Source organism: Paludisphaera rhizosphaerae, assembly GCF_011065895.1.
Lineage (GTDB): Bacteria > Planctomycetota > Planctomycetia > Isosphaerales > Isosphaeraceae > Paludisphaera > Paludisphaera rhizosphaerae.
Map to the genome: position 1 here is coordinate 1 of NZ_JAALCR010000009.1, position 115,343 is coordinate 115,343.

Here is a 115,343-nt window from a genome sequence, read left to right on the forward strand (position 1 = left end):
CGGGCCCGCAGATCGTGCTCGGGAGGTGAATAACGTTATTCCCTTTCGCCGGGTCAATCTCCGATGTCGCGGAGGGGCTTCGATACGAATACCCGTCCCGTGCTCGGGTCCGCCCAAACGGTGTCCCGGGGATCGCCTGCCCCTTCGCGTCCGACTCCGCCCATCCACTTGGTGCCCCCCGATCGGCTCGCACGTGCGGTGTGGCGGCCGGGCTCTCGGAGGCCCCGAGGTGCCATCCCGGGAAAAAATGGACAGGTTGGGGTCCGGCCGGCCCGCGAGTCACGCCATCCTGGTGGCGTCGACGACCGATCGTCGGTCGCGACGAACCGATCACCCCGGGGCCGCCACGCCCGCGGGCAAGCCGCGTCAGGGACGACGCCCACCAGGAGGAATCCCGACATGCACCACGAATCCCCTGACGGCGAAAGCCGGTCCGTCGTCCACACGCGCCTCAACGGCGAACGCGCGGGGGCCGAGACGCCCCACTCCGCAGCCCACGCGCCGGACGGCTGGGGCCGGCCCGGCGGCGGCGTGAGCGTGGGCCCAGGGGCCCGGGTGCCCGGGCCCGCCTACGATCCCGACCTGGATTACTCGGGCGAGTTGAGTACCGGCCCGTTCCAGCTGCGTTGGGAGTTCATCGGCCCCGCGGAGGCGGAGGCCATGCTCGGGCCGGACTTCGACGACCTCGAGCTGGACCATCAACGCATCTCGTGGTTTCGCCGGATGATGTGGGGCGGTCGCTGGGAGTTGGACTTCGACGCGATCGGGGTCGACGTCCACGGCAGGGTCGTCGCCGGCCGTCATCGCCTCTTCGCCGTCGTCGAGACCGGCGTGCGGCTCTGGTTCTTGGTCTCGCGCAGGCGCGCGGTTGAGCCGGGGGTTTCGCGCGTCGTCCCCCCCGGCGTGTGACCGGGCGGCTCCCGAGGCCGGAGAATGGACCAAGTGGTTCAGGCCCCGGCCTTCGGCTTCTCGGGCCGGTACATGGAACCGGGACATTGGGTGACGGGCGTTCGGGGACATGGGTGACAGGTTGGGGATCAGGGATGGCCTTCCGGAGCAGGCCCGCCGTGCCCCGGAGGGGCGCGTCCCACGTGTCGCCGCGATTGGAGTTCGAGGCCACGGCCTCCGCCGAGGGGGCCGACTCCCGGGAGCTTCGCCGGCGTTGCGACGTCGGCCCTGAGGCCGCTTGCAAGTGGATCGCCCGGCATCGCGAGATCGAGGTCGGGGTGCTCGGGCTCGGCGACGAGCACCCCGACCGGGGCGGTCGCAAGCCCCGCCGACGGCTGATCGGCATGGGCCGCCGCGACGCGTCCGCGGCCGGCATCATGAGCGCGAAACTCCGCCGCGACCGGCAGGCCGACGCCGCGGCCTTCGCCCGCTTCGAGCACGACGCGCTCGACAGCCGGTGGCAGATGGACTTCAAGGGCGACTTCACCGCCGCCGGCCGCCACCCCCTGGCCGTACTCGACGGCCGCTCGCGGCTCGACCTGGGCGTGTTTTCGCCCACGGCGACGATCGGGCCCCCACAGCCCGCGGCCTCCTGACGACGCTGCCCCGCCGCCACAGCCTGCGCGAGCGGCCGCCTTCACGGGCTGCCCGAGCGGCCGCCCTGCGACGACGGCTCCACTGCGGGCCGCCGGCGAGGGCTCGCGGCACCGGGCGCCTCCAACAAGTGAGACCTGAAAGTTGAATAGCGTTATTCCGCTTGCGGCCTTCAGCCGTGACTTCACCGAACGGCGTCGGCCCGGATGTAGGTCCCCTATTAGGTCGGCCCTGCCGTCGATGCAGAAGTCGCCTGACGGCGAAACCGAGGACGCCCTTAGACTCTGCCCCGCCGTTGCGACGAGTCATGAGGGCCTTTTGAGGAGTATCGGAGTGCGAAGAAGTCCTGGAAACCATGACGTCTGCGAGAGTCTTCAACCCGAGGCCACCGCCGAGGACGACCTCGTCGCGAGAGGAAGCGCCGGCCGGCCCCTTGATAGTCCTCGAAGCTTGGAGTTCGGCCCACATGGGCGAAGGGATGGAAAGGTCGAGGAAGGATCGACCGCTGCGGGAAAGGGCGTCGATCCATCGGCTTCGACGGACGCGCCGGGATCCGGGACGTCGACCCCACCCCCACGGTCGGCTTTCTGGGATCTTGCGGAGGAGCCGTTGGACGAGGCCTCCGAATCGGCGGCCGCCCATGACGTCTCGATCGGCGATCCTCTGCGATTCTCTTCCAGTCCGATCTCCTCGGTCCATCGTGAGAGCATCGCGGAATACGTCGGGGCGGGGACCAGGACCGAGCGAACCGTCGCGTACGACTATCGCGACGCCGGTGGGAATCTCCTCTATCAAGTCGTTCGGGGGCCGTACAAACGCTTCTATCAGCGCCGTCCGGACCCGACGCGGGCGGGCGAGTGGATCAACGACCTGGAGGGCGTCGCCCCGATCCTCTATCGGCTGCCGGAGCTGAACTCCGCCGCTCCTTCGGCCCGCGTCTACGTCGCGGAGGGCGAGAAGGACAGCGACCGGCTGGGGTCCCTGGGCCTCGTGGTCACGACCAACCCGATGGGGGCGGGCAAGTGGAAGGCGACTTACAACGCCTCTCTGGAAGGACGCGACGTCGTCGTGCTGCCCGACGCCGACGAGGTCGGACGCAGCCACGCGAGGGCGGTCGCCGAGTCCTTGGCCGGGACGGCCGCGAGCGTCAAGATTCTCGAACTGCCCGGCCTGCCCCACAAGGGCGACGTCTCCGACTGGCTCGACGCCGGCGGGACCGTCGACGAGCTCGAGCGGCTCGCCGACGCCGCGGAGGTCGTCGCTGCCGTCGGGAGTGTTCGGAACGTTTCTCACGACGAGAAGACCGTCATGGAGGTGGTCCGGCCCCACTTCGCCCGATTGTCGGCCGACTTCGGGCTGAGGATCGTCGCCGATTCCCCGAACGATCACGGCTGGCTGACCTGCCGCGCCTTGTACCGTGACGACGCCCGACCGTCGGCGGGACTCAACGTGCGGTCGGGCGTCTATCACGACTTCGGATCGAAGGAGTCGCTGTCGTTCCCCGAGCTATTGGCGAAGTTGAGGCCTAACGCATTCCGCGACCGTCGGGCTGTGCTCGAATACCTGGCGGAGCGTTACGACGTCGCCCCCGTCGCCGACGCCTGGCTGACTCCCGTGCCGTTCGACCTCGCCGCCCCGCCCGTCTTCCCCGTTGAAGCCCTCTCCGAATGGCAGCGCGAGTTCGTCGAGGCGGTGGCGACCGCTACCCAGACCCCCGTCGACCTTGCCGCCATGCTGGCTCTCTCGGTCGTCGCCGTCGCCTGCGCGGGCAAGGTCGAGGTCGTCGTCCGCGCCGGCTACTCCGAACCCGTGAACCTCTTCACGGCAACGGCACAACCCCCCGCCAGCCGAAAGAGCGCCGTCTTCCGCGAACTCCTCGCCCCGGTGGAGGAGTTCGAGCGGACGCTGGTTGACCAGTCGAAAGCGGCGATCGCGGAGGCCCTCGCCCTCCGGGCGATCGAGGAAAAGGCCTTGGAGAGCCTGCGGCGGCGGGCGGCGAAGGCCAAGGGGCCCGAACGGCAGAAGCTGGCCGCCGAGTCCCGGGCCCTCGCCCGCAAGCTGGCCGAGGAGGCCGTCCCTCGTCCGCCCCGCCTGCTGGCCGACGACGCCACGCCCGAGAGCCTGGGGTCCCTCCTGGCGGAGAACGGCGGCCGACTGGGAGTCTTCAGCCCCGAGGGGGGCGTTCTCGACATCCTGGCCGGCCGATACGCCGCTAACAGGGAAGCGGCGAACTACAGCGTCTTCCTGAGCGGCCACGCCGGCGACGCCCTCCGCGTCGACCGCAAGGGCCGGTCGTCGGAATTCGTCGCCCGCCCGGCACTGACACTCGGCCTCGCCGTCCAGCCCGAGGTGATCCGCGGCATGAACCGAATCCCCGGCGCGCGGGGGCGGGGCCTTCAGGCCAGGTTCCTCTACTCCGTGCCGGGGAGCCTCGTCGGACGAAGGGAAGTCGACCCGCCCCCGGCCCCTGAGCAACTTCGACGTGGGTACGGCGAACGCGTGCAGGCCCTGCTGGCCTGGAGGCAAGATGTGAAGGACGCCGTCAGGCTCGGCCTCACGGATGAAGCGCGGACTCGCTGGAACGCGTTCGCCGCGCGGCTCGAACCCCGGCTCGGTCCGTCCGGCGAACTGGTCGTGATCGCCGACTGGGCCGGCAAGCTCGCCGGGGCAGTTGCACGGATCGCCGGCCTGCTCCACATGGCGGATCACGCGTCGAACTTGACGTCCGTCGGTGCTCCCCTCTCGGCCGAGGTCATCGACCGGGCGGTCCTTATCGGCGACTACCTGATTCCCCACGCGAAGGTCGCCTTCGCGCTGATGGACCGGGACCCGTTGGTCGATGACGCCGAGCGGCTGCTGGGCTGGATCCGGCGCCGCGTCGAGGGCCGCGGGGCCGACCGCATGTTCACGAAGCGTGATGCGTTCGAAGCCCTCAAGGGACGGTTCAAGCGGTCGGCGGCCCTGGACCCGCCGCTGGAACTCCTCGCAAGCCACGGCTACATCCGACCGCGCGACAGTGAACGAGGACCCACGCGCGGCCGACCGCCGGGCCCGTGCTACGAAGTCAACCCTCTCGCCTTTCTGGACGCAGCCGATAGGCCGGAGGGAGCTTCTGCGAGTTCAGCGAACTACTCGAGCTGGGACGCGGAGGGGTCGCCCGGGATTATTGCGAATTGTGCGAATGGTATTCAGGGGCATGCCCCTGATCTCGACGAGGAGGGAGACGGGTATGAGGAGGGAGAGATCCCATGACGGCCTACGAACTCATCGTCGACTTGCGTCGCCGCGGCGTGGAACTCACGGGCCGGGCAGGGAGCCTCAGCTATCGGGCGAAACAGGGCGTGATGAAGCGGGAGGACCGAGAGGCACTCAGTGTTCATAAAAGGGACGTCCTCTTACTGCTTAGCAAGGAGACTGCTGATCTCGTCACTCCCTCGAAAAACGTCGATGGTCTGACTCCCGAAGGGTCTGTGTGGTCTGACGGTGAGCGACCACTCCAGGGGAAATATCGATCCATCGGCTTGAAACCTAAGGTTCCGCCTCACGCCGACCATTCGCAGAATTCAATCAGAGGATCGGAAAGGTGCGTTTCGACTCCCGGAGTAAATTCGCGGAGTTCGCAAACATCAGGATCGCCTGCGACAGCCCGACCTTCAGACTTCCATTCGCAATATTCGCACAAATCGACCGCGGTGGTCACGGCCGGCCTCGAACGGTCGCGGTCATCGGACGGGGATAGGGCACTCGAGCTTCCTATCTGGGACGGCAAGTCCCTAGCCGGTCAGCGCCTGGGTTTTCACGTCGAGCGAGTTTTGTCGGATCGAAGCGGGATCGTCCCATGGGGCCACGCGTCGTCCGGTCAGGGGTCGGCGAGTCGACGGATCCACCCCGACCGGCTCGGTGAGTTCGTCCGGCTCCATCGCGATCGGGAGTTCATCCTGCATGATGTCGCAGCCGGCTTCTGGCTCGTGGCTGAACATCTTATCGTGCGAAACGAGGCCGACGCGTTGAACGACTGGTGGTCGATCGCCGACCAGGGGCGGCTGCACGACCCCGCCCTGCTCGATCAGCTGATCAAGCTGGCGCAAACCGACGACGAGCCGCGCCCGCGAAGCCTCGCCGAGATCGCCGCCGAGTACGTCGGGGCCTCACGCGGATCTGGGCTCGTCGACGCCGCGGCCGCCTCCTTGAGGGCCTATTCGGTCATGCAAAGGCTGGCGATCGATTTGATGGGGCCGTACCGTGAGCAGATCCTCCGCGATGCAGTCGAAACGTGTGGTGTCCTCACCGAGACCGTCCAGGTCAAGGCGGCGATCGCCTTGGCAGCCGCCTCCCGGAACGGGCTGCGTCTGGACGTCGCCCGCTTGGAAGCCGCCAAGTCGCGCCTCCGCGACAGCGTCGCGCGATCGGTTGAGACCATTAGGGCCCTCCCCGGATGCGACCGGCTCTTTCGGACCACGCCGTCAGGGCGGTTCCTCGGGACGACGTCCGGCACTCCAAACCTGGACGTCGTCGAACTACGTCGGGTCCTCATCGGCGTGGTCGACGAGGTCGCCGCCGATTCAGGTCGATCGATCGCCGTCCCCCGCACGTCCTCCGGCGACGTTTCCACGTCGACCAAGCGCTGGGAGGCGATCGCGCCGTCGCACCCGTTCGTGTCGGCCTGGGCTGAACTCGGCAGGGCCTCCTCCCTGCTCCGTTGCGCGGCAAGCCTCGTCGGCCCCGTGGTCCGGCCGAATTACACGACCCTCGTCCGGACGGGACGCACCACCGCCAGCGGGCCGAACATCCAGGCCCTGCCCCGCCGCGGCGGCCTTCGCGAGGCTTTCGTCCCGAGTCCAGGCCACGTCTTCCTGATCGTGGACTACGTCTGCGCCGAACTGAGGACCCTGGCGGCGGTCTGCGAGGCCCGATTCGGCTCCTCGCGGCTGGCCCAGGTGCTCCGTGCCGGCGGCGATCCCCACGCCCACACGGCGGCCCTGTTCGAGGGGGTCGAGCCCCGGGAGTTCCTCCGGCTGCGATCCGGGTCGCCCCGAGACCGTGAGCGATTCAGCGTCCTGCGGCGGCGGGCGAAGGCGATTAACTTCGGCATCCCCGGCGGACTGGGCGCGGAGGCGCTGGCGGTTTACGCCCGGACGAACTTCAACGTCGCCATGACCGCGGCCGAGGCCGGGGAATTGCGGCGACGACTCATCGCCGAAGTGTACCCCGAGTTGGGGGCGTACCTCTCCGACGAGAGAGGCCCCCAGGGCGGGACCTCCCACGCCCCGCGCGGGATCGTCACGTCGAGCGGTCGCATCCGGGGAGTCGTGAACTACACCCAGGCCCGCAACACTCCCTTTCAGGGCGTCGCCGCCGACGCCGCCAAACTCGCGCTCTGGCATCTGATCCGGGACGGGCATCGGGTCGTCGCCTTCATACACGACGAGTTCGTGGTCGAGCTCCCCAAGTCCGGCGTCGACCACCTGGCGGAGGCTCGAAAGATCGAACTGATCCTCAATCGGGCGATGGAGTCGGCGACGCCCGGAATCCCCTCGGCTTGCGAGTTCGTACTCTCCAGGCGGTGGTCCAAGGACGCACGGCCCGTGTACTCGTCGGACGGCCGCCTCCTGCCATGGGACGACCAGGTCGAGCGTCGATCGGAAACGGCGGCCTTCCGGCCGTAGATGCAGCTTCGACGGGCATGGCCGAGAAGACGCCGTCGGCTGAATATCGATATTCATCCGCCACGGATGGCAGCCCGTCGACGTGCATCGACGCGGCCGACGAACCGCAAGTCGAACGTCGTCCAGCCCGACCTCGGCTCGCCTCGGTCTAGTACCAATGCTCGTTAGTTAAGGCACTCCACACTGGCTTTCGCACTTGCAGTTCCCGCGAGAAGCCCTGTGTTTTCGGCCTCATGACTTGGCCCTAAGTCGTCTCCGGGGCCTTAACTAACGGGCATTGGGTCTAGTACTCGATGCGACTCCTGGACGTCGAGATCCCTTGATCATGCAACGAAGGGCTGCAGCGACGATGTAGGCCGCTCATGCGACCGATCGACGCTGCGCACGTTCGTCTTGCGACCCTTCGGCGGTCGCGACGGTACCGATACTTGGCGAACGACGACGGGGCTGTCATACTATATCGCCTGGATTGCTATTCTTGGAGGTGGAGGCGTCCACCCGCGAGGAGGGTAGCATCATGTCGCGCATCTGGTTGCCGATCGTCGCCCATCTCAGCCCCGACGAGGTCGCCCGTCGCTACAAGGCTTGCCGCGACGGCCTGGAGAAAACCCACTGGCAGGTCGTCTGGCTGCTGACCCGCTCGCCCGAGCCGCCGACCCCGGCGGCGGTCGCCGCCCAGGTCGGGCTCACGCCGTGCTGGGTCCGGACCGTCCTAAAGCGGTGGAACGCCGAGGGCCCCGTCGGCCTGATCGACCGTCGTTCCATCTCCAACGGCGGCCGGCCCAAGCTGTCGGACGAGCAGCGGGCCGCCCTGTTCGAGGCCCTGCAGGGGCGGCCCGACGACGGCGGCCTCTGGAGCGGGCCCAAGGTCGCCGCCTACGTCCGCGACCGTTGGGGCGTCGAGGTCTGCGTCCAGACCGCCTGGAAGTGGATGACCCAGGTGGGCTTCAGCCTCCAGATACCACGGCCCAAGAACCCCGGGGTCGCCGACGCCGAGGAGCGCGGAGAGTGGAAAAGGCGCCCTGGCCGACCGGGTGGCGGCGTTGCGTCGCGACCGCCCCGACAAGGCCGTCGAGCTCTGGGCCGAGGATGAGGCCCGGCTGGGGCTCAAGCCGATCGCCCGCCGCGTCTGGTCGCCGCGCGGCGTCCGCCCCACGGCCCACGGCCGGACCAAGTACGAGTGGCTCTACGTCGATGGATTCGTCCGGCCCGTCGACGGGAGGAACCTGGAGTTGATCCTGCCGTCGGCGAACACGGATTGGATGTCGGCGGCCCTGGCCGAGTTCGCCCGCTGGGCCGACCCGGGCGACGAGAAGTTGCTGGTGCTCCTGGTCGACAACGCCGGCTGGCACCTGGCGGGCCGCCTGAAGGTGCCGCCGAACGTCGTCCTGCACCGGTTGCCGCCCTGCACCCCGGAACTGCAGCCGGCCGAGCCTCTCTGGCTCCTGGTCCGCGAGTTCGCCGCCAACCGAGGCTTCGCCGACCTCGACGCCATGCAGGAACCCCTGGTCGGTCGCTGCGAATGGCTCATCCACCACCCCGAAGCCGTCCGCGGCCCCGTCGGCTTCCATTGGGCCCTCACCATCGATCGTTAGCCTTCAGGGCGATTCGGTATCAGCCGATGGCCAGGCGAGTCCGCGTCTGCTCGACTTCTTCGAGCGGAGTCGCTCCGAAGAGTCGTTTGAACTCGCGGCTGAACTGCGACGCGCTCTCGTAGCCGACCGCCCGCGCGGCCTGGCCTGCGTTGAGGCCGTCGTGGGCCATGAGCCGTCGCGCTTGGTCGAGCCGGATCCTCTTCAGGTACTGGAGCGGGGAACTGGCCGTCACCAGCTTGAAGTAGTGGTGGAACGCGGCGACGCTCATCCCCGCCTTTCGGGCCAGGTCGTCGACGCCTACCGGGTTCGCGTAGTCCGAGTGGATGTAACGCAGGACGCGGGCGATCCGGGCGAAGTGGTCGTCGCGATTCGCGAACGCCCGGAGGGCACCGCCCTGCTCCCCCAGGAGCACGCGGTAGACGACCTCCCGGACAGCCTGCCGGCCCAGCATGCGGCTGTCGAGCGGGGATTTCAGGCATTCCAGCAGCCGGCAGACGGCCTCGCCAAGGTCCTCGGTCATCGGGGTCGAGGAGATTCCACGCGGCACGGCGGCCGGCGAAGGGGCGAGTTCGTCCATCTCGAGCAGCATCTCGCCGATCGTCGTCGGATCGACGTCGATCGCCAGCAGGAGCATGGGCTCCTCGGGGGTCGCGTTCGTCTCGCATTCGGCCGGCATCGGCACGGCGAGTACGAGGTAGTTGTAGGCGTCGTACCGGTAGGTCTCGCCGCCCAGGTAGGCCTGCTTCGAGCCCTGCCCGACGAAGAGGATCTTCGGCTGATAGACGATGGGGGCGCGGACGGCCGGATCCGACCTGCGGACGATCGACACTCCTTCGACACGCATCGGGTGGATGCCGTCGCATTCGGCCAACTCGCCGAGCATCAACGCGAGCCTCTCGCGGATTTCGCCTCGGCCTCTCATGACCACTCTCCAGATTGCTCGTAGTGATTACGGAATCAAGCTACATGATACGGCATTCGGGAGCGAGTTCGCCCGGGTTGCTGGAGAAATAGGCAAACCTTCTGGAGAAACGGTCCTTTCCTCGGGCGATCATCCGGCCATTAATGACAGAGTCGGCAAACCTGCTGATCACGGCGCAGGGGGGCCGCTACGCGGAGCACAACGATCAAGCGGACGACCAGCCGCTGATGCGGGTTGGACTGCGATCGCTTCGGGAAATGTCATTGCTGGAGAGCGAGCTTCATGCGTCACCCGATCGGACTGGTCCTGATCCTACTCTCGGGCCTCGGGCCCCTCGGTTGCTCGAAGCCGCCAGCGGCCGTCGTGGCATCGGCCCCGGCCGAGGTGCTAGTGAGCTTCCCCGTCGAGCGAGAGGTCGCCGAGTACGCTGACTTCACGGGTCGGCTCGAGGCGGTCCGCTCGGTCGAGGTCCGCGCCCGGGTTGGCGGCCACCTGGATCGGGTCCACTTCCAGGACGGCGACGAGGTGAAGGAGGGCGACCTCCTCTTCGAGATCGACCCCCGCCCCTATGAATTCGCACTCGAGCGTGCTGAAGGCACCGCGGCCCAGGCGGAGGCGCGGCTGGAACGGCTGGAGGTCGACCAGAGGCGGACCTCCAACCTCCTTAGCCGGGGAGCGAGCAACCGCGAGGAGTACGACCACGTCTTCGCGGACCTCAAGGAGGCCAAGGCCTCCCTGAACGTGGCCCGGGCCGACCGCGACCTTGCCAAGCTCAACGTGGGATTCGCGCGGGTCGCCGCGCCGTTCGCGGGGCGGCTCAGCCGCAGGCTCGTCGACCCGGGGAACCTGGTGGAGGCCAATACGACGCCGCTCACGACCATCGTGTCGCTCGACCGGATGTACGTCTATTTCGACATCGACGAGCGGACGGTCCTGACCATCCGCTCGCTCATCCGCGACGGCCGGGCGCAGTCCCGCACCGGTGGGTCCACGCTGCCGATCCTGGCCGGCCTGGCCAACGAAGAGGGATTCCCCCACCGCGGCTCCATCGACTTCAGCGACAACCGGCTCAACCCCAGGACGGGCACGCTCCGCGTCCGCGGGACGATCGCGAACCCGGTCATCGAAGGTCGGGGCATTCGGATGCTCTCCCCCGGGCTGTTCGCCCGCGTCCGGCTCCCCTTCGGAACGCCCCACCGGGCCCTGCTCGTCACGGAGCGGGCCGTCGACACTGACCAGGGCCAGAAGATTCTCTACGTGGTGGACGCCAAGGACCAAGTCGCCGTTCGTCCCGTCCGCCTGGGAGCCGTCCACGACGGGCTTCGCGAGGTGGAGTCGGGATTAACCCCCGGCGAGCGGGTGGTCGTCGTCGGCCTTCAGCAGATAAGGCCGGGCGCGGTCGTCGCCCCGAAGGTCGTCGAGATGCCGGCCCTGTCGGTCGAGAAGGACTCCCTTCCCGCGGCCGCCGCGGGCGGGATCGCCAGCGTCGACTGAACGCGTGAGTCTCACTGAGGTCCGCATCACCCCGAGGTTGCTCAATGCTCGCGCGCTTCTTCATCGATCGTCCGGTCCTGGCCTGGGTCATCTCCATCGTCATCGTGCTCATGGGCGGGATCGCCGTGGGCTTGCTTCCGATCGCCCAGTACCCGAATGTGACCCCGCCCACGGTCCGCGTCGAGGCCACCTACGCCGGGGCCAGCGCCCAGGTCGTGGCCGATACGGTGGCGGCGCCGATCGAGCAGGAGATCAACGGCGTCGAGGGAATGCTCTACATGTCGTCGCAGAGCGGCAACGACGGCTCCTACATCCTCGACGTTACGTTCGAACTCGGCACCGACATCAACATGGCCCAGGTCCTGGTGCAGAACCGGGCTAGCATCGCCCTGCCGAAGGTCCCCGCCGAGGTCAGGGCCGTGGGCGTGACGGTCAAGAAGCGGTCGCCTGACATCCTGCTGGTCGTCAACCTGTACTCCGACGACGACAAGTCGACGGGAAAGCCCGTCTACGACCAGCTCTACCTGAGCAACTACGCGACCATCAACCTGCAGGACCAGCTGCGGCGGATCTCGGGCGTTGGCGACGTCTTCTCTTTCGGCGGCCAGGAATACAGCATGCGGGTCTGGCTGGACCCGAACCGGCTGGCCTCGCGCAACCTGACCGCGGGCGACGTGGTGAGGGTCCTCCGCGAGCAGAACATCCAGGTCGCCGCCGGGCAGATCGGACGACCGCCGGTCCCGGTCGGCCAGGATTTCCAGTACACCCTGCGCACGCTCGGCCGGTTGGTCGAGGCCGAGCAATTCGCCGACATCATCCTCGCCACGGGCGACGACGGCGAGGTCACCCGCCTGAGGGACGTCGGCCGCACCGAACTCCGCGCCCGGGCCGAGGACCAGAGCCTGTTCCTCGACGGCAAACCCTCGGTGGGGCTGGCGATCTTCCAGCTCCCCGGCTCGAACGCCCTCGACGTGGCCGACCTGGTCAAGGCCCGCATGCACGATCTGGAGGGTCGCTTTCCCGCCGGGCTCAAATACGCCATCGCGTATGACACGACGCCGTTCATCCGAGAGTCGGTGGGCGAGGTCGTCAACACCCTACGCGACGCCGTGATCCTGGTCGCCCTGGTCGTGCTGCTCTTCCTGCAGGACTGGAAGGCGTTGCTCCTGCCGGTCATTGATGTGGGCGTGTCGCTGGTGGGCACCTTCGCGGTGATGATGATCCTGGGCTTCTCGCTCAACAACCTGACGCTGTTCGGCCTGGTTCTGGCCATCGGCATCGTGGTCGACGACGCGATCGTCGTGCTCGAGAACATCGAGCGCTGGCTGGAGAAGGGCCTGCCGGTGCGCGAGGCTACCATCGGCGCCATGAACGAGATCACCGGGCCGATCCTCGCCATCACGCTGGTCCTCAGCTCGGTGTTCCTTCCGAGCGCCTTCCTGGGGGGCATCACCGGGCAGTTCTTCCGCCAGTTCGCCCTGACGATCTCGGCGTCGATGATCATCTCGGCCATCAACGCCATGACGATGACCCCCGCCCGGGCCGCCTCGATCTTCGCCGGCCGCACGATCGGCCACGGCGGGGGTCACGGGGCGCACGGCGGCGACGGCAAGGAGGTGCTCCCCTGGTGGAGCTTCGCCCTGCTGGGCGGCTACATCTCCATCAAGTTCCTCACCCCGCTTGCCGCCGCCTGGATGGGCATCTCCGACGGGCATGGAGAAGGCCATGCCGCGGTGGCGGGCCTGAAGGATTCGCTGATCTCGCTGGCGACGAACGCGGTGCTCTTCATCCCCGGCGCCGTCGTGGGGGGCCTCGTGGGCCGGCTCGTCATCCGGCCCACGAACTGGATCCTGGGTAAGTTCTGCCGCGGCTTCAACTGGATCTTCGACCGCGCGACCGACGCCTATGGCCGCGTCGTGGGCTGGTCCATCCGCCTGGCGGTCATGGTGCTGCTCGTCTACGGCGGCCTGATCGGCCTGACGGGCTACGGCTTTACTCGGGTGCCCTCGGGGTTCATCCCCAACCAGGACAAGGGCCGCCTAGTGGCCAACGTCCAGTTGCCCGACTCGGCGTCGCTCGAGCGCACGTACGACGTGATGGACCGGGCCGCGGCGATCGCTCGCGACACGCCGGGGGTTGCCCACACGATCGCCAACCCGGGTCGGTCGTTCATCCTCAACGCCATCAGCTCGAATCTGGGCTCGATGTTCATACCGCTCGAGCCGTTCCACGACCGCCGGTCGCCCGACCTCACCTCCGACGCGATCGCGGCCAAGCTCCGCGAGCGGTTCCGCCGCGAGATCCCCGAGGCCAAGATCAACGTCTTCGGCGCGCCGGCCGTTGACGGGCTGGGGAGCGCGGGCGGCTTCAAGCTCATGGTGGAGGCCACCGGCGACGTCAACTTCGCCGCGCTCCAGGCCCAGGCCGACAACCTGGCGGCCCAGGGCGGCCGCCAGCCGGGGCTCGTGGGGCTGCTCAACGGCTTCCGCTCGAGCACGCCCCAACTCTACGCGGACGTGGACCGGACCAAGGTCCGCACGATGGGCATCGGCATCGCCGACGTTTTCGAGACGCTCCAGGTCTACCTCGGCGGCTACTACGTCAACGACTTCAATCGCTTCGGCCGCACCTGGCAGGTCAATATCCAGGCTGACGCCCCGTTCCGGGCCACCGCCGACGACGCCCGTCAGTTCAAGGTCCGCAACGCCGACGGCGACATGGCCCCGCTGGGCGCCGTGGTCGACTTCCGCGACTCCTACGGGCCGGTCACCGTGACCCGCTACAACATGTTCCCGGCGGCCACGATCTCCGGCGCGTCCCTGCCGGGGACGAGCACCGGCGAGGTGGTCCGGATGATGGAGGCCGTGGCGGACAAGGAACTGCCCCGGTCGATGACGTACGAGTGGACCGAGTTGAGCCTCCTGCAGAAGCAGGCCGGCAAGATCGAGAGCTTCCGCGACCTCCGCCAGAACCCCTTCAGCGCGTTCGTGCTGGGGGCGGTACTCGTGTTCTTCGTCCTGGCGGGGCTCTACGAAAGCTGGTCGCTCCCTCTGGCGGTGATCCTAGTGGTGCCGATGTGCCTGCTCAGCGCGCTCGCGGGCGTCGCCATGGCGGGCATGGATGTGAACATCTTCGTCCAGGTGGGATTCGTGGTGCTCGTGGGCCTGGCGTGCAAGAACTCCATCCTGATCGTCGAGTTCGCCCGAGACCGCCAGGCGGAGGGCGTCCCTCGCTCCGCCGCCGCGCTGGAGGCGGCCAAGGTGCGGCTCCGGCCGATCATCATGACGTCCCTGGCCTTCATCTTCGGCGTCTACCCGCTGGTGGTCGCCGAGGGGGCCGGGGCCGAGATGCGCAGGACGCTGGGCACGGCGGTCTTCGCCGGGATGATCGGCGTCACCCTCTTCGGCATCTTCCTGACGCCGGTCTTCTACGTCGTGGTCCGGTGGTTCAGCGACCGGGGCGAAGCCTCCCACGTGGACGCGAGCGACCTGCTCCACATCGAACCCGCCCGCATCACCGATCCTCCGTCGCACTCCGACGGAGATGAAGAGGCATCCCACGGAGAGCTTGTCTCCCTGCCCTCCCAGGATCGCGATTGATCGACGCCGCGGTGTAGACGATCCGCCCTCAAGTCTTGGCTGAGCGCGAGGCGAGATCGCCCCTGCGCAGATTCGGGCTATCTCTTGCGGGATTCGGCGATCCGATCCTGCAAGCCCCAAGAGAAACAGGCTAGAACTCTGGAGGATCGTTCCTTTTCATCCCTCTTGAGCCGGCCTTTAATGAAACCGAAGGGCGAGGCGAGACCAGAGTAGACAACGCCTCCCCCCGAACCGAGCGTTCTTTGCATCGAGGAGAATGAGCTATGTACAAGTCCAAGGCCTTCGCCGCCGGGAGCCCCAAGGACGTGCTAGCCGGGACGATCATCCCGCGGCGCGACGCGACCGAGCGCGACGTCCAGATCGAGATCCTCTTCTGCGGCGTGTGCCACTCCGACCTCCACACGGCGCGGGACGAGTGGCACGACATGATGCCCACCGTCTACCCGTGCGTCCCCGGCCACGAGATCGTGGGAAGGGTGACGAAGGTCGGAAGTTCTGTCAAAAAGTTCAAGGCGGGCGACGTCGTCGGCGTCGGTTGTCTGGTCGCCGCCGACCACGAGTGCCCGAATTGCAAGGACGGCTTCGAGCAGTTCTGTCCAAACGCCAGCTTTACCTACAACAGCCCCGACAAGCACGGGACGGCCCCCGTCACCTACGGCGGCTACTCGGACAGCATCGTGGTGGACGAGGGAGCGGTCCTCCGCATCCCGACAAACCTCGACCTCGCTTCGGCGGCCCCGCTCCTTTGCGCGGGCATCACGACCTACTCCCCGCTCAAGCGGAATCAGGTCGGCCCCGGCAAGAAGGTCGGCGTCGTGGGCCTGGGAGGCCTTGGGCACATGGGCGTCAAGTTCGCCCGCGCGATGGATGCGCGCGTCGTCGTGTTCAGCACTTCCCCGTCCAAGCGAGAGGACGCCTTGAGACTTGGCGCCGACGAGGTGGTCGTCTCGAAAGACGCCTCGGAGATGAGGAAGCACGCCGGCTCGTTCGACATGATCCTCGACTGCGTGTCGGCCGAGCACGACTTGAATGCGTATCTCGGCCTCCTCCGCCGCGGCGGCAACATGACGCTCGTGGGCGTGCCCGAGAAGCCGACGAATCTGAACGCCTTCGCCCTCGTCTACGGCAACAAGTCGCTCGCGGGCTCGATGATCGGCGGGTTCGCCGAGACGCAGGAGATGCTCGACTTCTGCGGCGACCACGGCATCGTCTCCGACGTCGAGGTCATCGCCATCCAGCAGATCAACCAGGCCTACGAGCGGATGCTCAAGGGAGACGTCAAGTACCGCTTCTCGATCGACATGGCGTCGCTCAAGTCAGATTGACTGGTCGCACAAGTTTAACAGTTGGATACGAGAGGGAGGCACCTTATGAGAAACGCTTCGGACGAGAGTCGAGACGGTTCGACGACCAAGCTGGGACGGAGAGAGTTCGCGGTCACGGGAGCGAGCCTTGCGTTGACGCCGATGATCCTCGGCGGCGCCGTCGCGGCAGCCCATGACGGTTCCAACGAATCGAGCTCGGACACGTCTCCGATCAAGGCTCGCGCCTACGGCAGCACGAGAGCGGACTCCCCGATCGGCCCGATGCAGATCGAGCGGCGGGCCGTCGGGCCGAACGACGTGCTGCTCGACGTCCTCTACTGCGGCATCTGCCATTCCGACGTCCACCAGGCGCGGAACGAGTGGTCGTCGTGGAATCCGACGCAGTATCCGTGCGTCCCGGGACACGAGATCATCGGCCGGGTTCGGGCGGTCGGCAAGAACGTGACCAAGTTCAAGGTCGGCGACGTGGGCGGCGTCGGCTGCATGGTGGACTCGTGCGGCAAGTGCGAGGGGTGCCTCGACGATCGCGAGCAGACGTGCACCCAGCCGGCCACCTTCACCTACAACTCGCCCGACCTCGTCTCGGGAGGCCACACGTACGGCGGCTATTCGACGGCAATGGTTGTGGCCGAACGCTTCGTCGTCCGCATCCCGCCGGGGATGGACCTCGCGGCGACCGCCCCGCTCCTCTGCGCGGGAATCACGACGTTCTCGCCCATCCAGCACTGGGAGCTTTCTCCGGGCCAGAGGGTCGGCGTCGTGGGCCTCGGCGGCCTCGGCCACATGGCCGTCAAGCTCGCCGGGTCGCGCCGGGCCGAGGTCACCGTCTTCACGACCTCGCCGGGCAAGCTGGCCGACGCGAAGCGCCTCGGCGCAAAGGATGCCGTGCTCTCGACCGATGCAGACGCGATGAAGGGGCTCGCGGGCCGCTTCGACCTCGTCATCGCGACGGTCCCGAAGGCTTTCCCGATGCTCCCGTTCCTGAACGTCCTCAAGCCGGATGCGACCCTCGTCAACGTCGGCACCCTGGACATGCTCCAGGAGGTCAGCGGGCCGAGCCTCGTGATGGGACGGAGGAGCATCGCGGGATCGGCGATCGGCGGCATCGCCGAAACCCAGGAGATGATCGACTACTGCGCGGCCCGGAACATCAAGGCCGACGTCGAGGTCATCGGCCCCGGCGACATCAACAGGGCGTTCGACCGGGTCGTGAAGAAGGACGTCCGCTACCGCTTCGTCGTCGATATGTCGAAGACGGCGTGATTCAGGAAAAGGGATCCCGATGGGCGCCTGGCGACGCACAGCCCTCCTCATCGCGACGGCCTCGATCGGCGTCGCCGGCTGCGGCGAGGGGGAATCGCCCCCACCCGTCGCGGCCGCCGAGCGGGTCGTCCCAAGAGAGGGGCCGAAGGACGAAACGAAGGGCGAGAAGATGAAGGTCACGATCGGCACGCGGACGTTCTCGGCGAAGCTCGACGACAACCAGGCGACGGCCAAACTGCGCGAGATGCTCCCGCTGATGCTCGACATGAGCGAACTGAACGGCAACGAGAAGTTCGCACGCCTGCCCGAACCGCTTCCGACCAACGCCGCGAACCCGGGCACGATCCGGAGCGGAGACCTGATGCTCTGGGGGGCGGACACCCTCGTGGTCTTCTACGAGACGTTCCAGACCGGCTACAGCTACACGCGGCTCGGGAGGATCGACGATTCCGCCGGGATCGAGGAGGCGGTTGGACACGGAGGCGTGAAGGTCTCCCTCGAACTCGAATGACCGCGGCATCAACAAACACGAGTCCGACAGGACGGGTCGAACCATGAAGAATACACTCGATTTCAGCGGCAAGGTCGCGCTCGTTACGGGCGCTGCGGCCGGGATGGGGCTCGCGACTGCGAGGGCTTTCGCCGAGGCAGGCGCGGCCGTGGTGCTTTCGGACTTCAGGGGGGAGGCCGCGGAAGCGGAAGCGAAGAAGCTGGTCGCGGCCGGGTGCAGGGCGATCGCCGTCCGGTGCGACGTGAGCGACGATGAGCAGGTGGCGTCGCTCGTGGAGACCACCGTGTCCGAGTTCGGCCGTCTCGACGTCGCGTTCAACAACGCGGGCGTCATGGCCAAGATCGCACCGACGGGGGAGAGCACGCGCGAGGATTGGGACCGCGTCATCGGGATCAACCTCCGGGGCGTCTGGAGTTGCATGAAGCACGAGCTGCGCCAGATGGAGCGGCAGGGCTCCGGCGCTATCGTCAACAACGCATCGGTCGGGGCGCTCACGGGCAACCCCGGCATCGGTTCGTACATCGCCTCGAAGCATGGGGTGGTCGGGCTGACGCGGACGGCGGCCCTCGAGTACGTCAAGCTCGGCGTTCGCGTGAACGCGGTTAATCCCGGATTGATCGACACCCAGATCGCCCGCGACGTCGTCTCCGGGGACGAACAGGCTTATTGCGAGATCGCCAAGGGCGTGCCGATGGGGCGCGCAGGCAAGCCCGAGGAGATCGCCGCAGCCGTCCTCTGGCTGTGCAGCCCAGGTGCGAGCTATGTCGTGGGACACGCTCTCACCGTCGACGGCGGGATGACCGTGGTCTGATCACCCATCTAAGTGGAGGAGAACGATATGGAGACGCGAAAGCTTGGCAAGAGCGGCCTGGAGGTCTCGTCGATCGGCTTCGGGTGCATGGGGATGAGCTTCGGCTACGGGCCGCCCATGGAGAGGCGCGAGGCTGTCGCGCTGATCCACGCGGCCGTCGATCGCGGCGTCACGTTCTTCGACACCGCCGAGGCGTACGGGCCGTTCTCGAACGAGGAACTGCTCGGCGAGGCGCTCGCGCCTTACCGGGACAAGGTCGTCGTCGCCACGAAGTTCGGCTGGAAGGGCGGCCGGCCCGCGGACGGCGTCGACAGCCGCCCCGAGCGTATTCGGCAGGTCGCCGAGGAGTCGATCAAGCGTCTCCGCGTCGAGGCGATCGACCTGTTCTACCAGCACCGAGTCGACCTTGAAGTGCCGATCGAGGACGTCGCGGGGACGGTCAAGGACCTGATCCGCGAGGGGAAGGTCAAGCACTTCGGTCTCTCCGAGGCGGGAGTGCAGACAATCCGCCGCGCCCACGCCGTCCAGCCGGTGGCCGCCCTGCAGAGCGAGTACTCGCTCTGGTGGCGGAATCCGGAGAACGAAATCCTCCCGACGCTCGAGGAACTCGGCATCGGATTCGTCCCCTTCAGCCCGCTCGGGAAGGGATTCCTCGCCGGGAAGATCGACGAGGGCACCGCGTTCGAGGCCTCCGACTTCCGGAATTCCGTACCCCGATTCGCTCCGGAAGCCCGAAAGGCCAACCGGGCCCTGGTCGCGGAGTTCGAGGCGATCGCCGGCCGCAAGGGCGTGACGCCCGCCCAACTCGCGCTCGCGTGGCTCCTGGCCCAGAAGCCCTGGATCGCGCCCATCCCGGGGACGACGAAGCTCCACCGCCTCGAGGAGAACCTCGGCGCGGCCGACGTCGCGCTCTCGGCCGACGACCTCCGAGAGATCGAAGCGGCCACGTCCGGGGTAGAAGTGCAAGGCGCCCGATATCCCGAGCAACTGCAGCAGTACGTCGGCCGTTGACCGACCCAGCAATGGAGAGGGCCATGCCGCACGTCATCGTCAAGCTCGTGCCGGGGAAGTCGGAAGGACAGAAGGAGAAGCTCGCCGAAGCCATCGCCAAGAATGTCACGGACGTGCTCGGCTACGGCGAGGAGGCGGTCTCGGTCGCCTTCGAGGAGATCGACGCGGACGAATGGGCCGAGAAGGTGTACAGGCCCGACATTGAACGGGCCGCGGGGAAGCTCTACAAGAAACCAGGGTACTCAATGTGAGCAGGTCGATCGTGATGTCATCCCGCAGGGCGTTCTTGACCACGGTGGGCGCGGTCTCAGCCCTGTTCACAATGCGTCGCGCTCTCGCGACCCTTTCATCCAAGATTCAGGAGGCAGATATGGAGATCACGCGGGCGGGATCGCAGCCGTCGAACAAGGGCCCGGCCGATTGGTTCACCGGATCGGTTCGCATCGACATGCTTTTCCAGCCGAAGGCCCCGGCGCGGGCGGCCGCGGCGCATGTCACGTTCGAGCCCGGCGCCCGCACGGCGTGGCACACCCACCCTCTCGGCCAGACCTTGATCGTCACCTCCGGCTGCGGTTGGGTGCAGAAGCAGGGCGGGCCCGTGGAAGAGGTGCGCCCGGGCGACGTCGTGTGGTTCCCGCCGGGCGAGAAGCATTGGCACGGGGCGTCGCCTACCACGGCGATGACTCACATCGCCGTCCAGGAGGCCCTCGACGGCAAGATGGTCGAATGGCTGGAGAAGGTCGAAGACGAGCAATATCGGCGATCCTGAGTGTTGCCGCTGAAGGGTCGACCGGCGGACCTCCGACTCCCTGGCCAGGCACTACGACCACCGAGGCGACCGACGGCGTCTGGGCTGTTGAAGACCCACGCCGTCCCCTCGATACAACGACGAGATCAGCTCCCCTTGCGGGACGGGCTAGGCAACGCTCAGCCTGGTTCACTCGCTCCTCGATTGATTGACTGCAGCGGAGAATCGAAGAGTATGAAAACGTATCAGACCAGGGCCATCGGAACCGACGCCCCGTCGAAGCCCCTGACCGAGCGGAACATCCCCCGCCGGGACCTCCTGCCGCACGACGTCCAGATCGAGATCCTCTACTGCGGGATCTGCCACTCGGACCTGCACGTGGTGAAGAACGATTGGGGCGGAACGACCTACCCCGTGGTGCCGGGACACGAGATCGTGGGGCGAGTCACCAAGGTCGGCGGCGAGGTCGGCAAGTTCAAGGTCGGCGAGGTGGCGGCGATCGGCTGCATTGTGGACAGTTGTCGGTCATGTGAGTACTGCCGGAGCGGCGAGGAGCAGTACTGCGAGAATGGCTGGAGCGTCGTCTTCAACAGCCCAGACAAACACCTGGGCGGTATGAGCTACGGCGGTTTCTCGAAGAGCATCGTGGCCGACGAGAACTACGTGCTCCGCATCCCAGAATTGCTCGACCCGGCGAGCGCCGCTCCTATTCTCTGCGCCGGCATCACCGTCTACTCGCCGCTGAAGCACTGGAAGGCCGGGCCGGGCAAGAAGGTCGGCGTCCTCGGCATGGGCGGCCTCGGGCACATGGCGATCAAGATCGCCGCCGCGATGGGAGCCGAGGTTACCGTCTTCACCACATCTTCCGCCAAGGCGGCCGACGCCAAGCGGTTGGGGGCCTCCAAGGTCGTGGTCTCGACCGACGAGCAGCAGATGGTTGGCTGCGCGAAGCAAGACCTGATCGTGGACACGGTCTCCGCCGAACACGACGCCAACGCGTACCTGAAGCTTCTGAAGGTGGACGGATCGCTCGTACTCGTGGGACTGCCCGTCAAGCCGCTCGAAGTCGGCGCGTTCAACATCGTCGGCGGTCGGAAGAGCCTGTCCGGGTCGAACATCGGCGGTATCGCCGAGACCCAGGAAGTCCTCGACTTCTGCGCCCACCACAAGATCGCGGCCGAGATCGAATTGCTGCCTGCGGGCCGGGTCAACGAGGCCATGGAGCGCCTGGAGAAGGGGGACGTGAGGTATCGCTTCGTCCTCGATATGACCAGGCTTTGACGGCCCGACGACCTCGACCGGCGTTCACAGGACCATTCCTCGACATCGGGAAGATGCACCCGCATGCCAGACACCACACTCCGCCTCCGGGCGTGTCTGACGTCCCTGCTCTGCATCGCCCATGCCTGCTCCTCTCTCGCGCAGGAGAGGCGAGTCCCTGCCAAGGGATACGCCGCTTTCTCGCGGGACGGCAGCTTCGCTCCCCCACGAGTTCGCTCGGCGGGCCTTAGGCGACGGGGACGTGCTCATCAACGCTGGGGTCTGCCACAGCGACCTGCACGAGGCCCGAGGCGATTGGAACGAGAAGACATATCCGGATATGCGTGGTCATGAGATCGCCGAGCGGATCTCGCGCATTGGCGTAGGCATGACGAAATTCAAGCACGGCGACCTCGCAGGCGTCGGCTGCATGGTGAATTCGTGCGGCTATGCTACAGTTGTGCATCGTCGCAGGACTCTTGCGCCGCGATTTCGGTAGTGGCACTCCTTGTCGTGCTGCTGGTGCTCCCGCCGCCACAGCGACCAGGCCAGGGCCCGCTCCGGCGGCGTCAGGCGGGCCCAGATCAGCCACAGCAACAGCACTCGGACTTCCGGCACTGTCAACGGGATCAGTCGCGGCTCCCCTTTTCTAGGGCGGCAAAACCCGCTTGATGAGCGAGTCCTCAAGCGACCTGGGGTGGGGTTCCGGGTCACGGCGGAAGCGACGACCCGACGTCCGGACGGCCTGCCTACGTCCCAGGCGGTCACGCTTGTCCCGCCACGCCGAGACGTCGGACACGATCAGGTCCGCCACGTCGCAGCACCGGAACAGGCCCGCCCAGTAGCTCCGAGTGGCCTTGTGGAAGTGGTCGAACGCACCGGCTAGCGAACCCAGCGGCCCGCGGCACCGGGCCAACGCGGCGATCAGCCCCGGTGCCGACGCCGCACTGCCGCGGGACTCGCCCCCTTGTGTCGGCTAGGATCGCGCCGAACCGGCGGACCCAGCCGAACGCCGTCCTCATCTCCGGCTACGTCATCTCGGTCGTCTCCAGCTCCTTGGCCAGGATCGCCCGCAGCAGCGTCTGCTCCTTCGGAAGCCCCTTTTAGCACCGATTCGGTCGAGGCTGTCGGCGACCTTCGCCAGCCGATCCCTCAGCTCAGGCCCGAAGCCTTCAGCGGCGGGCGGCCGTCGTCGGTCAGGGCCGATCGCACTGTGGCGCAGTAGCCGCCGACCGCCTCGGCCTCAGCGTCGTCGCGGCCCTCGACCTTCCGCTCGATCGGCCGCACGCCGCGCACCTTCTTCTTGAGCTGGACCTTGGCGTGGTGGTCGGCCTCGTAGATCGGCAGGGCCACCTCGCGCAGGTCGTGGAAGTGGCAGAGCTGGTGGTGGACGCCGTCGAGGGCTTCGGCCACGGCCTTGCGGATCGACGTCTGACTGTCGGAGACCACCGCAGCGATCGGACTTCGCCCAGGGCTCCCTTCACCTCGGTCATCAGCTTCGCCAGGTCGGCCGGCGTCCAGGACAGCTGGCTCGGGGCCAGGAGGACTTCGCTGCTGAGCACGTCGCGGATCAACCAGAGGACCTCGTGGCCGACGTCGGGCTGCAGGCCGTCGATCACCAGGATCACCCGCCCGGCCTCGGCCGTGATCCGCCGGAGGCGGCTGACATCCGAGGAGGACAGGGCCAGCAGCTCGTCGTAGCAGTTCAGCAGGTTGCCGACGCTCCGCACACAGATCGGGACGCTGCGGCGGACCAGCTCGGCGTGGATCTCGGGCACGCTGCGGTGCTCGGCATGCCGCAGGCGGCCGACCGCGGCGATGACGTCAAGTCCGAACTCGTGCTGCGGCAGGGCATAGCGGCCCTCCTGCTCGGGGCGGAGGCAGGCCCGATGCCGGGGGCAATCGGTGTTGCGACAACTGCGGATCTGGAGCCGCAGCAGCACAGAGCCGTCCAGAGTGACGACGGTCCGGCGGGTGGTGGCGGCCGACCACAGCGGCCCGGAGCAGGCCGGGCAGTCGCGCGTGTGGGCAGGCGGATCAAGAGTCTGTTCGGGGCCTCGCCACCCTGGAAACGAACAGAGTGGGCGGCATCTATCGAAAATGGCCGAAAGGCCGAGGCCGCCCAGCTCGCCTTCGCATCCCCGGGGATCGTAGAAACAGGCAGGGCCGGAGAATGAATAACGCTATTCACATTCCACGGTTGGTTGAACCGTCGGGGCCATCGGATGTCGAAGCTTCAAGTCGGTTCACGACAACCCCTCGGTCTGTCATCGCCTTATCCTCCCACGGGCAATTCTGGCAAGCCGCCGTGTTTCCATCACCGGCAGGAGCGCTCCGATCGGCGCGAAGCAGTCGGTCTACTACGGTTGTAATTTGGTTTTGGGCCTCCTACCATTTCGTCGCAAGGAGGCCGAGAGATGCCCGATATCCCAACCGCCGCGGACGTTCGCGATTGGGCTGTGGAGCTGCAGGCGATCGAGCGGCTGATCGCTCATCGATTCCCACGGCAAGAGCCTCAGGAGCGGGCCGCGGCCTACCTGTGAGGGTTGCTCTCCGTCGTCGAACGCAACAACGGTTGGCAGTTCGCCGAGTCGGCCGGCGACGAGAACCCCTACGGCGTTCAGCATCTCCTCGGCCGCGCCGACTGAGAGGCTGATCGGGTCCGCGACGATCTGGTCGCCTACGTCCAGGTCCACCTGACCGGCCTCCGCAGGCTGCTGATCGTCGACGAGACGGGGTTACTCGAGAAGGGCGTCAAGTCGGCTGGGGTCCAGCGGCAGTATTCCGGGTCCGCCGGTCGGATCGAGAACTGCCAGGTCAAGGTCTTCCCGGCCTTCGCGGGCCTGGTGCCGATCCAGCCGACTCGCCATCCGAAGGCGATGCGACCTAGTCCCCGTCTCGATGGCCCTTTCGTGCAGGCCGTGAGGCGGCTTGCGATCGGGTGACAACTGGATAGGCTGGCGTCCTTCGGATTTGTCGGAGCTCAGAGATAGGCTTTCATTCGAATATTTTAGGAAGGCTTAATCGCGTGTACTACGCACATACAGCGAAGGATCGTGACTGGGAGCCACTTAGGGAACATCTCGTTGAAACGGCGGATCGGGCGGAGGGATTCGCCTCGGCGTTCCATTCGGGGCCGTTGGCGAGACATGCCGGCCTCTGGCACGACCTCGGGAAATACAGCGAGGCGTTTCAGGCCTATCTGAAGCTAAGCGCGAGCCTCGGCGACGAGGTCCACCAATCCGACTTGCGGGGGACGGTCGACCACTCGACCGCCGGCGCCCAACATGCCGCCAAGCACGGGCCTGTAGGTCGGCTCCTGGCCTACTGCATCGCGGGGCACCACGCGGGTTTGCCCGACGGCGAAGGTGAAACAGTGTCATGCCTCAGGGGCCGGTTGGGCAAGGTGATCGAGCCGATCGAGGCGGCACCGGCTGACCTCAAGGAATTGGGCCGGTTGCCTATCCGCCCACTACAGACCAAGCACGACAGGGAGAAGCCTTTCGCCCTGGCCTTCTACACGCGGATGCTCTTCTCCTGCCTGGTCGACGCCGATTTCCTGGCCACGGAGAAATACCTCGACCCCGATCGCTCCGAACACCGGGTGGACGGGGCAACTTGCAACCAGTTACGCGAGAGACTCGATCGTTATCTCGCCGAAAAGGTCAACGACGCCACCCACGTCAACCGTCGACGCGCGGAGGTCCTGGACGCCTGCCGCGCGAAGGCGTCGCAGCCCCCGGGCTTTTTCTCGCTGAACGTCCCCACGGGAGGGGGCAAGACTCTTTCTTCGCTCGCCTTCGCCCTTAGGCACGCCGAGGAGCACGACCTGCGTCGGGTCGTCTATGCGATCCCGTTCACGAGCATCATCGAGCAGACGGCCGACGTCTTTCGCGAGGCGCTGGGCGACGAGGTGCTCGAGCACCACAGCAGCCTCGAACCCGACGATCCGGCCCGGCAGACCGTCCGCTCTCGACTGGCCGCCGAGAACTTCGACGCCTCGCTGATCGTCACGACGAACGTCCAGCTCTTCGAGTCCCTCTTCGCCTCCCGCACCTCGCGCTGTCGGAAGCTCCACCGCCTGGCGAAGAGCGTCATCATCCTTGATGAGGCCCAGACCCTCCCCCCCAAGTTGCTCGCCCCGACGCTCGCCGCGCTCCGGGAACTCGTCGTCAACTACGGGTCGACCGTGGTCCTCTGCACGGCCACCCAGCCGGCGATCGAGCACCGCGAGTCCTTCCCCATCGGCCTCGAATGCGTCCGCCCCATCATCGACGATCCCCACGCCCTCCACCGCGACCTGCGTCGAACCTCCGTCGAGATGGCGGGTGAGCTGACTGTGGAAGAACTGGCCGCTCGCTTGGAGGAGGAGAAGCAGGCCCTCTGCATCGTCAACTCGCGTCGCCACGCCGCCGCGATCTTCCAGGCCCTCGACGACCCCAACGCCCTCCACCTGAGCGCCTCGATGTGCGCCGCGCACCGATCGGAGGTGGTCAGGGAGATCCGAAGGCGTCTGAGTCGGTGCCCCGACGAACCGTGCCTGGTCGTCTCGACCCAGGTGATCGAGGCCGGCGTCGACGTGGACTTCCCGACCGTCTACCGCGCCGCCGCCGGGCTGGATTCGATCGCCCAGGCGGCCGGTCGCTGCAACCGCGAAGGCAAGCTCACCGGCCCAGACGATCTGGCACGCCTCGGCCGCGTCGTGGTCTTCGACTACGACGCCAAGTCCTTCCGGACCGTCCCGCTCATCGAACGCGCCGCCTGCCGCTTCCACGAGGTCGCGCCCGATCACGCCAACGACCTGCTCGCCCCCGAGGCGATCGAGGCTTACTTCGGCCTCCACTACTGGAACATCGGTGGCGATCTCGGTCAGGGCTGGGACAAGGGAGCCGAGGACCGGAGCGTCATGGAATGCTTCTCCCTCGACCGCTCCGTCGGCCTTCGCGCTCAGTTCCGCGAGGCTTCCTCCGCTTATCGGCTCATTGACGACGCCCAGACGCCGATCCTCGTCCCGTTCGGCGAGCAGGGCAAGCATCTAATCGAACGGCTCGAATCCCTTCCCGAAGCCCCCGACCCGAAGGATCTTCGCGCCTTCGACCGAAGGGCGCAGCGCTACACGGTCGGTGTGTTCGATCGCGACCTGTGGAAGCTGGATCAAAACCACGTCCTCCTCGAACGCCATGGGCGATTTTATCTGGGCAATCCTGGGGCATATAACGAGCAACTGGGCCTGGACTACAAAGTGCTCGGCCTGGATGCGGAAGCTCTGGTTATCTGATGCGGAATCACCTCCAGATCCGGGAAATGTGGTGGGAGGTCTCGTCCTCCCACCACAGACGCACCACTGCTATTCGCAACCCGTCACGTGTTTCAATCCACACCCGGTGAGGGTGACGCAAGCAATCGGCGGAATTCGAAGCGGGGCCTCTTGCCTCCGATCGCGACTAATCATATCCTGAACCAGCCAGAACATAAACTCATTCACGTGGCGGGTAGCGAAATCACTTTTTTGCTCGGAGGGTCAGCATGAGTGCACGTCTTCTCAAGATAGCGACCGAACTCTTGCGCGAGCTCAAAACCCCATTGGATCGACTTCCGTACACCGCAGAGTTCGAGCCGATTTACGCGCAGTTTCTCCAACGTGCTGGGGCGGATCTGTCGCGACACGACGTTTGGTGGGCGCTACTCCACTCGCGTAAGCGGGGAGACGGACGCTCCTCCGATGGTCGTGGGCGTATGCGCGCTGGTCGGCCTGGACCGAGCGTGGCCAAGGCTTGAATCCTTCACCGCCGAGGCCGCCAGCCGTTTGGCGGCCTCCACCAATAACTCTGACCACCAGGGTGGCTTCATGAGTGTTCGTCTTCGCGTTTGGGCGGGGCTCGGCTGCTTCACACGCCCCGAGATGAAGGTGGAGCGCGCTAGCTATGATGTAATCACGCCGTCGGCCGCCCGTGGTGTCATCGAGGCGATCTACTGGAAGCCAGAGATTCGCTGGGTAGTCACTCGGATTCACGTCCTCAAGCCAATCCGTTTCACATCACTCCGACGCAACGAGGTCGCGAGTAAGATCCCGGCGACGACAGCGGCGTCGGCGATGAAGGCCGGGAAAGGTCGTCTCGGCACGTATGTCGAGGAGGACCGGCAGCAGCGCGCGGCGACGATCCTCCGCGACGTCGACTACGTCATCGAGGCCCACTTCCAGATCCTGAGCGGCGAGGACAACCCGGCGAAGCATCTCGATCAGTTCAACCGGCGCGCCCGCGAGGGCCGGTGTTGGAGCCGGCCTTTCCTCGGCTGCCGAGAGTTCCCGGCGAGTTTCGCCCTGGTCGAGGAAGGTGAGGCCCTCCCCGCGGTTCCCGACGAATTGAAGGTAGAGCGCGATCTCGGGTTCATGCTCCACGACATCGACTTCAACGACGGAATGACGCCGCGGTTCTTCCGCGCCGTGCTTCGCGACGGTGTGATCGACGTCCCCCCCTTCGACTCGGAGGAGGTCCGCCGATGAACCAGGCCGCACCCGCCAGTGGTCTGCTCCCCGCCCTGATCGCCTACTATCATCGACTCGAAGCCGACCCGAATGCGGTGGTCGCCGATTTCGGGTTCAGCATCGAAAAGATCCACGCCCAGGTCGTGCTGGAGCCCGACGGCTCGCTTTTCGGTTTCGAGGACGTTCGGGAAGAGGTCCAGCGCGGCAAGAAGAAGACCACCGTCCCCAGGTCGATCCTCGTCCCCGATGGCGGCGGGCGAGCCGGCACCGGCATGAAGCCGTTCTTCTGCTGGGACAACACCGGGTACGCCCTCGGCCGAGACACCAAGGGAAACCCTTCCCGAGCCGCCGAGATGTTCGCGGCCTTCCGCGACCTGCACCATTCGTTCCGCGACGAACTCTCCGACGACGTGGGCTTTGCCGCGCTCTGTCGATTCCTCGACGGCTGGGAGCCCGCCAGGGCCGCGGCGTTGCCGAACTGGGAAGAACTCGCCGGTCTCAACGTCGTCTTCAGACTCCGAGGGCGGGCGGGCTACGTCCACCAGAGCGAGAAAGTCAAGGCGGCCTGGCTGCGCCGATCGGCAAGCGACGCCGAGGCCGACCCCAGGCTGACCGGCCTCTCCCTGGTCTCAGGCGAGCGCGACGAACTTGCTCGGCTCCACCCGTCGATCAGCGGAGTCGCCGGCGCGAACACGACGGGGGCGGCGATTGTCTCGTTCAACCTCAATGCGTTCGAGAGCTACGGCAAGTCCCAGAGCTACAACGCGCCGGTCGGCGTTCGCGACGCCTTCCGTTACACCACGGCGTTGAACCGCCTCCTCGCCGACGACTCGCGGCGGGTCCGCATCGGCGACGCCACGGTCGTCTTCTGGTCCGATCGGGAGACGGCGGCGGATGCCGAGTCGGTGTTCACGGCCTTCTTCGCCGACGGTTTCAATGTGGAGGATCCGGCCGAACATAAAGCGACCGTTGAGCGGGTCGAGGGTTTCTTGAAAGCCGCCCAGCAAGTTCGACTCGGCGACGCGATCACCGACCCCGAGGCCCCGTTCTACGTCCTCGGCCTCTCGCCCAACGCGAGTCGGCTTAACGTCCGCTACTGGCTCGTCGGTACCGTCCATCAGTTCGCCGAGCGATTGGCGACACATGTCAAGCAACTGGACATGATCGGTGCGCGGCAGAACGACCCGCTTTTCATCCGCCGGTTGTTGCTTGAGTCGGCCCGTGAGCCGAAGGACATTCCCCCACAACTGGCCGGGGAGTTCGCACGAGCCGTCCTGAGTGGGCTCCGCTACCCACAGGCGATGTTCGGCGCGATCATCCGCCGTATCCGCGCTGACGCTCGGATCAATCACCCCCGGGCCGCGATCCTTAAGGCCTTCTTGATCCGCAACTTCGATTTGGAGGTCCCCGTGGCACTCGATAAAAACCATCCGGACGAGGCGTACCAACTCGGACGACTGTTCGCGACCCTGGAGAAGACGCAGGAGGATGCGACCGACGGGAAGCTCAACACCACCATCAAGGATCGCTTCTTCGGCTCGGCCGCCGCCACGCCCGCCAGCGTCTTCCCGAGGCTCTTGCAGCTTCATCATCACCACATGAGGAACCTCGAACACGAGGGCCACCGTATCGCGCGCGGCAAACTGCTGGGCGAGATCGTGGGGCGCATCGCCTCATTCCCCAGGCACCAGCCCCTCGAACGTCAGGGGCTCTTCTACATCGGCTACTACCACCAGCGTCAGGACTTCTTCACCCCTAAGTCCGCGAACGACAAGGACATGACCAATGAGTGACGCCCTCTCCCACCGATACGACATCGTCTACTTCTTTGACATCACCGACGGCAACCCGAACGGCGATCCCGATTCCGGCAACCTACCCCGACTCGACCCGGAGACTGGCCAGGGCCTGGTCACCGACGTCTGCCTGAAGCGGAAGATCCGCAACTTCGTCGGTCTCACCCACGGCGAGCAGCCGCCGTTCGAGATCTACGTCAAGGAGAAGGCCGTCCTCAACCAGCAGCACGAGCGAGCGTACTCGGCGCTGAAGCTGGACGCCAAGAAACGCTCGGCCAAGGGGAAGGACAAGGCCGAGGAGGACCGTCGGCTGACCCGTTGGATGTGCGACAACTTCTTCGACATCCGGACCTTCGGGGCCGTCATGACAACCGAGGTCAACTGCGGCCAGGTCCGCGGCCCGATCCAGTTCGGCATCGCGCGCTCGCTCCACCCGATCATCACCCACGAGCACGCCGTCACGCGATGCGCCGTGACGACCCCCGCCGAGGCCGAGAAGCAGGACGGCGGCAACCGCACCATGGGCCGCAAGTTCACGGTGCCCTACGGCCTCTACCGGGTCCACGCCTTCGTCAATGCGAACCTCGCCAGCGGGTCAAACGGGACCGGTTTCTCCGAGGCCGACCTGGAGCTTTTCAAGCGGGCGCTCGACCAGATGTTCGAGAACGACAAATCCGCCGCCAGGGCCAATATGAAGCCCGTGGCGTGCGTCGCCTTCCGCCACGAGAGCCCGCTCGGCAACGCCCGCTCGGACAAGCTCTTCGCCCGAGTCCAATGCGGCGTCAAGCCGGGCGTCCAGCCCCTCCCCGGCGACTCGGAGACGTCGGTCGACGAGGGCCGACCCCCGCGGTCGTTCGACGATTATGTCCTGACGGTCGACGAGGGCGGCCTCCCCCAGGGCGTGACCGTCGAGCGCTGGGTCGACTGGACCTGAGCCATGCCATACTCCGAGACCGACCTGCTGCCGATCTCCGCCCTCCAGCACCTGCTGTACTGCGAACGGCAGTGCGCGTTGATCCACGTCGAGCGGCAGTGGGCGGAAAACCGGGAGACGGCCCAGGGGAACATCCTCCACAAGAAGGCCCACGGCGGGAAGTCGACCACGAGGCCCGAGGGGCGTTCCCTTCGGGCCTTGCCGCTGCGGTCGCTCGCACTGGGACTCTTCGGTGTGGCCGACGTCGTTCAGTGCCGGCCGGGCGAGCCGCCGGTCCCCGTCGAGTACAAGCGGGGACGTCCCAAGAAGAACGACTGCGACCGCGTCCAGCTCTGCGCGCAGGCCCTATGCCTTGAGGAGATGACGGGCCAGCCCGTCCCGCTCGGTGAGTTGTTCTACGGCAAGACGCGACGTCGCGTCGCCGTCGAGACGTCGCCGGGACTGCGTCGCGTGACGGCCGAGGCGGCGGCCCGGCTCCACGAGCTGATCCGCGACGGTCGCACGCCAACAGCTGAGCCCGGACCGAAATGCGAACGCTGCTCGTTGCGGGAATTGTGCCTCCCCCACCTCGGCCGACGCGGTTCCGCCCGATCGGCATTCGACCGGCTGCTCGACTCCGTAGTCGCCGCCGAGGAGGAAAACAGTCGATGAAGACCCACCTCAACACTCTGTACGTCACGACCCAGGGCTCGTACCTCGCCAAGCAAGGGCTGACGGTGCAGGTCCGGATCGACGGCAAGCCCCGGGCCCAACTTCCGCTGCACAACCTTGAGGGGATCGTCTGCTTCGGCCGCGTCGGCTGCTCGCCCGCGCTGATGGGCGCCTGCGCCGATCAGGGGGTCGCGATCTCATTCCTCACGGAACGGGGCCGTTACCTGGCGTCGGTACGCGGAGCCTCTCACGGGAACGTCCTGGTGAGGCGACGGCAGTATCGGCTGGCCGACGACCCCTCGACAGCCCTCGACGTCGCACGTCGGATCGTCCTGTCCAAGGTGGCGAACTCACGAAGCGTGCTCCTCCGCGCGGCTCGGGACGCCGAGGGCGCGGCGAATCGCGTCGCGGAGCTTCAAGCCGCCGCCAACCGCCTGTCGGCCTCGGTTCACGAACTCCGCGGAGCGACGTCGCTCGACTCCATCCGCGGCCTCGAGGGAGAGGCGGCCACGCATTACTTCGGAGCCTTCAACGCCCTGCTCAGCAACGCCCCCGCGAGTGACACTTTTCGATTCACTCGGCGGAGCCGCCGCCCGCCGCTGGATCCGATCAACGCCCTGATCTCGTTTCTGTACACCCTGCTGCTTCACGACGCCCGATCCGCCTGCGAGGCCGTCGGCCTCGACCCCTGCGTGGGCTTCCTCCACGCCGACCGGCCGGGCAAGCCCAGCCTAGCTCTCGACTTGATGGAGGAACTCCGAGCGTACGTCGCCGATCGCCTCGCCTACTCCCTGATCAACCGACGTCAGGTCTCCGCCGACGGCTTCAAACTCCTCGATAACGGGGCGATCGAGATGACCGACGCGACGCGCAAGGCCGTCCTCGTCGCTTACCAGGAGCGCAAACGCGACCCACTGACGCACCCCTTTCTCGCCGAGAAGACCGTCGTCGGCATGCTCCCCCACCTCCAGGCTCTCCTCCTCGTCCGCTGGATCCGCGGCGACCTCGACGCCTACCCGCCTTTCCTCTGGAAAGGTTGACGGGGCGCCGCGACCGTCGACCACGACCCGCCTGCTCGTTTCTCAGCCGGGACGGCCTTGCCTCAAGTCGGAGCCCTTCATGTACGTCCTCGTGACTTACGACGTTCAGACGACCTCGCCCGACGGCAAGCGACGACTGCGACGCCTGGCCCGAGCCTGCCTCGACTACGGCCAACGCGTACAGCTCTCCGTGTTCGAGCTCAAGCTCGACCCCGCCCTTTGGGCCAGTTGCCGCGAACGCCTCCTCTCCATCATCGACCCCGAGCATGACAGTCTTCGGGTCTATCATCTGGGCTCCCGCTGGGAAGGCCTGGTCGAGCACCACGGAGCCAAGCCCGGCTTCGATCTCGAAGGGCCCCTGATTCTCTGACGCGGACGCCAAGCGCGCACCAAATCCCGGGACGGTTCGCGGCCCTCGTAAACCTCTTTGGCAATACGGCTTGCAGAGTTTGCATGACCCTTTCGTAAGGCTTGAGAGTCGCCTTAGGTGCTGGTTCGCGAAATCCAGCACTTAAGGAGCAAGCTCAAGAGCACTTAGAATAGCGGAGTCGCCCCCCATGCGGGGGCGTGGATTGAAACATCACCCACGAGTACTTCGTCGACGAGATCGAGAGTCGCCCCCCATGCGGGGGCGTGGATTGAAACTGCAACCGGGGTTCGAGCTGCGAGAGGCGGCGGGTCGCCCCCCATGCGGGGGCGTGGATTGAAACCTCCGGGGGACGGGGAGGCGAGGGATGAAGTTCAGTCGCCCCCCATGCGGGGGCGTGGATTGAAACTTTGCACAGATCGAGTATGGGGTGGGGCTCAAGTCGCCCCCCATGCGGGGGCGTGGATTGAAACGTGAAGAGGAGTGCTAGGGCGCAGCGAGCCTTCACGTCGCCCCCCATGCGGGGGCGTGGATTGAAACTCACGCAGCTCCTTGGCCGTGATGTGGCCGACGGTCGCCCCCCATGCGGGGGCGTGGATTGAAACCAGGCTCCTGAGTTGTAGAACCGCTTGGAATCTTGGTCGCCCCCCATGCGGGGGCGTGGATTGAAACCTCGAAGGTCGCTGCGAGCACACCCGCAAGGCGTAGTCGCCCCCCATGCGGGGGCGTGGATTGAAACTTACGTACGCCAACCCTGCCTTTCATCACGTCTCGGTCGCCCCCCATGCGGGGGCGTGGATTGAAACAAACTGACCGAGGCCAAGGCCCTGGGCGTCCCCCAGGTCGCCCCCCATGCGGGGGCGTGGATTGAAACTCGCCGTGCGAGTGGCGAAGCCTGGACGGCCTGGTGTCGCCCCCCATGCGGGGGCGTGGATTGAAACCCAGCCAAATCCAAGGTCGTCTCAGCCTCCCAGCGGGTCGCCCCCCATGCGGGGGCGTGGATTGAAACGCTGACGGCACGTCCTTTAGGATCGCCAGTGCTGGTCGCCCCCCATGCGGGGGCGTGGATTGAAACACCATGCGGAGGTCGATCGCCCGAATCCGCTTCAGTCGCCCCCCATGCGGGGGCGTGGATTGAAACTTAGTACGGGTGTCCTAAAGCATGGCGAGTTGAGTCGCCCCCCATGCGGGGGCGTGGATTGAAACCTCGACAACTGAGACAGATCCGACTCCGCCGACGTCGCCCCCCATGCGGGGGCGTGGATTGAAACGTCTGATGCCCTATATGCCACCCCCGGCACAATGTCGCCCCCCATGCGGGGGCGTGGATTGAAACCTCGCCACCGGCCGCACCGGGAGCACGCTGACCGTCGCCCCCCATGCGGGGGCGTGGATTGAAACATGGCTTCGCAAAGCGCGAAGTAATAGCCCTCCATGTCGCCCCCCATGCGGGGGCGTGGATTGAAACGCGATGTCCCCAAGGGCTTCGTCGCCGATGGAGCCGTCGCCCCCCATGCGGGGGCGTGGATTGAAACCAGTGAGCATGCTGTGTGATGTCAGACGGTCAGAGCGTCGCCCCCCATGCGGGGGCGTGGATTGAAACTCATGCACGCGGACAACCTGAAGCTCATGCCGAGTCGCCCCCCATGCGGGGGCGTGGATTGAAACCTCAAGCAGTCCTTGATTGTGCCGGCGGCGGCCCTGGTCGCCCCCCATGCGGGGGCGTGGATTGAAACGAGATGGTACAACAAACACTCCCTGGAGGCGAAGCGTCGCCCCCCATGCGGGGGCGTGGATTGAAACCACCGGGCTTACACCGGCGATGGCTACGTTCACGACGTCGCCCCCCATGCGGGGGCGTGGATTGAAACTACGGCCGAGCGGCGAGCGTCACTGAATGGCTGCTGTCGCCCCCCATGCGGGGGCGTGGATTGAAACCATCGGAGGCAGTCTCACGCTGGCCCCGGGGACGTCGCCCCCCATGCGGGGGCGTGGATTGAAACCTATGGTGGATATGGTGCATGGCATGGAAAACGAGTCGCCCCCCATGCGGGGGCGTGGATTGAAACCTTGGTCAACCCGTTGAGCCACAGCCAGAGTCGAGTCGCCCCCCATGCGGGGGCGTGGATTGAAACCGTGGATTCCGAAGGCGTCTGCCCCGTGGCGATTCGTCGCCCCCCATGCGGGGGCGTGGATTGAAACGTTTGGTTTCCTCGCCAACGGGCCGCTCCCACATGGTCGCCCCCCATGCGGGGGCGTGGATTGAAACGTGTTGTCCGAGCCGTTGACGGCCCCGCTGGTGGAGTCGCCCCCCATGCGGGGGCGTGGATTGAAACTCACGTCTGGGGCCAGTCGTCCATGACAACCGCGTCGCCCCCCATGCGGGGGCGTGGATTGAAACACGAACGTCGCGGCCGACTGTCGCAAATACGCCGAGGTCGCCCCCCATGCGGGGGCGTGGATTGAAACGACTCGTTCGACGGACTTGATGGGGTTTGTGACTGTCGCCCCCCATGCGGGGGCGTGGATTGAAACCGCAATGGCTTTCGCGATCTTCCTGGCGTCGGCTTGTCGCCCCCCATGCGGGGGCGTGGATTGAAACGGCTTCCCCACGGTGGCCGTCGACACCCACGCCGGGTCGCCCCCCATGCGGGGGCGTGGATTGAAACCCAACGGTCGACTTCTCAAGCGACACCCCCCTTCGTCGTCGCCCCCCATGCGGGGGCGTGGATTGAAACGCTCTGGGCTCGCGGGCGAGGCGGAGCCCCTCCGCGTCGCCCCCCATGCGGGGGCGTGGATTGAAACCGTATCCCGGTTCACCGAGGACGCGAGGGTAACAAGTCGCCCCCCATGCGGGGGCGTGGATTGAAACGTCTCGGCCTCGATCGACTCGACCGGCGCGACGGGCGTCGCCCCCCATGCGGGGGCGTGGATTGAAACCGCTCCACCCTGGCGACTCACCGGACCTTATCTGGTCGCCCCCCATGCGGGGGCGTGGATTGAAACCATCCAGTACCAGCCTGGTTCAGTCGGAAGCCCTTGTCGCCCCCCATGCGGGGGCGTGGATTGAAACCAGTATGGACCCAACCCCGACTCCAACAACGGCCAGTCGCCCCCCATGCGGGGGCGTGGATTGAAACTCGCTGCGTGGCGGGGAGACAACGCGGATGACGGGTCGCCCCCCATGCGGGGGCGTGGATTGAAACTTTGACGAGGGGCGGGACTACGTAGAAATGCCCTTGTCGCCCCCCATGCGGGGGCGTGGATTGAAACGCAGTTGGTGCAGTTGATCCCATCGGGCCAACTGACGTCGCCCCCCATGCGGGGGCGTGGATTGAAACTGCCTCCCGAACGTCAGCGTCAGTCCGGCTACCTATGTCGCCCCCCATGCGGGGGCGTGGATTGAAACGAGCCGCCGACCTGCTGCCGGTTCAACTCGCGGAGTCGCCCCCCATGCGGGGGCGTGGATTGAAACGCTCGGAGCCGATGAACACGGCCTGGCCATAAGGGGTCGCCCCCCATGCGGGGGCGTGGATTGAAACGGCGAACGATTCCGCTCCCCATTCGGCGGGAGATGTCGTCGCCCCCCATGCGGGGGCGTGGATTGAAACCGCTCGTGGGGGCGATCGCGTCGAAGCGGCCGGAGTGTCGCCCCCATCGAGTGGCGGGAGCAATCGGCGGGTCGCCGATCCGCCTGGTTCCTCCTCACGCGACACGTCGGAGTAGGACCGCAGCTTCGGAAGTCGAACTCGGCCCGGACCTCGCAGGGCGGCCGCAAGATCCGCGCGGGGGCCAACGGGCCGATTCGTGGGAGAGCCTGACGCTCCGCTCACACCGCCCCAGCCCGAACCGAGGAAGGCCTTCTGACAGCCAGACGAAGGCGATCGGAGAATCGAACGCCGTGATCCATCAGGCGACGCGGAACCGCGGCCCTCCTCTGGGGCCGGCCCACGGCTAAAGAGAAGTGCAGTCGCCCCCGCCGCGACCAGAAGTCGCGGCGGGGGCGGTCTTGGAGATCAGCGTCTGCTGGGTCTCGGACGGATGTTGCCGGCGACGACGCTGCAGGCAACGAAGCCCGCCATCGCCAGGATGAAAACGAGCCAGCTGCCGCAGGCGCCACCGACGACGGCGGCGAGCAGCAGGCAGCCGTTGAAGTACGCGAGGTTTAGTTTGGTTCGGGCGTTCAAGCTACGTGGCCTCCTCCGCAAGAAGTGGATCTTCGGACCGCTCGCCGCACCGGTCGAGGCGGGGAAGTTCCGGCGACGGCCGAATCGAGAAAATGAATAACCGTATTCATCTGAGCGTGCTGAAACGGACTCAAAGACTGCTCGGCCGACTGAAGCTAGCCAGTCTCGTTCGATCCAGGCGACTTCGGCTTCCAGGGCCTGGACCCGGCGATCGAAAGGGCCCAGGATCGGGCCGCCGACGGGAGACAGGTCGGCCGCCCAGCGACCATGGGCGTCGGGCTCCACGAAGCTTGCGCGAGCGATCGCGAGCCGGCCCAAGGCGGCGAGTTCCAGCGCCTCGTCATAGATGCAGCGCACACGGCCGCGAGGGTCCACGAGGAGTCGCATCACGAGCCCTCCGAGGCGGCGGCCTGCCGCAGGATCCGACGCCGAGGGCGATCGATCATCAGGTGATCGAGGGCCGCCTGGACCTGGACCAGCTGACGGGCCACTCGTTCGCGTAGGTCCGACGCCTCGCGGAGGTCATGGGCCGCGATCCCCCGCACGGCTTGACGCGCCCTCTCGACCAGCTCGTCGAGCTGGGCGTCGCCTTGGACGTTGAGTTCGCGGAAGCGGTCGAAAAACGTCGTCAGGTTGTCGACGACCGAGTCGCGGAAGACCTTGGGCCGGCCGTCGTCGCCGACGCCTTCGAGCCGCTCGACGAGACGTTCCACAAGCCGGGCGAATTCCTCGGTGAAAGCACGCTCGGCGAGCGTCACCGCTTCCGCGAACCGCGACTCCATCCGCACCCTCTCCCGCTCATAGAGCGCCGGCGAGAGCCGCAGCAGGTAGTCGGGAGGGGCGACCGAAGGGAAGTCGCAGGTCACGGCGAAGAGCCCGACGAGCGTAGGCGGGTAGTCGGCAGGGTCGTAGAGCGAGCCCAACCGCTCGGCCGCCGCGCCACGCAATGCGTCGTAGCGGCGGTCGAGCTCCGCCACGGCGTCGTCCAGCTCCAGTCGGAAGTCGGCGATTCGCCGGGCGAATTCGTCCACGCGATCGCGGCGGATCAGCCGCACGCCGGGCTCGGGGAACGGCAGCGAGGACTCGCGCCAGTACGAACGAATCCGCCCTCGCACCGCGGTTACGGCCCGGAAGGCGGGATGTTTCACGTCCAGCAGCCGCTTGCCGGCGCTGAGGAAGCCGCCCTCGGCGGCGAAGGCCTCGGCGGCCCGATCGCGCTGCGACGGGGTGAGGGCCTTCTTCGTGCCCAGCCAGGTGAAGGAAACGCGCGCGGCCGCTGTCTCCTCTCGAAGTCGCCGGGCGGGCCCTGCGAGATCGTCCGGCGAAGTCGCCGCGGGAGGGATCATGACGTCGATCAAGGTGCTCATCGATCCTCCTGAGAAATGAGAAAGGGCGACGGACTGCATGACCCGTCGCCCTGGTGAAACATTCATGGAATCACAAGTGCCGATCAGTTGTTCGACGGGTCGCCGCGGCGGACGCTCCGGCGAGGGCCGTCGGCCGGGCCGAGACGCGAGTAGACGCCGGGCCGATCGGCGGCCAGGCAGCGGCCGGCGGCCCACGACCGCAGCCGCTCGATCGACTCGCCGGCCGAGGTGGCGACCGGCACGACGTGCCGCGCCGCCTCGACGAGCGGCGAGTCCAACAGGGCCGCCAGCCGGCAGCAGGACCGGATCTCGGCCCCCGTCCAATCGGCGTCGCGAGGACGCCGCTGCGAGCGATCGAGGTCGAAACGGCCGAGGTGCAGCTCCCAGATCGCCTCCCGCTCGCGTGACGAGGGAAGGTCGAGGAAGTAGACCGCGTCGAACCTCTCGGCGCGGCTGAACTCCGTCGGCAGGCGCGAGACGTCATTCGCGGTGCAGACCACGAAGGCGTCGCTCTCGTGGTCGGCCAGCCAGGTCAACAACGCGCCGAACAAACGAGTCGAGACGCCGCCGTCGGACCGCCCGCCGGACTCGACGCCGGCGAGCGCCTTCTCGACCTCGTCGATCATCAGGACGCACGGCGACATCGCGTCGACGAGTCGCAAGACCTGGCGGACGTTGGCCTCCGTCGCGCCGACGAGCGAGCCCATCAACGCCCCGACGTCCAGGGACAGCGTCGGCCGGCCGGTCTCGTTGCCGAGGGCCCTGGCCAGCGCGCTCTTGCCAGAGCCCGGAGGCCCGAGCAGGAGGACGCCGCGGGGTCGGACGCCCTCCGGCCGCCCTGCCCGCAGCGCCCTCGAGCAGAACGACTTGAGGGCCTCCAGTCCGCCGAGGTCGGCGAACGTCTCGCCGCCGCGGTGCAGGTCCAGCAGGCCCGACTTCTTCAACATGCCGCCCTTGATCTCCCACAGCGGCTCCGCGGCCAGCCGACCGTGACGTACGAGCGACAGGCTGAACGCCCCCTCGGCCTCGTGTCGGGTGAAGCCGGCCGCGGCGTCCAGCACGCGATCCCAATCGTCGCCCTCGGGGATCTCGCCCGGCTCAACGGCGATCGAGCGTGCGATCGCCTCGAGTTGGTCGCGGCCGGGAAGGTCGTGCTCCAGCACGACGAACTGCTTCTCCAGCTCGACGGGGATCTGCACGACCGGCGACAACACGACCACGAACGTCCGGGCCTGCTTGCCCGCGCAGATCCGGGAGTCCAGGGCCTGGACGACTTCAGGGCTGCCCAGGAACCGATGGAAGTTGAGCAGGATCAGCAGCCCCGCCCCGTCGGGGGCGGCCATCGCGTCCAGGGCCCGGATCGCCGCCAGCGGATCGCCCGCGTCGACGGGCGTCGGCTCCCCCGCCCCGCCGAAGGCTCGCAAGCCGCGGTCGACGTCCCAGGCGGCCAACGACCATCCGTGCCCGCGGCAGGCGGCCGCGATCTCGGCCAGGGCGTCCTCATGCTCGAACGATCGAATCCACAATCCCGTGAAGCAGGCGCGCACGTACTCCACGAGGGCCTCCGAAAGACCCATCTTCGCCTCCGTCGTTGTTGAAGTTTTGAAGGACCGTGAAGCGGCGTCCGGCGAGGCCCTTCGCGCCGCCTCGATGATCGGCGGCCGGTCGCCTCGTCGAGCTGGACTCCGCCGCTCAGCGGGACTGCCGCTGTTCCGCCTCGATCGTCGCGTCGCGGTGGTAATCCGAGGTGAGCGTCTCGGCGGTCCGCCGTCCGAGGGCCTCCTCGACGAATCGACTCGCCTCGCGACACCCCGAGCCGGCGAAGCCCTTGGTCCTCACAGTCGTCTCGCCCTTGGGCCCGACGATGATTTCGACGACTCGACTCAATCCCCACCCCCGACCGCGACGGTCAGCAAGATCGAGCCGTCGGCCAGCGTCTTCTCGACGACCGAGTGCCCGCGGCGGCGGGCCTCGATCCGTGCCTTCTCCACGGCGTAGGCCTGCAGCAGCCGGTCGAGTTGGATTTGGTCGCCCCAGGCCCCGCCGTAATCGTCGAAGCGGATGCGGCCCGTGGTCGTCTCCGCCGCCACCGGGTAGACCCAACCGGGCAGCCTCACCAGCAGCCCGACCACGTCGCCCGAGTACAGCCTGGCCGTGCCGAACGTCGGCTCGGGCAGCCCCAACCGCCGACACGCCGCCGCGACCGCGGCCGGGTCGCGGACCTCCGTCGCGATCGTCACCACGTGACTCATGCTTCGTCCTCCGAGGCGAGCCGCCGCGTCGCGAAAAGCCGGAACCGCCCGGCCTTCTGCAACGGCTAATCCCGCCTCCGAGGATCTATGACGCGTTTTCGAGCCGAATTCAGCGCCGCCGCCCGCGCCCGCGATCACTCGCCGGGCGTCCCGGCGCGAGGCGCTCTCGGAATCGGCGGCTGCACGGTCCGATGGGGATTGGGGGCCTGACTCCGAGATCGATCGGGTTGGGAACCACGACTCGCGAGCCGGATGCAGAGGCCTCGAAATCCGCGACCGAACAGGTCGCGGGGAAGTCGCCTACTTCCGGTGAGCGGTTCAATTTTCATGCACGCGAGCCTAAATTGGAGCTCTCAAGCTCGAGAAACGGATTCGCTCCCGGGTGAATATGCCACGCGGATCGGGGCGGCGATCCTCACCCGGAGGGGAATTCGTCCGACCCGACTTCCCCGAGGGCGCCTGAATCTAGCCAAGCGTGCCGCATCTCTGCTAAGATCCCTAGATCGGTTCCCGACCGATCTTAGCCAAGAACCTTAGCCAGGCCGATTTAGCCAGAAAAACTGCCGATCTGGAATTGACGCAAGGCGGGACGGTTATTATCGTTAGGAATACCTGGAGAGGTGACCGAGAGGCCGAAGGTGCGGCACTGGAAATGCCGTGTACGCTAACCCCGTACCGAGGGTTCGAATCCCTCCCTCTCCGCTGAATTCGATTCTTTGCAAGGGCTTACGTCTTTCAGAGGCGAGCCCTTGGATTTTCGACCTGTTAACTGCTGCACTCGTTCGGCCCACCTATGGTTAACAGCGTCTTCCCCCTTCCCCGCCGCATCTCTGAGAACGAGCTCTATCTGAAGCTCTTCATCACCAATGGCGGCGGCTGGTGACTCGGTCTCGTTTCGAGGCTTGCCTGCGCCGCTGTCGCCCGAGCTGAGCCTCGTTCACGCTGTTTCGGCCACCATCGGAACCGCCTCGCCCCTGGACGAAGACGTCCCCGCACGGGGTCGCCGTCCGTCGAGACGACATCCGCCCGAGGCACCCTGAGACTCCGGAGGGACGACCCCTTGCCGCCACAACAATCGGCCGACGCCAGCCAGCCCGTATCGAATCGGATGCGTAAGGATTTCACCTCCATCCTCCTCGGTCAGACCGTCGAGCAGGCGCTGAATTTGTTGCGTCGCAATCCGAATGGAGACGCGGTCGTCTATTTCTACGTCATCGACGAGGAAGGCCGGCTGCGGGGCGTCGTACCGACCAGACGGCTGATCCTCAGCCCTCCGGACGCCCCGGTGACGGACATCATGCTCAAGGACCCGATCGCCGTATCCGAATCGGCGACCGTTCGGGAAGCCTGCGAGCTTTTCCTCCGGTACCGCCTCCTGGCGTTCCCAGTCGTGGACGAGGAGCAACGGCTCCGCGGCGTCGTGGACGTCGACCTTTACACCCGCGAGTTGGAACGGCCGGAAGGTCCGACAGTGGTCGGCCGGCTGGTGCAGCCGTTCGTCCGGTTCATGCACATCGAGTCGTCCGGCGGGCTCGTGCTGCTGGCCGCCACGGCGATCGCGCTCGCCCTGGCGAACTCCCCCTTTGCGGAACGCGTTCATGAGTTCTGGGAAACACCGGCCGGGGTGACGTTCGGAAGCTTCGAACTCATCGAGCCGCTGCTGCATTGGGTCAACGACGGCCTGATGACCCTCTTCTTCTTCGTCGTTGGGCTGGAGATCAAGCGCGAGCTTGTCTCCGGGGAGTTAGCCGATCCAAGGAAGGCCCTGCTGCCGATCGTCGCCGCCTTCGGAGGTATGGTCGTACCGGCGCTCGTCTATTCGATCGTGCTCTGGGGACGGTCCGGGAGGGAGGGATGGGGCGTGCCGATGGCCACGGACATTGCGTTCGTGGTCGGCTTTCTGACGCTGCTCGGCCCGCGCGTCCCGAACGGCCTGAAAGTCATGCTCCTGAGCCTGGCCATCGCCGACGACATCGGTGCCGTGCTCGTTATCGCGGCCGCCTACAGTGGGCCGATCGCCCGCGAGCCCATCGCCCTGGCCGGCGCGGGGTTCCTGCTGATCCTCCTCCTGCGATGGCTGGGGGCGCGGAACGTCGTGACTTACACCGTCGTTGGGGTAGGGATCTGGTACGCCGTCCTGAAATCGGGCGTCCATCCGACCGTGGCGGGAGTTGTGCTCGGCCTGCTGACGCCGGCTCGCCCGCTGATGAACCGAGGCGTCCTCATCGACGCCGTCGGCGATCTTTACAACCGTATCCGCGGCATCAAGGAAGGGGAGCCGCAGGAAGCCCCCGAAGTATCGTCCCCCGCCGAGCGGCTGGAGCATGCGCTGCATCCGTGGGTCGCGTTCGTCATCATGCCGGTTTTCGCTCTGGCCAACGCGGGCGTCTCTGCCGAACCCAGTGCACTGACGACGCCCGTGGCTCTGGCGGTCGCGGCCGGCCTGGCGATCGGCAAGCCGATTGGGATCGTGTTGTTCAGCTGGCTGTCCGTCCGGATCGGCCTGACCCGGCTTCCCCTCGGAGTCGACTGGCGCATGATGATCGGGGCGGGCTGTCTCGGAGGCATCGGCTTCACGATGTCGTTCTTCATCGCCGGCCTCGCCCTTCAGGGGGAACTGCTGGACGATGCGAAGATCGGCATCCTCGTGGGCTCCGGGCTCAGCGCGATGCTCGGTTGCTTGCTGCTGATCAGGGCGTTGCAACGTTCCGGCGGCGACTCAGGCTCTCTGCATCGCGAAGCGCCGGTCGGCCCTTCAGAGGCGGTGGCTTCGGGCGTTTGACGCCAGGCCCGAACCTCTCTCGGGGGGCCCAGCGGCCGACAGCGATGATCCGTGATCCTGCAAGGACTCGACGTCGGTCTCCGGGGCGACGCAACGACCGGGCGGACCGCGCCGGCGTCGCCTTGGGGCGAAACGACGCCTCCTCAGCCGCGTCGTCGTCGTCAGGCCGTCTCGCCCCGAGGCCTTTGTGTTGACTAATCAACCGTTATGGCATATAGTTGTTTTCGGCGAAGTCGGGTGTTCTCGGGAGGAATCGGCCTCTCGAAGGAATCGCCCAGGAGTCTGTGACGATGAAGAGGTGAACGATGACCTCCGCGTCGAGAGGGGCGGCCGATCGGGGCCGGCGCTACAAACGGGTGTTCTTGACGGCGACGCTCGCGACGGCGTTCACGATCGGGGTGGCGGTCCTGATGATGGAGCTGGCCGGCGTCTTCGAGCCGAAGGTCAAGGTCGGGACGTCGCCGTATGCGGCGGCGCCGCCGGCGCCGACCGGGTCGGAGGTGGCGGCGGTGAAACGGGTCCGTCGGCCCCGCCGAGAGTCGGCCGTCGGGACCGTCCGCGCCGTTCACGAGGCGGTAGTCGGTTCCAAGATTCTCGCGCGGGTCGAGGAGGTCCGTGTGAAGGCGGGCCAGGACGTCAAGCAGGGGGACGTGCTGGTCGTTCTGGACAAGGCGGATCTCCAGTCCCGGCTGCAGCAGGCTCTCGCCGAGGAGGCGGCGGCCGAGGCCAAGTACAACCAGTCGGAAGTCGAGCTGGGGCGGGTTCGGCGGCTCCGAGCCCGAGAGGCGAGCACGCAGAGCGAGCTCGACCAGGCGGCCACATCCCAGCAGACGGCCAAGGCCGAGCGCGACCGCGCCCACCGGGCGGTGGAGGAGGCCCGGATCATGGAGTCGTACGCCACGGTGCTCGCACCGATCGCGGGGCGAATCGTGGACAAGCAGGTCAACGCCGGCGACACCGTCAGCCCTGGACAGGCGCTGGTAACCATGTACGACCCGACCCGGATGCAGATGATCGCCACGGTGCGCGAGTCGCTCGCCGTGCATTTGAGCCCCGGGCAGGAACTGGCCGCGCGGCTGGACACGCTCGACGTGGAATGTCACGCGACGGTCAGCGAGATCGTTCCCGAGGCCCAGGCCGAGAGTCGGTCCTTTCAGGTCAAGGTGACCGGTCCGTGTCCGCCCAACGTCTACAGCGGCATGTTCGGCCGGATCTTCATCCCCCTGGAGGATGAGGAGGTTCTGGTTCTGCCGTCTGCGGCCGTCCGTCGGGTCGGCCAGCTCGACGAGGTGGACGTCGTCGAGGACGGCCGAGTCAATCGCAGGGTCGTTCAACTGGGCCGCACCCTCGGCGAGGGCCGGGAGGTCCTCTCCGGGCTGAAGGAAGGGGAATCGGTCGTTCTCCTCAGGGGCGATGCCGCCCACAAGGCCGGGGGTGGATCATGAGCCGAGGAGATTCCGACGAGGCGCGCCAGGACGCCGCCGAGCCGAAGCGGCACGACCTGCTCAACGGGATAGTCCACGTCTTCCTCGACAACAACTTCTCGCTGATCCTGATCGTCGTCTCGGTCCTGATCGGCGTCGCGGCCCTGCTGGTCACGGCACGAGAAGAGGACCCGCAGATCGTCGTGCCGCTGGCCGACGTGCTGGTCAGCATGCCTGGCTTCTCCGCTGAACAGGTCGAGCAACTGGCGGCGACGCCCCTGGAGAAGGTTCTCTATCAGATCGACGGCGTGGAATACGTTTACAGCACGTCCAGGGAGAACCAGGCCGTCATCACGGTCCGGTTCTACGTTGGGCAGGACCGCGAGCGGAGCCTGGTGAAGCTCTTCAAGAAGCTCGACGAGAACCAGGACGTGATTCCAGCCGGCGTTGCAGGGTGGGTCGTCAAGCCGGTCGAGATCGACGACGTGCCGATCGTTACGCTGACGTTGACGGGGGGCGAAGGGGACGGGTACACACTCCGTCGCGTTGGCGAGGAAGTGGTTCAGCGCCTGTCGGCGCTTCCGGGGGTGTCGCGGGCCTACACCGTCGGCGGCGAACCCCGGTCGATCCGGATCGACCTCGACCCGGAACGGCTCCAGGCTTACGCGCTGAGCCCCCTGGAGGTTCAGAAGGCCCTGCAGGGGGCCAACGTCACCCGCCCCGCCGGCGAGTTCACGCGGGACGATGCGGTCGTTCACGTCGACGCCGGCGTGGCGGTGGATCGTCCGGAACGACTCAATGAACTGGTCGTGGGAGTCTTCCAGGATCGGCCGGTCTTCCTCCGAGACGTGGCCGCCGTGCGCGACGGCCCCGCCGAGGCGACTAGCTACGTCCGGCACGGCTGGGGGCCGGCCCGGGGCTTCGAGGCGCCGGAGGGTTTTCCCGGCGAGGTCATCGGCGAGGACGAAGGCTCGCAGGATTCTCACCCGGTCGCAGGGGGCTCGCGGCCGGCGGTCACCCTGGCCGTCGCCAAGCAGAAGGGGACCAACGCGGTCGGCATCGCCGAATCCGTCCTCGAAGCCGCCAGGACGCTACGGGCCGAGGTCATCCCGACGGACATGCAACTGATCGTCACCCGAAACTCGGGCCTGACGGCCGACGAGAAGGTCAACGAGCTGGTCGAGGGCTTGTGGGTGGCGATCGCGATCGTGATCGCCCTGTTGACCCTGAGCCTGGGCTGGCGCGAGGCAGTGATCGTCGCGGTCGCGGTGCCGGTGGTCTTCGGACTGACGCTCGGGGTCAACCTGCTCTTCGGCTACACCATCAACCGAGTGACGCTGTTCGCTCTGATCCTCTCGCTGGGCCTCCTGGTCGACGACCCGATCGTCGACGTGGAGAACATCGCGCGGCACTTCGCGATGCGCGGCCGGGCGACGAAGGACATCGTGCTGGAGGCCGTGGCCGAGATCCGGCCCCCCCTGATCAGCGCCACGCTGGCGGTGATCGTGAGCTTCCTGCCGATGTTCTTCATCACCGGGATGATGGGCCCGTACATGGGCCCCATGGCTCTGAACGTCCCGGTCGCGATGCTGATGTCGATGGTCGTCGCGTTCACGATCACGCCCTGGCTCTCGTACCAGTTGCTTCACAAGAAGCATGGAGCGGACGGAGCGGCGGCCAACGGTCACTCGGACGAGGACGACGTCGAGGCGATTCGGGCGACGCTCCTCTATCGGTTCTTCCGGCCGCTGATGGCCCCGCTGATCAGCTCCCGGCTGGCCGCGCTGACGTTTCTGACGCTGATCGCGCTGTTGACCGCGGCAGCAGCCGGCCTTGCGGCCCTGCGCGTCGTGCCGCTGAAGATGCTCCCCTACGACAACAAGAACGAATTGCTCCTGGTGGTCGACTTCGACGAAGGGACGACGCTCGAACGGGCCGATGCGGCGGTCGTCGACCTGGAGGCCGAGCTGGCCAGGGTCCCCGAGGTCGTCCAGTACGTGAGCTACGTCGGGACCCCCAGTCCGATGGACTTCAACGGCCTGGTGCGGCATTACTACCTGCGGCAGGCCCCGCACAACGCCGAGATCCGGGTGAACCTCGTGGGCAAGAAGCACCGCGAGGCGCAGAGCCACGCGATCGCCCTGCGGCTCCACGACGGCCTGACCGAGCGGGCGGAACGGCACGGCGCGCGGCTGAAGATCGTCGAGCTTCCGCCCGGCCCACCGGTGCTCTCTTCATTGGTGGCGGAGGTCGCCGGCCGACCCGACCAATCGTACGACGATCTCGTGGCGGCGGCCGGCGTCGTCGCCAGGCGGCTGGCCGTCGAGCCGGGAGTCGCCGAAGTGGATGACACGGTCGAGGCGCCGGCGCGGAAGCTGGTGTTCGTGACCGATCAGGAGAAGGCGGCGTTGAACGGGGTGTCGGTCGATGAGATCGCCCGAACGCTCCAGGTCGTCCTCTCCGGAGGCGACGGCGGGACGGTCCGCGTCCCCGGCGAACGGAACCCTCTGCGGATCGAGGTCCGCCTGCCGCGGCCGATCCGCTCCAGCCGGTACGACCTGGCGGTCGTCCGGGTTAAGGGCCGGTCGGGGCATTTCACTCCGCTCTCGGAGCTGGGCCGCTGGGAGGAAACGCGCGTCGATCAGTCGATCTACCACAAGAACCTGGAGCGCGTGGTCTACGTCACCGCCGAGACGCTTGGCAGGACGCCCGCGGAATGCGTCCTCGACGTGACCTTCGACCAGCAGTTGGACGGATCGTCCGCGCCGGACGCGTCGTGGCGGTCTCCGGGGGGATGGGTCGCCGAGGCTTCTCCGCGTCCGCTGGCGGAGCGGACGTTCATCCACAACGGCGGCGGCGTGGGCTGGTCCGTCCCCGAGGGAACCCGCGTCGGATTTCGCGGCGAGGGGGAATGGAAGATCACGATCGACGTCTTCCGCGACCTGGGGATCGCCTTCGGCGCGGCGATGGCGATGATCTACGTGATCCTCGTCATGCAGACCGGATCGTTCCTGATCCCGATCGTCGTGATGCTGGCCATTCCCCTGACGGTTCTCGGCGTGATGCCGGGGTTTTGGCTGCTGAACGCGATGAACGGACAGGTCGTCGGCGGTCACGCAGACCCGGTCTTGTTCACCGCGACGGCCATGATCGGCATGATCGCCCTGGCGGGCATCGTGACCCGAGACGCCATCATCCTGGTCGACTTCATCGGCCAGTCGGTGAAGAAGGGGCGGCCCCTGTTCGACGCGATCATGGAAAGCCGCGTGGTACGGATGCGGCCGATCTTACTAACCGCCGGCGCGGCGATGCTCTCCAGCATCCCCATCACGCTCGACCCGATTTTCTCCGGTTTGGCGTGGTCGTTGATCTTCGGGCTCTTCGCCTCGACGATCTTCACGCTCTTCGTGATTCCCGTGACCTACTGGCTCCTCCACTCGGGCGATTCGGGCCGCGACGCCGCGGATCTCGAACCGGCTGCGTGACCCGCCGACGGCGCGCGACGCGGCGCGTCGTCCGGTGGGAGGGGCGTGGGTGCCTGGCCCGCCGATCAGCCGGTTCCCCGCTTTCCTCGCCAGGTTTTCAGCATCTTCCGATTCGCCTCGACCTGCGACTCGGCCTCGCGGACGATCGAGGTGCAGACCAACTCGCAAAGCTGCTCGATGAGCGGATCGCCCAGCGAGTAGAAGACCTGGAGGCCCTCCTTGCGGCGGAGGACCATGCCGGTCTCAGCCAGGAGCTTCAGGTGTTTCGAGACGTTCGCCTGGTTCTGGCCCGTCTCGGAGACCACCGTCCCCACGCTCTTCTCCCCGGTCGTCAGCGCGCGGAGGATCGACAGCCGGGTCGGATCGGCCAGCATCCGGAATTTCTCGGCGACTCGGACCAGGAACTCGTCGGGGATGGTGGCGGCCATGGGATTCGCTTCTATATCCGATTGGTCGTATAGTAGATTTAGTGCTTTGTGCAATTGTACCTTCGGACGTCGGGGCGTCCAGCGGCGGATTTTGAAGCTGCGGCCCGACGCGATGGACGGATTCTCTCCATGAACACGCCTTCGGGTTCTTCCGTGCGGACCATCACGCCCCAGCGTCTCCACGATCTGTTGCAGGCCGCCGGGGAGATCGAACTGATTGACGTTCGCACTCCCGCGGAATTTCGGTCGGCCCATGCCCCGATCGCGCAGTCCACGCCTCTGGGCTCGTTCGACCCGAAAGCGCTGATTGCGGGCCGGAGACTTCCGGGAGAGCCACTCTACGTCATGTGCCGCAGCGGCGCCCGCTCGTCGAAGGCCTGCGCAGCCCTGGCGGCGGCCGGAACGGGCGTCGACGTGGTGAACGTGGAGGGGGGATTGCTCGCCTGGGAGAAGGCCGGCCTGCCGGTCGAACGGGGTAGGTTCGCCCTCCCCCTGGATCGGCAGGTCCGCATTGTGATCGGCGCTCTGGTGATTCTGGGCGTGACGCTCGGCTACCTGGTCGATCCCTGGTTCAACTGGCTGTCCGGCCTCTGCGGGGCGGGCCTGGTCTTCGCCGGGATCACGGATTTCTGCCCGCTGGCCACGATGATGGCGAAGATGCCCTGGAATCAAGCCCCCGTCGATGCAACAGCGTGCCAACGGCCGTGAGCTTGGGGCAAGCCGGCTGAATTAGTTCATCGGTCCGGGTGCGTGCGCGGGGGAACCTCCTGCGCCTCAGTCTGCGGAGGCAGCCCGCAGCCGCCGCTCATGCAGGTCGGGATCCCCATCCAGGGCAGGATCCAACGGAACAGGGCGATCCACAGAGCGAGGATCGCAAGGGGCAGCAAGGCGTCCAACATGCTTCGCTTCCTTTCGATGCGGCAACCGCGATCGGCGACTCGGCTTTGAGTCGAGGGACTCAGAGCCGAGCCGCCCAGCGCGGGTCATTCTCCGCGCTTGGCTCGTCGCTCCTCCAGTTCGATCGGGAGGACCACCTTCGGGTCGAGCACGAAGGGCTCCTCGCCGGTCACCGACCAGAAGAGTTTCGGTGGGCCGACGGGATAGCTCTTGCCCGTCGCCCAGGTGTGATAGACCTTTCCCCAAAGGGTGCGGACCACGGCCATGGTCTTCTTCTCCTCCTCGCCCGACTGTGTGAGGCTCTTGAGGAGGCCGGCGTCGACCTCGTACTTGTGGTCGTGCCAGTACAACTTCTCCTCGGCGGGCATCTTCTGGTAGACGGCGTCGCTGACGAGATACTCCACGCCGATGAGCCTGGCGTCCGGCCCCGTCCCGTCGTAGAGGACGCACTGATTCAGGTCTTCGTTCACGGGCTTGCAGAAGTGGTAGGCGATCTGAGGAAACTCAGGCAGATCCTTGAGCAGATGGACCCCCGCGAAGGCGAGCGGGCAGTGCATGATCTCCTGGATTGGCGCCTTGGCGCTGGCGGGGACCGCCCCATGGCCCGCTGGGGCCTGGTAAGCCCCGGCGAGCGACGAGGGCGTCGAGTGCGAGACCAGGACTCCGCCGACGAAGCCCACCGAGCAGGCCAAGAGAACCACGACACCCGTCCGGCTGGAAAGCGACGTTCGCATGAAAGAACTCCTGGAAATGAGACGTCGGCGGATCAACCTTACATCGCAGCCCTTTCAAACCCGGCCTCAAGCAGGTCGTCGTACCCCTGACGCATCGGCCTCGCGTCAGTCGATCAATCGGGTTGGGAACAGATCCTCCAACCGATTCTCCAGGCGGTGCGTCCCTTCGCTTACCGCCGAGGGCCGGCCGACGTTGCCGGATTTTGGTCAACAATATGCACGATCAGTTGATTAGTCAGGATTACGCTTTCGTCGGCCGGGGGCCGGAATTAGTTGGCAAGGGGAAAGGCGTTTGCATCGTCCGCCGCTGGATTTTAGAGAACGCCTCGCACAGGGACTGCCGGCCGCGCCCCCCTCGAACAGGCCCATCGGGGAGCCACAGCGGCTTCCATCAGTGGAGTGTGTCGGAGGACAGGTCGACCAGGCCGATGCCGGGCGATGGGTCGAATCGTTGGTCGATGAACTCATAAGTCGTGCAGTGAGAGGAGCGGATTTCCTCCCAGAGGCTGCGTGCTTCGTTGTTCGGGGCCGGATCCGCGATTCCCTGGATGGCGACGAATCGGCTGCAGCTGCGGGCGGCCGACCACTCAGCGCGGGGGTCGCAATCGTTGCGATAGGCGTCGATGAAGGTCAGGTCGACGTGGCCGCCTCTTCCCATGAGTTCGCGGAGGCCGTCGGCGGCTCCGTCGGCGCGGATGAGGTGGGCCGATCGTTCTCGGGAGACGTAGTCGAGGAGGAACGGCGGCAGGCCGCCGCCGACGGCCAGCGAGAAGTCCAGCGGTTGGAAGCGGCGGAGATACTCGACCGTCGTGATGAACGCGCCCCCTTCGCCGACGCCGATCTCGGCGTACGATCGAAGCGGGGGCCGGCTCGACAGCCAGGTCAACATCGCTGCGAACTCCGCGGGCCGTCGACGCACGCCCAGACCTTTGCCCGCGTACGGCAGAAGCTCGATCGGCAGGTCGTCGTCGCCGGGGTCGTCGAGGCCGACGTTCAACAACAGCCGTTCGACGCTCTCGGGGTCTCGTAGTGCGGGAAGCGGCTCGGCTCGGATGAGCTCGACGATCGGTCGGACCCAGGCCACGGGCGGGTCGATGACGTAGCGAGCCAGCGGCCCCATCGGGATAAAGCCGCTGCAATGGATCAGGCAGGGGCGCGTCCCGGTTTCGCGGTTCACCACTCGGCGCCCCTCGAACACCAGGTCGGGATTCTCCTGGTAGACGAGCGAGTCGGAGCGAGACATGTTCTGAAAGACCTCGCTGCGGGAGTCGAGGACGACGTCGCACTCGCCGTTGACGTAAAGGTCGCTCCATGCGGCCTGGTCGCAGTCGAAGATGTGGTGACCGGAATAGCCGCGTTCGAGGGGCTCGCCTCTCTGGGCTCGTTCCTTGGCGCACATTAGGTCCCAGGCCGACAGCCAGGCTCCCCGCGAGGCCATGACGACGCCGGCGTTGAGGTACCGGTAGCTCGTCCCCAGGTCGGGGCTGCGGGGCTTGAACGACGGCATCGGCCAGCAGGCTCGCTCGGCGGAGGCGACGACGCCTCGGCCGAAGGCGAGGTACTTGTGAAAGATCTCGCGGATCGACGCGCAGAAGACGACGTCGCGGAGGTCGACCTGAAGGACGTACCGATACTCGAGGTGCTCGCGCAGATGGTCGGCCACGAGCCGGGTCTTGATCCGATGGCACGGGTACGACTGCCCCTGGCCGAGGAGCGTGACCTCGATCCCGTTGCGGCGGGCGCTCTCCAGCATCCACTCGGCCGACGGCGGCAGCTTCTTGTAAGAGGCGATCGTGGCCACCAGGATCCCATGCTTGCGCTGGAACGTCGTCACAGGCTTCTCCGAGGGGCGTCCAGGGCGTTTTCCCCGTTCACTCAGGCGAATAGAGGGCGATCTGGTTGGGGTTCACAAAGAGTCGGCCGGCGCTACGAAGCTTGCCGGCCTTCAAGTAAGCCGTTCGATGGACGCCCAGGCCGCCTCGGGGCGTCGTGATCGGCGTCATCGATTGGCCCCGCTTCGGCGGCTCCGAGGGACGGGCGGCGAACCACCGAGAAGGACTGGCTTCCTTGAGAACCCAGGGGCCGACGACGGTTTGCTCGGCCGGCCCTCGGATCAGGTCGCACGAGCCGACGAAGTCCCAGTCGTCGTCGCCGAAGGTGTGGGCCAAACCTTCGTAGCTCCAGCCCCCCGCAGCCTCCGCATCAACGACGACGGCGTATTCGAAGTCGGCCGAGGCCGGGATTACATGGCGCTGAAAGCATGCGGCGATATCGCTCGCCTGGGATTCCACGATCCCGACGCGGGGGTTCGAGGCCCGCCAGTCGTCGAGGAATTCGCGGGTCGCGTCGGTCGATCCTTGATCGAGCGCCGTGATCCGATAGTCCTCGAACAGGCTCCCTAGCCGTTCCGCGCGAGCGGCCAACCGGGGGAGCAGTCGGCGGGCGTCACGGCAGTTCGCGATGACGGCGACGGACGATCTTCGCATGCGCTCCCACCCCCGCTCGACTCGTCGTAGATAGTCGTCGCTGTCGGCGGGGTCGCAGGGGAAGGCCTCTTCCGGGAAGCGGGCGAGGTCTTCTTCCAGGGCGAAGGCCTCGTCGACGCCGCCGGTGAACCAGGGGGCGCGGCGGTCGGAGGTGAGAGCGGCCTCGTCCCAGATCGCGCTGACGTCGCCGACGTGCTGCACGAGACTGGGCGTCGTGTGCCAGCAGTCGATCGAGCGGCGGGCGAGCCAGATGTTGAGGACGTCCGGGATCGGAGTGTGGTGGTCGGCCGACGAGTCGAGGACGGCTCGAACGACCGTCGGATCGGCGACCAGCGCGCGGGCCAGATCGGGGGGGAACAACAGTGCTTGCGCGCTGAGCCGGTTGGGATCGACGTTCAGCCGCCATCCCCACGTCGCCTCAGGCCCGATGTGGAAGAGCGAGACCAGCCCCGGCCGATCGCCCGGCCAGAGGACGCGTTCCAGGTAGTCGCGGAGCGGTTCGTGATCGTGGAGCGCGACGTCGTCCTGGATCATCAGGTAGGCGTCGGCCTCGGGACGCTGGACGATCAACTCGGTCAATGACAGGAACCACGCGGGCCAGGCGCCGACGGCCTCCTCACGCCAGGAGGTCGGCAGATGGGCGTGGCGAGCGGGGATGCGGACGGTCCCGTCGAGGAACAGGCGGGGGGCGTCCCAGCCGGCCCGGACGATTCCGTCGAGGCAGCCGTCGAGCGTCGGCCGGCGCCTCGGCGCGGTGGTGACGCCGACGGCCCAGTTGCGGACCGGTCGGCCGTGCCGCCGCGGAGGAGGAGGGACCAATTCGTCGAGCGACCGTCGGGGGGAGATCGGGCGACGTCGGGTCCAGTCGCGGCAAGCCTGGCATCGCGAGGCCGAGGCCAGGTCATGATCGGGGTGTTCGCAGCGGTGGATCGGGCCTTCGTCGTCCGCCAGGTCGACAGGCCCGCCGCGCCAGGCGCAGGGGAGGACGTCCCGGGCGGGGGTGAGTCTGTACGCTTCGGGCGTCTGAACGGTCAGCGCCGACTCGGCCGTCGCCAGGGCGAGGGCGGCGTCGGGGTCGTCTCCCAGCGTCAGGACGCGCAGGGCGGCTCCGTGCAGGAGGCCGGCGACGACCGGGTTGAGCGTCCGTCGCGTCGGCGGGAACGAACGACAGCACGCCTCGCACGCGTCGTCGTCGACGACGACCGGGCCCGCGGCCGCCCGACCCATCAGCGACGTCGCCAGTCCGCACTCGGCCTGGGCGTGCGCGCCGGAGGGCCGTCGCCAGCGACACGTTTCCACGGTCGGCAGGACGAGCTTGGAGTTGAGTGACGACATCGGCGCGGAACCGGACGAGGTTCACGAGGAGCACGGACGGACTGCGAGAGTCGCCCGTGCGGACGAGCCGGGACCGATCGAAGGCGTTGGATCAGGACGACCGACGGACCACGACCCAGGTCTTGACCACTTCCCCGCCGAAGGCGCCCGAGTACGACGGCGCCGGGCCGGGGTCGACGTCTTTCGGGACGTCGGACGAGATCATCTCCCAACGGCTCTCGCGCCATTCCCAGACGGTGGAATACCGTGTGGGGCCCTTGGCTCCTGGAACGTGAGGGTTGATGTGTCCCATGATTCCGAACCGCCTCTCTGGCGACGTCCGGAGATCGACGGCGATCCACAACAGGACCGCCAGGATTGCATAGATGCCAGCGACTCCGAAGAGCAGAAGGAAATTCACGCCTGATACCCTCCCGTGTTATTGGCCCGCTGGAATGGTGCGGACGATCCGGAAACCCGTGAAGCTGTAATGGAAGCCGTCAGAGTGATAGCTGCGAAATGAACCAACCGTTTTGGCGGGCCAATTGTAACACCCGCCCCGTGATACTAATGGGCTGCCATCCACCCGTTGTTCGTGTTCGCGAATCGCGCCGGTGATGCCTCGAGGATCCTCGTGGCACCACTCGGTCGTGTTTCCGAGGAGGTCGAACAGACCGAGGGTGTTCGGCCGCAACTTTCCGATCGGGTGGATGATTCCGCCGGAGTTGGCTAAGTACCAGGCGAACTCGGGAAGCTGTTGTTCGTCCCAGCCGGTGAACCAGGGTGTTCCGGCCTTGCCGAGTCCCTGTTCCCACTCCGCCTCGATGGCCAGGCGATAACCATGCCGTCGGAGTCGATCCGGAGTGAGGATCGCATGTTCCTCCTTGATCTCATCGATGTCGGGGTAGCACATCTGATCCTTGGGGATCTCTTCCTTTTCGCTAAGCCAGCGGCAGTACTGCATCGCGTCGATAAAGGTGATGCTGAAAGCCGGGAGCGAGTTGTCGGTGTCCGCTCTGGGCAGGCCGTCATTGGTCGGCGCGGGCTCGCGGAAGCTCCGGAATTGACCGAGGCTCACTTCGTGGGCGCTGATCGCGAAGCGGCCTCCCCCGGGGCCGTTCAGGATGACCATCGTATGCCCATGTGGGGTGGTCCACCAGTCGCGCCCCGCGAGTTCCTTAGTCGTGGGAGGCGTCGGACGGCCAGGCGGCTCCGGCGGGGTGGGGAGATCCACGCCCCACCGGTCCAACAGCCAGCGGGCCGCGGAGCGTTCCGACTGGTTGAGGGCGTCGAGGGCCGAACTTCGCAAGTGTTCCACGAACGAGGCGCGGACCCCGGCAGGCCATTCGCGAGCCTGGTAGGGCTCGAGGGCCAGCAGCAGGGCCTGACGCGCCGTCGGCTCGCTCCAGCGGCCGAGGAGATCGAAGAGGGGTTCGGGCGGTACGCCCAGATCCCGGATCTCCAGGATCACTTTCGTCCGAACGGTCGGATCGACCGAGTCGGCGAGGAACGCCTGGAGGTCGTCGCTGCGGCCGAGTTGGATGAGGGCCGCGACGGCGTTTCGGCCTCGCACGGCCAACTCGCGGCGGTTGCCTTCGTGGGCGGTCTGCCAGTCGACGAGCGCCTTCCTCGCCGCCGCGACGACGTCGTCACGGTGGTTGCCGGCGGCGGAGAAGAGGATGACGAACTCGGGAGCGTCCGCGCGCAGCAGCAACTCGGAGAACAGCTTGGCGTCCGCGAGTCGAGACAGCACGCGGGCCGCGTTCACGCGAGCGGCGGACGTGGCCGAGGGGTCGAGGTACAGGCTCTGGAGCAGTGGCGTCAACCGGTCGGTCGCGGGACGGAGCAGATTGGCCCAGGCGTCGAGGTTGAGCGTCTGGGCGGTCAGCAGGGTCTCGACGATCGGCGGCGCCAGGCCTTGCCAGCGGTCGCCCTCCGAGTCGAAGGCGGCCAGCAGCGCCGCAATTCGGAGCTGCGCCAGAGGCTCGGCGGGCTTCTGTTCGGCCTGCCGCCAGAGCGAGCCGATCAGCGTGGATGCGAACGGGGCGAGTCGCTCGCGGATCGCCGCGAGCTCCTCCGGGCTGGCGGTGGTCGCGAACTCCACCAATCGGTCGGCGTCGGGGCCGGCGCGGTCGACGATCGTGTAAGTCGCACGCAGCCGTTCGCTCTGAGAATTGCGAGGATCCTCGGCGACGGCCCGGAGCCTGTCGATGATCGACTCCGGCTCCCGCCGCACGTCCTCGGCCAGTCCGGGAAGCTCGACGACGCCGGCGACGCGAACGCGCTCCACCAACGTCTCGGCCCGGTGCTCGCTGCGGATCTGCTCTTCCCGCCAGAATCCGGCCAGGATGAGAGCCAGAGCCCCCGCCGTCGCCGCACCGCTGAAGGCCAATCGCAGCCCGTGCGTCCGGCCGGCCCGACTCATCATTTCACGCTGGGGCTGGGTCCATTGCGAGCGGTCGGTCCGGGTTCGGACCTCGGTCCATTCCCGGAGCGTCGGCAGCATCCGCCGTTCGCGACGGGAGGACCAGATGGCCTCGCACTCCTCCAGGCGCAGTTCGGCGCGGCCGCGGCGGGTCTCCCGCTGCCGCCGTGTGAGCCAGGTGCGGAGCGACGGCACGAGGTAGTCGTGCGTCAACTGCCAGTATTCCGGGGCCGTGTCGCCCTCGGGGGAGGCGGGCTGACCGGGAGGGTCGGTCGGCGTAATCAGCCGCAACTCGCCGTCGAGCACGCGCATCAGGGCCGCGAACTCCAGGGGCCGGCTGGTCAGCCCGCAGGCCTCGCGCAGCTCGATCGAGGACCGCATGTTCCCCTTGATGTCCGAACCGATGCGCGGCAGCAGGGCTTTGAGGATCTCGCGGGCGGCGTCGGCTGTCAGGCGGTGGGCGGGGTTGGCCCACCTCGACTCGAACGTCTCCTCCAGGAAGTTGACGCCGATCCCCTCGGTCCCCCCTGCCTCGTCGAGAGTCGCCGGGGTCCACGGCCGGTTCTTCACCATCTCAGCGAACAGCGCGAGGCGGACCGGCACGACCTTGCCGTCGCGAGCCAGCCCCGAGGCGACCGCATCGAGGAACCGCCGTTGCTCGTCGGACGGCCCCGGCGATCCTTCCGGGAGCCGGCCGAACGCCTGGCCGAAGCGTTCCAGGACCATCCGAGCGTGGTCGACGTCGAAGGTGTCGACCGCGACGAAGTTCTTCCCCTGCACGATGGGCGCATCAAGCGCCGCCATGAACCGGGCCGTCGCCATCGCGAAATCGTCGCGGATCGCGAGGATCGCCTGGACGCGGCCGCCGTCGCACTGTCGCAGGGCGTCCACCATCTGGGACGAGGGGTCTCCCGCGTGGAAGGCCAGCCATTGCTCGAACTGGTCGAGCACGACGAGGACCTTGGGATAGTCGCCGACCCGGATCGCGGCGAAGCTTTCCGCCAGCCCCAGGTTTTTAGGGAGGTTCGGGAGCCGCTTCCGCAGCTCGTGCTGGATGCGGGTTTCGGTGTCGTCGGGGACGGCGTTGACGTTGGCCACGACGATCTCGTCGTCCAATCGAGGAAGCAGCCCCGCCCGCAGCAGCGAGGACTTGCCGCATCCCGAGGGCCCGTACAGCAGCCCGACCGAGAACGTCTCGTCGCCGTCGCGCTCCTCGATCCGGGTCTTCCAAAAACGGATCGACTCCGGGAGGCCGTCGCGGTCTCGGGATCCGGGGAGCAGATCCAGGAAGCAGCCGGCGTCCTCCTTCTCGAAGGCTCGCAGCCCCTTGGGCTCAAGCCGGCGCGTCTCCGGCTGGAACGTTCCGGAGGCGATCTCCAAGGCGTTCGAGCTCAGCCAGGCCCGCAGGTCCTCCGCCAAATCCAAGGCCGACCCATAGCGGTCGGACATCCGCTTCACCAGGCATTTGAGGCAGATCCGCTCCAGTTCCCTGGGGATCTCCTCGTTGATCTGCCGGGGGGGCTTCGGCTGACGACGGAGGATCTCGTCGAAGAGCGTCGAATGGCCCCGATCGCCGAACGGCGGGCGGCCTGTCAGGAGTTGGTAAAAAATCACGCCCAGGGCCCAGATGTCCGTCCCCCCCTTCAGGCGGTGGGACTCGCCCCGGACCTGTTCGGGGGCCATGTACATCGGCGTGCCGGCGACCTGCCAGGGGACGTCTTCCCGACCGGCCTCGGTGATGGCCAGACCGAAATCCGCCACTCGCACCCGCCCCCGGACGTCGATCATGAGGTTTGAGGGCTTGAGGTCGCGATGGACCAGGCCCGCCTGGTGGGCGTGGTGCATGGCCTCGGCGGCCTCGGCGATCAACGAGGCCGCCCGAACCAACTCCACGCCCCCTTGACGCAGGATCTCGGAGAGCGTCGGTCCTTCGACGTACTCCATGACGATGAACGCTGGGCCGTCGCCGTCGCTGCGGACCACGTCGTAGACGCAGACGATCCCGGGGTGCTGGAGCCCGGCCGCCAGCCTCGCCTCGGAGAGGAGCGTCTCCAGGTGGCCTGGGAACGACATTGCCCGGCTCGTCGGCACCTTGATGGCCACGGGGCGGTCGAGGTCGTCGTCGTAGGCCAGATAGACGTTCCCGAAGCCTCCACGTCCCAGCCAACGCAGAACCCGATAGCGACCCAGACGTATTGGAAGCGGCTCTTCGTCCTCGTAAATCTGAACATCGACGGGAGGGACGTCGCCGAGCGTATCGACGGCCTCGACCCAGACGCTCGGCGCCGCGTCGGGGCCGGGGGCTCCCAGCATCGAATCGAAGGCCGCCTCGATCGCCAGGACGTCGTCCGGGAACCTCTCCCGGTACTCCTCGCAGGTGGGGAGGTCCCCATCGGCGGACCGCAACTCAACTTCCAGGGAGACCAGCTCTTGCAGCACGGCCGATCGCTGAGTCGTCTTCAACCCCTGAAGGTAGGCCTCGATCGTGGGCCGAGGAGCATGCCGCCACGCCATCTGGAAGCTCTCGCAGGCTGAGACGATCAGCCGCTGAGGTTCAGGCGTGAAGGCCGTAGAGGCGTCCTCGGGCCGGCGGCTCATGGCGGCTGGGCTCCCCCCTTCCCTTGCGTGCAGTGCGGCACTGATCGGTTCGCAGTCGCTCCGGGGGCTTTTGTGCCGGTCGTGCGCGAACTTCGATCCCTTCGTGAACGTCAGCGTATCCAGTAGGAAGCGGGGACGGAAGATCCTATCGTTAAAGAATGGAAAAGTAAGAAACAGGCCGCTCGGGAGCCTCGCCGCTGCATCCTCTTGACTTCAGCCTCTTCGACGACTCCGACGACGTGGCCGGGCCGGCTGGGGTTAGGGTTTTCGCGACAGCACGGCGACGAACCCTCCCCGAGGTCTCACGGCGAGGTCCAGCGTCGCGCCGGGCTTCAGCTCGACCGAACGGTCCGAGAGGCCGCCGGGGCCGGAGCCGTCCTCGATGACCGTAGCCGACCACGATCCATCGCCGAGGAACGGCAGCTTCAGCGCTAGCTCGCGGGCCGTCCCCGCTCCTTCGAGACCGGCGAGGTACCAGCGGTCGCCCGAGCGTCGAGCGAGCACGCACAGGTCGCCGGGCTCGCCCTGGACGAACCGGGTGTCGTCCCAGGCGGCGGGGACCGTCTTGAGGAAGTTCCTGGGGACTTCGGCCAGCTCGCGGTATTCCTCGGGGCCGCCGGCGAAGTGGAGCCAGCCAGTCTCAAAGACGACGGCGGTGGCCATCTCGTGGCCGGCCGTCGTGCGGCGGGGGTTGCGATTGTTGCGGAGCATGACCGGGGTCATGTCCATCGGGCCGACGACGTTCCGGGTGAACGGCAGGATCGCGTTGTGCTTCGGGGCTTTCTCGGGATACGACTTGTTGAACTGGTAGTTCTCCTCCCCCTGCACGGCTTCCAGCGTCATGAGGTGGGGATAGGTCCTGGACCACCCGCGCGGCAGGGTGCAGCCGTGGAAGTCGACCATGATCTTGAAGTCGGCGGCGTCCTTGAGGATGTCGTGATAGAGGGCGATGACGTTCTGCTTGTCGCTCTGGAAGAAGTCGATTTTCACGCCCTTGACGCCCCACTCGGCCAGCCGCTTGAACTCGGCCCGACGGATGGGCTTCTGGTCCATCAGGCCTCGGGGACGCTCGGTCACGGGGTTGTGGGGACCGCCCGAGTTGTACCACATCGTGATCCCCACGCCCTTCGATTGGGCGTGCGCGATCACGTCGTGGACGGTGCCGTGCTTCATGATGTCCCAGTTGGCGTCGATCAGGGAGTATTCCCAGGTCATCTCGGCGGCGAGGTCGACGAACGCCTTGAGCTTCGTTGCGTCCTGCGGGCTGTCCGGGTCGAACAGCCAGCTCCACGAGGCCCGACCGGGCTTGATCCAGCTCTCGTCCTTGACGAGCGACGGCGGATTGAGACTCTCGACGACCGTCGTCTCGACGATCGGCGCGAGGGAATCGCCCACGATCACGACACGCCAGGGGCCGGCCCAGGGAAGTTTCGACTTCGGCGCGACGTCGCCCACGCTGTTCCCTTCGCCGGCGTCGGGAAAGCGGATGGCGTAGGTCGTCCCCTCGGGCTTCTGGCCGAGTCGCGTGCCGCAGTAGGTGCCGTCCGTGGCGGCCTCGGTGATGAGTCCCCAGCGCTTGTTGGGGGTCTCGAACAGGAGGGGGAACGACCATCCGGCCGCCCTGGGGGCGGGAGTCCCGGCCGCGAGCGGGCCGAGCCAGGTCTCCTCATAGGCCGGGGTGTAGCCCGAGGGGTCGTCGTGCGGGTGGGCCCAGACCTTGGTCCCCGGCGGCAGGCGGAAGGCGGTCCGCTCTCCCTTCACGACCCGCATCTGGTCGTCCTGCTCGGGGAAGCGATAGCGGAACGCAACGGCGTCGTCGAAAGCTCGCAGATGAAGCTCCAGCGCGTGCCCCGCGCCGTCGCGGAAGGCCAGCACCCGGCCGTTCCAGCGGTCGACGACCTTCATCCGCTTGCCGTGCGGCTTGGAATACGCCTCCTCGCCCGCCTCAACGGCCCCGGCCTGGACCAGCGACAGCCCTTCCCGGAGGTCCGCGTCCTCGCGGACGATCCCCAGCGGCGAGTTCTCGATGACAGTCAACCCGCCGCAAACGGCCGAGTACGACAGCCTCCCGTCCTCCAACCTGACGACGATCGCCGCCTTCCCCCCCGGCGAGCCGACGGTCCACTCCTCCGCCGAGGCCCCCTGCCCGATCGCCGTAGCCACCGTCGCCGCCGCCAAGATCCGCATCGCGTTCATGTCGCACCATCCCGTCGAATCCGGTCGGATCGGACCTCCCCGATCCTCCCGCACTCTAGCGCGCCCCACCCCCCGCCGCCACCCGCGCGCCGGCTTCGTTTGCGGAGGCCACTCATCGAACCCGTCGGACGGAACCTCATAGCGGATCGGGTTTTGATGGCAGAAAAGGGTCGTCGTGCAATGGCTTCGTTCGGCCGGTTTTCGCGGCGTCTTCACGTCATTTCTTCCCATCTCAGCTCGTCCTGGGTGCCATGGCCACCCTTGGGTGGCCATGCGATCGGCGACGCTTTCCCAACCACCCTGCGTCGGCTCCGTTTGCCTGACCCGACGACCGAACCCATCGGCCGCAACCCCCTGATCTGACGGGAGTTGATCGGGGAAAACCGCCTCGAATTGGTGGGTCCGTTCGATCACTTTTCGACCCTGCGAATCGTCATCTCCGCGTCTCGCTCGAACTGATGCGGTTCAGTGCTCTCTACAGATATAATGGTCTCGGTTTGCAATTCCTGTTCGGGCGATTTGCGACGAACGGACGAGGCAATTTCGACGCCTCGCTTTGCGGGGACGAACGATGATGGCCAGAATTTCGAGTTGGCTGACCATCGTGATGCTCGTCTTCATCGTGGCGATCGTCCTCACTCCTCGCTGGCAGAGGGATCGTCTCTCCTGCCACACCTGCCGGGCACGGAAGGACGTCCAGACGACGTGGTTCCTGTTCTGGCCGATCTCACGGGAGGAGATGGTCCGCTACGCTGGTCGGCCGAATATCGGCCACGAGCACGCCTGGTGGCGTTATTCCTATGTTCACGGCGACGGCTTCCCAACGTGCGGCGTTGTTCGAGGGGTCGCCTGCAACGTCGATCGTTACGCTGACGGGACTGTCATGCCCTGAACTCGATGCGGGTGACTGAACCCGCACCCTTCGGAGGGAACCGATGTCCAAACTACGCGTCCAGAGCTTCGCGACGTCCCTCGACGGCTTCAGCGCCGGGCCGAATCAGAGCCTGGAGAATCCGCTTGGCGTGGGCGGGTTCGAGTTGATGGAGTGGTTCTTCCCGACGCGGGTCTGGAGGACGATGCACGGTCAGGGCGACGGCGAGACGGGCGTCGACGACCGGATGGCGGCGAAGGGGTTCGAGAACTTCGGCGCCTGGATTCTGGGGCGGAACATGTTCGGCCCGATCCGGGGGCCCTGGCCCGACGAGAACTGGAAGGGCTGGTGGGGCGACGAGCCGCCCTATCACGTCCCCGTCTTCGTGCTGACGAATCACCCTCGCCCGACTCTGGAGATGGCCGGCGGGACGGTCTTCCACTTCGTCACCGAGGGCATCCACGAGGCGCTGAGGCGAGCGAAGGAAGCCGCCGGCGGTCGCGACGTCCGCCTCGGCGGCGGGGTCGCAACCATCCGGCAGTATCTTCAAGCGGGGCTCGTCGACGACCTGCATCTCGCCGTTCGGCCGGTCCTGCTGGGCTCGGGCGAGAACCTGATGGCCGGGCTCGACCTGAAGGCCCTGGGATACCGGTGCGTCGAGAGCGTCGCCGGCGAACGGGCGAACCACGTCTTCCTCAGCAAGAGCGCGTGACGGCGCTCAGGCGGCAGCCTCCAGGATCGTCGCCGGCGTGGTCGAGACGATCGACAGCCTGCGGCTCGCCGGCCGGAGAGCCCACGAGGCGGCGACGATCCCCAGGATGACGAGCGGCGTGATCACCTTGGCCGTCGGATGGCCGACCGCGGCGTGGGACGCGGCCGCGCTGGTCATGTTGAAGGCCATCCCGGCGTAGGCCCATTCCTTCAACAGCGGACAGCGAGGAGCGAGCACGACCAGCGCCCCCAGGATCTTCCAGACGCCCAGGATCGTGGCGAAGTAGGCGGGGTAGCCCAGTTCGGTGATCCCCAGCACCGCGGGCGCGGCGCCGATGGACTGCATCACGCCTCCCGACAGGAAGACGAAGGCGGTGAGGACCGTGGCGACCCAGTAAGCGATCCCTCGCGGATTCATGAGAACCTCCTGATTCTTGGAAATATTGCGGCTCAGCCCAACTCGGCCGCGACGCGTTCGAGGCCGTCGACGAACTTCGGCCAGCCGTAGCCCGCGCCCTTGTAGAAGCCGTCGTCCTCGGCGCGGAAGCCTGCGTGTTCCATCCTCACGAGGGTGCCGCCCACGGCGGGCTCCAGCGTCCAGGTGACGACGGTGTCCAGGCCGTCGGCGGCCTCCTCGCCCGAGGACCGCCAGCGGTAGGAGAGCTTTTTCAGAGGCTCGACGGTCAGCACCTCGCAGTCCGTCACGCCGTTCCACTGGGGACGCGGCTCGGCTCGGAAGTTGAAGCGATGGCCCGGGACCGGCTGGAAGTCGTTCGCCATGAGCCAACGCTCGATGAGAGGGCCCTCGGTGAGCGCCCGCCAGACCTTCTCGGGCGGATGCGACATCACCCGCTCCACGACGATCGAACGCGAGGCGGCTTCGGGCATCAGTCCATCTCCTCCAGGAGTTGTTCCAGCTTGTCGAACCGGTCGAGCCAGAACTTGCCGTAGACCTTCATCCAGTTGGCCAGCGGCGCCAGACCGTTCGGGTCGGCGCTGTAGTGGGTCTGACGCCCCTCGGGACGGTCGCGAACCAGCCCCGCCGCCTTCAAGACCCCCAGGTGCTTCGACACCGCCGGCTGCGAGATCCCGGCGTAGTCCGTCAGCGCGCGCACCGTCTGCTCCCCCTCGCCGGCCAGCCTCTCGAAGATGGCTCGCCGCGTCGGATCGCCAAGCGCCCTGAAGACCTCGTCCGGTGCCGCAGGCATGGCGGAATCATAGCCCGATGGTTATGAATTCGTCAAGGCGCAGGAGTAGGCTTGAGTAGAATTGGGTCGAGGAAGCGACGTGGAGCCGGTCATCGGCTCGTTGGCGGGGAGGGTGTTTCGGACCGCGCCGAGGAGGGCGCGGTCCGAGGCTGTTGCGGTTCAGTCGATGGCGGCGGGCTTGCGGGTCTTGGGCTCGGCCTTCTTGGATTCGGGCTCGGCCTTTTCCTCGGCTTGGGCTTCGGGTTCGGCCTTGCGTGCGGACTTGCGGCGCTCGGCGGCGGCTTTTCGGGCTTCGACGAGGGCTTTCTTCTGGGGGGCGGTCAGGATGTTCTCGCTCTCGACGAGCTGGCGGTCGCGGAGGGCGTCGGCCTTTTTCTCCAGGTCCTGGATCTGGGGCTGGTACTTGGCGGCGACGGCGTAGATGGCTTCCTTCTGCTCGTCGGAGAGGCCCAGGCCGCCGAAATACGCCGGGACGCGATGGGTGGCGTCGGGGGGGCCGGGACGGGCTTCCTCATCGGACTTCGCGGTCTTTCCCGCGGATTTCTTGGCCTTGGTGCTCTTGGGCGCTTCCTGCGCGCCGATGGTGGGGGCCAGGGAGGCCAGCGTGAAGGTCATCAGCACCGCGCCGGCCGCGGCGGCCGTCGACTTCCGGATCAGATTCGACATGGGGGCGACCTCTCGGGAGCGGAACAGGAAGGAATGGTTCGGCAGGACCGAATCGTCCATTAAGCCTAGTATTGAAAAGTTCGCGTCGCAATGGGCGGCCGCGCATTCTTGATTGAATGCGGACGGGAAGTGGGCGGAGGGCATGGGATTCGCAATGGTCCAGGAGGGAAACCCTGGGGGTCGGCGTAAGATCCGGGGCCTTGACGACGAAGACCCCTCGGGCCCGGATCCGGGTCGGGGCGAGGTCGTTCCGGCGGCTGATCCAGGGCAGAGGCTGTGTCTTTACCCTGACGCGGCCGGGCGTTACGATCTTCGGTCGGTCTCCGCCGGGGGCCCGGCGCGGCCGGACCGGCGTCCCGCGATCTTGCCGCATGGAGAGTCCACGTCATGTCAACAGACGCGAAGAATCCCGAGTCCCCAGTCTCGACGAAGCCGCGAAGCAGCGGTGAGAAGGGGATCAAGATTTTCATGTGGCCCAAGGTCATCTACATTTTCCCGTCGGCCATCGTCGCCCTGTTTTGCGCCCTCGGGATGTACATGCTGCGGGAGAAGCTCTACGACCCCAGCGAACCCCACGAGCACGGCGTCGTCCAGAAGGCGGTCGCCGACCCCAACGCTCCTGCGACCACCACGACCACGACCACCACAGCGCCCGGCACTCCAGCCCCGATCACTCACCGGGAGCGGTTCAACACTCCCCAGAACTTGCTGGGGGTTCTCTTTCTGACGGTCCTGGCGTTCAACCTGGTCGTCATGGGGCTGGACTTCCCGAGGTTCGAGTTGATCGGGATCATCCTGGCGATCCTCTTCGGGACGTTCTTCATCTTGTGGCTGGGGGCGTTCTTCGACCTCGACCTGCTGAGGCCGATCAATGCGATGCTGGCGGAGATCTACGTGTTCGCCAACGCCGGGTTCTACCTGATGTACGCGCTGGTGGTTCTAACCGTGCTGGTGATCGTCTACATCACTCGATGGCTGGACTACTGGGAGGTTCTGCCGAACGAGATCCTGCACCACCACGGGCCCCTCTCCGACCTGGAGCGGTTCCCGACGATGAACCTGAAGTTCGACAAGGAGATCCCCGACGTCCTGGAGTTCATGATGCTGGGCGCGGGGCGGCTGGTGCTGCGGGTCCCGAACGTCGACAAGGCGCTGATCCTCGACAACGTGCTGTTCATCAACTCGAAGGAAGAGGCTCTCAAGAGGCTGATGAGCCGGCTGGACGTTCGGATCACGACCGACAAGGACGAGCCGATCCTCTGACGGCGGAAACCTGGTCCCCCGGCCCGAGGTTCAATCGGGTCGGGGGGCGAGCGCCGGCGACGTTCCAACATGAGGTTTGTGGATCGGCTCGGCGGCGCCCTCCAGCAGTTCGCGGAGGATCGGGCCGTTGAGCGCTTCCTCGATGTCCACCAGCCGACGCGCGACGAACGCGCCGTCGAGGACTCGATGGTCGTAGATCAGCTTGACCATCACCTTGCCGGCCACAGGGTCGATCGGGCCGTAGGTCAGGGTGGTCGTCAGGGGGGAGATCGGGTGGATCTGCTCCGCCCCGAGCGCTCCGTAGGTGCTCAGGCCGAACGTGCCGAACCGTTTGCACCGCTTGAAGCCTGAGATGTTCAGCGTGCTCCACCACAGGAACCGGCGCACCGGCCTGGGGACGCGGCTGAACCGCAGGGCCTGTCGGAAGAAGCCCACCTCTTCCAGGGGCTTGTTCTTGTAGAACAGCAACGCCTCCTGGAGCTGGGCGATGGTCTGCCGCTCGGGCGCCCGGAAGAGGCCGACGAAGACGCCCTCCTCCCCCATGTACTGGCGTTCGACGGCCAGCGCGCAGTTCATCCAGGGGTGTTCGTAGATCCGCGGCCAGGGGAACTCCAGATAGGAGCGCCTCAGGGGCGAGTGCTCAGCACCGACCAGCGCGTACGCCTTCATGAAGAGGCACGACCACGACGGGCGCAGCGGGTGCCGGACCCTCGGCCCGGCCAGCGCTGAGACGTCGAACGCCCGGCTCACCGGTGCTGAGGGGATCTTGTGGGCGAAGTGGACCAGGTCGCCGATAAACCCTCGCGGGCCGGTCGGCGAAAGGTATCGTCCCTTCGGCTCGTGCATCCATGCACCTCGCTCAAGACGACGAAAGTGAGGCAGACTGCTGACGGGAGGACCCCAGGCGATCGGTTTAAGGTCGCCCGGTCCCCCGGCGGCGTCGTTGCCGACGACCGCGTTTGAGGTCCGGAGGCTACACCAAACGCCCCTGCCTGGGAAGGCGAACGCCCCGAATCGGCGTCCGCCCGCGGCACGACCCGCGATCGCCCCAGTCCGACTAATCCTTAACATCGTCACAAGAGGCCATCGCCTCCAGCTTCTTCTGCCAGGCCCTGGGTCCGATTGGCTTTGATCGTCGAGCCGTGAGGGAGATTGCACAGGTCGCAAAGCGATTAGCATAAGTTGGTTGCGTCGAAAACTTAGGGCCCGAAGATTGGCTTTGTTCGTCCCGTTCTCGATGTCCGAACGCCGAACTCCCGTGGCAATTTGGCGAACCTGGGTGCCATGGTTACGCTTGCATGATCGTGTGAGAAGCGAAGGTCGCACGCTGATTTCAAATGCGTGGCTTGATACTTGCGTGCTTGCGGCCGGCTGCTGCACCGCTGAACTCCAAGATGATCTCGGGCCGATTCCGACCGTGTTGATCGAGCCATCACATGATTCCGTCCAACCATTAGCGCACCTCGGTTGGCGCTAACTTCGAGATCATCTCGACCCGAGTCGAGTGGAAGACCCCCGCTCTCCCTAAGTCACCATGGTTCATGTACGCTATTTTTGTTCGCGATTGGATGCCAGATAAGGCGGGGTAGGCGCGTTGTAACCCTTAAAGTCCGTCGTGGGGGCTTGTCGATCAGGCCGACCGATCCCCGTTTGGCTGCAGAGCGACGAATGCCACGCCTCCGATCGAAAGGGCTAAATCAGAGTAAACCGCTGCAAGGCTCGACAGGCCCAGTGAGGTATGGCGGACGATCCGGTCGGTCATGGCCGCTTCTTGGCTTCGAGAATCCGCTGCATGTCGGCGAGCATCTCCTCGGTCGGAGCGACTCGGCCCGACTTCATGTCTTCGAGCGAATCTTTCAGAGCATCAATCCGCTCGGCACTTTCGGCTGCTTCGGCGAGTCTCCGATGCGCAGGATCGGGCATCGTGAGACTCCTTGCCTTCGATTTGCTCTCGAGCTCAGCCTCTCGAGGCCTTGCCGGAATCTCCATGACCAGCAGCAGTCGATCTCCCTGGACTTCGTCGACTCCGAAGCGATCGAGGAGGGAGATGGGCCGGCGGGCACAGGCGGTGGCGATCCTGCGGATTTCGTCGTCGGCCAGGCGGATGGAAGGGGCATGGCGAGGGAGGATGAAGGGGTGGGCCTCGGCGGGGAGATCGGCTCCGATCCGGCTGGCGACGGCCTGGGCGATCCGCTGTTTCTCCGCCGTGAATGTGCCGTCGGGATAGGGTTGCGTGTCGGCGAACAGCTTTCGCGCGCAGAGGTAGACGAACGGATTCATCGTCGTCGCCCAGACGATCAGTTTTCGGCCGTTGGCGTCCTCCCACTGTTGGGCGTCACGGATGGACTGCTGGATGAGGCGGACGACCTTGCCGGTCCCCTTCACGTCCGGCCGGGGGGCGCAGACGCCCAGGTAGAGGACCGGGAGTTCCCGGCCGTCGATCTCGAGCGACTCGTAGTTGACCAGGAAGAAGCCCTGCAAGTCGCCCCGCCGGTCTTGCGAGAGGTAAAGGGTGCCGAGCCGGTCGATCTCCCCGTCCAGGCGGGCGTCGTCGTGGGTGAAGCTCCCCGAGGCGACATCGTGGATCTGGCGCCGCAGATGGGCGTCGTTGCGGAAGGAGCCGTCGCGAAGGACCTCGATCTGGGACATCGCCGTGATCCTCCGTCCGGGATTACCTCGGCATCCAGACGCGGACCAGGGAGAGGAGCTTCTCAACGTCGAGGGGCTTGGCCATGTAGTCGTTGGCTCCGGCGGAGATGCATTTCTCCTGATCGTCGGGCATGGCCTTGGCGGTCAGCATGATGATGGGGAGATATTTCCACTCGTTCCGCTTGCGGATCTCGCGGACGGCGGTGAGGCCGTCCATCTCCGGCATCATGACGTCCATGAGGACCAGGTCGATCCGGAGCGCGGGATCGGCCCCGGACGTTTCCAGGGCTTCCAGCGACTCGCGGCCGTTGCGGGCGATCTGCACGATCGAGCCCCGGCGCTCCAGGACGCTGGTGAGCGCGAAGACGTTGCGGACGTCGTCCTCCACGATCAGGACTCGCTTGCCCTCGAGCGCGGCGTCGCGGCTCTGGGCCCGTTCGAGCATCCGCTGCTGTTCCGGAGGAAGGTCGGCCACGACCTGGTGGAGGAAGAGCGTCACCTCGTCCAGCAGCCGTTCGGGGGACTTGGCGCCCTTGATGATGATCGACTTCGAATAGCGACGGAGCGTCTGTTCCTGCTCGGCCGTCAACTCGCGCCCGGTGTAGACGATGACCGGCGGGAACGAGTAGGCGTCCTCACGGCTCAGCGTCTCCAGCAGCGAGTATCCCGAGGCGTCCGGCAACGAGAGGTCCAGGACCATGCAGTCGAACGTCTCCTCCTTGAGCCGGGCGAGGCATTCCGCAGCGCTCCGGACGCCGACGGTCTCGACGTCGTGGGTGCCCAGGAGTTTGCGGACGCTGTCGAGCTGAACGGCGTCGTCCTCGACCACGAGCACCCGGCGCATTCGACGAGAGAACCGCCTCTCCAGGCCGCCGAGGGCCTGGATCAACTCATCCCGCTTGACCGGCTTGAGCATGTAGCCGACCGCGCCCAACGAGAGCGCCGTCTGTGCGTAGTCGCCGCCGGAGACGACGTGGACGGGGATGTGCCTTGTGCGGGCGTCGTGCTTGAGGCGGTCGAGCACGGTGAGCCCCGACTGGTCGGGAAGGCCGACGTCGAGCACGATGGCGCTGGGGAGATACTGAACGGCCACCGCCACCGCTTCCTCGGCCGTCGCCGCGACCAGGCACTGGAAGTCCAGCTCCCGGGCCAGGTCGTAGAGGATTCTCGCGAAGGCCTCGTCGTCCTCGACCACCAGGATGACGCGGCCGTTGCCATTGAGGCGCTCTCGGTCGTCGTCGATTCGCCTTGGAGCGATGGGCGACGATGGAGCAGCCTCGACCGGGCGTCGGGGCTGATCGACGGAGGCGTCGGGGACTGCGTCGCTCAGTACGGCGCGGGGCGGCGCCTTGTCGATCATCCGGGGCGCGACGAAGCTCGGGTCGTAGGTCGCCGGGATCGTCACCGTGAACGAACTGCCGCGGCCCGGCTGGCTGTCCAGCTTGATCGATCCGCCGAGAAGCCTCGCCAACTCGCGTGAAATGGAGAGCCCCAGGCCGGTGCCGCCGTACTTTCGGTTGGTCGTGCCGTCGGCCTGGTGGAAGGCCTCGAAGATCACCTCTTGCTGATCGGCGGCGATGCCGATTCCGGTGTCCTCGACCGTGAAGCCGATCCGACCCTTGGCGTCGGTCGCAACCACAAGCTTGACCTCGCCGCGCTCGGTAAACTTGAACGCATTCGAGAGAAGGTTTTTGAGCACCTGTTCAAAACGTTGCCTGTCGGTCTGGATCTCCTCAGGGCAGTCGGGGGCGATCTTCGTCGAGAAGGTGATTCCCTTCTCGTCCGCCACTGGGCCGAAGGTACGCGACAGACCTCCAAGAAGGTCGGCGATCGCGACGGGCTCGGGCCGGACGTCCATGCGGCCGGCCTCGATCTTGGAGAGGTCGAGGATGTCGTTGATGAGATTCAGCAGGTCGTTGCCGGCCGACTGGATGGTCCGAGCGTACTGCACTTCCTCATCGCTCAGACGTCCGCCCGGGTTGTCGGAGAGGAGCTTGGCGAGGATGAGCGACGAGTTGAGCGGGGTCCGAAGCTCGTGCGACATGTTGGCCAGGAAGTCGGACTTGTAGCGGCTCGCCTGTTCGAGTTCGCGAGTCCGGAGTTCCAGCGACCCCCGCGCCCGGGCGAGACCGTCGCGCTGGTCTTCGAGCGTCCGCGTCTGCTCCTCAAGCTGCACGTTGACCTGTTCAAGCTCCGCCTGTTGCAGTTCGAGCTGGGACTGCGATTCTTTGAGGGCGCGGCTCTGCTCGTCAAGCTCCTCGTTCGAGACCCGCAGCTCTTCCGCCTGAGCTTGAAGCTCCTCCGCCTGGCGCTGGGTTTCTTCCAGCAGGTTTTGAAGGTGCAATCGGTAGTCGGCCGCCCTCAGGGCTCGGGCGATGAAATCCGAGTTTGTGGAGAGGAGCTCGCTCGACAGCGGCCCCATCGTGTGGAGGTTGCCGAGCTCGATCAGGCCGGCCACGCCGCTTTCGGATTTCACGGGTGAGATGACGAGATGCCCCGGCTTCGATCGGCCGAGTCCGGTTCCGATCGTCAGATAGCCTTCGGGGACGTTGTCGAGAACGAAGGCCCGGTCGTCCCTGGCCGCCTGCCATAGCAGACCGTCGCCCGCCTCGACGCGCTCGGGGACGGCGCCGTCGGTCGGCACGCCGTACGCGGCGATCCGATTGAAGCCGTTTCCAGCCCGGGCGAAGAACGCGCCAGCCTGCGCGCCGAGATATTCGGCGAGGAACTTCAATGCGTTCTCGCCGATCTGGTTGGGCTGCTGGTCGCCGGCCAGGGCGGTACTGAGGCCCACCGTCCCCTTCTGGAGCCACTCCCGGCGGCGCTGGGCCAGTGCGGTTCTGCGGAGGAAGAGCCACAAGGCGGCCGACAAGGCGACGCCCAGCAGGGCGCTGAGGATCCCGCTCCCCACCGCCATCTTGAAGGCGCCGCCGGCTTCTTCCATGCGATCGTTGCGGGCGCGACGCTCGTCTCCCTCGAGCTGACGCATTCCGTTGCGGATGGCGTCCATCGCCTCCTTGCCGTGATCGGTCGCCACGATCTTGCGGGCGGCGTCGAAGCCCTCCGTGCGGCGGACCTGGATGGTCTCGCCAAGCTCGTTCAGCTTCGCCGCAACGCTTTCTTTCAGGGCGGCGATTCGTTCGGTCTTGAAGAGGGAATCGCTCAGGTGCGTCTCAACGTCCTGGAGCGTGGGATCGATCTGCGAGAGGGCGCGATTGTACGGCTCCAGGTAGCGATCGTCTCCCGTGATGACGAACCCGCGCTGGCCGGTCTCGGCGTCCTTTACGAGCGAGAGGAGATCGTTAAGCCTGGTCAGAGCGACGTGCGTCTGCGTGGTCGCCTCAAAGGCGGTCACGATCTTTTGAATGTTCAAATAAGACAGGAGCCCGCCGAGCGCGAAGAAGAGGACGACGGCGATGAATCCCAGGACCAGGGAGACGGGCAGATCGGTCGCCGCGTTTCCGCGGCGGGCGGTCGAATTCGGCATCATGGCTTCCGTATGGGAGGAACCGCGAGGAGCCCGGCGGGAGATCGGGGCCTGATTCGGTCAGTCGGATTGTACTCGGTTCGGAGACCTTCTCGCCGCGCCAGTGCGAGACGGCCGCCTGCTTGCATCGAGACGAGAGCCGGATTCTACTGTGGACCGACCCCGGACGGCTCATGGGAGGAAGAAGATGAATCGGATCACGATCCTCGGTGTGTTGATCTGGATCGGTCTGGCTGGTTCCGCCTCGGCGCAGGCGCCGGTGGGGGCCGCGGGCGCGGTCGCCGTCGAGAAGAACGTGATGGTCCCCATGCGCGACGGCGTCCGGCTCGCCACGGACGTTTATCACCCCGCGAAGGACGGGAAGCCGCTCGACGGCTCGTTCCCCGTCATCCTGACCCGGCTCCCTTACAACAAGGACGGTTCGCAGGGGATCGGGAACTACTTCGCCGCCAACGGGTACGTCCTGGTGGCGCAGGACACGCGAGGTCGGTACAAGTCGGAGGGCGTCTGGCGCATGCTCGTCGACGACGGGCCCGACGGGATCGACTGCGCGAAGTGGATTCTCGGTCAGTCGTGGTCGAACGGCAAGATCGGGATGATCGGCACGTCATACGTCGGCGGCACCCAGCACGCGATGGCGATGCTCGACGCGCCGGGGCTGGCGACGGTCATCCCCGTGGACGCCATGTCGAACATCGGCCGCCACGGCCTGCGGAACGCCGGGGCGTTCGAGATGCGGTTCTGGAACTGGATCTTCCTCAACGCCGGCCGAGGCAGCCGCGCCGGCCACGACCCCGGGACCGAGTCCGTGCTCAAGGAATTGTCATCCCAGCGGTTCGCGTACCTCGCCAACCTCCCCACGCGACGCGGGGCGACGCCGCTGCACCTCGCCACGGAGTATGAGGACTGGCTCGTGTCGGCGATGGAGCACGGCGGGAACACCGCGTTCTGGTCGCAGAACAACATCATCGACGCTCCCGAGCGTTACAAGGACGTCCCCGTCTACCTCGTCGGCGGCTGGTACGATTCGTGGGGGGCGAGCACGACGGGGAACTACCGGGCCCTCAGCCGGACGCTGCACAGCCCGGTCTATCTGATCATGGGCCCCTGGATCCACGGCCGACAGGCGGCGTCCTGGCATGGGCAGGTGAACTTCGGCTCGGACTCGGCGATCGCCGACGAAATGGCCTGGCGGAAGGAGTGGTACGACCACTGGCTGAAGGGCGTCGAGAACAGCATCGGCAAGTCGGCCCCGTTCGCGACCCCCGTCCGGATCTTCGTCATGGGGACCGGCGACGGCGGCAAGGACGACAAGGGCCGCCTCAACCACGGCGGCTCCTGGCGCGACGAACACGAATGGCCCCTGGCCCGGACGCGATACACCGACTACTACCTGCATCGCGACGGCCGGCTCGACACCGACCGTTCCACCGTCCCCTCGGAATCGACCCAATTCCAGTTCGACCCCCGGAACCCGGTCCCGACGATCGGCGGCAACATCTCCTCGGGCGACGACATCCTGCTTCAAGGCGCATGGAACCAGAAGGGGGGCCCGCACGTCTGGAACTTCACCGCGCCGATTCCTCTCTCGGCCCGCAACGACGTGCTGGTCTTCCAGACCGAGCCGCTGGCCGCCGACACGGAAGTCACCGGCGAGATCGAGGTGAAGCTCTTCGCCTCCAGCTCGGCCGTCGACACCGACTTCACGGCCAAGCTGATCGACGTCCATCCGCCGAGCGCCTCGTGGCCGGGGGGCTTCGACCTGAACATCGGCGACGGCATCATCCGCGGCCGGTTCCGCGAGTCCTTGAAGGAAGAGAAGCTCATGGAGCCGGGCAAGCCCTACGAGTTCACCATCAAGCTCTACCCGACCTCCAACGTCTTCAAGAAGGGCCACCGGATCCGCGTCGACGTCTCCAGCTCCAACTTCCCCCGGTTCGACGTGAACCCCAACACCGGCGAGCCCCTCAACCGCCACCGCCTGACGCAGGTCGCCTCGCAGACCATTTTCCACGACGTCGATCATCCCAGCCGGATCATCCTGCCGGTGATCCCGCGTTGACGACCGCGACTCGATGCGAAGTTCATCGACCGATGATCTTGAGCATGGGATTGGCCTGTTTCAGAGCCTTCAGCTCTTCGTCGAGAAGTCCCGAGCCGGAGAGTTGGAGTTGTTTCAGGCGGGGGATCGCGAGCAGGTAGGGAAGCCGTCCAGCCGTCAGCGCGACGCCGTTGATCGAAAGGTCCTCGAGTGAGGTCGCGCCGGCGAGGGCCTTCAGGCCGTCGTCGGTCAGCGGCGCGTCGTCCAGGTGGAGGGTTTTCAAATACGGGAGTGCTTTCAACTGCGCCAGTCCTGGGCCGCGAATCTCGGTCCGGAGGAGGTAAAGCGATTCCAGCTCGGTCAGGTCCTGGATCGACGCCAGTCCGGCGTCGGTGATCGGTGAGCCGTCGAGATAGAGGCTCTGGAGTCGAGGGAGCTTTCCCACATGGACGAGACCGGCGTCGGAGATCGTCGTCCAAGTTTCGGGTTGTCCCCGGGCGGGTTGGGCGCAGCGGATCACGAGTTCCCGCAGGTTGGGCATCTGCTGCAAGGATTGGAGTGCGGGATCTGTGACATTGGTGTTGTCGATCTCCAGACGATGCAACTGACCGCCGGACGAATCCGCGAGATGGTGCAGCATCGAGCCGTCGTACTTCGGGCCTCGGAAGACTGCGTCGCAGTTCTCGACTCGACCAATCCGTCCCAAAAATCCGGGGCGGACGATCGTCACGATCGGCATGCCTCTCAACGACTTGACCTCGGCCTTGAACCGTTTGGCGGCTGCGCTGGGGGCGGACGGGTCGTAGTTGTGGAAGGCGTCGTAAAGGCTCTCCGCCCAGGGGCCGAGCCGAGTGATCGTGGATCGGTCCAGTTGGAGGAACGCGAACAGCATGAGGCCGAGGGCGTTCACCGTCAGCAGCACTTTCAGGCGACGGCTGGAATGCTTCGGCGGTGGCAGGTCGTCGGTTGAAGGGGCGTCGGGGTTCATGGATCGTTGACCGAGGACACGGTTCAGTTCTGGATCTTGAGCGACGGCCTGGCCTTTCGGAGGGCGTCCACTTCCACGTCGAGGAGGCCGCAGCCCTGGAGGCTCAGGTTTGTCAGGCGGGGGAGCTTCAGCAGCAGCGGGAGTTGCTCGGGAGGCAGCGTGACGTCCTGGAGCGTGAGGGACTGAAGGGAAGTCACGCCGGCCAGGGCTTTTAAACCGTCGTCGGTCAGCATGTCGCCGCTGATGTACAGGCTGGACAGGGTGGGATGCGATTGCAGATGCACGAGGCCCGGGCCCTGGATTTCGGTCCTCGTGAGCATGAGTGAAGAAAGGCTGGGCAGATTCTTGACGACCGCCAGGCCTGCGTCGGTGATCGGTACGTTATGCAGGTCCAGACTGTGGAGCTGGGGGAGTTTCGCCAGGTGGGCCAGTCCCGCGTCCGAGATCTTCGGTTGAAGGATCGGCCAGCCACGACCTGGGGGGTAGTAGTAGATCCCCAGGTGACTGAGGTTCGTCATGCCCTCCAGGTGACGGAGGCCGTCGTCCGTAATGCTCGTCTGGTGTAACCAGAGGGCGGAGATTCGGGAGCCGTACGAAGCGGCGAGGCGAGCCAGCGCCGCATCGTCGTACTTCGGGCCTTCGAACCGGGCCTCGTAGGTCTCAGCGCGACCGATGAAGCCGAGCAATCCCGGCCTCACGACCTGAATGGTGACCGAGCCGCCGAGGGCTCGCACCTCCTCTTTGAACCGCTCGGCCGCCGCGCTGGGGGCGTCCGGATCTGGGATGTGGAAGGTGTCGTACAGGCTCTCGGCCCAGGAGCCCAGCCGGCTGACGGTCGTCCGGTCGAGCTGGATGAACTGGGACACCGCGAAGCCCATCGCGAGCAGCGCCAGCAGGGCCTGCAGTCGGCGGCGGGGACGCCTTGGCGGAGGCGACGGCTCGCCGGCCGGGGGGACGTCGGGATTCGCGGGTCGTAGATCGACGTCAGGGTTCATGGTGGTTCCCGCTGTGGCCGTCAGTTCTTGATCTTCAAGGACGGTTTCGCCTTCCGGAGGCCGTCAAGCTCCTCGTCGAGGAGGCCGCAGCCGTGGATGTTGAGTTCCTGGAGGCGAGGGATCGCTTGCAGGAGGGGGAGCTGGTTCGGGGTCAGCCCGACGCCGTCGAGCGAGAGAAACTGGAGTGACGTCGCGCCGGCCAGGGCGTTCAGGCCGTCGTCCGACACCTCGCCGCCGTTCAGGTTCAGGAGGAGCAGACTCGGCAGCGACTTCAACTGCGCCAGGCCCGAGCCGCGCACCTCGGTTTGCATGAGGTAGAGCGACTGCAACTTGGGCAGATCCTTGATCGAGGCCAGGCCGGCGTCCGTGATCGGAGCCTGGCTGAGCCAGATGGTCCAGAGTTGGGGGAGCTTCGCCAGATGGGCCAGGCCGGCGTCGGTGATCTTCGTCTGGGGGGCTGGTCGGCCTCGGCCGAGGCTGTAGTAGTGGATCGTGAGATGACGGAGGTTCGTCATGCGCTCCAGATGCCGGAAGCCGGCGTCCGAGACGTTCGGATTACGCAGGTCGAGGTTGAGCAGCAGAGAGCCGTAGGAGTCCGCGAGCCGCTCCAAGGCCGCGTCGTTGCAAGCTGGGCCTTCCATGACGGCCCCGTAGGTTTCCTCGCGACCGAAGACGCCGAGGAAGCCGGGCTTCAGCACCTGCACGTATCCCTTGCCCCCAACGGCTTGCACTGCCTCCTTGAAGCGTTTCGCGGCCGAGCTGGGGGCGGAGAGGTCATGGTTGTTGAAGACGTCGTAGACGTTCTCCGCCCAGGGGCCCAGCAGCGAGACCGTCGACCGATCCAACTGGATGAACAGCGACACGGCGAAACCCACCGCGAGCAGGGCCAGCAGCGCGCGGAGTCGGTGGTTGGGACGCGTCGGCGGCGGGGCGGGATCGCCGCTCGGCGAGGCTTCGACGTTCGCGGGGGGATCGAACTCGGCCATGGAAACGGAGCCCTCCTGTGACAGACGTCGCAGATTCTTCTATCTGAGACGGCCGCGGCTCGTCAAGGGATCGCGACGCGTCGGAGATGGGAAGCCTCCCCGGGCGCCGATATGATCTTCGGGCGATGCGACGGACGCGAGAGGATCGGAGCCACGGAGGAAACATGAGGGGCGACGAATCGGTGGGGATTGCAGCGACGACTTCATCGCCCAGGCCGATGCCGGCGTGGGCGGACGCGGTCCGGCGCGCTTCGAACTACCTGATGGCCGATATCGGCGGCGGGCCGAGGCCGTGGAAACTGGCCTGGGTGATCGACTTTCAGAAGGCCGGGACGTTCCCGTTCCTGGGGCTCCTGATCGCCTGGTACGGGAACACCAGCGCCGCCGCCTGGATCTACCTGGCGATGCACGGCGGCTACGGCATGGTCTGGCTTATCAAGGACCTGGCCTTCTCCGACCCCGCCTGGCAGCGCCGGGCGACGATCCTGGGAGGGCTCAACGTCTTCTTCGGCGTGCTGGTCTGGTACTGGTCGTTCGGCTGGCTGTTGATCTCGGGGACCTCGCGGCCGACGTATCCATTGCCGGACTACGCCTGGTTCTGCTTCTGCATCAGCCTCTGCCTGGTGGGCACGGCGATCATGATCGCGGCCGACGCCCAGAAGTATTTCACGCTGCGCCTGCGCCCGGGGCTCATCACCGACGGCATGTACCGCTACATCCGCCACCCGAACTACCTGGGCGAGATGATGATCTACGGCTCGTTCGCGCTGATGGTCTGGCACTGGCTGCCGTTCGTGGTGCTGGCGGTGATCTGGGGCGGGGTGTTCGCGGTGAACATGATCGCCAAGGAAGCGAGCCTGTCGCGGCATCCCGGCTGGGCGGAGTATCGTCGCCAATCCTGGTGGCTTCTGCCTCTTCTTCTATAGCGGTCTGACGACTGGGTTTGCTTTCAATGGCAGCGCGGGCCGGGTACGATGCCTAAAGGCGAGGGCCGCCGATGGTCGGGCCTTTCGCTCGGGCGCGTACCGATGGAGTCCCCGCGATGAAGCCTCGTTCCTCCCCCGCGGCTGCAGTCGTCCTCTGCCTGCTCTGGTCGCTTTCTTGCACGACGGCCGCGCCGGCGGCGAACGCGATCGAGGGGAAGGATTGGACCTGGCGCATCCAGGCCGACGGTACGGTCCGGGTTTCTTGCAAGGGGACGCCCGTGCTGGAATCCGGCCACATCGCCTGGGGCAAGGCCTGGGCGTGGGCCGGCGTCTCCGCCGAGTATCACGCCGAGGGCGAGGGGAACGGAACCTTCAAGGGGGGCGTCTCCGACCTGGGGACGGAGATGACCGGCCAGTATCGGTCGCCTCGACCGAACGTGCTGACGATGGATCTGCGGATGGCGTCGGCTCGATCGATTGCGGAGGCGATCGGCGCGGGCCAGAACTGGACCTTGAGGCTGGACTCACCGGTTTTCGGCGGCCGAGCCGCCATGCCGGAACTCGCGGCCGGCGGTCAGGGTTGGACCTGGCGCCCCGCGCCGGGGATGGAGATTCGACTGACCGTCGAACCGGGCGCGGCGAAGGTTTATTACGAGAACGGGGTTCGCATCTTCTTCCTGGCCGATCGGGTCGACCGGGGCGAGAAGCGATTCCGGCTGACGCTGACCTTGCCCGAAGGGGCGACCCGCGAGTCCTCGCCCGAGGAGCGATACGATCCGGAGGCGAAGGCGCGATGGTTCGCCGGCGCGCTCGACTGGAACGCCTCGCCGGTGGATCTGCGGTTTCTCAACGCCGGCGATCGACCGGCCGGCGGTCGCGGCCCGGTGCGGGCGTCGGGCGACGCCCTGGTCTTCGGCGACGGTTCGCCGGCGCGGTTCTGGGGAGGCAACCTCGCGGCCTACGCCCTGTTCGCGACGCCTCGAGCCACGGTCCCCGCGCAGGCTCGCCGGATGGCCCAGATGGGCTTCAACCTGATGCGGATCCACCACCATGATTCGTCGTGGGTCTCGCCCAACGTGTTCGGCCGGAAGCCGACGACGACCCGTCGGCTCGATCCCGCCGCCATGGAGAGGCTCGACTGGTGGATCAAGAGCCTGAAGGACGAAGGGATCTACGTCTGGCTCGACCTCCGCGTCGGCCGGCAGATCCCGCCGGGCGACGGGCCGCCGAACGGCGCGGACGAGATCGCCCGGTCCGAGGGCTCGCTGATCGGCTACGACTACCTCAACGACGGCGTCCGCGCCCTGATGCGCGAGTTCCAGGACGCCTATCTGTCCCACGTCAATCCGCACACGGGCCTGGCGTACAAGGACGACCCCGGGGTCGCGGCCGTGCTCGTCACCAACGAGGACGATCTGACCACCCATTTCGCCGGGCTGTTCGGGCCGGGCTCGGGGCGACCTTTTCACGAAGGCCTGCTGACCCGCGAGGCCCGCTCCTTCGCGGCGCGAACCGGTTTGCCTGAAGCGCAGACGCTCGCGGTCGGATCGCCTGGAGCCGACAAGATGCTGCTCGCTGATCTGGAGCACCGGTTCAACGAGGAGATGATCGCCGACCTCCGACGACTGGGCTTCCGATCGCCCGTGGCGACGACCAACACCTGGGGAGACGCCGGGCTCGCCAACCTCGCCGCGCTTGCCGACGGCGACGTGATCGACGTGCACGCCTACGGCGAGGCCGAATGGCTCGGCTCCAATCCCCGGACGGACGCAAGCTTCGCGGCCTGGATCGGGGCCGGCCAGGTGAGCGGCAAGCCGACGACGATCTCCGAGTGGAACGTCCCCTTCCCCGCCGTCGACCGTTTCGCCGCGCCGCTGTACGTTGCGGCCCTTTCAGCCTTCCAGGGCTGGGACGCGCCGATGATCTACAACTACTCGCAGGACCCGTTGCAAACTCCGAGCGGCCCCTCCACCTGGTCGAGCTTCTCCGACCCGGCGCTGGCGGGCGTGATGCCGGCGGCCGCCCTGCTCTTCCGTCGCGGCCAGGTGGCGCCGGCGCGGGGGACGATCCATCTGGCGCTCTCGCCGGAGCATTTCTTCGGCGGCGTCTCGGCAAAGTCCTCGGCGGCGATCCGGACGGCCGTCGAACAGTCTCGGCTGACGATCGGCGTCCCGGAGACGCCCCATCTCCCCTGGCTCAAGCCGAGCCCGGTCCCCGAGGGCGCCACGGTCATTCAAGACCCCGATCGCGATCTGATTCCCGAGGGGCGGATGTCCGTCCGCTCCGATACTGGCGAGTTGACCCGAGACTGGCAACGCGGGGTGCACGTGATCGACGCCCCCAAATGCCAGGCGGCGTCGGGCTGGATCGGCGGCGATCCCATCGTGACGACCGACGCCCGTTTCGAGGTCCTGACGAAGAAGGCCGTCGTGGCCCTCAACAGCGTGGACGACCAACCGCTCTCGCAGTCGAAGTTCATCCTGATCACGACTGTCGCACGGGCCGTCGCCGATCCCGAAAAACGATCGGCGTACATCTCTGAGCCGGTCGTCGCCACGATCACGCTCAAGACGGCGGCGACCGACCTGGAACTGCTCGCCCTGGCCTCCGACGGCCGCATCGCCGGCCGCCTCCAGCCGAAGCACGCCGACGGCGCCGTCCGCATCGAGCTGCCCGCCGCCAGGGGCTCGCACTGGTACGTGCTCAGGGCCCCGGGGGCGAAGCCGGGGCCTTGAGAAGGTGTGGATGCGGGATTAATCACTTCTTCCGAATGACGATCCGATAATCCTGCGACCACATCTTCGGCGAAGTGGGCGCGGCGAGCGTGGCGACGTCGCCGTCGACTTTCCACAAGAACGCTGAGCCGGAGACGGGATCGACGGGGACGGGGGCCTCGTGGACGTCGCCGAGCGAGGCGGGGAGCCGGCCTTCGTGGGCCGCGGCGTACATCCGGACGGCCTCGACGGTCCGCAGCATGGCGACCCTGCGGGGGAGCCGGGCCTCGGCCTGGAGGGCGCCAAGGGCGGAGGCGTGGATCGAGGCGAAGAGGGCGAACGGGCCTTCCTGAGCCGCGCGGGTTTCGCGTTCGTATTCTTCGCGATGCCCCTCGGCCTCGGCGAGCGTGAGGTAGGCCGGCTCGAACAGGCGGTCCCAGAGAATCCGGAAGCCCAGAATCAGGCCGCGAGCCGCCGCCTCGTCGTCGGTCATGGCGGCGATCCGATCGGCCGGTAGCCCCCCGTGGTCGGCAAGGGTCTTGCGGAAAGTCGCCAGGTGCTTCCGCCTGTATTCGCTGAGATTGGCCCCGAGGCTCGATTTGAGGTTCTCTGCGGTCCTGTCCGGGGCGTGATCGCCGGACTTCGCCGCCTCCGCCTTGGCCGAGGCGACCAACTCGGGGAAGAGCTGGCCGGTGAGCTTCCGCATGCGGTCGTACATCGCCGCCAGGCGGAGCGTCCAGCCCTCCGGCGTTTCAGGGAGGTCGTCAGAGACGAGCTCCGGGATCACGTTCGACGCCAGGGCTCGCTCCTGCTCGAAGGCGTCGTACGTGTCCACCAGGGGAGTGGGAAGGGCGGTCAGGCTCCAGTAGAGGTTCGGCGAGTTCGGGGCCGCGATCCAGTCTTCAACGACGGCGAGCGTCTGAGCGGCCATCGCAATCCCGACCAGGGCGTTGATGAGGAACGGTCCTTTCCCGACCTTGCGGGCGAAGGCCATGCCGGTCTCGATCGACCGCGCCGCGTCGTCGAACCGGCCCTCGGCGATATCCAACCGAGCCTTCAGGGTCTGGAGTCGGCTGAGGTCCCTCATGGTGGAGGCGTCGGCGATGCCGATGTTGATGACGTCCGTCCGCTGCTCGGCGATCGGGTAGCCCCAGTCGCACTGTTGCCGCCGCGCGGCGATGGCGAGCAGGTCGAGCCGACGCTGCCACTTCTCGACCATCGCCTTGACCTCGGGGAGCGGCAAGTCTCGCAGGGGCTTCTGATTCCACTCCGCGGTTTTCTGGGACATGTCGCTCCAGTCCTGGTCGTTCACCTCGAAGCGCAGCCGCAGCAGGATCGGAGCCGCGTCCCCAGGGATGAGCCGGGCCGACGAAGGCAGGAGCGGATACTTGAACGAAGGGGCTGAAGCCGCCGCCGGCGAGGCCGTCATTTCGATCGGCTTGGGAGGCGTCGACTGCGCCGGAGCCAGCCCCGGCGCGAGGGACAACAAGACGGTGACGGCGAAACAGGAACGCATGCAAGAACTCCTGGATCAAAAGGCGCGGAACGAACCGGGAGGCTGGGCTTCGACCCAGACCGGGAACGGCGAGGCGTACTCCCGGCTGGGGCTCGGCCCAGCCTGTGGGGAGGGGCGCGATCTACAGGTTCAGAAGACGGTCCCGATCGCGGACGCGGAGGGGCGTCGGACCTGGTCGCGAAGGGGCGTCGGAGTGAGAGGAGGGCCGATCAAGGTCGACGTCGCCGTCGACGATCCGGCGCGTGAGCGATAGGTAGCTGTAAGGGCTGGGGGGCGTCGGCGGAGTTTCGTCGCGCGACGGGGGCGCGACCGCGACCGGCGCGGAGGCATCCGCCGAGGCCGCGGCCAGAGCCAGGGCCGATTCGAGGTCCAGGCCGCGGCGATGCTCGCGAGACCAGGCCGCGCCGAGGCCGGCCGTCGCCAGGGCCAGCGCGACGGCCGCGGCGGCGACGACTCTCAGGGGGCGGCGGCCTTCGGCGAGGCCTGCGGCGCGGCCGGCTTCGTAGAGGGTCGCACCACGGTCCAGGCCGCCGGCCGAGGGTCGCCAGCCGTCGAGCCGGGATTCCAGCGCGGTCAGGTCGTCGATTCGGTCGTCGTTGATGGACATGGTCGTTCCAGCCTTTCCTGAAGCCGGGCGAGCCCGGACTTGTATCGTCGATGCGCGGCGGCCGTGGAACACCCTTGAAGCACGGCGATCTGGTCGAAGGTCAGTCCGCCCCAGATGCGGGCTGTGACGGCTTCGCGGGACTCGGCGTCCAACTCGGCTAAGAGCGAGGACGCGTCACGGGCGTCGAGCCGGTCGTCCACCGAGGCGAACCAGGCGTCGGCCTCCGATCGGCTGACCAGCCCCTCGCGGGCCCGGCGCCGGCGGTCGCCGCGGTGGGCGGAGACCGCCGCGTTGCGGACGACGCGATGGAGCCAGACGGCCGGTTCGTCGGGCAAGCGCCCCTGCCGCGCCAGGGCGACGAAGGCGTCTTGCACCAGATCCTCGGCCTCGGCGGCGTCGCGCCACTGGCGGGCGTAGAGGACCAGGGCCGCCGCGTGGGCGTCGAAGAGGCGTCCCAACACGTCCGGCCCGATCGTCATGCCCGTCGCCTCCCGATGGCCCTGGCGACGGCCCGTCCGTCTCCCCATGAGAGTACACGCCGCGGGCGGCGAGATTTCTCGGGGGCGATGAATTTGACGAGTGCATCGGGCGGCACGGGTGCCCTTTACACGTCCCGTCGTTCGTCGGGGGAGGCGTCGTGGAGGGTGCGGAGAATTCGGGCTCGCGCCTCGGCGCTGAGGGCGTCGAGCTCGATCGATTCGCCCAAGGTTCTTTGGCGGCAGGCTTTGCGGAGGAACTGGATCTGGCGGCGGAAGCGACGACAGGGCGGGCAGATGATCAGATGGCCGCCCAACGCCAGGCGGTCGACGAGGTCGAGCGGCTCGTCGAGCTGGCGCGAGGCCAGCTCGGACGCCGAATCGCACGCGAGGGTCAGGATCGAGCGGAGCCGTCGCAATCGCTTCATGGACGTCTCGGAGGGCCGTCGGCGTCGGTGCCGAACCAGTGTTTCTCCAGGCAGGCCCGGAGCAGGATCCGCGCCCGGTGGAGCCGGACTCGCAGGTTGCCGGGGTTGACGCGGAGGTCGACGCGGAGTTGATCAAGTTCCACGCCCTCGACCTCCCGGAGCAGGAAGGCCCTGGCGAGGTGGCCGGGGAGGCGAGACGAGCAGTCCTCGAACACCCGCCAGAAGTCGGCGTCGTCGAGCGCCGCCTCGGGGGATCGCCATTTCGCCGGGGCTTCCCGCCAGCGGCCCCGGGCGTCGAACAGGTCCGACGACGGCCGATCGCCGGGACCGGGGAGGTCCGCTTCGATCATGGCCGAACTCGACCGCTCACGGCGATAATGGTCGGCGATCTTCCGTCGGAGAATGCCCAGCAGCCAGGTCCGGGCGGCGGCCTCGCCGCGATAGAGGTGGACGCCCCGGAGGGCTGCAAGGAGAACGTCCTGGACGAGGTCCTCGGCGATCTCCCGACGACCGACGCGCGCCCGGGCGTAGCGGTAGAGCGCGTCGCCGTGCCGATCCAGCCAGGCGGACGGGTCGGCGGTCTCGTCGGCAGGCCCGGAGGTCCCAGGGTTCGGAGTGCTCGACATCGCGGCGGGGCCTCACTCGCCCCCGGTTCGCATGCCCGGGGCTTGCAAGATCTCGGGCGCCTTCACGCGTCCGCCGTGCCCATGGCTGACCTTCGCGAAGGCGACCTTACGCCCCGGGCCGATCACGAACGTGGAGGGGTAAGCCGTCTCGCCCGGGGCGTCCCAGCGGAGCCCGTAGGCCCTGGTCACGGCGAAGTCGGGATCCAGCACGAGGTCGAAGTTGTCGGGCAGCCCCTTGCCCGACGCGAAGTCCTGGGCGTGCGCCTTCAGGGCTTCGGCCGGGCCGGGATAGAGCAGGACGACCCGGGCCTTTCGCTCGCGGAACTGACCGGCATTGCGGACCAGCTCGGCGACTTGCGCCGTACAGGCCGGGCACTCGTAGCCCGGCCAGCCCCGGAGGACCACCAGGACCACGGGCCCCCTCTCGGTCAGCGTCTCCAACCGAACGGCCCCGTCGGCGAGGGTTTTGAGGGTGAAGTCCGGGGCCAGGCCCCCGACGCTCGGCGGAGCGACGGGGCCGGCCGCCAGGGCGCCGGCGACCAGGAACAGGAAACCGCAAGGAGGTGAAAGACGGTGAATCGTACGCACGGCAAGTCTCCCGAGGAACTGATTCCCACCAAGGATTCCACACATCGGTCACTTCGCTTTCGTCGCCCGCCACGGGATGTCGACGGCCTGGTAGACGACGGCCGTGCGCTTGTTCTGGACGAAGCAGGCCAGCCGCAGCCTGTCACGCTTCCAGGCGGGGTCGATCGTGAAGGCGAACTGCTTCGACGCCGGGGCGGTCCCATTCAACTCGACGAAATCGTACTCGGTCCGGCGGGCCGGGAACCGGGCGATCAGGGTCTTGCCGGCGTTCTCCCCAGACTGGACGTCGGTCGAGACGCCGTCCTCGCGAAGCACCGCGCAGACGAGCAGCGGCGCGTCGTCGAGCTTCGTCGATCGGCGAGCGACCGCGACGAACGCCTTGCCCGACAGTCCATCCTCAGCGACGTCGAGTTTCACGTCCAGCGACACGGCGGGCGGTTTGGTCCGAGCCGCGCGGATCGCGGCGGCGGCCGAGGCCGGGTCGCGGCCGTTCACCGACCGGGCGCCGTCGATCATCAGCATCGGCGTATAGTAGAGGCCGTACGATTCGGGCTTGGGCCCGGTGTAGACGTCGTTGTAGACCATCTGCCGCTGGCTGTAGATCGGGTCGGAGAAGACGTCTTTCCACGGCTTGTTGAAGTAATCGACGTGGAAGGCGATGGGGACGATCCCCGGGTTCTCGGCGGCGAGCCGGCCCAGGATCTCCTCGGCGGCGGGGCACATGTCGCACCCCTGCGAGGTGTACAACTCGACGAGGACCCCGCGCTTGGACGACGAGGGCTCCTCAGCGGCCGAGGAGGAGGGGAGGGCCGCCAGGGCGACGACGACTGCGGCGAGGAGCCGGCTTTGAGGGGGCATTGAGGAGTCTCCTGGAGCGAGGCCGCGACGGAGGAGGTCGAGGCGGTCCGGTCGCCCCGAGGACGCTGGCAAGACGCCGCCCGCGGCCGAGTTATTCGCCCCTATCGCCGATCCGCAGGAAATCGCCCCGGACGCGTAACGCTCGAAGGGATCCCGCGACTAATGCCAGGGCGACGGCCAGGAGGCCGCGCCGATCCGCCTCCCATGAGGCACGGTTTCGAGCAATCCAACAGAGGACGATCCATGCTGAGAACCCACCTCGCGCGGGCCCGGTCGCTCGCGCTCACCGCCTTTCTCGTCGTGATCGGTTGTGCATCGGCGGCCGCCGGCGAGTTGCAGATCACGGTGACCAGCAATCAACCGGCCGGCGGCTTCGCATTTTCTCCGGTGTGGTTCGGGGTCCACGACGGGACCTATCGCACGTTCGCCCCGGGGACGGCGGTCTCGCCGGCCTTGCAGGCGGTCGCCGAGCTGGGAGACCCCTCGGCGCTGGCGACGGCCTTCACCGGCCACGGCTCGCAGGCGATCGCGGGCTCGGCGCCGATCGGGCCGGGGGGGACGGCTTCGACGATCCTGGACGTCGCCTCCCCGACGACGCAGCAGTACCTGAGCTTCGCGTCGATGGTGGTCCCCTCGAACGACTTCTTCTTCGGGAACTCCGACCCGTTGGCGTTTCGCTTATTCAACGCCGCCGGCCAGTTCCTGGGGCCGATCACCATCCAGATCTTCGGCTTGAACGTCTGGGACGCCGGCAGCGAGCGGAACGACATCGGCTTCGGCGCGGCGTTCATCGTCGGGGACGACGCCACGGGCCACGTCGCCGAGAACGGCGTGGTCGCGCCCGTCTTCGGCGGCTCGGCCGACAATTCGGCCTACCTCGCCTCCATCCTGGGCAAGTCCACGCCGTACGGCTACGACATCTCGCACCTCATGAGCCCCGGCGACCTCATCGCCACGATTCGGATCGAGGCCGTCCCCGAGCCGGCGTCGATCGCGATGTTCGGCGCGGGCCTCGTCGCGATCGGCGTCGCGACACTTCGGCGGCGCGGCTGAGGCCTTGGGTTACGAACCGAACGACGGCGGCTCCGCTCCGGCGGCGGAGCCGTTCGTCTCCACTGCTCGGCCCGGCTCACCTCGGACGGGGGCCTCGGGCCGGGCCGAGGGGGGCGACGAGTCGCTCTCCTGCTTTCAAGGTTGCAGCGTCGTGGCCGAAACGCCCAGGGCTTGCAGGATTTCGGACGCGTCCGCACGGCCGCCGTGGACGCGGCTGACCTTCGCAAAGGCGACCTTACGGCCGGCGCCAAGCACGAAGGTGGAGGGATAAGCCGTTTCGTCCCCGCCCTCCCAACGCAGGTTGTAGGCCTTGGTCATAACGTAGTCGGCGTCCAGCACGAGGTCGAAGTTGCCCGGGAGATCCTTGGCGGCGACGAATGCGTCGGCGGCCGCCTTCAGACCGTCGGCCTCGCCGGGATAGACCAGCACGACCCGGGCGTTTCTCGCCCGGAACTCCGCGGTTCTTCGGACCAGATCGGCGACCTGTTGCGTGTCGTAAGAGTCCTGGAATCCCGGCCAGCCGCGGAGGAGCACCACGACCGCCGGCCCTTGCTCCACCAACGCTCCCAGATGGACCGACTTGCCGGCGGGCGTCTTGAGCGTGAAGTCCGGCGCCTGGCCGCCCACGACCGGCGGTTCCTTCGAGCTCTGCGCCCCGGCGCTGGAGACGAGGAGCAGCAGCAGGCACGGCTGGAAGAGGCGGAGGGCCGAGTGCATCGTCGAAGTCTCCAGAGGAAATGTAGGGTCATGTAGAATCATACACGAACATTACTTGGCCGGCAGGCCCTGCCATGGAAGATCGACCGCCTGATGAACGACGGCCGTCCGCTTGTCTTGCACGAAGCAGGCCAGTCGCAATTTATCGCGATCTCAGGATGGGTCGATTGTGAAGGAGAACTGCCTGGAAACGGGGGCGGATCCACTCAATTCGACCAAGTCGTACTCGGTGCGACGGGCCGGGTAGCGGGCGATCAGAGTCTTGCCGGCGTTCTCGCCGGAGATCCCCGGATTCTCGGCGGCGGGGCACATGTCGCACCCCTGCGAGGGGTACAACTCGACGAGGCCCCCGCGCTTCGCTGGGGAGGCGGCCTCCTCGGCGGCCGCGAATTGGACGATCGTCGTCAGGAAGACGGTCACGGCCAGGTGCAGCCGGCGGAGCGGCATGAGGGATTCTCCTGAAGCATGCCATCGAGAAAGTCTGTGGCGTTCCCGTCGCCACGAGAATGCGAGCAAGACGACCGCCGCCGCCAGGCTCAGAACGAATCTGCCGCGTACCAGATCGAGACGAGCGCCAGAACCACGACCACCCATGGGACGCCCGCCACGACGAGCGCGGCCCAGCCGGCCGTGGGAAGGACGCCGATCCACCATCCGAGCAGGAACTTCGTGAGGTAGTAGGTGAAGGCGAGGAGGAGCAGCAGGGCGAGCAGGATGCCGAACCAGACGAGGCCCGAGATCTTGGTGACCCACTGGAGGTTCTCCTCGGGCTTCTGAGGCTTCAACTCGATCGGGAAGGACGCTGCGCCCGCCTTCGGGCCCAGCAGAATGAACCGGGAGAGCGACTCGTGGTTGCGCGGGTCGAGAGCCGCGCCGTGGCCTCCGTCGACGGTGAACTGGTTGCGGTTGGCGACGTCCCTGGTGAATCCGGTCAGACCGCCGCTTCCCAGGACGCCCCGCGGTCGTCGAAAGACGCGCCGGAGCTGCTCGTGGAAGGCCGGGAAAAGGCCCACGACCCAGTCGCGCGTGGCGACGTCGTTGCGCAGGTCCTGGAGCCGTCCCTCGGCCTCGAACTCGTCCCACTCGTAGTCGCGGTCGACGACGCTCCCGGTCAGGGCGACGCGTTCGAACCGACACGCCTTGTAGTCGCGCATCGCCTGCGCCAGCATGTGCGTGCCGTGGCTGTGGCCGACGAATCCGAAACGGCGGCGGGCGTTGGGGAACTGCGCGACGTCCTGAGTGTACGAGTCCATGAATTCGCGAGTCACCTTGAGGCGGTCTCGGGGGATCAGGAAGTTGAGCAGGGAGAAATAGACGTACTTCCCTTTTCGGACCACGAGCGAATCCTCCGGCATCCCCTCCGCGCGGGCGACGTCCTTGAGCTTCTCCGCCACCGCGTCGACCCAGTCGCCGTAATCCCGGATGCCGTGGACAAGGTAAACGACGCGCGTCACCTCGTCGCGGCGTCGGTTCTCGACGGCCGTCTGTGGGCCGATCTCCCCCACGGGGTCGGCGATCGCCGTGCGGAAGAGCCGCTCGCGCTTCTCGCAGCTTTCCGGAGAGTGGCCCGGTCCGGGGGTGAATCGCAGGATGTCGTAATGCCCGGTCTGCTTGCTGCGCTCGATCCCATCCGAGGTCACGACCAGACTGCAAAACTTGTCGCCCGCCAGCAGCACGTCCTGGTGGTCGGACTCCTTCATCATGTTGTCGTACTTGCCCACCAGCAGGATCGTGAGCGGATAGCCCTCGGCGGTCGCATTGAGGTTCGACCACTGGACGCGGAGGTTGCCGATGAACGGCGAGCCGCGCAGGGTTGCGAAGATCAACTTCCCGAGCCCCGCCTTTCGGGCCGGCCTCTGGATCAGCCGGAAGAACCAGTAGAGAGGCCGGCTCATGTACTCAGGCCGCACGGTCAACGTCCAGCCTCGGTCCATGCTCGACATCAGGACCATCCGTTCGACCAGGCCCGGCCAGGGCTTCTTCCCCCGAACGAGCTGCGTGGGACAGTCCTGGACCTGCCCGCGGCCGTAGACGTACGCCTTGCGGATCATCAACGCTCCGACGCTGTGGCCGATCAGCACGATTTTCCGATAGCCGTCGCCGGGTCGCTGGGCCCGGGCGTCGACGGCTTCCTGGATGGCGTCGCTCAGGTCGGCCGCGATCCTCGCCGCATCGGCCCGGGAGAGCCAACACGTCAAATTGCGGAAGAAGGCCCAGATGAAGCGGATCGGCCAGGAGAGCCGTCGCAGGATTTCGAGGAATCGGGACCGGGGCCGAGCGCCTCCCTCCACGACCCACCGATTGGAACCCCAACTCGCAGGATAGCGCGGCGCCAACAAATCGGCGTCCGGATACTCTTCGAGGACGACCCGCCGGAGGTCCCGAAGCCGGTCCCAGGGATACCCCCAGCCGTGCACGAGGACGACCAGGTCGAGCGATCTGGACGCAGGGGGGAAGGCGACCGGCTTGGGGTAGGCGAGGGCCATGTCGTCGGCTCCAGAGGGCTGATCCCGCGCCCGTTCCGTCCGCGAGGGGCGTCGTCGATACGCCGGTCCCCCGCATTGCGGCGTCGTCGACGACGCCTCTGGCGGTACGCTTCCTTTGTGTTATAATCTTCGGGACCGTTGCATGCGCCCTCCCTGGAACGGTTCCCGCCCCGACCTCTCACCGAGGAGCCGGCGCCGCTGATGAATCGCCCCTTCACGCAGTCTCTGATCATCCTCATCCTGGGGGCCCCCCTGGCGGCGAATCCGCGCGCCACGGCCGGCGAGGATGCGGCCGCCGAGGCGACGGGCCTCTTCAAGACGTACTGCTACGACTGCCACGGCGACGGCGCCCGCAAAGGGGGCCTGGCGCTCGACGAACTGCTGAAGCCCGGCAAGGGCGAGGGCCGGCTCGAGTGGGAGTCCGTCTGGAAGATCGTCCGCCACGAGTTCATGCCCCCCGCCGACGCCGACCGTCCCTCCGACGACGAACGCCGGGAGATGACCCGCTGGATCGAACGCCAGGTCTTCCACGTTGAGGCATCGAAGCCCGACCCAGGCCGCGTGACCATCCGCCGCCTCAATCGGATGGAGTATCACTACACCGTCCGCGACCTGTTCGGGATCGAACTGGATCTGGCCAGGGAACTCCCCCCGGACGACACGGCCTTCGGCTTCGACAACATCGGCGACGCCCTGACGCTCTCCCCCGCCCTCCTGGAAACCTACCTGAAGCTGGCCGAGAAGGTCGTCGAGTCGGTCGTCGTGACCGACGGCCCACGCCATCCTCGGGTCGACCTGTCGCCCCCTCAGTTCAAGGCGACGGCACCCGACGAGAAGGGGCGACTCCAGCAGACCGCCCAGGTTGAGCTGAAGCATTCGGGCCGCTACCGCGTCGAGGTCCAGTTCCGGCTGGGCGACTTCCGGGCCACCACCGGCGATTACCTGTTCCAGATGACCATGGGCGGGACGAAGCTCGCCGAACAGGTCGTCAGCGACGGCGGCGAGAAGACCTACGTCCTTGCCGGCGAGGTCGAGCTGCCGGCTGGGACGCACGCCCTGGCTCTGTCGACCGAGCCGACGCCCCCCGTCGCCGGGGGCGACAGGCCGCGTTCGTTGACCCTCTTCCCCAGAGCCATGGTCGTCGGGCCGCTTGGGTCGAACATCTTCGACGTTCCCGAGCCTCACCGCCGGATCTTCTTCAACGGTCCCGCGCCCGAGGACCCCGCGGCTCGTCGAGCTTACGCCAAGTCCGTCATCCGGCGCGTCGCCGATCGGGCCTTCCGTCGCCCCGCGACCGACGAGGCGATCGAGCGGCTGGCCGACGTCGCCCTGGAGGGGGGCTCGTTCGAGGTCGGAATCGCCCGGGCCCTGACGGCGATCCTGGGCTCCCCTCGGTTCTTCTACCGGGCCGAACTCCAGGCGCACCCGGACGACCCGGCGGAAGTCCAGCCGCTCGACGAATACGCGCTGGCGTCTCGGCTCTCGTACCTGCTCTGGCTGAGCCTTCCGGACGACGAGTTGTCCCGACTGGCCGCGGAAGGCCGATTGCGGGCCGAACTCCCGGGGCAGCTTCGCCGGATGCTGGCGGATCCGAGGTCAGGCCGGTTCTTCGAGGACTTCGCCGGCCAGTGGCTGCGGACGCGCAACATCCTGCACACCCCGATGACCAGCCGCGATTCAGCCCGCGTTACGCCCGTCCGCCCCGCCATGAAGCGCGAGACGGAGATGCTCTTCGAGTACATCGCCCGCGAGGGCCGCGACCTCGTCGAGCTGCTGACGGCCGACTACACGTTCCTCAACGAGAAGCTCGCGAGGCACTATGGGATCGACGGCGTGTCCGGCGACGAGATGCGCCGGGTCCCTCTGCCGCCGGAGAGCCATCGCCAGGGCGTGCTGACCCACGGCGGCCTGCTGATCTCCACGTCGAACCCCGGCCGAACCTCGCCGGTGAAGCGCGGGGTGTTCGTGCTGGAGAACCTGCTGGGGAAGGAAGTGCCGCCACCTCCGCCGAACGTCGCGCCATTGGAGGACGAACGGCGGGGCGGGTTTCGGTCGAGGACGCTCCGCGAGCAACTGGCCGCGCACCGGGAGCAGGCGTCGTGCGCCTCGTGCCACAACCGCTTCGACCCGATCGGCCTGGCGCTGGAGAACTTCGACCAGCTCGGCGTGTTTCGCGAGCGAGAGCGCAACGGCCAACCCGTCGACGCCACCGCGAAGCTCGTGACGGGCGAGGCGATCTCGGGGGCGGCCGAGCTGGGCCGGGCGCTGGCCTCTCGGCCCGAGGCGTTCTACCGCTGCGTGGCCGAGAAGCTGCTGACCTACGCCCTGGGCCGCGGTTTGGAACCTTCGGACGCACCCACGCTGGACGCGATCACGGCCCGAACCAAGGCGGAGCATGGAGCGTTCCCCGCGATGCTGACGGCCGTGGTCGAGAGCGCTCCGTTCCAGTCGCGTCGTGGCGACGGCGGCGAGGCCGCGGCTCAAGCGCGGACGGCCCGGATGCAGCCCCCGCCGCCGGAACGTCGGGGCGCCGCCGGCCGAAGCATGGTGGAGGCCGCCCGTCGCGCGGCGGCCGGGGAACAGGCGAAGAACCAGGCGGAACCCGAAGAGGCCGAGGCCGAGCGCCCGGCAGGCGCCGAAGTGGAGGGAAGGCCGTGAGCCGACGACCGACGACCGACGGGACCAGTCGACGCGCCTTCCTTCGCGGCCTGGGCGCCTGCGTGGCGCTGCCGACCCTCGAATCACTGGCCCGCCCTGCGCGAGCGGGGGCCGTCGCCGGCCGCCCGGCGCAGACGGCCTCCGGCATGCCCCTGCGGACGGCGTTCGTCGCCTTCCCCAACGGCTCGAACTACGAGCGCTGGCTCCCCTCTGGCGAGGGCCGCGACTACAAGGCGAACGAGACGTTCGTCCCGATGGCCGCGCTCCGCGAGAAGTTCCAGATCATCACCAACCTGGCCCACGACGCGGCCAACGACTGGGGAGACGGTCCCGGCGATCACGCTCGCTCCGGAGCCACCTTCCTGACCGGCGCCCACGCCTGGAAGGCCGGCGGCGCGAGGCTCCATCTGGGGACGTCGGTCGATCAGGTGGCCGCCGCGCAGGTCGGCCGGACGACGCGGATCGACTCGCTCCAGCTCGGCACCGAGCCCGGCCGTCTCTACGGGGCCTGTGACACCGGCTACGCCTGTGCGTATCAGTACAACCTCTCGTGGGCTTCCGAGAGCACCCCCCTGCCCCCTGAGCCCAACCCCCGAATGGTCTTCGAGCGTCTCTTCGGCGCGCCCGGCCCCAACCGTGAAGCCCTCCTGCGACAGCGTTTGGAGACCCGCAAAAGCGTCCTCGACTTCGTTCTGGACGACGCCCGCAGCCTGCAGAAGTCGCTGGGTCGGAACGACCGCGCCAAGCTCGATGAGTACCTGGCGGGCGTTCGCAAGCTCGAAGAGGAGATCGAAAAGCACGAGCGGTTCCGCTCGCCCGATCCCTCGCTCGCCCCGGCCCTCCCCGCCGGCATCCCCGAAGGCCACGGCGATCACGTCGACCTGATGTACGACCTGATGGCCATCGCCTTCCAGTCCGACTCGACCCGCGTGATCAGCTTCGCCGTCGCCCCCGAGGGGAGCAACCGCCCTCTCCCGGAGCTGGGCCTGACCGAAGGCCACCACTACCTCACCCACCACGCCGGCGATCCGGAGAAGCGCAAGAAGGTCGGCCAGATCGAGCGCTGGTACATGGAGCGGTTCGCCCGCTTCCTGGCGAAGCTCGACGCCGCCAAGGACGCCGACGGATCGTCCGTCCTGGACAACGCGATGATCGTCTACGGCTGCGCCATCGGCGACGGCAACCGGCACAACCACGACCAGTTGCCGGTCGTCCTGGCGGGCGGCGGCGGTGGGACGCTTTCCCCCGGCCGTCACGTCAAGCTGGCCTCCGCCACGCCGATGACGAACCTCTACGCCTCCATGCTCGACCGCCTGGGCGTCCGCGCCGAACGCGTCGGCGACAGCACCGGGCGGCTCGACGAGGTCTGATCGAAGGTTCCCGGGCGAGGAATCTCGTAGAGCAGCGTGAGATTGAGGCGGCGACGGCAAACTAAGGGTTGTCGAGCGAGGCCGCGAACCCTCGTCGCGAGGTCGCCGGGATGTTGAGCGACGCGGAGATCCGCGAGGTGATCGATCAGGTGTCGCGCGGTAACCGCGAGGCCTTTCATCTGATCGTCCGCGCTTACAACCTGCCGCTGCGCAGCTTCATCGCCAGTCAGGTTCACCACCTGGAAGACGTCGACGACCTGGCGCAGGAGGTGCTGCTGGGCGCCTATCGCAACCTGGGCGACTTCCGCCGCGGCGAGGACTTCGGAGCGTGGCTGCGGGGCATCGCACGCAACCAACTCCTCTTCTATTTTCGCACCTCGGGAAGGCGACGGAAGGCGATGGAACGGTTCCGCGAAGACGCCTCGCGGCTCGTCCAGGCTGATCTCGACCACGCGGTCTCGGGCGACACCAGCGAGGCCGTCGAGGCCCTGCTGCGTTGCGTGGGTCGGCTCCCGGAGAAGCTCCGCCGCGTGGTCCGCGCCGGCCTCGACGGCGACAAGCCGGCGCTCCTGGCCAAGGAACTGATGACCACCGTCGGCGCGATCTATAACCTGCACTACCGAGCCAACCGCCTGTTGCGGGAATGCATGACGAGGGAACTTGACTGAGATGGATCCCGACCTGCGCGAGATGATCGCCGCCTGGATGGGGGGCGACCTGGAATCGGCCGAGGCCGAGCGATTGCTCGCGAGGCTGCGCGACGACTCGGCCTTTCGGCTCGCGTTCGTCGCCGAGATCCGGATGCTCGGGATGCTGAAAGCCGTCCAGTCGTCGGAGCCGCGCTGGCTGCGCCTTGAGGACGAACTGGGCTGGAGCGCCTTGCAAACGCCCGACGACGAAGCCTCAGCCGTGGAGGAGGAGTTCGCCCGGCGGCTGTCCGAGGGACCCCCGCGACTGAGCCAGGCCGGACGGCGACGGGCGGCTTGGCTGACGCCGACTGCCGCAGCCGCCGCGGTCCTCGCGGCAGCCGCCCTCGTCTACTGGGTCGCGTCGCGGCGTGGGAACGTTCCACCCGCCCCGGTCGTCGTCCTGGGGGCGCCGCCGGCCTTGACCCCGGCCATTGCGATGCTGGTCCAGGAAGACTCGGCTCGTTGGAATACGTCGAGCGGGCCGCCGCCAGCCGTCGGCGAGGTCCTCCGCCCGCGTCGTCTTGAATTGCTGGAAGGCCGCGCGACTCTCTCCATGCTCAACGGCGTGCGGCTCGTCGTCGAGGGGCCGGCCGACCTGGATTTGATGTCCGTCGATCAGGTCCACTGCCGGCGTGGTCGGTTGCGCGCCCGGGTGCCCGAGGGCGCCGAAGGTTTCGTCGTTTCCGGCCCGGGCTCAGCGGTCGTCGACATGGGGACCGAGTTCGCGCTCAATCTCGCCCCCGAGGGCGCGGCGCGAGGTCGGGTCATCCAGGGGAAGGTGGAGGCTGCGGCGCTGGGACCCTCCGGGATGCTGGAACGCTCTCGCGTGCTGTCCGAGAAGCGGAGCTTCAAGATCGACCACTCCGTGATCGAGCTTGAAGAGAACGACTCGCCGACCGACTTCGTCGGACCGTCGAACCTGACCGTCGGTACGCTCGCCCCGGCCGCCGATTACGCCTCCACGATCCTGGCCGACCATCCTGCGAGTTACTGGCGGTTCGAACGCCTGGATTCGGGGAAAGTCTCGAACGAGGTCTCGGGCGGACCCGATCTCGTCGCTCACGGCCCGGTCCGACTCGCAGATCCCGTCGACGGCCGTGACAACCACTGCGCCGAGTTCGTCGAGGGGGACACAAGCCAGTACTTCAGCCCCACGACACTCTGGTCGCCTCCCGAACGGCCGGGGTACGCCGTCGAACTCTGGTTCCTTACCGAGTGGATCTCGCACGCCGCGCTGGCCGCGATGGTCTCCGAGCCCGACACTCAGAACCACGCGTTCCTTCTGGAGTTGACTTCACGGAACCGCCTGACGCTCCTATATAAGCCGGCTTCGGTCCGGATGGTCCATCGCCGTCCTCCAGGTCGTGGGGGCGGCGGCACGGTCTTCTCCGAGCCGTGCTACGTCCCCTACCGCTGGCATCACCTGGTCGGCCAGATGAACGGCGATCGGATGGAAGTCTATCTCGACGGTCTTCCCACCGCGTCGTCGGTGGTTTCCGCGGGCCCGGCGACTCCTCCCGCGCAACTGATCTTCGGTCGGCTCACGACGATCCCCATCCACGACTCCGGCTACAGCCGGCCGTTCTACGGGCGGATCGACGAGGCGGCGATCTACGATCACCCGTTGACGCCTGAGCGGATTCGCCTCCACCACGAACTGGGCCGGGCCCGGCCCTGAAGCGGCAGGCTTGTGAAGAGACGGTGAATTTCGTCGCGGCGCCCGGCTTTTCCGCGGCAAAGTCGAGTTCCGTGTGAGATTCGAACCGACGCGGCAAATTCGTTGCGTTCGAATCTCTAAGTCATCCGTCGTGTCTTCGCGGACGCTTACTCGTCTGCCCTTGGGATCGAAGAAGCCGAAATCACGCCTAAGCGTGCATCGGCCTCCTCGCCTCGCGGTCGGTCTGTGGAAGGGCCTGCGCCGGCCGCGTCCACATTGCACGGCCGAGCAAGGCCGATCCTTCCTCAACGTCAGAGGGATAACGCATGCGCACCTCATCGCCGCGACTCGGCTTCACACTGATCGAACTCCTGGTGGTGATCGCGATCATCGCCGTGCTCATCGCACTGCTGCTGCCGGCCGTGCAGGCGGCTCGCGAGGCCGCCCGTCGCGCTCAGTGCGTCAACAACCTCAAGCAGATCGGCCTGGGGTTGGCCAACTATGAGAGCGGCGTATCCGCTTTCCCAACCTCGGAGTTGGAACGGTGGGCCCCCGGCAACACGTCGCCCTCTGCGCTGGTGATGGTCCTTCCCTACATCGAGCAGACGGTGCTTGCGAATGCGTTGAACTATCTCAATATCGCCCCGGCCGCGGGCGGACCGACCTTCTGGAACTCGACGTCGCCGGTCAACTCGACGGTGCAGTTCGCGGTGATCAACGCGTACCTCTGTCCCTCGGACCAGTCTCGGCTGACCTTCGCCTACGGCAGTACGAACTACCAGGCTTGCACGGGGGCCGACGCCAACAACTTCAACAGCACCACGACCGTCCGGACGGTCACCAGCGTGCAGTCGTACGCGGGCGTCTTCAACGGCCTGAGCGTCTCCAACAACATGGGCGCGATCGTCGACGGCACGTCGAACACGGTCGGCATGAGCGAGGTCGTCAAGGGGATCGGCCAGGTCAACACCTGGGATCCGCTGAAGCCGGGGGCTTACGCTTCGAGGGTCTCCACGGCGGCCTCGAACAACCCCCAGACTGACAACGCGAACTGCAAGACCGTCAACCGTTCCGCTGCCAGCATCTCGGCCGGTTGGCCTTTCGGCGGTGCCTGGTGGTGGGGACGTTCCGGTCAGACGCGGTACAGCCACGTGATGACCCCGAACGACGTGAGCTGCGCCTTCGGCAGCACGAGCAACACCGACAGCAACCTCGACGCCATCACGGCGTCCAGCCGGCACTCCGGCGGCGTGAACGCCCAGTTCATGGACGGCTCGGTCCGTTTCATCAAGGATAGCATCAGCCCCGCGACCTGGTGGGCGCTGGCGACCCGGTCCGGCGGCGAGGTGATCTCGTCCGATTCGTACTGACCCGCGCCGTCGACCTTCGACTCCGCTCGGCTGACGCGGCGAGCCCAGGGCAACGCGGGGCATCGAACCCATACTGTTCCTCTGGATGTTTGCAGCAGGGAGAATGGACAGATGATGCGAACGATGCGCTGGGTGTTGACCTCGGCCGTGACCACGGCCGCCTTGCTGGGCGTCGTGGCGGGATGCGACGACGGGACGCCGCCCGTGGAGAGCGGAATGGAGGAGGTCGCGGTCAAGGGAACGGTCACGCTCAAGGGGAAGCCGCTTGAGAATGGCGACATCACCTTCGACGGCAGCAACGTCAAGCGGAAGAACGGAATCCTGAAGTCCGCCAAGGTGAAGGCGGGCGTCTACGAGGCCAAGGCCCTGGTCGGCGGCAACTCGGTCACCGTTCACTCCAAGGAGATCGACAAGGACACGGGCCTCTCCGCCAACTCCAAGTTCGTGGAGCTGAAGGCTGGGGAGGAGAACAAGGTCGACATCCAGCTCTAAGCCGGACTGACGCCTTTGAACGAGACCTGGGGGAATGCCGCGCGATCCCGCACGGCATTCCCCTCGCTGATTTCGTACGCCAAGTGGTCCGGCGCTTGCGCCGTGCATTGACTCCAATCGATCCGGCCGACGTCCGAGATTTGCGGCGAAGGCTGGGCTCGCCTCTCGGGACCGGGTACGATGCGCCCGTCGTATCGCCCGAGCCTGTTCCCGACACCAACCGCCAGGAGCCGCGTCATGGACCTTTCGCGTCGCCAGTTCATCCAGACCGCGGCCGTCGGGGCCGCCGTTGCACCTTCGCTGGGCGCGGCCGCCGCGGCCGGCAAGCTGCCGAGCCGGCCGTTCGGCAAGACCGGGATGGAGGTCTCCATCCTCGGCTTCGGCTCGGGCAGCCGGTTCCTTATGTACGATGAAGACACGGCGCTCCAGGCTTTGACGAAGGCCCTGGAAGGCGGGATCACGTACATCGACACCGCCAACAACTACGGCAACGGCAAGAGCGAGGAGCGGATCGGCCGCATCCTCCCCGAGTGGCGCTCCAAGGTGACGCTCGCCAGCAAGATCGCCGGCCGCACGGCGGACCTGTTCAATCGCCAGCTTGAGGCGAGCCTGAAGCGGCTGAAGACCGACCACCTGGACGTCTGCCATCTGCACGCCCTCTCCGGTCCCGAGGACCTCGCCAAGATCGAGGCCCCCGACGGCGCGTTGAAGGCCCTGTACAAGGCCCGCGACGAGAAGATCATCCGGGCCGCGGGGATCTCCTGCCACGCCGCGCCCGAGTCGCTCAAGCTCGCCCTGGAGCGGCACGACTTCAACGCCACCCAGATGGCCCTGAACGCGGCGCTCGCCCGCATGGCCGAGGCCAAGGGAGGCATGAAGGCCACGCCGATGCCCCCGCCGGGGAGCTTTGAGGAACTCGCCTTGCCCGTCGCCGTGAAGAAGGGGCTGGGGATCATCGCCATGAAGGTCTTCGCCCAGGAGCAGATCCTTGGCGCTGCGCCGGTGGAGAAGCTGCTGGCGTACTCGCTGTCGCTGCCGGTGAGCCTGGCCAGCGTGGGGATGCCCAAGCTGGAGTTCATCGACCGCAACCTGGAACTGGCCCGCGCCTTCACCCCGATGTCGGCCGACGACCGCCACAAGCTGAACGACTCGATCGCCTCCGAGCGCAAGGCGGCCGTCGTGGAGTTCTTCCGCGACCACCTCGACGCCTGACAGGCTCTCGCGGTCATTCACTGCAACCACCGGGCGGCCGCTCGGACCGCGGTCCAAGCGATCAGCCCGGCGGTCGCTAGCGCCAGCAGGACGGCCGCCGCGTCGCGGTTTGGGGATTCGGCGGGGGCTTTCGGCGGTGAGGGAGCCTTTATCTTCGGGCCCAGGAGGCGGCGAGCCTCGTCGAGCGTGATCGGAGGGACCTCGAGGGCCAGCGGGACCGAGCCCCCAGGGCCTTCGATCGCACGGACCGGTCCGGTGGTGATGATCGCCGGCCTGGCGTCCAGGTCGAGAGATGAAGTGGCGCGAAAGTGGGCCGTCGCACGTCGGCCGCCCATCGGGGTGAAATCCGGCGACTCCCCATTCTTCGCGTCGAGCCCTCCCAACTCCCACGTCTCGCAGTCCCATCCGGTCGGTACATACCCGCCCGAGGCGCACCGCCAGGCTTCCTGGACCTCCACCGTCAGGCCGGTCGCCGTGCCCGATCCTCGGTCGAACTTGATCAGACGGGCCGTCCTCGGGAGCCAGCCGATGGAAGGGTCGTAGGCGACCTCGATCCGGATCCATCCACTTTCGCTGATCTTGTGATACGACTCCACCTCCACGGGGCGGCCGTCTCGAACCCCCGGTAGAAGCTCCGGCGTCACCCCCGGGAAGACCGACTCGATCATGTGGGGGAATGACGTCGCCATCCCCCACCAGAGCGGCGACCGGGCGTCCTCCGGCAGAGCGGCCCCCTCCCCCTCGGCGACCTCCAGCGAACGAGGGCGCCGCGAGACCAGGGTTGTACCGTTCCACAGGACCTCGTCCGCGGCCAGACCCGGACCCCCCTCCTCCGGCCGCCATCGCAGGTGCTCCGTCCGGCCGTCGCAGGCCCACGTCCCAAGGATGACCGTCGCCGGGTCTTCGACCCCGCTCCCCGCCAGCCGATCGTACGCGAACCGGAATTGCACCTTCGCCCGGGTGACCGCATAGTTCGCCTGCGACCGCTCCAGCGGTGTCAGCCCGCTCGCCAGGACGCCGAGGATCATCGCTGTCGCGAACGTCATGGGAAGACCCTCTCGAACAGAATCTATGACATGTGTCATTCGGCCTCTGTCGTGGATTCTTTCGCCGAGAGTTCCCGTCGTCAAGGGGTTTCTGCGACATTTGTAGGATTGGCGGATCGAGGGCGGAACTACGGGTTGGGGGCTCCCTTGATAGGGGACGACTCTGCGTCGACGCGGGTAGTCTCGTAGGGCTGATTCCCGCCGGGGTTCGTCCCCGAGGTCCTCATCGAATGATGTTTCAATTATAGGATGGTGTGTGAATCTCGGGATGCGACGAGGGCCATGGCGTTTCAGTCTTTCGCATAGACCCTCACGAAATCGACGATCATCGTCGAGGGCTCCGGCGTCTTGTCGACGGGCCAGCCGCCGCCGAGGGCGAGGTCGACGAGGAGGTACAGGGGGACCTTGGCTTCGGGAGGGGTGGGGTGGCTGCGGAGCGGGACGCCGTCGAAGTAGTAGGTGACCTGGGCGTCGTCGACCATCACGCCGTAGGTGTGGAATTCGGCCGTCATGTCGGGGACCAGGGCGACGTCGCCGTCGGCCGTGTGCTTGCCACCCGGCGGGGGCCAGAGATGGGTCGTGGTGTGGAGGGCGTTGTCGTTGACGCCGTATTGTTCGACCACGTCCAGCTCGATCTGCGTGATCGTCTTCTTATCCTTCGGCTCCTTCAACTGGGGGACGCCCAGCAGCCAGAAGGCGGGCCAGGTGCCGGGCCCTTTGGGGAACTTCGCCCGCATCTCGAAGTAGCCGAACTTCTGCGAGAAGCCCTGGCCCGTGGGGTCGACCGACGCCAGCAGGCCCGACCGCCACTTGCCGTCGACCTTCCTGGCGGTGATGTGGAGCATCCCGTCCTTCAACTCGAACGGGAAGCCGGGCTTCGGGTCGGCGAAACCGGCGTCGCCGAAGTCCCCCGAATACGGCGTGTGGGCGATCCAGCGCGTGCCGGGGCCCCAGGCCGAGACGTCTAGCGGTCCGTTGAACTCTTCGCTGAAGGTGCGCCGCCAGCCCGTGAGATTCAGGCTCGGCGGCGGCAGCTTGGGGATGGGTGCGTCGGCGCGGATCTCCAGGGAGCCGACCCGACAGGCGTCCTCGCCGATCATCGCCAGGCTCGACGCCGTTGCCGCGCGGAACGGCTTGCGGCCCCCGCCCTTCGCGGCCGGCTTGCCCGACCAGAAGCCAACGACGACTTCATAACGCCCCGGCGCGACGTTCGACGGCACGATGACCGTCTTGCTGTACGTGACCCGGCCTTTCCAGTCGGCCGTCGGTCGGCCCGGGTCGTGATCGGCCTGGAAGACCATCTGGCCTTTCTCGTTGCGGAAGTGGACGAAGACGCTGCACTCGATCCCCAGCGGCTCGGCGTCCCAGGTGTAGCTCATCCGCGTCCCGAACCCCGGTCGACAGATGGCGGGCTCGATCGTGCACGCGACGAGCGTCGGCTTCCCCGCGGCGGGCGGGACCGCGGCGAGATCGTCGACCCACAGGCTCCCCCGTCCCGCCTTCACCGCGTTCTTGCCGATGTTCAGCCCGATCCCCTTCGCCGGCCCGTGCCAACGGCCGTCGTTCGCGCCACCCCAGTGCTCGCCGCCGACGAGGCCGGTGATCGGGAGGTCCAGTTCCCGCCAGTCGCGATCGGCACCCTCGGGGAGCCTGGCCTTCGACTGGTGGCACTGGCCAGTGGCGTCGACGATCCGGACGCCGATCTCCGCGAGATCCCGCGCCTGCACCCAGACCCGGAGCCGTTCGACGTCCGGCAACTCCAACCCTTCCAGATCCCGCCAGACCCCGACGTACGCCCCGCCCGCGCGGAAGTCGCCGTCGAGCCGAAGCGACGCCTTGCCGCCATGCGCAAACGTCGCATCCCGCTCCATCGCCCCCTTCGCCCCCGGGAACTCCTCGCCGCCGACGAACTTCCAACCCTTCAGATCCCCCTCGAAGCCATCGACCGTGATCCCGGTCGACTGCGCCGAAGCTGAGGATGTTGTCAGGATGACCCAGACGAGCCAGAGCGATGAGCGGACGAAGTTCGGACGCATGGGAGGTGTCCTCATGAACCCGGGCAGGGTGGGGCTGCGGCTTCTCGGAGTCTGGCGGGAGCGTCGAGGCGGGACAAGAGGCGTGATTTCGCGGCGGCTTCGATTGGGTTCGGTCGGTGCGGCGTGTTCGAGGCTTTTGATGTCGCAAGGCCTGTGTTTTCAGTAGGTTGTGGTTTCTGGCGGCGGCTCGGCGATTGGCTTCGGTCGACGACTTCTCGTGGGGCGTTTCACTCGATCTCACCACCAGGCAGAGCGATCTGGGTGCCATGCCCACGCTCGTTCGTGGGCATGCGATCAGCAACGGTCGCGCGTCAGCTCTCGTCGGTTCATGGCCATGCAAGCGTGGTCGTGCCGTTCGTCATCCGTCCAAGTAGTAGGGTACGACCGAAACGCCAGGCTTGGTCGAGGGGCCAGGGATATGGGGAGTGTGCGGGTGAGGTCGACGCGGTCGGCGGGGACTCCCCAGGCGGGGCGGGGTGTGCCATAATCGCGGGGTGGAATCTCGCATGAAGGGCCATGGGGCCGCATGCGGGGAGGGGGAAGGAGTCGGTGATGGTCTCGGTGCATTTACTGCCGGCGTTGATCCCGTCGGGGGCGTTGCGCGGGGGGGTGGCGGTCGTGATCGACGTGCTGCGAGCCTCCACGACGATCGCCCACGCGCTGGCGCACGGTTGTGAGGCCGTGCTCCCCTGCCTGGAAATCGACGAGGCCCGGCGGATCGCGGCGGATTTTCCGAGAGGTCAGGCGCTGCTCGGCGGCGAACGTCGGGGAGAGCCGATCGCGGGGTTCGACCTGGGGAACTCGCCGGGCGACTACTCGGCGAAAGCCTGCTGCGGCAAGACGCTGGTGATGACCACTACCAACGGCACGAAGGCGCTGCTCGCCTGCCTGGATGCGGAAACGGTTCTCGTCGGTGCGTTCGTGAACTTCGCGGCGACCGTTCAGCGGTTGATCCACGAGGAGCGCCCCATCCACATCGTTTGCGCCGGGACCGAAGGCCAGATCAGCTACGAGGATTCGCTGCTGGCCGGCGCGTTCGCCAGCCGGCTCGCCGACCTGGAGCACGACCTGGCCAACGACCAAGCCGAGGTCGTCCACGGGCTCTGGGAGCACGTCGACGAGAGCATCCGGTCGTACGAGGACCACGGCCGTCGATCGGGCGAGGAGCCACCCCTGGTCCGCTACCTCAAGCGCGGGGCCGGCGGCCGTCGCGTGATGGAGCTGGGTCTGGGCGACGACATCGAAATCGCGGCCACCCTCAACCGGGACGACTGCCAGGTGGTCGTCGAATTGGCTCGCGACCCGCTGCGGCTGGTGGTTTCGGATTAAGACGAGGAAAGCTCGGGCTCCTGCTGAGAAAACGGAATGGAGTCGTGATCGGGTGGCATGGCCACGCTTGTCGTGGCCATGGATCGGCGAGGGATGTTTGCGAGACCATCGCCGATCGCATGCCCACGACGGGCGTGGGCATGGCACCCAAGCCAGATCCGGTCTCTTGTGGTAATCGGTCGTAGTTTCCAGAATACGGACCCGCGGCCAGGACCGCGGCGGAAGTGAATCGATCTCAAGAGGGGAAGGCGAGGGGGACGATGGAACTCGAAATGGACAAGCTGGTCTCGCTGTGCAAGCGGCGAGGGTTCATCTTCCCTTCGAGCGAGGTCTACGGCGGGATCAACGGTTTCTGGGACTACGGTCCGCTGGGCGTGGAGCTGAAGCGGAACATCAAGGAAGCCTGGTGGCGGGACAACGTCCAGATGCGCGACGACATGGTCGGCCTGGACTGCTCGATCATCATGAATCCGCGGGTCTGGGAGGCGTCCGGGCACGTCGGCGGGTTCAGCGACCCGATGGTCGACTGCCGGGCGACGAAGGAACGCTACCGGGCCGACCAGATGTACGTCTTCGCGTACCTCTTCCCCGCGACCAACGCCAAGGGGGAGCCGGCCGAAGCCTGGCTCGCCGGCCTGGGGGGCTCGCCCGAGGAGGCTGGCGAAGGCGTTGAGAAGCGCGCCGCGAAGCTCGCCAAGAAGCTGGGCAAGCCGACGGCCGACCCGGTGATCACGCCCTACCTCCAGATCGCCGCCGACGACCGCATCAAGGTCATCGGCCCCTCCACCGACGAGGCCGGCACGCTCACCGAGCCGCGCTCGTTCAACCTGATGTTCAAGACGTTCGTGGGGGCTCTTGAGTCCGAATCGAACGTCGCCTACCTGCGGCCGGAGACGGCCCAGGGGATCTTCGCCAACTTCAAGAACGTGGTCGACACGGCGCGGGTGAAGCTCCCCTTCGGCATCGCGCAGATCGGCAAGAGCTTCCGCAACGAGATCAACCCGCGCAACTTCACGTTCCGCTCGCGCGAGTTCGAGCAGATGGAGATCGAGTTCTTCTGCCGCCCCGAGGAGGCGAAGGACTGGTACAAGTACTGGCGCGACTCGCGGTTCGCCTGGTACACCGGCCTGGGCCTGCGGTCGGACAAGCTCCGCCTCCGCGACCACGACGCCGAGGAGTTGGCCTTCTACTCGACGGCCACCGCCGACATCGAGTACGCCTTCCCGTTCGGCGTCAGCGAGCTGGAGGGGATCGCCCACCGCGGGGCCTACGACCTGACCCAGCACATGAAGTTCAGCGGCAAGGACCTCTCGTACTTCGACGAGGAGAAGAAGGAGCGGCTGACGCCCCACGTCATCGAGCCCTCCGCCGGCGCCGACCGCGCCACGCTGGCCTTCCTCTGCGAGGCGTACGTCGAGGACGAGGTCGGCGGCGAGACGCGAACCGTCCTGAAGTTCCACCCCCGGATCGCCCCCGTGAAGGCCGCCGTCTTCCCGCTGGTCAAGCGCGACGGCATGCCCGAGAAGGCCGACGCGATCTATCGGGAATTGAAGAAGTCTTACAACGTCTATTACGACGAGAAGGGCGCCATCGGCCGCCGCTACCGCCGTCAGGACGAGGCCGGGACGCCGTTCTGCATCACGGTCGACAGCCAGACGGCCACCGACGACACGGTCACGTTCCGCGACCGCGACTCCTGCCGCCAGTGGCGCGTGCCGGCCGCCGGAGCGGTCCAGGCTGTCCGCGATTTGCTCGACGGCAAGCCGGTTCCCTCGGCCTAATGACCAAGAATCGTCTTCCCCCCTGGAGGGGGAAGACAGACCGCGAAGCGGTCAGATGAGGGGGACGACCGCCAGGGAGTTCTCAGTTGTTAGTTCTCAGTTCTCAGCCGAGGGAACATAGTCGTCTTCCTCTCTCTCAACTGAGAACTGAGAACCATTCGTGCCCTTCGGGCCACCTTCCCCCGCGAGGGGGGAAGGCCGTTATGATGGGTCCTTAATATCCACAACGGCGAGCCTTTTCCCTCTCGGTGCCGCTTTCATGAAGCCCTGCATCAGCCAAGCCACCACGATGAACGCCCCGGTCGAGGCCGAGTTGAAGGCCTTTGGCCGGGGAGGGTGGAATCTCGTCGAGCTTTGGCTGACCAAGATCGAGGGATACCTCGTCGGCCGGAAGACGTCCGACCTGCGCAGCCTCCTCGACGAGCACGGACTCAAGCCCGCCGCGGCCGCCGGCCAGGGGGGGCTCTTGCTCTCTCGGGGGGCGGAACGCGGCGTGCACTGGGATCTCTTCCGCCGCCGACTGGAGCTGCTCCGCGAGCTGGAAGTGCCGGTCCTCGTGGTGGCGGTCGATTTTCAACGCGCCCTGACCGAGGATGATTACCCGCTGGCCGCCGCCTCGCTCGCCGAGGCGGGCGAACTAGCTGCCCCGTACGGTGTGAAGATCGCGCTGGAGTTCCAGAGGGGCGCCTCGTTCTGCGCCAGCCTGGATACGACGCTGGCCCTGATCGCCCAGTGTCGATCGGCGAACGTGGGGGTCTGCCTGGACCTGTTCCACTACTACACCGGCCCGAGCAAATTCGAGGATCTGGCCTACCTGACGCGTGAGAACCTGGCCTGGGTCCAGCTTTGCGACCTGGCCGGGACGCCTCGCGAACTGGCCGGCGACTCGGACCGAATCCTCCCCGGCGAGGGAGATTTCCAGATCACCCCGATCCTCGACCATCTGGGGGCGATCGGCTATGACGGGCCGGTCTCGCTGGAGGTGCTGAACCCGGCGCTTTGGGTTTCGCCCGTCGATCGCGTGGCGGACTTCGGCCATCAGGCGACCGTCCGCGCGCTGGGGCGTTGGAACGACGACGCCGGGCCCGACGCCGGCCTCGGATCCGACCGGAAAGGACGTTGAGCGTGTCGAGCGTGGCGACGATCCGTCCAGCCTCGGCCCTCTTCCACGAAGAGCAATACTTCGATTGGAAAGTCTACGCGCTGATCGGATTTCTGGAACTCGCCTGCGGCCTATCGATCCTGGCGTGGACCCACCGGGCGGACGCCGCCGATCTGGCCTCGCGAGCATGGGCGCCCGATTTCCTGCTGGGCCTGGCCGCCGGTCTGGGCGTGCCGTTCCTGCTGATCGTCTCCGTCCTGCACATGACGACCGAGGTCGGCCCCGACGTGGCCACGATTTGGTACGGCTGGGTCCCCATTTACCGCCGGACGTTCGCCCTGGCTGACGTCCAGTCTTGCGAGGTCGTCCAGTATCGGCCGATCGCCGATTACGGCGGCTGGGGCGTCCGCCGCCGCTCCGACGGCGAACGCGCGCTGACCGCCCGCGGCGACCGCGGCGTCCGCGTGACCCTCGCCGACGGCTCCCGCCTCCTCATCGGCTCCCAGCGCCCCGAGGACCTCACCGCCGTCCTCTCCCGCTCCAACGGCCCCGACGCCGTCTGACAGGCCATCGCAAAATAGGGACGTCGGGTAGCGGGACTTCGGCTGTCGATCGAGGTGGAAGCGGGTCGTCGGGAACGGCGGCCGACGGCTCGATGACGAGCTGTTTGCGGCCTGGGTCGACGGTGAGCCATCGCGTGACGTCGTCAGGCGGCAGGAGTGCGGACCAATCGATCTCTTCAGCCGAGGGAACCGGTTGGTCAAGCAGCAGCGTGAACGCGTATCGATCCTCGTAATTGGAACCGATCCATATCCAGGCATAACCGAGGATACGGGGATTCGGGTCGTCGAGGATGTATTGCTGTGGAACGAAGCCATCGCACCAGTAAATACGGGTCGCGGCGTGCCTGAACCCAGCGAGTTCGAAGCACACACGGTATTCCAGGTGGATCCAGAATTTGCGTTCATCCACTGGGTCGCCTCCTCTGGTCTGATGATCAAGAACACATAGGTCAGTAGGGCGCTACCCAAGCTCGGCAATTCTACTGCGGACGCTATCGCGTCCCATCCTTACGAGACAGTCTTCGGATCGACCGAGTTCGCCGCTTTGAGTCGGCTGTCGGGTCGACTACACTGGTCACGGGCCGCCGGGCGGGTCGGCGGCGATGGGTGATGGGCGAGGGGGCCCCGCGATGCGGTTGCAGGACATGAAGTGGCCGGAGGTGCAGGCGCTCTCCGGCGACGTGCCGATCGTGGCGCCGATCGCCGCCGTCGAGCAGCACGGGCGGCACTTGCCCGTCTTCACGGACAGCATGCTTCTTGGCGAGGTTTGCCGCCGCGCCCAGGAGGCGATGGGGGACAAGGTCGTCTGGGCTCCCCTGCTCTGGCTCGGGAATTCGCATCATCATATGGATTTCCCCGGAACCGTCTCGGCCGAGCCGCGCGTCTATCTCGACCTGCTCGCCGGGCTGGTCGAGAACTTCCTGGCCCATGGGTTTCGGCGGATCGTCTTCCTCAACGGCCACGGCGGGAACATCGTCCCGTCCAGTCAGGCCGTTTTCGAGGCCCGCCAGCGGCATCGCGACCGCTCGGACCTGCTGCTCCTCTCGGCGACTTACTGGTCGGTCGGCCCGCAGCCGCCGGACCTCGGGCCGGGGTTCGTCCAGGACCACATGGAACACGCCTGCGAGTGGGAGACCTCCATGATCCTCCGGCTCGCGCCGGATCTCGTGGGGCCGATCTCGCATCTTGAGGAAGTCTCCGGGGCCGACGGATTCGCCCCCGCCGCGCACGGGTGGACGACCAAGGACCGCAGCGCCGAGGGCTACATCGGCTCGCCAAGTCACGCCACGGCCGAGAAGGGCGAACGCCTCTTCCAGCGGTTCTCGTCGGATGTCGTCGCATTCCTGGAAAAGGTGGTCGGCTGGGACGGGCGGACCTGGGCGGGAGGCCGTTCATGAGCGTCGAAGAAGCGGCTGCGCCGCCGATCGCCTGGCGGACCTGGGCCGCCTGCGGCCTGATGCTGTTCGCGACGGCCCTCAATTACATGGATCGACAGGCGCTTGCGCAACAGGCCACCGAGGTCCAGGCTGAGCTGCACCTCAACGACGAGCAGTACGGCGAGCTGGAATACTGGTTCGGGATCGCCTTCGCCGCCGGCGGCGTCGTCACCGGCTGGCTCGTCGACCGCGTCAGCCTGCGCTGGATGTATCCGGCGATCCTCCTGGCGTGGTCGGTCGTCGGCTTCCTCACCGGCGGCGCGACGTCGTATCGGGAACTGCTGATTTATCGCGTTCTGCTGGGGTTCTTCGAGACCGGCCAGTGGCCCTGTGCGCTGGCGGCCTCGCAGCGGCTGCTCTCGCGGGGGAATCGTGCTCTGGGGAACAGCATCCTCCAGAGCGGCGCCTCGCTGGGGGCGATCGCCACGCCTCTCGTCGTGCTGGCGCTGAACTCCGGAGACGCCGGCGGTTGGCGGATCCCCTTCCGCGTGATCGGTGCGCTGGGGGTGGTCTGGGTGGCCGCCTGGCTCGTGTTGATCCGCCCCGGCGATCTGGACGGACCCCAGGAAGAATCGGATAAGCGAGCCGATGCGCCGCCGAGCGACCCGGCGACGACGATCCGGCGCGTCGCGGTCTTGATCGTGGTCGTCATCATGATCAACGTCTGCTGGCAGTACTTCCGGGCCTGGATGCCCAAGATGCTGGCGAAGGAGCACGGGTACGACCGCAACGCGGTGCAACTGTTCTCGTCGGCGTATTACGTCGCCGCGGGGATCGGCTGTCTGGCGGCGGGGTATCTCTCGCGACAGTTGTTCGTACGCGGTTGGAGCGTCCACGGCGCGAGGCTGGCGACGTTCGCCGGCTGCGTCGCGCTGACGTCGACGAGCCTGGCCGCGGCCTATCTGCCGGCCTCGCCGCTGCTGCTGGGCCTGCTGCTGGCGATCGGGTTCGGCTCGCTCGGCCAGTTCCCGCCGTACTACGCGTTCACGCAGGAGATCTCGGCACGTCGGATGGGCCTGGTAACTGGGCTTTTCAGCCTGGCCGCCTGGGGCGCCACTGCGCCGATGCATCCGGCGATCGGCCGTTGGATCGACCGAACCGGCTCCTACGCGGCCCCCAATGCGCTCGCTGGGCTCGCCCCGGTCGTCGCCCTCTTGGCCCTGATCGCACTATGGGACCTCCCCCGCCGCTCCGACCGATCGGGCCCCTCCGCCTGAGTCGGTGATTCGGAATTCTGAATAGGCATTCAGAAAAATCGTCGGATTGAAGGAAAACGCCGGGCCTCCCGAGTTCCGGAAGACGCTGAGTTCTTTCGGAGAAGAGACGAACGCGGTGGGGCTCGAGCGGGGCGGCGATCGCCGCCGGTTCGTCCTGAGGGCCCTCACGCCGGTTGCGAGGGGCTTGCGTCGACTCCGCGATAGGGAATCTTGCGCCGGGCTGGATCGCCGGTCTCGGGGGCGTCGTCGCGCGCTCATGCAAATGAAAGTGTGATATCATTTTCATTCGGGGGAATTCTGCATGGAACCGATTTTCGCCTACTTCGGCCCCGAGGTGCAGATGCCGATGGCGTCGCTGCTGGCCTCGTTGGTCGGGATGCTGATGATCGCAGGGGCGACGCCGGTGCGTGCGGCCCGACGGCTGTGGGAGCGGTTGGGGGCGTCGCGTCGCGAGGCTCGCGGCTGAGGGCGGTTCGGGAGGATCGGCCTTGGACGAAATCGCGGCGCGGGGGGGCCGGCGGGCCGCGTTGGACGCCTTCCGCACGGCCCTGGCGTTCGGCCTGACGGCCGGGGGCGTCGAACTGCTGCTGCTGGCCCTTCGAGTTGGGGCGTGGGAACGGGGCTTCTTCCTGCGCAGTCGGCATTTCGTCTGGATGGTCCCCACGTCGACGACGATGCTGTTCGCCGGCCAGGGGCTCGTCGCCGCGGCGGTTGCGGCTCGTTGGGAAGAACGGCCGGCGGCTCGACGCGCGATCCTTGGGCTTTACGTCTTCACGGCGGTTCTGGGCTGGTTCCTGCTGGTTCGGGGGCTGGCCGCGTCAGCATGCGGCTTGATCGCGCTGGGATTCGCGGCGAGGTTTGGGCCCTGGCTGGACGTGCGTCGCGAGGGGCTCCGACGGTTCGTCGGGCTCGCTTCGCCGACGCTCGCCGTGGCGCTGGCCGGCACGGCCGTCCTGCTGTTCTTCCGCGATTCGCGCGAGGCCTCGTGGCGGCGCGGGGAAGCTCCGGTCCTGACCGGCGTCCGGGACGTGCTTCTGATCGTCCTGGACACCGTGCGGGCGGATCATTTGTGCCTGTATGGATACGATCGACCGACCACGCCGAACCTCGGTCGGCTGGCGGGCGAGTCGACGGTGTTCACGAGGGCCCGCGCGGCGGGCGCATGGACCCTCCCCTCGCACGCGACGATCTTCACCGGCCGGTGGCCGGGCGAGTTGGGCGTGGAGCGGGCCGGGTGGCTGGATGGGACGACGCCCACCCTGGCCGAGCGTTTCCGCGACGCCGGCGCGGCGACGGGCGGCTTCGTCGCCAATCCGTTCTTCTGCGGCCGCGAGTCGGGCCTGGGCCGCGGCTTCCAGGTCTACGCTGATTATCCGCTGACGTTCGGCGAGGTCTTCCGATCGTCGGCGCTCGGATGGCTGCTGGCTCGCTCATGGTTTCGCCTGGAGGCGACGATCCAGCCGGGAGGGTCGGCTGGGGCGGTGCGAGACGTCGACCTGGACTTCTCGCGCAAGAGCGCCGCGACGGTCGCGCGCGAATACCTGGCCTGGCTCGACCGTTGCGATCGCGACGATCCCCGTCGATCGCGGTTCGCCTTCCTCAACCTGTTCGACGCCCACGATCCGTACATCCCCCCTTCGGGCTTCGCGCCGAGGTTTGCCGTCGGCTCGCGTCCCGACACGCCCAAACTGCTGCGTGACTGGCAGCGAGTCGACAAGAGCAAGCTCACCGACAACGACGTCCGGGCCGCACGCGACGCCTACGACGACTGCCTGGCAGCGCTCGACGCGCAGCTTGGCGATCTGATCGAATCCCTGCGCGCCCGGGGCTCGCTCGATCACACGATCCTGATCGTGACGGCCGATCACGGCGAACAGTTCGGCGAGCGCGGCGAGTTCGGCCACGGGCTCGGCCTGTACGATGAGGAGGTGCGCGTGCCGCTTTTGATCCGCGCGCCGGGGCTCGCTCCCGCGGGCCTGGTGGTCAACCGTGAAGTCAGCCTGCGCGACGTGGCCGCAACGACGATGGGTCTTTCGGGGCTCGCCTTCCGTGAGCCCCCCCTCCCCGGCGTTTCGCTTGCCGAATGCTGGCGGGATGGTGGGACGGGCGCGACTTCGCCGGCGTTCTCCGAGCTTCTCGGGGCCGTCGATCCGGGGGAGTCCACGGCCGAGGAAGACCCGCCGAAGTCGTGGAAGAGCGTCGAGGTCGACGGATTTTCCTACATCCGCCGCGGCGACGGCCGGGAATCGCTCTACGAACTGAAGTCGGATCCGGGTCAACTCCACGACCTTCACGCCGAACCCGCGATGAGCCAGGCTCTCGATCGCTGCCGACGGGCGCTGGCCGAGGTGGTCAGCCGGGGGTCGGCTGCGGCCGCAGGTGGAAGTCGATGACGAGCGGGAGGTGGTCGGAGGCGTCGCGGGCGAGTTTCGAGCGGGCGATCCGGGCGTGCCGGATGGTGACGGCGCCCCGGGTGTAGGCTTTATCCAGGGCCGTCATCGGGAGATAGGCCGGGAACGATCGGAACCGCGAGCGTGGCGCGGTGACCTGGTGGAAGCCTTCGCGGCCGAGGGCTCCCTTGACGCCCAGCGTGTTGCGCCAGTCGTTGTAATCGCCGACGATCAGAGTCGGAAGGTGGCAGGACTCGCGGAAGAGGGCGTGCCGCATCAGGTGGTCGGCCTGCCAGTGCCGCTCCTTCTCAGCCAGGCCGAGATGCCAGTGGATCAGGTGGAGCGGGCCTTCGGGCGTCTCGACGACGCAGATCTGCGCCCCACGGGGCTTGCGGCGTTCCATACGCAGCGAGATCTGGTGGTGCGACTGGAGGGGCCAGCGCGAGAGGACGAGGTTGCCGTAACCCCCCTCTTTGAGTCGAACGTTGAGTTGGTACAGGTGGGCGATCGGCCGGAAGGCTGTGACGAACAGGTGCGCCTGGTCGTCGTGGCGGGTCCGCTTGACGTTCCGATCCACCTCCTGGAGGCAGATGAGGTCTGGGTTTTCCTGCTCGACGACCTCGATGACGCGGTCGAGCCGGTAGCGGCGGTCTCGGCCGCCGACCCCCTTGTGGATGTTATAGCTGAGAAGGCGCATTTGCGGTTTTCTCTGGAAACCAGTGTAGGTTTAGTGTCAAGCTTGTCACTAAACAACCGAGTGTCGCGATGCCGAGACCAGGAAAACTGTGGCGGTGGAGTGCGCGAAGTTGCTGAGCTGCGATGATCGACGGCGTGCGGGTTTGCGCCTCGAAGTCGAGCCGCCCACGCCGTCTTTCGTCTCGAGAGCCGTCCCATCTGACGGCTGCACGATCGCTGCGACGATCAACCAGGCGAGCACTGCCTCGTCGCAGTTCAGGTTCACGGTCGCCGCCAAAGGCTTGACGGGCGCTGCCGACTCGGTTTTCATGCTGGGGTCTATCCTCACCGTCACCCCCGCCATCCGGCTCCAAGCCGGCTGGGAGGTGGTGCTCAACTTGGCGCCTGACGCTGCGTCGGCCTTGGTTGGGGATGGCACCTGCGTGGGTAGCTCCGTGACCGCGACGAAAAACACCACTGACAGCCCCGGCGGCGGTAAGACGGCGATTCCGGCGCCCGCCGGTCTCAGCAGCGTGGTGATGATGATCGGGAGGCTGTGACACGATCGCTTTGTGAAAAAATTAACATTGATGACGAAGTCATTACGGTTCCGAACGGGATTCTATATTTTGGACCGATGGGTTCCGTGATCGCTTACTCCAGAAGGATCTTTGCACCTCCCATGCTCCGACGCCTTCTACCCCCTGAACTCTTTCTGGTCGCCGCACTGGTAGGGCTCTTCGCCATCGTTAACTGGATCTCACCAAGAGTTCCTGTGCTCCCCGCGACCGCACCCACACCCACGCCGCGAGTTCTGGCGGTGCGTCGCGAGATCACCAGACTGCATCAGGGCGAGCGACATCAGAGGCTGCAGGCGATCCTCGAGGACCCAACTCTCTCTGCCGACGACGCCGAGACCCTGCGGCTCGACTCCTCCTGGCTCCTGGCTCAACCTGACCCCGAGTTCCTGCCGATCGTCGACTGAACTTCCTCGCGTGATCTTCTGGTGGTTCCCCGCTTTCACCCGGGCTTCGGCCGGGGTTTTTTTATGCGCCGAGCCTGATACGATTCGCGGCGATCAACTCCAGATTAATCGCGTGCATCCTGTGGTCTTATCGCGTTTATCAGTCCGAGGCCGCCGCGAATCTTCCATGGCTGATAAGGCGCGTGGGCTTCGTCGCGGATTTCATTGAGGTTTCGCACCCGGAGTGCGTTGCGAGGTCGGGTCGGCTCCGGCCTCTGCCTCGGTCTCGGCATCGACATCGACCTCGGGGTCGGCTTCGGTGTCGTCCCAGTGTCTTCGACGCTCGACGTAATGGCGGAGAGCGGCATGGTCTTCCACGGCCAGGTGCCTCGGGACGCCGTGGGAGTCGCGAGCGACTGGCTCATCGAGGGCTGGGTCGGATTCGGCCGTCGTCGGGGGGGGATGCCAGCGAGCGTGATGAAGGGATCGGACGATGCCGTAGTGGCTGTAGGCCCGGTAGGCGAACCAGAAGAAGATGACGTTGGGCCCCGGGAGGATCCAGAGGACCAGGCCGGTCAGGACGGCGAGGACGGCATCGACGATCACCCAGAGCAGGTGTGTGCTCGCCCGAGCCGCCAGGTAGCGCCGCCAGGCTGAGCGGGTCTTTTTCTCGCTCGTCGCCGAGGGATGGTGGAGCGTGATCGATTCGGCCGAGCCGAGCTTCGCCAGCAATGGTTCGTCCGGCCTGACGGAGGTCTGAAGCCAGTCCCAGACCTTGCGCGAGAATCGCGCGGCGGCCGTAGGCGAGGTCTTCCAACGCGCCTCGATTTCCGCCCATTTGGCGGCCGCCCAACCTCGCGCGCCGTCGGCTTGATCGGCGTCGTCGGCGATCTGGGAGG

At 67.0% G+C, this 115,343-nt stretch carries 93 protein-coding genes, 1 tRNA gene, 3 pseudogenes and 1 CRISPR repeat array (1 of these 98 running past the window's edge); of the genes and pseudogenes, 58 read left to right on the forward strand and 39 right to left on the reverse strand.

Annotated elements, in window-relative coordinates:
- Positions 1 to 399 precede the first annotated feature (399 nt).
- The 7 genes and pseudogenes from G5C50_RS13090 (at position 400) to G5C50_RS13115 (ending at position 8,803) form a co-directional block, all read left to right on the forward strand.
- A complete protein-coding gene (locus G5C50_RS13090) occupies positions 400 to 909 on the forward strand; it encodes a hypothetical protein (protein ID WP_165069955.1) in 510 nt (169 codons plus the stop codon).
- Positions 910 to 1,091: 182 nt separating this feature from the next.
- A complete protein-coding gene (locus G5C50_RS13095; RefSeq protein ID WP_165069957.1) occupies positions 1,092 to 1,544 on the forward strand; it encodes a hypothetical protein in 453 nt (150 codons plus the stop codon).
- A gap of 607 nt (positions 1,545 to 2,151) precedes the next feature.
- Positions 2,152 to 4,794, forward strand: coding sequence for a DUF3987 domain-containing protein (locus G5C50_RS13100; RefSeq protein WP_165069959.1), 2,643 nt, complete (start codon positions 2,152 to 2,154; stop codon positions 4,792 to 4,794).
- Positions 4,791 to 4,937, forward strand: a pseudogene (locus G5C50_RS33225) (TubC N-terminal docking domain-related protein); the annotation flags it as partial. The gene G5C50_RS13100 and the pseudogene G5C50_RS33225, both read left to right, overlap by 4 nt.
- A 417-nt stretch (positions 4,938 to 5,354) precedes the next feature.
- Positions 5,355 to 7,208 carry a DNA polymerase gene (locus tag G5C50_RS13105; protein ID WP_240907072.1) on the forward strand — a complete coding sequence of 618 codons (1,854 nt, stop codon included), beginning with the start codon at positions 5,355 to 5,357 and terminating at the stop codon, positions 7,206 to 7,208.
- 517 nt (positions 7,209 to 7,725) lie between these two features.
- Positions 7,726 to 8,301, forward strand: a complete 576-nt coding sequence (locus G5C50_RS13110; RefSeq protein WP_165069964.1) for a winged helix-turn-helix domain-containing protein — start codon at positions 7,726 to 7,728, stop codon at positions 8,299 to 8,301.
- Positions 8,252 to 8,803, forward strand: a complete 552-nt coding sequence (locus tag G5C50_RS13115) for a transposase (RefSeq protein WP_165069966.1) — start codon at positions 8,252 to 8,254, stop codon at positions 8,801 to 8,803. Before G5C50_RS13110 ends, G5C50_RS13115 begins: the two co-directional genes overlap by 50 nt.
- A 19-nt stretch (positions 8,804 to 8,822) precedes the next feature.
- On the opposite strand, the gene G5C50_RS13120 is transcribed toward G5C50_RS13115, so the two are convergent.
- A complete protein-coding gene (locus tag G5C50_RS13120) occupies positions 8,823 to 9,725 on the reverse strand; it encodes an AraC family transcriptional regulator (protein WP_165069967.1) in 903 nt (300 codons plus the stop codon).
- A gap of 282 nt (positions 9,726 to 10,007) precedes the next feature.
- On the opposite strand from G5C50_RS13120, the gene G5C50_RS13125 reads away from it, so the two are divergent.
- The 11 genes from G5C50_RS13125 (at position 10,008) to G5C50_RS33230 (ending at position 22,246) form a co-directional block, all read left to right on the forward strand.
- Positions 10,008 to 11,219, forward strand: coding sequence for an efflux RND transporter periplasmic adaptor subunit (locus G5C50_RS13125; protein ID WP_165069970.1), 1,212 nt, complete (start codon positions 10,008 to 10,010; stop codon positions 11,217 to 11,219).
- Between the two features lie 44 nt (positions 11,220 to 11,263).
- Entirely contained in the window at positions 11,264 to 14,818 is a 3,555-nt protein-coding gene (locus tag G5C50_RS13130; protein WP_165069972.1) for an efflux RND transporter permease subunit, read from the forward strand.
- A gap of 263 nt (positions 14,819 to 15,081) precedes the next feature.
- On the forward strand, positions 15,082 to 16,143 hold the full coding sequence (locus G5C50_RS13135; RefSeq protein ID WP_165069975.1) for an NAD(P)-dependent alcohol dehydrogenase: 1,062 nt from the start codon (positions 15,082 to 15,084) through the stop codon (positions 16,141 to 16,143).
- Positions 16,144 to 16,188: 45 nt separating this feature from the next.
- Complete coding sequence (locus G5C50_RS13140) at positions 16,189 to 17,406, forward strand: NAD(P)-dependent alcohol dehydrogenase (protein WP_315852316.1); 1,218 nt, start codon at positions 16,189 to 16,191, stop codon at positions 17,404 to 17,406.
- A gap of 19 nt (positions 17,407 to 17,425) precedes the next feature.
- Entirely contained in the window at positions 17,426 to 17,917 is a 492-nt protein-coding gene (locus G5C50_RS13145) for a cyclophilin-like fold protein (RefSeq protein ID WP_165069977.1), read from the forward strand.
- Positions 17,918 to 17,960: 43 nt separating this feature from the next.
- Positions 17,961 to 18,728, forward strand: a complete 768-nt coding sequence (locus G5C50_RS13150; protein WP_165069979.1) for a glucose 1-dehydrogenase — start codon at positions 17,961 to 17,963, stop codon at positions 18,726 to 18,728.
- Positions 18,729 to 18,755: 27 nt separating this feature from the next.
- The gene (locus G5C50_RS13155; RefSeq protein WP_165069981.1) at positions 18,756 to 19,739 is read left to right on the forward strand and encodes an aldo/keto reductase; all 984 of its coding nucleotides are present in this window, start codon (positions 18,756 to 18,758) and stop codon (positions 19,737 to 19,739) included.
- Positions 19,740 to 19,762: 23 nt separating this feature from the next.
- Complete coding sequence (locus G5C50_RS13160; RefSeq protein ID WP_165069984.1) at positions 19,763 to 19,990, forward strand: tautomerase family protein; 228 nt, start codon at positions 19,763 to 19,765, stop codon at positions 19,988 to 19,990.
- 119 nt (positions 19,991 to 20,109) lie between these two features.
- The gene (locus G5C50_RS13165; protein WP_165069987.1) at positions 20,110 to 20,508 is read left to right on the forward strand and encodes a (R)-mandelonitrile lyase; all 399 of its coding nucleotides are present in this window, start codon (positions 20,110 to 20,112) and stop codon (positions 20,506 to 20,508) included.
- Positions 20,509 to 20,721: 213 nt separating this feature from the next.
- Positions 20,722 to 21,768 carry an NAD(P)-dependent alcohol dehydrogenase gene (locus G5C50_RS13170; protein ID WP_165069990.1) on the forward strand — a complete coding sequence of 349 codons (1,047 nt, stop codon included), beginning with the start codon at positions 20,722 to 20,724 and terminating at the stop codon, positions 21,766 to 21,768.
- 121 nt (positions 21,769 to 21,889) lie between these two features.
- Positions 21,890 to 22,246: an alcohol dehydrogenase catalytic domain-containing protein gene (locus G5C50_RS33230; RefSeq protein ID WP_165069992.1), complete on the forward strand. Its 357-nt coding sequence runs from the start codon at positions 21,890 to 21,892 to the stop codon at positions 22,244 to 22,246.
- A 150-nt stretch (positions 22,247 to 22,396) separates the two neighbouring features.
- Here G5C50_RS33230 and G5C50_RS33235 read toward each other — a convergent pair.
- Positions 22,397 to 23,741, reverse strand: a pseudogene (locus G5C50_RS33235) (ISNCY family transposase).
- Positions 23,742 to 24,164: 423 nt separating this feature from the next.
- On the opposite strand from G5C50_RS33235, the gene G5C50_RS32940 reads away from it, so the two are divergent.
- From G5C50_RS32940 to cas2, 9 genes and pseudogenes are all read left to right on the forward strand, one after another.
- Entirely contained in the window at positions 24,165 to 24,290 is a 126-nt protein-coding gene (locus G5C50_RS32940; protein ID WP_255487496.1) for a hypothetical protein, read from the forward strand.
- A 120-nt stretch (positions 24,291 to 24,410) separates the two neighbouring features.
- Positions 24,411 to 24,587 (forward strand): annotated as a pseudogene (locus G5C50_RS33240) (transposase); the annotation flags it as partial.
- A gap of 188 nt (positions 24,588 to 24,775) precedes the next feature.
- Positions 24,776 to 27,025: a CRISPR-associated helicase Cas3' gene (gene cas3 / locus G5C50_RS13200; protein ID WP_165070003.1), complete on the forward strand. Its 2,250-nt coding sequence runs from the start codon at positions 24,776 to 24,778 to the stop codon at positions 27,023 to 27,025.
- Between the two features lie 570 nt (positions 27,026 to 27,595).
- On the forward strand, positions 27,596 to 28,252 hold the full coding sequence (gene cas5c / locus G5C50_RS13205) for a type I-C CRISPR-associated protein Cas5c (protein ID WP_165070006.1): 657 nt from the start codon (positions 27,596 to 27,598) through the stop codon (positions 28,250 to 28,252).
- A complete protein-coding gene (gene cas8c, locus G5C50_RS13210) occupies positions 28,249 to 30,027 on the forward strand; it encodes a type I-C CRISPR-associated protein Cas8c/Csd1 (RefSeq protein WP_165070009.1) in 1,779 nt (592 codons plus the stop codon). The genes cas5c and cas8c overlap by 4 nt, the downstream gene beginning before the upstream one ends.
- Positions 30,020 to 30,964: a type I-C CRISPR-associated protein Cas7/Csd2 gene (cas7c, locus tag G5C50_RS13215; RefSeq protein WP_165070012.1), complete on the forward strand. Its 945-nt coding sequence runs from the start codon at positions 30,020 to 30,022 to the stop codon at positions 30,962 to 30,964. The genes cas8c and cas7c overlap by 8 nt, the downstream gene beginning before the upstream one ends.
- A gap of 3 nt (positions 30,965 to 30,967) precedes the next feature.
- Positions 30,968 to 31,615, forward strand: coding sequence for a CRISPR-associated protein Cas4 (gene cas4 / locus G5C50_RS13220; RefSeq protein WP_165070015.1), 648 nt, complete (start codon positions 30,968 to 30,970; stop codon positions 31,613 to 31,615).
- The gene (gene cas1c / locus G5C50_RS13225) at positions 31,612 to 32,655 is read left to right on the forward strand and encodes a type I-C CRISPR-associated endonuclease Cas1c (RefSeq protein WP_165070018.1); all 1,044 of its coding nucleotides are present in this window, start codon (positions 31,612 to 31,614) and stop codon (positions 32,653 to 32,655) included. The genes cas4 and cas1c overlap by 4 nt, the downstream gene beginning before the upstream one ends.
- 79 nt (positions 32,656 to 32,734) lie before the next feature.
- Positions 32,735 to 33,025, forward strand: a complete 291-nt coding sequence (gene cas2, locus G5C50_RS13230) for a CRISPR-associated endonuclease Cas2 (protein WP_165070022.1) — start codon at positions 32,735 to 32,737, stop codon at positions 33,023 to 33,025.
- 177 nt (positions 33,026 to 33,202) lie between these two features.
- Positions 33,203 to 36,633: a CRISPR direct-repeat array (repeat unit 32 nt; unit sequence GTCGCCCCCCATGCGGGGGCGTGGATTGAAAC).
- A gap of 405 nt (positions 36,634 to 37,038) precedes the next feature.
- Here cas2 and G5C50_RS32315 read toward each other — a convergent pair.
- From G5C50_RS32315 to G5C50_RS13255, 5 genes are all read right to left on the reverse strand, one after another.
- Positions 37,039 to 37,596: a hypothetical protein gene (locus tag G5C50_RS32315; RefSeq protein WP_206107683.1), complete on the reverse strand. Its 558-nt coding sequence runs from the start codon at positions 37,594 to 37,596 to the stop codon at positions 37,039 to 37,041.
- Positions 37,596 to 38,576, reverse strand: coding sequence for a hypothetical protein (locus G5C50_RS13240; protein ID WP_206107684.1), 981 nt, complete (start codon positions 38,574 to 38,576; stop codon positions 37,596 to 37,598). The genes G5C50_RS32315 and G5C50_RS13240 overlap by 1 nt, the downstream gene beginning before the upstream one ends.
- An 83-nt stretch (positions 38,577 to 38,659) precedes the next feature.
- Positions 38,660 to 40,153 carry an AAA family ATPase gene (locus G5C50_RS13245; RefSeq protein ID WP_165070025.1) on the reverse strand — a complete coding sequence of 498 codons (1,494 nt, stop codon included), beginning with the start codon at positions 40,151 to 40,153 and terminating at the stop codon, positions 38,660 to 38,662.
- Between the two features lie 115 nt (positions 40,154 to 40,268).
- A complete protein-coding gene (locus tag G5C50_RS13250; RefSeq protein WP_165070028.1) occupies positions 40,269 to 40,463 on the reverse strand; it encodes a DUF2997 domain-containing protein in 195 nt (64 codons plus the stop codon).
- Positions 40,460 to 40,828 carry a DUF1257 domain-containing protein gene (locus G5C50_RS13255; RefSeq protein WP_165070031.1) on the reverse strand — a complete coding sequence of 123 codons (369 nt, stop codon included), beginning with the start codon at positions 40,826 to 40,828 and terminating at the stop codon, positions 40,460 to 40,462. Before G5C50_RS13255 ends, G5C50_RS13250 begins: the two co-directional genes overlap by 4 nt.
- A gap of 87 nt (positions 40,829 to 40,915) precedes the next feature.
- On the opposite strand from G5C50_RS13255, the gene G5C50_RS32945 reads away from it, so the two are divergent.
- From G5C50_RS32945 to G5C50_RS13275, 5 genes are all read left to right on the forward strand, one after another.
- Positions 40,916 to 41,038 carry a hypothetical protein gene (locus G5C50_RS32945; RefSeq protein ID WP_255487497.1) on the forward strand — a complete coding sequence of 41 codons (123 nt, stop codon included), beginning with the start codon at positions 40,916 to 40,918 and terminating at the stop codon, positions 41,036 to 41,038.
- A 404-nt stretch (positions 41,039 to 41,442) separates the two neighbouring features.
- A tRNA-Ser gene (locus G5C50_RS13260) sits at positions 41,443 to 41,530 on the forward strand.
- A 358-nt stretch (positions 41,531 to 41,888) separates the two neighbouring features.
- On the forward strand, positions 41,889 to 43,610 hold the full coding sequence (gene nhaA, locus G5C50_RS13265) for a Na+/H+ antiporter NhaA (protein ID WP_165070034.1): 1,722 nt from the start codon (positions 41,889 to 41,891) through the stop codon (positions 43,608 to 43,610).
- 305 nt (positions 43,611 to 43,915) lie between these two features.
- Positions 43,916 to 45,055: an efflux RND transporter periplasmic adaptor subunit gene (locus tag G5C50_RS13270; protein ID WP_165070037.1), complete on the forward strand. Its 1,140-nt coding sequence runs from the start codon at positions 43,916 to 43,918 to the stop codon at positions 45,053 to 45,055.
- Positions 45,052 to 48,519: an efflux RND transporter permease subunit gene (locus G5C50_RS13275; RefSeq protein ID WP_165070040.1), complete on the forward strand. Its 3,468-nt coding sequence runs from the start codon at positions 45,052 to 45,054 to the stop codon at positions 48,517 to 48,519. The genes G5C50_RS13270 and G5C50_RS13275 overlap by 4 nt, the downstream gene beginning before the upstream one ends.
- Before the next feature lie 65 nt (positions 48,520 to 48,584).
- Here the strand turns inward: G5C50_RS13275 and G5C50_RS13280 are convergent, their stop codons facing one another.
- Positions 48,585 to 48,947, reverse strand: a complete 363-nt coding sequence (locus G5C50_RS13280) for an ArsR/SmtB family transcription factor (protein ID WP_165070043.1) — start codon at positions 48,945 to 48,947, stop codon at positions 48,585 to 48,587.
- A 129-nt stretch (positions 48,948 to 49,076) separates the two neighbouring features.
- Between G5C50_RS13280 and G5C50_RS13285 the strand changes: the two genes are divergently transcribed.
- A complete protein-coding gene (locus tag G5C50_RS13285) occupies positions 49,077 to 49,655 on the forward strand; it encodes a rhodanese-like domain-containing protein (RefSeq protein WP_206107685.1) in 579 nt (192 codons plus the stop codon).
- Between the two features lie 26 nt (positions 49,656 to 49,681).
- Here the strand turns inward: G5C50_RS13285 and G5C50_RS13290 are convergent, their stop codons facing one another.
- From G5C50_RS13290 to G5C50_RS13320, 7 genes are all read right to left on the reverse strand, one after another.
- The gene (locus G5C50_RS13290; RefSeq protein ID WP_165070046.1) at positions 49,682 to 49,846 is read right to left on the reverse strand and encodes a hypothetical protein; all 165 of its coding nucleotides are present in this window, start codon (positions 49,844 to 49,846) and stop codon (positions 49,682 to 49,684) included.
- A gap of 84 nt (positions 49,847 to 49,930) precedes the next feature.
- Positions 49,931 to 50,578 carry a DUF1264 domain-containing protein gene (locus tag G5C50_RS13295; RefSeq protein ID WP_165070049.1) on the reverse strand — a complete coding sequence of 216 codons (648 nt, stop codon included), beginning with the start codon at positions 50,576 to 50,578 and terminating at the stop codon, positions 49,931 to 49,933.
- Between the two features lie 391 nt (positions 50,579 to 50,969).
- Positions 50,970 to 52,412, reverse strand: coding sequence for a glycosyltransferase domain-containing protein (locus G5C50_RS13300; protein WP_165070052.1), 1,443 nt, complete (start codon positions 52,410 to 52,412; stop codon positions 50,970 to 50,972).
- Between the two features lie 37 nt (positions 52,413 to 52,449).
- A complete protein-coding gene (locus G5C50_RS13305) occupies positions 52,450 to 54,399 on the reverse strand; it encodes a glycosyltransferase family protein (RefSeq protein ID WP_165070055.1) in 1,950 nt (649 codons plus the stop codon).
- Positions 54,400 to 54,490: 91 nt separating this feature from the next.
- Complete coding sequence (locus G5C50_RS13310; protein ID WP_165070058.1) at positions 54,491 to 54,799, reverse strand: hypothetical protein; 309 nt, start codon at positions 54,797 to 54,799, stop codon at positions 54,491 to 54,493.
- Positions 54,800 to 54,817: 18 nt separating this feature from the next.
- Positions 54,818 to 59,401 (reverse strand): bifunctional serine/threonine-protein kinase/formylglycine-generating enzyme family protein, encoded by a 4,584-nt coding sequence (locus tag G5C50_RS13315; RefSeq protein ID WP_165070060.1) that lies wholly within the window; start codon positions 59,399 to 59,401, stop codon positions 54,818 to 54,820.
- 258 nt (positions 59,402 to 59,659) lie between these two features.
- Positions 59,660 to 61,597 carry a glycoside hydrolase family 97 protein gene (locus G5C50_RS13320; RefSeq protein WP_165070063.1) on the reverse strand — a complete coding sequence of 646 codons (1,938 nt, stop codon included), beginning with the start codon at positions 61,595 to 61,597 and terminating at the stop codon, positions 59,660 to 59,662.
- A 574-nt stretch (positions 61,598 to 62,171) separates the two neighbouring features.
- Between G5C50_RS13320 and G5C50_RS13325 the strand changes: the two genes are divergently transcribed.
- A complete protein-coding gene (locus G5C50_RS13325; protein WP_165070066.1) occupies positions 62,172 to 62,489 on the forward strand; it encodes a hypothetical protein in 318 nt (105 codons plus the stop codon).
- Positions 62,490 to 62,532: 43 nt separating this feature from the next.
- The gene (locus G5C50_RS13330; protein WP_165070068.1) at positions 62,533 to 63,180 is read left to right on the forward strand and encodes a dihydrofolate reductase family protein; all 648 of its coding nucleotides are present in this window, start codon (positions 62,533 to 62,535) and stop codon (positions 63,178 to 63,180) included.
- Between the two features lie 6 nt (positions 63,181 to 63,186).
- Here the strand turns inward: G5C50_RS13330 and G5C50_RS13335 are convergent, their stop codons facing one another.
- The 4 genes from G5C50_RS13335 to G5C50_RS13350 form a co-directional block, all read right to left on the reverse strand.
- Positions 63,187 to 63,597 (reverse strand): DoxX family protein, encoded by a 411-nt coding sequence (locus G5C50_RS13335; protein WP_165070071.1) that lies wholly within the window; start codon positions 63,595 to 63,597, stop codon positions 63,187 to 63,189.
- Positions 63,598 to 63,629: 32 nt separating this feature from the next.
- Entirely contained in the window at positions 63,630 to 64,067 is a 438-nt protein-coding gene (locus G5C50_RS13340; protein ID WP_165070073.1) for an SRPBCC family protein, read from the reverse strand.
- Positions 64,067 to 64,387 (reverse strand): ArsR/SmtB family transcription factor, encoded by a 321-nt coding sequence (locus tag G5C50_RS13345; protein WP_165070076.1) that lies wholly within the window; start codon positions 64,385 to 64,387, stop codon positions 64,067 to 64,069. Before G5C50_RS13345 ends, G5C50_RS13340 begins: the two co-directional genes overlap by 1 nt.
- A gap of 159 nt (positions 64,388 to 64,546) precedes the next feature.
- The gene (locus G5C50_RS13350; protein ID WP_165070079.1) at positions 64,547 to 65,053 is read right to left on the reverse strand and encodes a hypothetical protein; all 507 of its coding nucleotides are present in this window, start codon (positions 65,051 to 65,053) and stop codon (positions 64,547 to 64,549) included.
- Between the two features lie 387 nt (positions 65,054 to 65,440).
- On the opposite strand from G5C50_RS13350, the gene G5C50_RS13355 reads away from it, so the two are divergent.
- On the forward strand, positions 65,441 to 66,316 hold the full coding sequence (locus tag G5C50_RS13355) for a hypothetical protein (protein ID WP_165070082.1): 876 nt from the start codon (positions 65,441 to 65,443) through the stop codon (positions 66,314 to 66,316).
- A 30-nt stretch (positions 66,317 to 66,346) separates the two neighbouring features.
- On the opposite strand, the gene G5C50_RS13360 is transcribed toward G5C50_RS13355, so the two are convergent.
- The 3 genes from G5C50_RS13360 to G5C50_RS13370 all read right to left on the reverse strand — a co-directional run bounded on the left by G5C50_RS13360 (position 66,347) and on the right by G5C50_RS13370 (position 72,455).
- Positions 66,347 to 67,162, reverse strand: coding sequence for a hypothetical protein (locus tag G5C50_RS13360; RefSeq protein ID WP_206107686.1), 816 nt, complete (start codon positions 67,160 to 67,162; stop codon positions 66,347 to 66,349).
- A 912-nt stretch (positions 67,163 to 68,074) separates the two neighbouring features.
- The gene (locus G5C50_RS13365; protein ID WP_165070084.1) at positions 68,075 to 68,965 is read right to left on the reverse strand and encodes a hypothetical protein; all 891 of its coding nucleotides are present in this window, start codon (positions 68,963 to 68,965) and stop codon (positions 68,075 to 68,077) included.
- Positions 68,966 to 68,987: 22 nt separating this feature from the next.
- Positions 68,988 to 72,455 carry a response regulator gene (locus G5C50_RS13370; RefSeq protein ID WP_407673544.1) on the reverse strand — a complete coding sequence of 1,156 codons (3,468 nt, stop codon included), beginning with the start codon at positions 72,453 to 72,455 and terminating at the stop codon, positions 68,988 to 68,990.
- A 184-nt stretch (positions 72,456 to 72,639) separates the two neighbouring features.
- On the opposite strand from G5C50_RS13370, the gene G5C50_RS13375 reads away from it, so the two are divergent.
- Positions 72,640 to 74,514 (forward strand): CocE/NonD family hydrolase, encoded by a 1,875-nt coding sequence (locus tag G5C50_RS13375; protein ID WP_165070090.1) that lies wholly within the window; start codon positions 72,640 to 72,642, stop codon positions 74,512 to 74,514.
- A gap of 22 nt (positions 74,515 to 74,536) precedes the next feature.
- Here the strand turns inward: G5C50_RS13375 and G5C50_RS13380 are convergent, their stop codons facing one another.
- Genes G5C50_RS13380 through G5C50_RS13390 form a run of 3 tightly spaced genes read right to left on the reverse strand, consistent with a single transcriptional unit; the run spans position 74,537 to position 77,462 of the window.
- Positions 74,537 to 75,481, reverse strand: coding sequence for a leucine-rich repeat domain-containing protein (locus G5C50_RS13380; RefSeq protein ID WP_165070092.1), 945 nt, complete (start codon positions 75,479 to 75,481; stop codon positions 74,537 to 74,539).
- 23 nt (positions 75,482 to 75,504) lie between these two features.
- Positions 75,505 to 76,476 (reverse strand): leucine-rich repeat domain-containing protein, encoded by a 972-nt coding sequence (locus G5C50_RS13385; protein WP_165070095.1) that lies wholly within the window; start codon positions 76,474 to 76,476, stop codon positions 75,505 to 75,507.
- 20 nt (positions 76,477 to 76,496) lie between these two features.
- Complete coding sequence (locus tag G5C50_RS13390; RefSeq protein WP_165070098.1) at positions 76,497 to 77,462, reverse strand: leucine-rich repeat domain-containing protein; 966 nt, start codon at positions 77,460 to 77,462, stop codon at positions 76,497 to 76,499.
- A 164-nt stretch (positions 77,463 to 77,626) separates the two neighbouring features.
- On the opposite strand from G5C50_RS13390, the gene G5C50_RS13395 reads away from it, so the two are divergent.
- Positions 77,627 to 78,388, forward strand: a complete 762-nt coding sequence (locus G5C50_RS13395) for a methyltransferase family protein (RefSeq protein WP_206107687.1) — start codon at positions 77,627 to 77,629, stop codon at positions 78,386 to 78,388.
- Positions 78,389 to 78,504: 116 nt separating this feature from the next.
- Entirely contained in the window at positions 78,505 to 81,123 is a 2,619-nt protein-coding gene (locus tag G5C50_RS13400) for a glycosyl hydrolase family 5 (protein WP_165070101.1), read from the forward strand.
- A gap of 22 nt (positions 81,124 to 81,145) precedes the next feature.
- On the opposite strand, the gene G5C50_RS13405 is transcribed toward G5C50_RS13400, so the two are convergent.
- The 7 genes from G5C50_RS13405 to G5C50_RS13435 all read right to left on the reverse strand — a co-directional run bounded on the left by G5C50_RS13405 (position 81,146) and on the right by G5C50_RS13435 (position 86,201).
- Positions 81,146 to 82,618: a hypothetical protein gene (locus G5C50_RS13405; RefSeq protein ID WP_165070103.1), complete on the reverse strand. Its 1,473-nt coding sequence runs from the start codon at positions 82,616 to 82,618 to the stop codon at positions 81,146 to 81,148.
- A gap of 121 nt (positions 82,619 to 82,739) precedes the next feature.
- On the reverse strand, positions 82,740 to 83,225 hold the full coding sequence (locus G5C50_RS13410) for a hypothetical protein (RefSeq protein ID WP_165070106.1): 486 nt from the start codon (positions 83,223 to 83,225) through the stop codon (positions 82,740 to 82,742).
- Positions 83,192 to 83,704: an RNA polymerase sigma factor gene (locus G5C50_RS13415; protein ID WP_165070108.1), complete on the reverse strand. Its 513-nt coding sequence runs from the start codon at positions 83,702 to 83,704 to the stop codon at positions 83,192 to 83,194. Before G5C50_RS13415 ends, G5C50_RS13410 begins: the two co-directional genes overlap by 34 nt.
- Positions 83,705 to 83,829: 125 nt before the next feature.
- On the reverse strand, positions 83,830 to 84,129 hold the full coding sequence (locus G5C50_RS32320) for an anti-sigma factor family protein (protein ID WP_206107688.1): 300 nt from the start codon (positions 84,127 to 84,129) through the stop codon (positions 83,830 to 83,832).
- Positions 84,126 to 84,755, reverse strand: coding sequence for a sigma-70 family RNA polymerase sigma factor (locus G5C50_RS13425; protein ID WP_165070110.1), 630 nt, complete (start codon positions 84,753 to 84,755; stop codon positions 84,126 to 84,128). The genes G5C50_RS32320 and G5C50_RS13425 overlap by 4 nt, the downstream gene beginning before the upstream one ends.
- Before the next feature lie 12 nt (positions 84,756 to 84,767).
- Positions 84,768 to 85,343, reverse strand: a complete 576-nt coding sequence (locus tag G5C50_RS13430; RefSeq protein WP_206107689.1) for a peroxiredoxin family protein — start codon at positions 85,341 to 85,343, stop codon at positions 84,768 to 84,770.
- Between the two features lie 48 nt (positions 85,344 to 85,391).
- Positions 85,392 to 86,201 carry a DUF1223 domain-containing protein gene (locus G5C50_RS13435; RefSeq protein ID WP_165070115.1) on the reverse strand — a complete coding sequence of 270 codons (810 nt, stop codon included), beginning with the start codon at positions 86,199 to 86,201 and terminating at the stop codon, positions 85,392 to 85,394.
- Between the two features lie 243 nt (positions 86,202 to 86,444).
- On the opposite strand from G5C50_RS13435, the gene G5C50_RS13440 reads away from it, so the two are divergent.
- A complete protein-coding gene (locus G5C50_RS13440; protein ID WP_165070117.1) occupies positions 86,445 to 87,254 on the forward strand; it encodes a spondin domain-containing protein in 810 nt (269 codons plus the stop codon).
- A gap of 135 nt (positions 87,255 to 87,389) precedes the next feature.
- On the opposite strand, the gene G5C50_RS13445 is transcribed toward G5C50_RS13440, so the two are convergent.
- From G5C50_RS13445 to G5C50_RS13455, 3 genes are all read right to left on the reverse strand, one after another.
- Positions 87,390 to 87,971 carry a redoxin domain-containing protein gene (locus tag G5C50_RS13445; RefSeq protein ID WP_165070119.1) on the reverse strand — a complete coding sequence of 194 codons (582 nt, stop codon included), beginning with the start codon at positions 87,969 to 87,971 and terminating at the stop codon, positions 87,390 to 87,392.
- A gap of 153 nt (positions 87,972 to 88,124) precedes the next feature.
- Positions 88,125 to 88,418: a hypothetical protein gene (locus G5C50_RS13450; RefSeq protein WP_165070121.1), complete on the reverse strand. Its 294-nt coding sequence runs from the start codon at positions 88,416 to 88,418 to the stop codon at positions 88,125 to 88,127.
- Positions 88,419 to 88,507: 89 nt separating this feature from the next.
- Positions 88,508 to 90,457 (reverse strand): alpha/beta fold hydrolase, encoded by a 1,950-nt coding sequence (locus G5C50_RS13455; protein WP_165070123.1) that lies wholly within the window; start codon positions 90,455 to 90,457, stop codon positions 88,508 to 88,510.
- 201 nt (positions 90,458 to 90,658) lie between these two features.
- Here G5C50_RS13455 and G5C50_RS13460 point away from each other — a divergent pair, with 201 nt between their 5' ends.
- The 7 genes from G5C50_RS13460 to G5C50_RS13490 all read left to right on the forward strand — a co-directional run bounded on the left by G5C50_RS13460 (position 90,659) and on the right by G5C50_RS13490 (position 99,905).
- Positions 90,659 to 93,115 (forward strand): DUF1592 domain-containing protein, encoded by a 2,457-nt coding sequence (locus tag G5C50_RS13460; RefSeq protein ID WP_165070125.1) that lies wholly within the window; start codon positions 90,659 to 90,661, stop codon positions 93,113 to 93,115.
- Positions 93,112 to 94,485 (forward strand): DUF1552 domain-containing protein, encoded by a 1,374-nt coding sequence (locus G5C50_RS13465; RefSeq protein WP_165070127.1) that lies wholly within the window; start codon positions 93,112 to 93,114, stop codon positions 94,483 to 94,485. The genes G5C50_RS13460 and G5C50_RS13465 overlap by 4 nt, the downstream gene beginning before the upstream one ends.
- 110 nt (positions 94,486 to 94,595) lie before the next feature.
- The gene (locus tag G5C50_RS13470; protein ID WP_165070129.1) at positions 94,596 to 95,153 is read left to right on the forward strand and encodes a sigma-70 family RNA polymerase sigma factor; all 558 of its coding nucleotides are present in this window, start codon (positions 94,596 to 94,598) and stop codon (positions 95,151 to 95,153) included.
- Between the two features lies 1 nt (position 95,154).
- Positions 95,155 to 96,852: a LamG domain-containing protein gene (locus tag G5C50_RS13475; RefSeq protein WP_165070131.1), complete on the forward strand. Its 1,698-nt coding sequence runs from the start codon at positions 95,155 to 95,157 to the stop codon at positions 96,850 to 96,852.
- Between the two features lie 305 nt (positions 96,853 to 97,157).
- Positions 97,158 to 98,201 (forward strand): DUF1559 family PulG-like putative transporter, encoded by a 1,044-nt coding sequence (locus G5C50_RS13480; RefSeq protein WP_165070133.1) that lies wholly within the window; start codon positions 97,158 to 97,160, stop codon positions 98,199 to 98,201.
- Between the two features lie 111 nt (positions 98,202 to 98,312).
- Positions 98,313 to 98,693: a hypothetical protein gene (locus tag G5C50_RS13485; protein WP_165070135.1), complete on the forward strand. Its 381-nt coding sequence runs from the start codon at positions 98,313 to 98,315 to the stop codon at positions 98,691 to 98,693.
- Between the two features lie 237 nt (positions 98,694 to 98,930).
- The gene (locus G5C50_RS13490) at positions 98,931 to 99,905 is read left to right on the forward strand and encodes an aldo/keto reductase (RefSeq protein WP_165070138.1); all 975 of its coding nucleotides are present in this window, start codon (positions 98,931 to 98,933) and stop codon (positions 99,903 to 99,905) included.
- 17 nt (positions 99,906 to 99,922) lie between these two features.
- Here G5C50_RS13490 and G5C50_RS13495 read toward each other — a convergent pair whose 3' ends face one another.
- On the reverse strand, positions 99,923 to 100,951 hold the full coding sequence (locus G5C50_RS13495; RefSeq protein ID WP_165070140.1) for a hypothetical protein: 1,029 nt from the start codon (positions 100,949 to 100,951) through the stop codon (positions 99,923 to 99,925).
- A 290-nt stretch (positions 100,952 to 101,241) separates the two neighbouring features.
- Positions 101,242 to 102,987 carry a glycoside hydrolase family 16 protein gene (locus tag G5C50_RS32325; protein WP_206107691.1) on the reverse strand — a complete coding sequence of 582 codons (1,746 nt, stop codon included), beginning with the start codon at positions 102,985 to 102,987 and terminating at the stop codon, positions 101,242 to 101,244.
- Between the two features lie 552 nt (positions 102,988 to 103,539).
- Between G5C50_RS32325 and G5C50_RS13505 the strand changes: the two genes are divergently transcribed.
- From G5C50_RS13505 to G5C50_RS13545, 9 genes are all read left to right on the forward strand, one after another.
- Positions 103,540 to 104,316 (forward strand): 2-phosphosulfolactate phosphatase, encoded by a 777-nt coding sequence (locus G5C50_RS13505; RefSeq protein WP_165070143.1) that lies wholly within the window; start codon positions 103,540 to 103,542, stop codon positions 104,314 to 104,316.
- Between the two features lie 260 nt (positions 104,317 to 104,576).
- Positions 104,577 to 106,097 (forward strand): glycine--tRNA ligase, encoded by a 1,521-nt coding sequence (locus G5C50_RS13510; RefSeq protein WP_206107692.1) that lies wholly within the window; start codon positions 104,577 to 104,579, stop codon positions 106,095 to 106,097.
- 259 nt (positions 106,098 to 106,356) lie between these two features.
- A complete protein-coding gene (locus tag G5C50_RS13515) occupies positions 106,357 to 107,220 on the forward strand; it encodes a sugar phosphate isomerase/epimerase family protein (RefSeq protein WP_165070145.1) in 864 nt (287 codons plus the stop codon).
- Positions 107,217 to 107,762, forward strand: a complete 546-nt coding sequence (locus G5C50_RS13520; RefSeq protein WP_407673545.1) for a hypothetical protein — start codon at positions 107,217 to 107,219, stop codon at positions 107,760 to 107,762. Before G5C50_RS13515 ends, G5C50_RS13520 begins: the two co-directional genes overlap by 4 nt.
- A gap of 193 nt (positions 107,763 to 107,955) precedes the next feature.
- Positions 107,956 to 108,210, forward strand: a complete 255-nt coding sequence (locus G5C50_RS32330; protein ID WP_206107693.1) for a hypothetical protein — start codon at positions 107,956 to 107,958, stop codon at positions 108,208 to 108,210.
- Positions 108,211 to 108,391: 181 nt separating this feature from the next.
- Entirely contained in the window at positions 108,392 to 109,159 is a 768-nt protein-coding gene (locus G5C50_RS13530) for a creatininase family protein (protein WP_165070148.1), read from the forward strand.
- Positions 109,156 to 110,415: an MFS transporter gene (locus G5C50_RS13535; RefSeq protein ID WP_165070150.1), complete on the forward strand. Its 1,260-nt coding sequence runs from the start codon at positions 109,156 to 109,158 to the stop codon at positions 110,413 to 110,415. The genes G5C50_RS13530 and G5C50_RS13535 overlap by 4 nt, the downstream gene beginning before the upstream one ends.
- A gap of 301 nt (positions 110,416 to 110,716) precedes the next feature.
- Positions 110,717 to 110,881 (forward strand): hypothetical protein, encoded by a 165-nt coding sequence (locus tag G5C50_RS13540; RefSeq protein WP_165070152.1) that lies wholly within the window; start codon positions 110,717 to 110,719, stop codon positions 110,879 to 110,881.
- Between the two features lie 22 nt (positions 110,882 to 110,903).
- The gene (locus G5C50_RS13545; protein WP_165070154.1) at positions 110,904 to 112,808 is read left to right on the forward strand and encodes a sulfatase; all 1,905 of its coding nucleotides are present in this window, start codon (positions 110,904 to 110,906) and stop codon (positions 112,806 to 112,808) included.
- On the opposite strand, the gene G5C50_RS13550 is transcribed toward G5C50_RS13545, so the two are convergent.
- Positions 112,768 to 113,502: an endonuclease/exonuclease/phosphatase family protein gene (locus G5C50_RS13550; protein ID WP_165070156.1), complete on the reverse strand. Its 735-nt coding sequence runs from the start codon at positions 113,500 to 113,502 to the stop codon at positions 112,768 to 112,770. The two genes, G5C50_RS13545 and G5C50_RS13550, sit on opposite strands and share 41 nt — an antisense overlap.
- Positions 113,503 to 113,611: 109 nt before the next feature.
- On the opposite strand from G5C50_RS13550, the gene G5C50_RS13555 reads away from it, so the two are divergent.
- A complete protein-coding gene (locus tag G5C50_RS13555; protein ID WP_165070158.1) occupies positions 113,612 to 114,040 on the forward strand; it encodes a hypothetical protein in 429 nt (142 codons plus the stop codon).
- 122 nt (positions 114,041 to 114,162) lie between these two features.
- Positions 114,163 to 114,465: a hypothetical protein gene (locus tag G5C50_RS13560; RefSeq protein WP_165070160.1), complete on the forward strand. Its 303-nt coding sequence runs from the start codon at positions 114,163 to 114,165 to the stop codon at positions 114,463 to 114,465.
- Positions 114,466 to 114,666: 201 nt separating this feature from the next.
- Here G5C50_RS13560 and G5C50_RS13565 read toward each other — a convergent pair whose 3' ends face one another.
- A protein-coding gene (locus G5C50_RS13565) for a hypothetical protein (protein ID WP_165070162.1) crosses the window boundary here: on the reverse strand, positions 114,667 to 115,343 show its 3' portion. The gene runs 55 nt beyond the window's last position; only the last 677 of its 732 coding nucleotides appear in the window; its start codon lies off the right edge, out of view; its stop codon occupies positions 114,667 to 114,669.

Coding starts and splice junctions, on each gene's coding strand:
- G5C50_RS13090 (WP_165069955.1), top strand. CDS start 400: ATGCACCACGAATCCCCTGACGGCGAAAGCCGGTCCGTCGTCCACACG.
- G5C50_RS13110 (WP_165069964.1), top strand. CDS start 7,726: ATGTCGCGCATCTGGTTGCCGATCGTCGCCCATCTCAGCCCCGACGAG.
- G5C50_RS13120 (WP_165069967.1), bottom strand. CDS start 9,725: ATGAGAGGCCGAGGCGAAATCCGCGAGAGGCTCGCGTTGATGCTCGGC.
- G5C50_RS13125 (WP_165069970.1), top strand. CDS start 10,008: ATGCGTCACCCGATCGGACTGGTCCTGATCCTACTCTCGGGCCTCGGG.
- G5C50_RS13130 (WP_165069972.1), top strand. CDS start 11,264: ATGCTCGCGCGCTTCTTCATCGATCGTCCGGTCCTGGCCTGGGTCATC.
- G5C50_RS13135 (WP_165069975.1), top strand. CDS start 15,082: ATGTACAAGTCCAAGGCCTTCGCCGCCGGGAGCCCCAAGGACGTGCTA.
- G5C50_RS13140 (WP_315852316.1), top strand. CDS start 16,189: ATGAGAAACGCTTCGGACGAGAGTCGAGACGGTTCGACGACCAAGCTG.
- G5C50_RS13145 (WP_165069977.1), top strand. CDS start 17,426: ATGGGCGCCTGGCGACGCACAGCCCTCCTCATCGCGACGGCCTCGATC.
- G5C50_RS13150 (WP_165069979.1), top strand. CDS start 17,961: ATGAAGAATACACTCGATTTCAGCGGCAAGGTCGCGCTCGTTACGGGC.
- G5C50_RS13155 (WP_165069981.1), top strand. CDS start 18,756: ATGGAGACGCGAAAGCTTGGCAAGAGCGGCCTGGAGGTCTCGTCGATC.
- G5C50_RS13160 (WP_165069984.1), top strand. CDS start 19,763: ATGCCGCACGTCATCGTCAAGCTCGTGCCGGGGAAGTCGGAAGGACAG.
- G5C50_RS13165 (WP_165069987.1), top strand. CDS start 20,110: ATGGAGATCACGCGGGCGGGATCGCAGCCGTCGAACAAGGGCCCGGCC.
- G5C50_RS13170 (WP_165069990.1), top strand. CDS start 20,722: ATGAAAACGTATCAGACCAGGGCCATCGGAACCGACGCCCCGTCGAAG.
- G5C50_RS33230 (WP_165069992.1), top strand. CDS start 21,890: ATGCCTGCTCCTCTCTCGCGCAGGAGAGGCGAGTCCCTGCCAAGGGAT.
- G5C50_RS32940 (WP_255487496.1), top strand. CDS start 24,165: ATGCCCGATATCCCAACCGCCGCGGACGTTCGCGATTGGGCTGTGGAG.
- cas5c (WP_165070006.1), top strand. CDS start 27,596: ATGAGTGTTCGTCTTCGCGTTTGGGCGGGGCTCGGCTGCTTCACACGC.
- cas8c (WP_165070009.1), top strand. CDS start 28,249: ATGAACCAGGCCGCACCCGCCAGTGGTCTGCTCCCCGCCCTGATCGCC.
- cas7c (WP_165070012.1), top strand. CDS start 30,020: ATGAGTGACGCCCTCTCCCACCGATACGACATCGTCTACTTCTTTGAC.
- cas4 (WP_165070015.1), top strand. CDS start 30,968: ATGCCATACTCCGAGACCGACCTGCTGCCGATCTCCGCCCTCCAGCAC.
- cas1c (WP_165070018.1), top strand. CDS start 31,612: ATGAAGACCCACCTCAACACTCTGTACGTCACGACCCAGGGCTCGTAC.
- cas2 (WP_165070022.1), top strand. CDS start 32,735: ATGTACGTCCTCGTGACTTACGACGTTCAGACGACCTCGCCCGACGGC.
- G5C50_RS32315 (WP_206107683.1), bottom strand. CDS start 37,596: ATGCGACTCCTCGTGGACCCTCGCGGCCGTGTGCGCTGCATCTATGAC.
- G5C50_RS13240 (WP_206107684.1), bottom strand. CDS start 38,576: ATGAGCACCTTGATCGACGTCATGATCCCTCCCGCGGCGACTTCGCCG.
- G5C50_RS13245 (WP_165070025.1), bottom strand. CDS start 40,153: ATGGGTCTTTCGGAGGCCCTCGTGGAGTACGTGCGCGCCTGCTTCACG.
- G5C50_RS13255 (WP_165070031.1), bottom strand. CDS start 40,828: ATGAGTCACGTGGTGACGATCGCGACGGAGGTCCGCGACCCGGCCGCG.
- G5C50_RS32945 (WP_255487497.1), top strand. CDS start 40,916: ATGACGCGTTTTCGAGCCGAATTCAGCGCCGCCGCCCGCGCCCGCGAT.
- G5C50_RS13270 (WP_165070037.1), top strand. CDS start 43,916: ATGACCTCCGCGTCGAGAGGGGCGGCCGATCGGGGCCGGCGCTACAAA.
- G5C50_RS13275 (WP_165070040.1), top strand. CDS start 45,052: ATGAGCCGAGGAGATTCCGACGAGGCGCGCCAGGACGCCGCCGAGCCG.
- G5C50_RS13280 (WP_165070043.1), bottom strand. CDS start 48,947: ATGGCCGCCACCATCCCCGACGAGTTCCTGGTCCGAGTCGCCGAGAAA.
- G5C50_RS13285 (WP_206107685.1), top strand. CDS start 49,077: ATGAACACGCCTTCGGGTTCTTCCGTGCGGACCATCACGCCCCAGCGT.
- G5C50_RS13290 (WP_165070046.1), bottom strand. CDS start 49,846: ATGTTGGACGCCTTGCTGCCCCTTGCGATCCTCGCTCTGTGGATCGCC.
- G5C50_RS13295 (WP_165070049.1), bottom strand. CDS start 50,578: ATGCGAACGTCGCTTTCCAGCCGGACGGGTGTCGTGGTTCTCTTGGCC.
- G5C50_RS13305 (WP_165070055.1), bottom strand. CDS start 54,399: ATGTCGTCACTCAACTCCAAGCTCGTCCTGCCGACCGTGGAAACGTGT.
- G5C50_RS13315 (WP_165070060.1), bottom strand. CDS start 59,401: ATGAGCCGCCGGCCCGAGGACGCCTCTACGGCCTTCACGCCTGAACCT.
- G5C50_RS13320 (WP_165070063.1), bottom strand. CDS start 61,597: ATGAACGCGATGCGGATCTTGGCGGCGGCGACGGTGGCTACGGCGATC.
- G5C50_RS13325 (WP_165070066.1), top strand. CDS start 62,172: ATGGCCAGAATTTCGAGTTGGCTGACCATCGTGATGCTCGTCTTCATC.
- G5C50_RS13330 (WP_165070068.1), top strand. CDS start 62,533: ATGTCCAAACTACGCGTCCAGAGCTTCGCGACGTCCCTCGACGGCTTC.
- G5C50_RS13335 (WP_165070071.1), bottom strand. CDS start 63,597: ATGAATCCGCGAGGGATCGCTTACTGGGTCGCCACGGTCCTCACCGCC.
- G5C50_RS13340 (WP_165070073.1), bottom strand. CDS start 64,067: ATGCCCGAAGCCGCCTCGCGTTCGATCGTCGTGGAGCGGGTGATGTCG.
- G5C50_RS13345 (WP_165070076.1), bottom strand. CDS start 64,387: ATGCCTGCGGCACCGGACGAGGTCTTCAGGGCGCTTGGCGATCCGACG.
- G5C50_RS13350 (WP_165070079.1), bottom strand. CDS start 65,053: ATGTCGAATCTGATCCGGAAGTCGACGGCCGCCGCGGCCGGCGCGGTG.
- G5C50_RS13355 (WP_165070082.1), top strand. CDS start 65,441: ATGTCAACAGACGCGAAGAATCCCGAGTCCCCAGTCTCGACGAAGCCG.
- G5C50_RS13360 (WP_206107686.1), bottom strand. CDS start 67,162: ATGCACGAGCCGAAGGGACGATACCTTTCGCCGACCGGCCCGCGAGGG.
- G5C50_RS13365 (WP_165070084.1), bottom strand. CDS start 68,965: ATGTCCCAGATCGAGGTCCTTCGCGACGGCTCCTTCCGCAACGACGCC.
- G5C50_RS13370 (WP_407673544.1), bottom strand. CDS start 72,455: ATGATGCCGAATTCGACCGCCCGCCGCGGAAACGCGGCGACCGATCTG.
- G5C50_RS13375 (WP_165070090.1), top strand. CDS start 72,640: ATGAATCGGATCACGATCCTCGGTGTGTTGATCTGGATCGGTCTGGCT.
- G5C50_RS13380 (WP_165070092.1), bottom strand. CDS start 75,481: ATGAACCCCGACGCCCCTTCAACCGACGACCTGCCACCGCCGAAGCAT.
- G5C50_RS13385 (WP_165070095.1), bottom strand. CDS start 76,476: ATGAACCCTGACGTCGATCTACGACCCGCGAATCCCGACGTCCCCCCG.
- G5C50_RS13390 (WP_165070098.1), bottom strand. CDS start 77,462: ATGGCCGAGTTCGATCCCCCCGCGAACGTCGAAGCCTCGCCGAGCGGC.
- G5C50_RS13395 (WP_206107687.1), top strand. CDS start 77,627: ATGAGGGGCGACGAATCGGTGGGGATTGCAGCGACGACTTCATCGCCC.
- G5C50_RS13400 (WP_165070101.1), top strand. CDS start 78,505: ATGAAGCCTCGTTCCTCCCCCGCGGCTGCAGTCGTCCTCTGCCTGCTC.
- G5C50_RS13405 (WP_165070103.1), bottom strand. CDS start 82,618: ATGCGTTCCTGTTTCGCCGTCACCGTCTTGTTGTCCCTCGCGCCGGGG.
- G5C50_RS13410 (WP_165070106.1), bottom strand. CDS start 83,225: ATGTCCATCAACGACGACCGAATCGACGACCTGACCGCGCTGGAATCC.
- G5C50_RS13415 (WP_165070108.1), bottom strand. CDS start 83,704: ATGACGATCGGGCCGGACGTGTTGGGACGCCTCTTCGACGCCCACGCG.
- G5C50_RS32320 (WP_206107688.1), bottom strand. CDS start 84,129: ATGAAGCGATTGCGACGGCTCCGCTCGATCCTGACCCTCGCGTGCGAT.
- G5C50_RS13425 (WP_165070110.1), bottom strand. CDS start 84,755: ATGTCGAGCACTCCGAACCCTGGGACCTCCGGGCCTGCCGACGAGACC.
- G5C50_RS13435 (WP_165070115.1), bottom strand. CDS start 86,201: ATGCCCCCTCAAAGCCGGCTCCTCGCCGCAGTCGTCGTCGCCCTGGCG.
- G5C50_RS13440 (WP_165070117.1), top strand. CDS start 86,445: ATGCTGAGAACCCACCTCGCGCGGGCCCGGTCGCTCGCGCTCACCGCC.
- G5C50_RS13445 (WP_165070119.1), bottom strand. CDS start 87,971: ATGCACTCGGCCCTCCGCCTCTTCCAGCCGTGCCTGCTGCTGCTCCTC.
- G5C50_RS13450 (WP_165070121.1), bottom strand. CDS start 88,418: ATGCCGCTCCGCCGGCTGCACCTGGCCGTGACCGTCTTCCTGACGACG.
- G5C50_RS13455 (WP_165070123.1), bottom strand. CDS start 90,457: ATGGCCCTCGCCTACCCCAAGCCGGTCGCCTTCCCCCCTGCGTCCAGA.
- G5C50_RS13460 (WP_165070125.1), top strand. CDS start 90,659: ATGAATCGCCCCTTCACGCAGTCTCTGATCATCCTCATCCTGGGGGCC.
- G5C50_RS13470 (WP_165070129.1), top strand. CDS start 94,596: ATGTTGAGCGACGCGGAGATCCGCGAGGTGATCGATCAGGTGTCGCGC.
- G5C50_RS13475 (WP_165070131.1), top strand. CDS start 95,155: ATGGATCCCGACCTGCGCGAGATGATCGCCGCCTGGATGGGGGGCGAC.
- G5C50_RS13480 (WP_165070133.1), top strand. CDS start 97,158: ATGCGCACCTCATCGCCGCGACTCGGCTTCACACTGATCGAACTCCTG.
- G5C50_RS13485 (WP_165070135.1), top strand. CDS start 98,313: ATGATGCGAACGATGCGCTGGGTGTTGACCTCGGCCGTGACCACGGCC.
- G5C50_RS13490 (WP_165070138.1), top strand. CDS start 98,931: ATGGACCTTTCGCGTCGCCAGTTCATCCAGACCGCGGCCGTCGGGGCC.
- G5C50_RS13495 (WP_165070140.1), bottom strand. CDS start 100,951: ATGACGTTCGCGACAGCGATGATCCTCGGCGTCCTGGCGAGCGGGCTG.
- G5C50_RS32325 (WP_206107691.1), bottom strand. CDS start 102,987: ATGCGTCCGAACTTCGTCCGCTCATCGCTCTGGCTCGTCTGGGTCATC.
- G5C50_RS13505 (WP_165070143.1), top strand. CDS start 103,540: ATGGTCTCGGTGCATTTACTGCCGGCGTTGATCCCGTCGGGGGCGTTG.
- G5C50_RS13510 (WP_206107692.1), top strand. CDS start 104,577: ATGGAACTCGAAATGGACAAGCTGGTCTCGCTGTGCAAGCGGCGAGGG.
- G5C50_RS13515 (WP_165070145.1), top strand. CDS start 106,357: ATGAAGCCCTGCATCAGCCAAGCCACCACGATGAACGCCCCGGTCGAG.
- G5C50_RS13530 (WP_165070148.1), top strand. CDS start 108,392: ATGCGGTTGCAGGACATGAAGTGGCCGGAGGTGCAGGCGCTCTCCGGC.
- G5C50_RS13535 (WP_165070150.1), top strand. CDS start 109,156: ATGAGCGTCGAAGAAGCGGCTGCGCCGCCGATCGCCTGGCGGACCTGG.
- G5C50_RS13540 (WP_165070152.1), top strand. CDS start 110,717: ATGGAACCGATTTTCGCCTACTTCGGCCCCGAGGTGCAGATGCCGATG.
- G5C50_RS13550 (WP_165070156.1), bottom strand. CDS start 113,502: ATGCGCCTTCTCAGCTATAACATCCACAAGGGGGTCGGCGGCCGAGAC.
- G5C50_RS13560 (WP_165070160.1), top strand. CDS start 114,163: ATGCTCCGACGCCTTCTACCCCCTGAACTCTTTCTGGTCGCCGCACTG.